Raw genomic sequence first — 100,842 nt, 5'->3', positions numbered from 1 at the left:
ATTTGCACACCGAATGTGCTTGTTTAAAATCTCTTCTATATAAGAAGAAATGTTTGACGTACTGGTTGGTTCGTTCAGTTTTCAAAGATCAAATGAATCATGGTGGGCCTGAGTGGACTTGAACCACCGACCTCACGCTTATCAGGCGTGCGCTCTGACCAACTGAGCTACAGGCCCCGATGTTGTTCAATAATGGAGCGGGTGAAGGGAATCGAACCCTCGTCATCAGCTTGGAAGGCTGAGGTTTTACCATTAAACTACACCCGCAAATATTTCTTGTTGTAATGCTTGAATCTCGATGGTCGGGAAGACAGGATTCGAACCTGCGACCCCTTGGTCCCAAACCAAGTGCTCTACCAAGCTGAGCTACTTCCCGTTAAATGGCGCGCCCGAGAGGAGTCGAACCCCTAACCTTCTGATCCGTAGTCAGACGCTCTATCCAATTGAGCTACGGGCGCATTTGAAGCGACAATTACTAGTATATCACATTTTGTTTACCGACGCAAGAACTTTTTTATAAAAGTTGGTGCGGCCGAGAGGACTTGAACCTCCACGGGATTACCTCCCACTAGGCCCTCAACCTAGCGCGTCTGCCGATTCCGCCACGACCGCAAATGGAATTGCTTTTCAATAACAACCGGATGCTGATCATGATAATTGGATAATGCGGGTGGAGGGACTTGAACCCCCACGCCGTGAAGCACTAGATCCTAAATCTAGCGTGTCTGCCAATTCCACCACACCCGCATAATAAATGGTGAGCCATGAAGGATTCGAACCTTCGACCCTCTGATTAAAAGTCAGATGCTCTACCAACTGAGCTAATGGCTCATTCAAGGAATCTATAACACTTAAATGATCATGATGTTTTTACAAGCACAAGAAACATCATATAACTTTATTTTATTTTTGTCAACCTTTTTCTCAAAGAAAAATGGCTGGGCCAGCTGGATTCGAACCAGCGCATGACGGTACCAAAAACCGTTGCCTTACCGCTTGGCTATGGCCCAACGATGGCGGTCCGGACGGGACTCGAACCCGCGACCTCCTGCGTGACAGGCAGGCATTCTAACCAACTGAACTACCGGACCTATGAAAGTTTAAGTGACCCGTACGGGATTCGAACCCGTGTTACCGCCGTGAAAGGGCGGTGTCTTAACCACTTGACCAACGGGCCTAAATGATAATGGCGGAGAAGGAGGGATTTGAACCCTCGCGCCGCTTACGCGACCTACACCCTTAGCAGGGGCGCCTCTTCAGCCACTTGAGTACTTCTCCATGAATGGCTCCAACGGTAGGATTCGAACCTACGACCGATCGGTTAACAGCCGATTGCTCTACCACTGAGCTACGTTGGAATAAAAATATGTGGTTTGTTGACGCTCATCAGCGACGATTAATATCTTATAATATTTTGTCCATATTGTCAAACCTTTTTTTAAAAACATTGTGGTTTTTGAAAAAATGATGACTCGTTTTGTTAGGACTTAATTAATTTAACATGTGCAGGAGGTGACGTCAACGGGGAATTTACTTCTTTTTTAAACTCCCTTTACATTTCCCACAACGATACCGCTTCGTATCTACTCTTCTTTTGCGCTTGTATGACTGACCGCATTTTGCACAAACATAGTGATGTAGTCTTTCTCGCTGTTGCGAGGGTAAAGGTGAACAATGACGCGGAGATCCTGTTTTTTTCAATAGGGCTTTAAATTCAGGGTCGCGATGACTAAAGCCTTTCCCTTCTATATGAAGATGATAATGGCACAGTTCATGCTTAATGATCCCTTCCAATTCAGCACCATCCAATTCTACTACATACTTTGGATTAATTTCAATCACTTTTTTTGAAGGTATGTATCTGCCTCCTGTTGTTCTAAGGCGAGAATTGAAGTATACCTCATGCATAAAGGGCTTGTCAAAATATTTTTTCGATAATTTGTCTGTCCAATCTTGCAGCTCATCTTCTGTCAAGGTTTTCACAGGAACGCCTCCCTTGTCCTTTGCATACTGTATCATAAGAATCTAAACGCTTTATATGAAGGAGTTGACTTCTTATGCCGTCCTGGTTGAAAAATCAAATGGCAAAAGCCTTCTTTAATAAAGATAAGTACCAGATTAAAATGCTAAACCAATGCTGGTATTATTATCAACACCTTTATAAATAAAACTACCTGGAAGTATGCCTCCCAGGCAGCTCTGTTTTATTATTTATGGACCATAGTCAAGGCTATGCGCTGTTTCTGTACATCTACTTGATCTACCCAAACGGTTACGACATCACCAACGGAGACCACGTCCATCGGATGTTTTACAAATTTATCAGCAAGCTTAGAGATATGGACGAGCCCATCCTGCTTCACACCTATATCTACAAATGCCCCAAAGTCGACAACATTTCGGACCGTTCCTTCGAGCTCCATCCCCTGTTCTAAATCTTCCATTGAAAGAACATTCGTCTTAAGCAATGGCTTAGGAAGATCATCCCTTGGATCTCTTCCTGGCTGCGCTAGGGATTTTACAATATCTTGTAAGGTCAGCTCTCCAACTCCAAGCTGTTCGGCAACCGACGTTGTCTTCATTTTATTGATGTCTTCAGCTAATTGTTCCCTTCCGATATCTTCACTGGTATAACCGAGCATTTTCAAAAGCTCCCGGGTGGATTTATAACTCTCTGGATGAATAGGCGTACGATCAAGCGGTTCTTGTCCATCCAGGATTCTCAAAAAGCCGATACTTTGCTCAAATGTTTTTGCTCCTAGACGAGGGATATCCTTCAATTCTGAACGCTTAGTAAATTTTCCTAACTCTTCCCGTTTTTTCACGATATTGTTCGCTACGGTTTTACTAAGTCCTGACACGTATTGAAGAAGGGAAGAGGAAGCTGTATTTACGTTAACCCCAACCTGGTTTACTGCTGTTTCTACGATAAACGTCAGCGATTCATTCAATTTCTTCTGTGTGACATCATGCTGGTACTGACCGACACCGATTGACTTTGGATCAATCTTAACTAACTCCGCCAATGGATCCTGTACTCGACGTGCGATTGATACAGCACTTCTTTCTTCTACCTGTAAATCCGGAAATTCTTCACGAGCAAGTTTGGAAGCTGAATACACACTGGCTCCTGCCTCATTTACAATCATATAAGAAGCTTCCACCTTGTGTTTTTGAATCATATCTGCAATAAATTGTTCCGTTTCTCTGGAAGCTGTGCCATTTCCAATCGCCATCAGTTCAATCTCATACTTGTCCATAAAACGAAGGATTTTTTCCTCGGCACCAGCTGTATCATTCCTAGGGGCTGTCGGGTAAATAACGCCAATGTCCAGTACCTTTCCTGTTTCATCCACCACGGCTAGCTTGCAGCCCGTCCGATAAGCCGGGTCGATCCCAAGGACCACTTTCCCCTTTAACGGCGGTTGAAGTAGAAGGTTACGAAGATTACTGGAGAAGACTTCGATGGCCTGTTCCTCCGCTTGTTCAGATAACGAGCCGCGTATCTCCCTTTCTACAGAAGGTTGAATAAGACGCTTATAACTGTCCTGGATTGCCTCTTCTAGAATGGAACGAACTTTTCCTATCGTTGTCTTCTGGATAGCGTTTCTGTCCAAGTACTGGAGAATAGCTTCTTCAGGGGGCTGGACAGAAACTTTGATCACTTCTTCTTTTTCTCCACGATTAAGGGCAAGCACTCGATGGGAAGCAATAGTACGTACAGGCTCCTGATAATCGTAGTACATTTCGAAAACGCCTTTCTCATCTTTCTCTGCTTTCTTTTCAGATGAGGAGATAACCCCTTTGTCAAAGGTTTGCTTTCGGATTTTCTCTCGATATGTAGGGTCATCAGAGATCCATTCGGCGATAATATCATTCACACCAGCCTTAACATCCTCGATAGATGTCAATTCTTGTTCATCGGAGAAATAGCTTTCAGCTTCTGTATCAAAATCCAGCTGATCTTGTTCCCACACTTTAAGAGCGAGCGGCTCTAAGCCTTTTTCCTTTGCTATGGTTGCTCTTGTACGGCGTTTCTGTTTGTAGGGGCGGTATAGATCTTCAATCTTCTGCAGCTTTTCAGCAGACTCGATTTGGTTACGTAAATCGTCTGTCAGCTTCCCTTGTTCATCAATGAGACGGATCACTTCTTCTTTCCGTTGCAATAAATTGGTTACATAGTTCCACTGATCTTCGATTTCCTTAATTTGCACCTCATCTAAACCGCCGGTCAATTCTTTCCGATAACGGGCGATAAAGGGAACGGTATTGCCTTCGTTGAGCAACTCAATCACTTGTTCAACGGTTTTATCTTTCAATTTCGTTTGCTTAGACACGAGGGTAAGTAACTCGGGATTTTGTTTCATTTCACTCAAAAAAATGACCTCCTTCAATGACGTCTCTTCCATTGTATCAAATAATAGTTGGCATTACCTGATGGCTTTTAGTTATATCGGGCATCGCAACAAAGGAAAACGTACCGGCTTCCAATGCCCACTCTATACGTCCCCAACGCCAAAATTTAAACCCCCTCACTTTTCCCTTGTTAAAGGAGTGAGGGGGTTTACTCATACTCTATAGCGATGAGTGTCGTATCATCATCACGAGACTGACCATAAAGGTCCTTATAATGTTCAGTGATTTGTTCAACGCCTTTGGATCGGGTAAACTTCGAAGACAGACGACGATCATTTACTCCGTCCGAAAACATTAAAAATACCATCCCTTTCTGTACTTTCCCGTGAGTAATTCTGAGAGAACGTGGATAACCTGACAAGTAGCCCGCTAAGGGGATATTCCGATTCCGCACCCCGTCTGGATCCACGGTGATTACACCAATGTTTCCAATGGAAGAATAAGAATACGTGAGCGCATTAAAGTCTATTCTAAGTATTCCAAGAACAACTCCACGCTTTCCTACTAATACCTCATTGCATTTTTTGACGAGTGGTTCTACAGTCAATTCCGGATTCTCTTCTATGACCTCCATCACAGCCTTCGATGACTCACGTGCCATTTCACCACTCCCAAGTCCATCGGCAAGGGCACAGAGAAACGCATTATCCGTCTCCTTATAGAAATAGCTGTCACCGCAATAATAATTCCCTTTTTTGGCTTTTTGGAAAACAGATAGATTCACCCGTTTATTCTCCTTTTCCACTAGAATACCTCAACAGATTCAGACTGTAAGGCTTCTCTTAACTTCCGCAGTGCTCTTCTTTGCAAGCGGGATACATGCATTTGGGAAATGCCGAGCCGTTCACCGGTATCTTTTTGGCTCATGTTTTCAAAATAAGTGCATTGTAAGATTTCCTGTTCCCGCTCACTTAAAATAGGGAGAATCTTTTCTAACAGCATCTTCTGATCAATATCCGAATACCCATCTTCCTGGTTACCAATTAAGTCAAGAATCGTCACAGTACTGCCATCAGAGTCTGCCTCAATTTTACGGTCTACAGAAAGCGCCTTATAGCTTTTGCCCATTTCCATTGTTTCCAGGACATCTTCTTCGGACACTTCCAGTTCATTTGCAATTTCTTTTACAGATGGAGAGCGTTGTAACGAATTCGTAAGTTCTTCGGACACTTTTTTAATTTTCGGTCCAAGTTCCTTAATTCTGCGGGGAACATGCACGCTCCATGTTTTATCACGTATGAAGCGCTTGATCTCCCCGATAATGGTTGGAATGGCAAACGATTCAAAAGACTTTCCGAAGTCAGGATCATATCTACGAATCGCTGCCAATAGTCCCAGCATTCCGACTTGGACTAAATCTTCATGAATGGTACTGTTTTTTGAGTATTTACGAGCAATGGATTCTACAAGATCCTTATAAACAAGAACAACCTTCTCCTGCACTGCTTCATCTCTTGGGTTTTCTTGTAGGTAGGCGATCCATTCGTAAACTTCCTCATTGTGGTGTTGTGATTTGGTCGCCATCTTGACCCACCCCAGTTTCATGGAGATATTTTGTCATAAGGACAATGACTCCATATTTACTATTAATCTCAACTTTATCCATTAGAGCATCAATGAGAAACAGGCCAAAACCACCTTCGCGAAGTTCTTCAATATCGTCATCTTGTTTATAAGGCCCGATATCCTCTTTTACTTCCCCTAGGTTGAAGCTTCCGCCATGGTCAGCGACCATCACCTCCAGCCTATCTTGATAAATTCCAAAGCCGATCGTGATTTCACCTTCACCTGTTTCTTGATACGCGTGCTTTACAGCATTTGTAATCGCTTCTGAGATCGCTACTTTCAAATCCTCAATATCTTCATAAGTGAACCCCATACGGTTTGCTATGCCTGAAGTGCTCAGCCGGACGACACCAATGTAATCTGCTTTAGCCGGCACCTTCACTTCAACAAAATCAAATGGTTCCATCTTTACATTCCACCTTGCACTGTAGACTCGATGTTCATGATTTCCGTTAAACCTGTAATCTTAAATAGGCGGTAAACACGGTCCTGCATATGGACGAGACGCATCGTCGCACCATGCTCCTTCGTCGATTTCAAAGCACTGATAAATACCCCTAGTCCAGTGGAGTCCATGTAATTGACATCTTGAAAATCCACTTCCACAACATGACCTTGTTCTTTTGTTAGCGGAAGTAATGTATCTTTTAATTTTGGTGCTGTAAACGCATCGACTTCCCCTGTCAGCACAACATTCGAAACACCTTCATTATTGGTTACATCTATAGATAAATTCATAATTCCCCTCCCAATGATTCAAAAAAGTGAGCTACACGGTTATTACCCTTCGCAAATAACCCTTAAACATTTCTCCTCAAAATAATAAGTGTAAAATCATCTCTCAGTTGGAAATCCTGCAAACGTTCAAAGTGCTTATACACTTGATCGACGATTCCTTGCGCGGGTAAATGGGAATACTGCTTAATCACGTGTAAGATTTCTTCCTGATCGATAAAACGGTCGCCTTGTCGACACTCCGTCACCCCATCGGTCAGAAGAATAATCATGTCCCCTTTTTCTACTCTTTTTTCATATTGCTTATAAGAGACTTCAGGAGATACCCCAAGGACAAGTCCTGGTACATCGATTTCTTCGAATTCATCACGATCCTTATAATAATAAAAACCGGGTTCATGTCCGGCCGATGAATAAGTGAACGTATGATCATTCGAGTTGTATAAACCATAGAACATCGTAATGAACATACTTGCGTCAACGTTCCGCTCAACCACACGGTTCAAATTGCCCAAAATGACACTTGGGTCAGTTCTAATCCCTGAAAAGCTGTCCATGGAATATTTAATCATAGACATACACAGGGCTGCCGGAACGCCTTTACCAATGACATCTGCCACCGCGATACCGAGGTTGCCTTTTCCGTCCTCAACAAAATGGTGATAATCTCCGTTCATCTGTTTGGCAGGTACACTTAAAGCCCCGACATCTATATCAGAAAGATCCGGCTTAACAGTAGACAATAATGTTTTTTGCATGTTTGCTGCTACAGAAATCTCGGATTTCAGCTCTAACTGCTTTTCTCTCAAAGTCTGAAACTCCTGGTAGGCTAAACCGTAGGAAATCATGGTTTCCAAAAGAAAGTTCATCGATGACTGAATATACTCCGGCATATCCGGGTATATTTCTTGTAGTGATTGAATGTGAACGTTGATGATCTCTTCAGGCGATATATTCTGCTGCATCGAATGTTTACTGAATTGTTCCGCTTGATAAAGAGCTTGTTCATCTTTCGTTTTTATATACTCTTGTAGTAGTTCTTTATAGTTTTCTAAGTCTAGCTTCAATGTACTCATCGCTTATACCTCCTTTAACGGAGCCATTTGACAACGCTGATTTCTGTACCTTCCTCTTCTGTCGATACGATATCAAAGCTGTCCATTAACCGCTTCACACCCGGCAGCCCTGCTCCAAGCCCTCCGGATGTCGTAAATCCATCTTCCATGACTTGGCTAATATCCTGAATTCCGGGTCCGTCATCTGTTGCTACAATTCTTATTCCCTTTTTGTTCATATCTTCGAGCGCTTCAAAGCACACCTTACCTGTACCCGCATATAAATAAATGTTTCGAGCTAATTCAGAAATGGTAGTGGCAATCCTTGCTTGATCGACCGTCCCAAAACCGATCTTTCTGGATATATCCCGCCCCAGTTGCCGCGCCCCGACAATATCCCATTCCTTTTTGATATTGACACAGGATTGGAAGTCCATACTCACTCCTCCAATTCCTGACGAAGTTTAATCAACCCTTGTTCTAAATCTAGCGCTGTCGGGACATCTTGCAGGTGAATGCCTAAGTCAATTAAAGTCATTGCCACAGCCGGTTGAATACCCGTTAAAACGACCTTGGCCCCCATCAAATCTGACATGGTCACAACGTCCCCCAGCACTTTGGCGATAAAGGAATCAATAATATCAACGGATGTCAAATCAATGACGACACCTGTCGCCCCGCTTTCATGAATCTTACTTAAGAGATCTTCCTGAAACTGGATGGCCGTCTGGTCATCCAAGTCGATCTGGATGGAAATGAGCAAATAGTTATGAAGCTTTAAAATAGGTATCCTCATGTTTTCACTCCCTATCTAGCGAATCAATCAGTTGTTCAATATCTTCATCATTATTCTGAACATCTTCAATGCGTCTATTGGTCAACTCCAGTGCAGTTTGGAATCCTTTTCTCAATGAACTTTTCGTAGGGAACTTCCCTAAATCAATCCCAAGGTTCACGATGGTTTGAGCAATCTCAGGGCGTATTCCGACCAATATGCACCGGGAGCCAACCAGTCTTACCGCTTCTGCAGCTTGAATAATATGATGAGCAACCATTGTATCAACAACCGGAACACCGGTAATATCAATCAGAACAACTTCCGCATTATGCTTGATTACTCCATCGAGAAGGTTCTCCATAATGAGCTTTGCTCTCTCCGTATCGATGGTACCAATCAGTGGCATGATTGTGATGTTCTCCATTACTGGAATTAATGGGGCTGACAATTCCTGTAAGGCTACTCTCTGCAAGGAAACAATGTGCTCCCAGCTTCCGGAATACTCATTGACCAAGCGGTTAATGATAGGATCCACCCATCCATCCACTTGTCTTAATACTTTAGAGAAGTAGTCGGAATCAATTTTATCAGACTGCTTCAAAATATAGTCTGTCACCACACGGCGAAAAATCTGCATCCCATCCGTCAAATAGCTTAACGGCCATCCTAAGTTGATCAAGCGTTCAGAAAAATTATCAAGATCAGAAGACAATCCTTGCTTTTCAATGCTTGAGAAAATAACGTTCACAAACTCACGGTTCGTGCTTTCAAACATCTCATCTGAAATCGTGGATGTATAATCATTCTTTTTGTGAGCATTGACTTCCTCCAGCCACATTTTCACAATATCATCGCTGTGTTCCAATACTATATTTTTTAATCTTTCATCCATTTATCTAAACCTCCACCTTATAACCTCACATTTGGATATAATGTTATCAGAAACGATTCGACATTTACACCGTTTCCCCTCTAAGATCTAACCTTTGCCAAAATAGGCGAAATTCGATCATTTCGGTTTCCCCGCTTCAGGGAATTTCACAAAATTCCACATCGTTTTTATAAAAAACACGCCATCATCAATACCCTATCTACCACTATTATAAACCACATGAACCAAAAAAAATAAAGTTACCTGGAAAAGGTAACTTTACTCCATTTACGATGTGAGATTTGATCAAAAGTCGATTAAACCGAGACTGATCTGCAGAGCCTTATTCACTTGCTGCATCATCGGTTCATCGAGTTGAGTGATCTTATCGGTCAAACGCTGCTTGTCAATTGTTCTGATTTGTTCCAGTAGGATCACAGAGTTTCGCTCGAACCCGTATTTTTCTGCATTGATTTCTACATGCGTTGGAAGTTTGGCTTTTTGTATTTGCGCTGTAATCGCGGCAACGATCACGGTAGGGCTAAAACGATTACCAATATCATTTTGAAGGACGAGTACAGGACGAACCCCGCCTTGTTCAGATCCCACAACCGGGGACAAATCAGCGAAATAAACGTCACCTCGTTTGACTATCACTGGCTTCACACCCCGCTCACTAGTTGCTCCAGGGTGTGTTCTGCCTCCTCTTCAGCTTGAAACGCTTCTGAAGCGATGTTTAAATTGATTTTCGCCATTTCCATGTAGCCTCTACGCATGGATTCTCTTATATGACGTTGTTTCTTTTCACGCAAATACATTTTCGTTGCTTGACACATGAAATCGCTCCGATCACTGTTATCGAGTTGAATGAAGCCATCCACTTCATTGAGTAGGTTATCCGGAATCCGGATGACAATCTCCTGCATGCTATCGGACAAAACCATACACCTCCACCATCTTCTCTCAAAAGAAACCAGTCAATTAGTCCACTCTAATCTTATCAAACGGGAGTGTCCATTGCAAAGGAGTGTTGGAATTTTTTCGTGAAATATGAAAGCTTTTATCTTAACATAGGGAGAATTGTCCGAAACCGAGAAGCCCTTCTCACAACAAAGAATTCCTGACCTCTACCGTTCTCCCACCTTCTTGAAAAACTCTCGGCACCCTTTGGCTGATCATGCAGGGAATCTCATAATTAATGGTATCGAGATGTTCCGCTACGTCATCGGCTGAAATTTCCTGATCCCCTTGTTTACCAATTAAGGTAACCTTTGTCCCTATAGGATATTCCTGATCAAGCCGAATCATGAATTGATCCATGCAAATTCTTCCGACAATCGGGTGGCGTTTACCGTCGATAAGGACGTCCATCCCTTGCATCTTACGAATCCAGCCATCGGCGTAACCTAGCGGGATTGTACCGATCCATTCCTCTGTTTCCGTCTTATATACAGCCCCATAGCTAATCGATTCTCCTGCGTTCATTTTTTTTATATGAACCAGTCGGCTTGTAAGGGAAAAAGCTGGTTTCAGATCGATCGGCTTCCTCTTTTTAACATATGAGGAAGGATACAGCCCATACATACTGATTCCATACCGGACAAAGTGATCCATTCGTTCAGGCACCTGCATGCTTGTCGCACTATTACTTGTATGAACTTCGATATCTTCTGCCCAATTCCTTTTAAAATAAGAAAACATTTCGTTCCAACGCGTCTGCTGCTTATCAAAATAACCCCTATCCTCTTCGTCAGCTGTTGCAAAGTGAGTGAATAATGCTTCCAGTTTGAACTTTGGATCCTTACGAAGAACAGCAAGAATCTCTTCCATCTCATCAATAGAGCGTACACCTAGGCGCCCCATCCCCGTATCAATTTTCAAATGGAATTTCAAAGTCTCTTTAAACGAAAGATTCGCGGCCTCCATCAACCATTCTTTTTGGAAAACCGTTAAAGCAATATTGTACTCGGCTGCAACAACCGCATCCTTAGGACGTGTCCACCCCATGACTAAGATAGGAGCTTTTATCCCTGCATTTCTTAATTTAAGAGCTTCATCAAGGAGGGCGACAGCAAGGGATTTGGCCCCAGCTTTTAGTGCTGCCCTGGCCACTTGGACATCTCCATGGCCATATGCGTCTGCTTTGACGACAGCGCAAACTTCTGTCCCTTGTTTCAAGTGTTCTTTCAATTGTTGTATATTATACGCAATGGCTGTTAAGTCAATTTCTGCAATGGAGTCTCTATAGTAATTTTCAAATGACAACTTGCCGGCTCCTCTCTCCGATAGTTCCTTTTATTATTGAATGAGAGAAAGAGCGTGTCAAATCGAGAAGAGCCGAAGAATCTCACCTGAGCCCAGGACTTCATTCGATGATCGCGTGAATAGAACCCGAGAACCCCCAACAAAACTACCTTTATATAAAAAAGCGGATCACGATAAATCCATATAGAAGACGGACCAAAAAATAAAGCAGACCGTTAAGCCTGCTCCTTCCATGGTTATTTCGACATTGTGCCGTTATTAATCGAACTTGCAACAGCAACCATTTCGTCTTGTGTCAATTCATTACTCGCCAGTTGATAGGTGGTTCCATTATGGTTCCACTCCAGGCGGTTGTGTTCATAAGCTGCAAAAACACCATCCCACAGCTGAACAGGATCTCCGTTCACCTGCACAGAATATTGAGCACTTGCCGCTTGTACTTCCGCTTTTTCCTGAACTAATGTAAAGTTCTTATCTCCTGAATAATTCATGATGACACGTTTTCCATCTTCTGTTTTCACTTCACGCTCGTCCGCCAATTCCGCACCAAACGTTTCCTGTGGGTAAAGAACTTCGGCCAGTTCCTCGCCTTCCATGTTCGCAACAGGAGCTTCGCTAGTATCCATGGCCATATTCTTGTCGACATCAAAATCTTCTTTCTTCATCGAGTCATCTTTCGAGAAGTTGGCGAATTGCACTTCGACTAATGCATTCATATCCTGATCAAATACTTTCACCATTACAGGGTGGTAGGACTTCTTATCAAAATAAATTTCCTGGTATGGCAGGGATTTATTATTTTGATAATTCGTCTTCGTCTTGAACACAAAGTAGTTTTCAGAAGCGCTGAATTCCGCTTCAGAATCAGCCTTAATATCATTTAAGAGAGAAGCATACAAATAGGGTTGACTCGTATTCTGCGGCCATTCACTCTGAAACTTGAAGCTTTTGTTCAAAGCCGGCGTCAATACATAGACCCCACTATCGTTCTTCAAAATGATCTGGCTTCCTTTCTCATCCTTATCGTTCTGAAGCTTCACGCGGTAAAAATCCTCTTTCTTATGCCACACTTGAATGTTGTATTTCTGTTCCTCTTTACCTGTACTCATCTTCATATTCGCTTCCGTCTTATAACCAGCCATTTCTTCTGACTGTTTTTCAAGCTTCTTGACAACATCTTCTTTCGACTGTGAGCCACAAGCAGTCAAAGCACCTAAGACGAACAGGCTGAACAACAGGATCAGAAAACGTCTTTGCATAAGACTCAACTCCTTTGTCTCTACTTAAGGACAAAGGGAACGTAATGATATGGATGAAGAAGATAATGTACGAAATGTCCGGGATAAACCTTCAATAACGTCAGAGGCGAGTAGGTCCACCTTCGAATGTCCGTCCTGAACGAGTAGATCGGCTGTAAATCCATGAAGCACACAACCGTTGCTGAGCGCATCCATCAGACAATCTGTCTGCATCATCATACTGAGCAGAATGCCTGAAAGCACATCTCCACTTCCACCTTTGGCGAGACCGGAATTTCCGGAAACATCCACCCGCTGTTCTCCATCAGGTCCGGTAATGATTGTAGATGGTCCCTTTAAAACAAGGTAGACCCCATACCTTTCAGCAAAATCCTTCGAATGAGAAAAAGGAGATTGCAAGATTTCTCCGATTGACAGGCCGGTCAGATGGGCAAATTCGCCAGGGTGTGGTGTCAAAACTGTAGGGATCTCCCTTTGTTTCAATGCATCCAGTGAGTTTTTCAAAAGATACAAACCATCGGCATCAATCAACAGAGGGGTTTTACTTTCACAGACCAATCGCTCGATCCATTCTCCCCTTAGAGATTCTCGACCCATCCCCATCCCGACAGCCACACCATCATAACCTGACACATCAGGAACTTGTCCCCCTCCTTCTACAAAAGTGGCTTCTTGGATAAAAGGAGAGATAGAAGAAATCGCGCCAGGGTCTGTCGATATCGCAATTAGACCAGCACCACTCCGCAATGCTGCTCGTGCGGTCATAGCGACAGAGCCCGGCATTTGCCTGGAACCTCCAATGACCAACCCTTTACCGTGTGACCCTTTATGAGAATAGGCATCGCGATTCGTCAACGTCTTTTTTACATCCGCTATCTCCCACAACCTCCGCCTATGATCAGGTAGCTGTTTGACAGGAAGACCGATCTCGACAACAGACCATTTTCCATAAAACGGCTGGGCATGTTGCAGGAAAAGACTCAGCTTAGGCGCTTCAATGATCGAGGTATAATGAGCTTCAAATGCTTCAAAGTCCTTTTCCCCTTCATCTGCCGGCACCCCGGTTGGTAGATCTACAGCCAGCCTCATGACTGCTTTCTCGTTGCAAAGACGAACAATGTCGGCATAAGGCTCTCTCAGCCGTCCTTTCACTCCGATTCCAAGCATCGCATCAATGCAAACATCCGCGCGACATAGAGAAGTATTCAAGTCTTCCAAACTTTTCAATCGTCTATATGGGTGACCAGAAGCTTGGAATATCCTCTTATGCGCTTCCGCATCCCCTGTGATCTTAGCGTCCGGAACGACTTGCCAAGCCTCCACATCGTACCCGAGGTTCAACAATGTTCTAGCAATGACAAACCCATCACCGCCATTATTGCCAGCACCAATCAGGACGACAATTCTGTGCTCCTTATGAATGTGGGCCAGCAGATCATATGTGACTGCTCTGCCTGCATTCTCCATGAGCCATTTCCCTTCTAATCCAGCAACTTCCAAGGCTGTTTGATCCCGTTCGTACATTTCTTGTGCGGTAACAATATCCAATTCGTTCCCTCCTACCCGCATTACCAATGTTATGAGACAACCTATGTAATTATGTCTGCCCTCTATATACCTCTCTAGCACTCTTCTAAAACGACTTGTGCAATAGCATGATCGGTACTGTGGCTGATAGACACCCACAGCTGCTCGTTTTCATATCCTTTGGCAGACATTACAGGCGCACCCGTTGTTTCATTTGATAAAATTTCAACGTCATGGAAACCCAGCTCCCCAATTCCTGTTCCTGTCGCTTTAGCAAAAGCTTCTTTCGCTGCAAATCGGCCAGCCAAGTACTCCACTTTTCTCTTTTCACTCAATGTTTCATAACGATCATGCTCACGTTGGGTCAATATTCGTTGAACAAAACGTTCCTTACGCTTTATACTTTGTTTAATACGACCCAATTCAATAATATCGACACCAATGCCCTTAATCACGATTCATCTTCCTTTTCTATAACAATCTATGAATAGTATACCCCAATCTTTTCAACGTAAAAAAGAATACAAAGAAGAGATTCGCATTACATTAAATAAAAGGTATGATCCTCAGGCCTCATCTACAAAAATAAACCCATGCCGTTACAGCAGCGATGGGTGTTATATTAACCGGGATTCTCAACAGACAGTTAAAGCATCTCTTTTTCCTTTTCCTGCGTTGGAAAGCCTTTAATTTTATTAAATACCATAAATGTTCATGAAAAAAGGAGACACCATTATGTTTGTACGTACAGAAAACTTTAGAGAGTTCATAAGGTTCTATCCGATTGTCTCATTTCTCGTTGGCCTCCATTTCGCCTTATGGTTGCTGATGGATTTCGTGCAGCTCGGAATCTTCGTTGAATTGAAACAATGGGGGACAGGGATGAACGTATTGATATTAAATGGGGAGTACTGGCGTCTTGTCACACCAATCTTTTTACATGGGGATTTTGCTCACGCCTTATTCAATTCATTCTCCCTTGTGTTATTTGGCCCCGCACTTGAACAAATGCTTGGAAAGATAAAGTTTATATGGATGTATATATTCGCAGGAATCGTAGGGAATTTAGGAACATTCGTTGTGGATCCCGATGCCTATTATTGGCACCTGGGAGCCTCCGGCGCTATTTTTGGAATCTTTGGTGTGTATTTATTTATGGTGATGAACCGGAAACAATTGATTGATACAGCCAATTCCCAAATCATCCTCGCCATCTTTGCCATCGGTTTATTCATGACATTTGCCCGTCCAAATATTAATATATACGGGCACTTATTCGGTCTTATCGGCGGATTCGCTATAGCACCTGTGATTTTAAGGAATGCCCGCCCTTTTTCCTTATGGCAGATTCGTACCCGGCATTCACGTCCAGATCGTGAGGATATCTCCTTTGATCCAAATCGATGGAAAAATCGACCATACAGCAAAAAGAAGACAGGCAAATACATTCTTTGGGGCATCATCATCTTCCTTGCTCTTTTCGCCCTGGCAAACCGAATGTAAGAGAAAGCATAGGCCCTTCACTACAAAAGCACAAGCGCCTTACGGTCTTAAAACCTAACCTCGAAGGGAAGCTGAATGAACACAGTATAGGAAGTTCCCCATAATGAAAGATTTTATAATACCCAAGAAAAAAAGATCAGCTCCTCTTCCATGAGGGCTGATCTTTTTTAATAGGATCTACTATTTAGCTGCGGCCTTTGTTCTGGTAACTGCCGCGCTTCCCTCCGCCTTTTCCGTTAAAGTTGCGGTTGCGGGATTTGTTTTTGTTATTGAAATTGCGCTTGCCGCCTTTGCGGTAGCCACCTTTTTTCTTATTCTTGTCACGCTGAGCGTTCTTCACACTGATCGGTTGAACATGAGACAAACGAACAGGGACTTCGCTGCGCTCTTTTGTCATCATTTTCAGCGCTGCTGCCACAAGTTCTGTAGAATCGTACTGCTCAAGAAGCTCATTTGCTGCTTGGTTGTAGTTCGTCAAGTCATTGTTCGAAATCGTTTCCGCCAACTTCTCAACAGCAACCTTTTGCTGACCGCGTGCTGCTTCTTCTGATGAAGGTACTTTCAGACGCTCCACTTTTTTCTTCGTGATTTTTTCGATCAAATACAGCTGATCTTTTTCACGTGGAGTGATAAAGGAAATGGATTTTCCTTTACGTCCAGCACGGCCTGTACGACCAATACGGTGAACGTAGCTCTCAGGATCCTGCGGGATGTCGAAGTTGTACACGTGTGAGACATCAGAGATGTCTAAACCACGTGCGGCCACGTCTGTAGCAACAAGAATTTCAATACGTCCGCGCTTGAACTTATTCAAAGTAGACATACGTTTTCCTTGTGTTAAGTCACCATGAATGCCCTCGGCACTGAAACCGCGTGCTTGAAGCCCGTCTGCCACTTCATCCACCCGACGCTTCGTACGACCGAAAACAATCGCCAGAGCTGGATCATGGATATCCAGTAGGCGTGTTAGTGTATCAAACTTATGCTTTTCAGGAATTTCAACGAAGAATTGCTCAATGTTCTCCACTGTCATTTCCTTCGCTTTAACTTTCACTTCTTCCGGGTTGTTCATCAAAGTAGTTGCAATATCGCGGATTTCTTTAGGCATCGTTGCAGAGAAAAGCAACGTCTGCCGCTCTTCCGGCAGGGCTTTAAGAATATCACGGATATCATCGATGAATCCCATGTTCAGCATTTCATCCGCTTCATCAAGAACAGCTGTGTGAACGTCTTGCAAATTGATCGTTTTACGGCGGATGTGGTCGAGTAAACGGCCAGGCGTAGCCACGACGATATGGTTGTTTTTCAGTGCACGGATTTGGCGCTCCATGTTAGACCCACCGTATATCGGAAGGACACGGACACCTTTTCCTTTACCCAGGCGATTGAGCTCTTCTGCTACTTGAATAGCCAGTTCCCTTGTCGGGGCGATGACAAGTCCTTGAACGGCTTTCACTTGTTTATTAATTTTTTCAAGCATCGGAATACCGAATGCAGCCGTCTTCCCTGTACCTGTCTGAGCTTGCCCAATCACGTCTTTCCCTTCTAACCCTAGAGGGATCGTTTGTTCTTGTATTGGTGTTGTTTCTTCAAAACCCATAATGTCTAATGATTTTAGGATAGGCTTTGATAATCCTAGTGATTGAAATGTTGTCACAGTAATTTCATACTCCTTTATTGTTTAAATCTTCTACCTATATACATGTAAAAAAAGCCTTCTGCCACAGGAAACGGAAGAGGCTTCTCTGGTATCTGCCTGATAGATTCATTCATCATAACACATATAACATAGTTAATTCTACACATTTCGTCTGTGCTTTTCAAACGTAATAATGATAAAATGAGTGAAAACTGACGTATACCAAAGGAGGGCTCGCTTGGAAAAGCCTTCAATTCCACCCTATATAATTTTGTTTATCGGTGTCCTTTCCATTTCCACCTCAGCAATTTTCGTAAAGCTGGCAGGAAACACGCCTGCTGCTATGATTGCCTTTTATCGGTTAGCAATAGCGGTCACGATTATGGCTCCTTATGTAGTATGGAGACATTTCGATGAAATAAAACAAACGAAAAAGAAAGATTGGATTCTCGCTATTTTCTCAGGGATCTTCCTCGCTTTCCACTTTATTTTGTGGTTCGAGTCATTACATTATACCACCGTTGCAAGCTCAGTTGTGCTTGTTTCTCTCCAGCCTATTTTTGCCTTCATGGGCACCTATATCTTTTTTAAAGAAAAGTTTACGATCGGTGCCATTCTCAGCCTTATCATTACCATTACAGGCAGTGTCATTATTGGGTGGGGAGACTTCCAAATGGACAGCAGTGCTTTATTCGGTGATTTCCTTGCCCTTCTTGGGGCGGTGACGGTTACAGGGTATTTCCTCCTTGGTCAAAATTTACGGCAGAGACAATCCATTATGACTTATACATTCATCGCCTATGGGATGGCGGCAATCACCCTCCTTCTTTATAATTTAATCATTGGAAACTCTTTTTCGGGGTATACCGGTGATCAATGGCTCACCTTTTTAGGCCTAGCCATTATTCCGACCTTTTTTGGCCACACACTCTTTAACTGGACATTGAAGTGGCTGAGCGCTTCGACGATTTCTATGGCTGTCCTCGTAGAGCCCATAGGTGCTTCCATTTTGGCCTATTGGATTTTGGATGAAATCATTACATGGACACAGTGGCTTGGAGGATCGATCATTCTATTCGGCTTGATGATGTTCATTTTAAGTACAACGAAGAAATTAAAACCTAAATTCACACATGAGTCTAATGGTCCGTAGATGTGGGGCGTCTGATATAATAAGAAAAGCTAAAATACTTTTTCGGATATAACCCACCGGCGTCTGAAAGTACGATGAAATTAGGAGAGCAGGTGAACGTATGACCATACAACTGATCATAGATGGAGGCGGAGATCTGCCTCAGGGAATGATGGAAGATTATAACATACATTATGTTCCTTTAAATTTACATTTTGGGAACGAGCAATATAAAACGGGTGAGACCATTGACTTAAAGACTTTTTATGAAAAATTGAAGAATACCGAGGAACTCCCACGTTCTTCTTCACCAAGTCCCAACGATTTCTATGAGAAATATAAAGCCTTGGATGCAGAGGATGAAATCCTTGTATTGTCTCTCACCCAAGGATTAAGCAGCACATATGAAAGTGCTGTCATGGGTAGAGATATGCTTCTTGAAGAAGAGCCGAATCGTAAAGTAGCTGTTTTAAATACGAAAACTGCATCAAGCGGTATTGCACTTCTTGTTGATGAAGCATGGAAGAAAATTAATGAGGGCCTTGAATTCGAAGCTGTGGTTTCCCATATGGAAGAGCGCATTGAGAAGACAGCCACACTTTTCATTCTTAAGACCCTGGAGAATGTGATCAAAGGCGGGCGCCTTGATAAAGTGAAAGGAACGATTGCCAAGACTTTAAACATTAAACTGCTCATGCAGGCGAGTGAGGAAGGAACAATCGAAGTGACGGAAAAAGTGCGTGGAAACAAAAAATCCATACGCCGCTTTGTCGATCAAATCAGTGAATACACCCATCAATTCGAAAATCGCAACATCGCATTGTCTCATTGTAATGATGAAGAAGGTGGACAAACCGTATTGAATAAAATCAAAGAACGTTACAACTTCAAGGACGGCCTGTTCATGGAAATGGGGCCTCTGATTTCCACCTATGCCGGCGAGGGCGGACTCGTGATCGCTTTCTTCAAAGACTAAAAAACGCCAGAGGACCTCATGGTCTTCTGACGTTTTTTTATGCATAGTAATCCTCATACTTCGGCTGTGGGGACAATAAAACCAGGATGCCTGCAGTCACTGGGAACAAAATGGTGAGCAAAATCACTTCCTGGTAACCTCCAAGCCAATCAAAAAACACCCCGAACGGAAGCGGTCCTAAAGCAGAGACCGTAACCATCATCGTCCGTTGGCCAAAACGATCGATCAGACGCCCCATCATAAATAACGTAATCCCCGCCACTAAGGTCGCCGCTGAATAGATTCCCGAAACAACGGATCGGGAATAATCAAAATCTTGTATGTAATAATCAATGAAAATAGAGATGGAATACGTTTGACCAGGTCCTGAAAAAAATACGCTAAAACCCGCGATCAAAACAACAACCCATCCATAATAAAAAGGTGTCTGGATGGGCTGCCCATGGTCCCCTTTTTCCATAAAGTCACTCCCTCCCTAAGGCTGACTTACAAAACTCAACACTTCATCAAACAATTCCTCTCGATCATCCCCATGACAAATCAAATGCTTCGATTTTTTTAAAAAAATAACCTCTTTTTCTTCCGATGGGATTTCTTTTTCTAAGTACAAGGCCGCTTTTCTCGGTACCATCCCATCAAGGTCCCCCTGAATAATCAGAACAGGACAACGAACGTGGTGCAAATAAGGGCGGGTGAACTGGACACATTTCATAAACTGAAAGGTTGAAAACAAGTAGGTATCCTTAAGCTTCTTTTGATACCTAAGGAAGAGTTCATTATCTGCAATTACCCCTTTCCATGCATCAGCAATCATCTCAAGTATATCTTTACCCATTTGTGAAAGACTGACATATTTGCCCGCAGCTGATAAGAGAACAAGCCGGTCCAAACGATATTTAGCCGTCAAATAAGCGGCAATCATTCCACCCATAGAAAAACCAATAATATAAATTTGATCATGTCTTTTCATCAAATCGATTAAGGCAAGTTCAGCCGTCGCGATCCACTCTTGGTAATAATGTCCTTCAAGATCCAAATCTTCCCCGTGGCCGGGAAGAGTTGGATTGGTGATTTCCCAATCTGTCCGTGCTTCTAAGAAATCAACAAGGGGTTTAATCTCTTCAGGACTTCCTGTATACCCATGAATACATAAACATCCGATACTCATGTTCCTATGCCTCCACCTGCTTATTATTTCGTTATTCTATTACACATCATTTCCTTATTTTACTAAAAAGACTGCACTCTTTCATCCATTTATTCCCCTACCTAAAAGCTCCTTTACACCGCTGAACGAAACCACTCCATACTTAAGTCAGGAGCCTCACGTTCACCCAGCTCCATAAAAAGAAAGGTGCTCGAACCCCCTTCACGTCAGGGAGAGAGCTTTCACAGATAAAAACCACTACCCTAACGATCCGCAGCATAATTGATGAAGGCCCTATAGAAAAGGCGCGCTAAGCAAATAGCGCGCACATTACTTGATCCCTTTTACGAAAGAGCCAATCCCCTTTACAATCGGGCTCACTTCCTTCACGGTTTTCACAACCTGGCCTGTAGTCGACATCATTTTGTCTATGTCTAACTGTCCATCTTCATTTTGAAAATAATTCATAACACCTTTGGACATACTTCCAACATTGAATGAAGGATTGGGATTCCCGGTTTCAGTATAACCTGTATAGTTGTAACTATTCATATACGGATTCTGGAAACCGTACATTTGATTGAAGTCGTTATAACCCAAGGGGGTGCCTTGGTTTTGGTTCGTGTACATTTGCTGGTAGTTCATCTGATCATAAGGAGAGTTGGCGGGATACCGATACCAACTATTATTGTAATTATAATAATAAGGATTATATGGGTACATGATTGATCCACCTTTAACGTCTGATACTTCAGCCTATGAAAAAACACCTCTAAAAGTGAAACAAAAGTGAAAGGGCTCGCTTCTATTTTGCCTTCAATGATCTCTGAACAAGAATAAGGCGAAGAGAACCGTTCAAATGGTACCCTCCGCCTCATTGACAACTTCTATACACTTTATCACACCCCAATTCTGGGAATCACAAAAAAACAAGCGATCACTCATCACTTGTCGAAACCATTAGGAAAAATTCATGGAGTCTATATCGATATACTGTGGTTTTTCCTTTATACCTAGCTTTTGCTTCATTTTGCGAATTTGATAGCCTAGGATTTTCTCCCCATTTATAAATATAGCGGGTGTCCCGTAGACATTATTTCCTTGTAATTCCTTGAAATACTCTCGGTTTTCTGACACATTCCGCTCTTCATACTTGATTTCCCATTCATTCAACTTTCCTATCACCTTTTCACAATCATCACAGTTCCGACTCGTGTACACGATGACTTCCGGGTTAAGCAACACTCCCCCTCCTTCTGTCTTTTTCAAATTTTATCTTCCCTTTTTATACCCGCCTCTATAAAATCTAAACCTATTTTCTCATCAAAATCGGCTTATTTTTTGTCACGAAACTGTTACTTACCCTACATTTTGTTACAACCAAAAAACGCATCCTCCCCTTTTGCTCTCTTCTCTAAACAATGTAACAAAGAAGGGAAATAGCTTAAAGAATTGAAAGGTCCACTAATTGAATATATAGAGGCGAGCATAATTGACAAATACTTATTTATTCACTGGGTTCCCTGGATACTTAGCCTTATCATTAATTGAAGACCTCTTTAAAACAGGACACCCCATTGAAAAGACTACTCCTTCACCTTCCGAATATGAAGGAACAAGCTATAAAACAGGCCGCCTTCTGGAACGTTCGTCCTCATGTATATATAGAAAAGATCAAGTTAGTGACTGGAGACATTAGTCAAAAGAACCTCGGGCTTGGGTCGTATCAACATCAAGAGTTACAAGAAGGAGTTACCACCTTTTCCACCTTTACGACTTAGCCGTTTTTTTGACCCCAGCATGGAAAGCATGTCTCCCTCTTATAAGAGAGTGAGAAAAAAGAGGCCACTTATGACATAAAAAAATGAGGAAGAAACCAGTCAGCTTCCTCCTCATTTCTTAAATGAACGATTTATTGTCTTTCCAACCAATTTTTATAGAGTGTTTCAAGTATTTCTTCCCGTTGACCTTTCTGTGCTTCAAGCTGAATGAATGTCTCAACATCCTCACACTCTTCCATCTGCTTTTCAATAGCAGATACTTGTTGCTCCAGGTGCTCTATCTCTCTTTCCCAATCCTCAGGAGGGGCTGTCTCCTCCGTGATAGGTTCAGGCGGCTTCCCAGGCTGTCCTCCCTTTTCTTTCCCCTTTGTTTCGAGGAGTGTGTACCAGTGCTTTTTTGTTTCTTCATAAGTACCGAGATAGCTATAAATCTTTCCTTCTACCAGATAGGCGGTTTGAGTAAAACATCGGTCAAGGAAGTGACGATCATGTGAGACACCGATCACGGTCCCTTTAAACTTGTTGAGCGCTTCTTCAAGGACCTCTTGGGAATCCACATCCAAATGATTGGTCGGTTCATCGAGGATCAATAGCTGAATGTCTTGATACATAAATATCGCCAGTTTCAGCCGCATCTGCTCTCCCCCGCTGAGATGGCGAATCTTACGAAATACATCATAGCCATAAAACATAAAGCCTGCGAGTCTATGTCTCGCCTCACCTTCAGTCACCCGGATGTATTCCCTGAAATGGTCGATCATCCGTTGGTCCCGATCGGCACCTTGCAGAGGATTTTGTGGAAGATAACCGATCTTCATCGAAGGGGCACATCTGACACTTCCTGACGTTGGAGCCTCTTTACCTAATAAAATTTTTAATAGTGTCGACTTCCCGCTCCCATTTGTTCCGACGATGGCAAGTCTATCCTGATACCGAATGTGGAGGTCGAGGTTCTTTAAAACTGTTTTGCTTCCATATTTTTTCTCAAGAGAATCCATAAGAAAAACATCTTTTCCTGTCCGGCCATTCACTTCTAGCGAAAGATTCATTTTCTTCGGATCAATGAATGGCTTTTCGACTTTTTCCATACGCTCTAATGCTTTCTCCATGCTTTTAGCTTTTTTGAAGAGTTTTGGATTGGGGGGATTAGCTTCATTGGCCCACTGCCTTAGACGGCGAATCGCTTCTTTCATTTTTTTTATTCTTTTCTGCTGCTCTTCGTATTGGTGGAACTCTTCGAGTAACTTCTCTTCTTTTTGTTTTTCAAAAGCGGAATAGTTGCCTCTGTACATATGAATCTCCCCAGATTCCAAATCCATGATATCTGTGACGATATGGTCGAGGAAAGAGCGGTCATGGGAAATCACACATATGGTCCCAGCATATTGCTGCAAATACCCCTCCAGCCATTCAATCGCTTGTAGATCCAAGTGGTTTGTCGGTTCATCCAATAAGAGCACGTCCGGCTTTTCTAATAACAGCTTTGCAAGACCAAGCTTCGTCTTCTCCCCTCCACTCAAGGTTGAAAAAGGTTGATCTAATAGAGTTTCTACATTCAAACCATTCGCTACTTGACGGATAGATGCATCCATTTCATACCCGCCCTCTTGTGTGAAGCGTTCCTGAATCTCTCCATAAGCAGCTATCGCTTTATCCATCTTTTCTGGGTCCAGCATATCCTTTTCTAATTTTTTCATCTGCTCATCCATAGCCATCAGCTTATCAAAAGCAAGTTGCAAGTAGCTTCTCCCTGTATTATCCCAATCGTAAGGAGTCTGCTTTAAATACCCGATGGTCATTCCTTTTTGGATAAACAGGTTCCCCCCATCGATCCCCTCTTCTTTGGTTATTATTCTAAACAACGTTGATTTGCCACTTCCATTACGACCAACCAGACCTACCCTCTGACCGGATTTGACCGCCATATCAAGAGATTCAAACAATACTTCGCCACCGATGATTTTATATAAATTTTTTAATGTAATAATCATAAAAAACCTCCTAAAGACTTTTGAAAAGCACAAAAAAAGCCAGAGGTCCCGTTACCTCTGACTTTTGTATCTACCTTTTGATCAGATATGAGACGCTACATTCTTCACTATTCAATTGCCATTTTGGACATACGTGTCCCGTTGACAGCTGAATCGTGAATAATTGCACGGCGTACGTAATTAATTTGATAATCGAGCACGTGCATCTGTAGCATCTTCATACCCTCCTTTTGTCTTTAGAATGATTTACATTATAACCTATGGGCAAAAAATTAGCTACCCACTTATTGAATCGGCATAAGTGCCTAGTTTCTTCAGCAATTCGATAGCGTCCTTCTTCTCTTCTTCAGAAAGTCCGTCCATAATCGCTTCAATCTGTTTCCAATGATCAGGAAAAATATCATTTAATAACTCTCGGCCTTTATCCGTAATGGATGCAAAAGTAATCCGACGGTCATTAGGACAAGGAACGCGCTTTAAATACTCCTTCTTCTCAAGCTTGTCTACCACATAAGTGATGCTTCCACTTGCAAGCAGGATTTTCTCTCCAATTTTCTGAAGCGGCTGATCTCCCTGATGATAAAGAAGCTCCAGTACGCCGAATTCTGTCGGGTTTAATTCATATCGTTGTATGTCATCCTTCACTAAATCTGCTATTGTGCGCTGGGCTTTTGTCAGTACAACAAACAGCTTCAATGAAGGGTCTTGTTTTTTCTTGCGGTATAATTCTTGTTCGTTCATCACGTCGCCCATCCTTTTCAAAAGATAAAGATAGTATAAGTTTAACAAATTATAACTGTCAAACCACCCTTTCCCCTTAGATTATCAGTTTTCTTCGGGGATTACCAGGTTTTGTAATGCTTCTGATCCACCACTCAGAAAGGTAAAATGATTCGGGAGAACCTTGATGCTCTCCGGGGTTTTCCCTTTAATTTCGCCATCCATATCTACATCCTGCTTCTTTTCGACATCAATCTTGATCGTACTTCCCTGGTGATGAGAGAGTTCCTGAAACTGGGTTTCATCTGTCTGTGGACGTCCCATCGTCATTAATTCGCGGAATAACGTCAAGTTTGAATTTTTCACGATGAGGACATCAACCTTCCCATCCTGCAGATCAATGGATGGGACAGGCAGCCTTCTTGTTCCTATAAATTGTCCGTTCATGATAAGAATCATGACCGCCTCTCCTTCCATCATTTCATCGTCAACGGCCATCTTGAACCGGAAGGGCGCGGCCTGGTTCACTGTCCTCAAAGCACTGATAAAGTAACTAAGTACTCCTAGTCTATTTTTCTTCCCTTCATCAATGTTAACCGATGTTTGGGTAACGAGGCCGATGCCCCAGAAGTTAATGAAATAATCATCTTCCGTTCTTCCGGCATCAACTTTCACTTCATCGCCCTTTATGATAGATTCCGCCGCTTGATCGGGGCGCTGCTTGGTGTCCAATACACGACTGAAATCGTTACAGGTTCCGCCAGGTATAACACCAATCACTGGACGTATTTCCAATGGAGCAAGAGAATTAATGACTTCGTGGACGGTCCCGTCCCCACCAAAAATGAAAAACACGTCAACTTCAGGTCCATACCTGCGACAAGTTTCGTATAAGTCTTCAAGGGAAGCGGTTTGAATCACTTTCAATTCCTTGACTTCTTTACTAAGTATAGGCAGCGTCTGACTGAGCGCTGTTTCTATTTCCGCTTCCTCTTTATTGCCATTATATAGGAACACTCCACTTTGATAACGAGGCATAGCATCCCTTCCTTTCTCTTAACATCATTGACTATTTTCCTTTCCCTGAAACCAGCTGTTCTTTTTTAATGTTTCATATAGTTGTTCTGGTTCATCCACTGTAAGAAAAATTTGGTTGACCTTCGCTCCATACCAAAAGCCCGGTCTCCTCATTCCATTGGATAACGAATGGCGGGAGATGCTTTACTAAACCTGAACGTGTAAGATCAACGATTTCCAGTCAGCTTGCGGGGCATCCCTATCCCCATAAAAAAGACTCCATTATAAAAGGAATTCGGATGTGTTTTCATATCCATCATCTTCCTTCTCCCCTTTATTTTACTCTACAATAAGTCTTAAGGTTGATTAAATAGAGGTTAATTTTGTCATTGGTCATATGGCGTCTCACTTTGGCGAAGACTTTTCGTTTACTTCTATCCTTCCCTGTTTTATACTGTAATTTGTTTAGGGGGCTAAGTAAATATGGAATACAATATAGATCGAACATTAGGGTATAACATCAACATGGTGTCACACTTTTTGCAGAATATATACAACCAGCGGTTAGGGGAGTATGGACTGACTCACTCACAAGCGAAAGTCATCTATTTCTTAGCCAAAGCAGGAGAACAATCTCAATCGGAGTTACAAAAACAACTGCACATTAAGGCTTCATCCATGAACGGATTAATTGAAACCTTAAGGAAGCATGATCGTATCGTTAAACGATCATGCCAACAGGATAAACGGACGAAACTTGTCAAGCTGACCGACAAGGGGATGGAACTCCATGCCACCATTCTTAAAATTGTGACAGATATCGAAACAGAAGCATCGCAAGGGTTGTCTGCAGAAGAACAACAAGTGATGGTTTCATGGTTGAAGAAGATGCAGCAAAACCTGAAACCTAAAACAGCGAGGAGAGAAAATTAATGAAAGAACAAAGTCAACGGTTAGGTATTCAACCCATTCCAAAGCTGTTAATGAACTTGTCCGTGCCTGCCATGATTGGAATGTTCGTCATGGCCTTGTACAACGTTATTGATACACTTTTTATTGCGCGCGGTGTGGGGATTTTAGGTGTTTCTGGTGTAAGTATCGGCTTCCCTGTCATGATGATCATCATGGCAATCGCAGCTGCTGTCGGTATTGGCGGAGCATCCGTCATTTCCAGACGCTTAGGTGAAAATAAACAAGACGAAGCGGACCAGGTATTTGGAAACGTCCTTTTCACTATAGTCATCGTGAGCAGTATAGGCTTTATCGGTGCTTTCACCTTTCTTGAACCCTTACTGAAGCTATTCGGAGCAACAGAAAACATCATGCCTTATGCAACCGACTATCTATTCCCCATCATGCTCGGTTCTGTTTTCTTCTCCTTCGCTTTTACAACAAACAATATCATTCGTTCAGAAGGAAACTCTAAATTTGCCATGGTCACAATGATCATCCCGGCCGTTTTAAATATTATCCTTGATCCTATCTTTATTTTCGGACTGAACATGGGTGTGCAGGGGGCTTCGATCGCTACAGTCATTTCGCAAGCCTCCGTGACTATAGTGGTGTTGAACTACTTTCTAAAAGGTAAGTCATCACTGACTATCAAGCTTGCTTCTCTGAAACCGCAATGGCTAGTGATCCGTGAAGTTTTAACTATAGGAATGCCAGCCTTTATTCGCCAAGTTTCCGGAAGTGGAATGATGATCGCAATTAACCTGATGCTCATTAAATTCGGGGGAGAGTTTGAAGTGGGTGTCTTCGGTATTGTACAGAAACTTGCAATGTTCACGATTATGCCAATGGTTGGTGTCCTCCAAGGAATGCAGCCAATTATTGGGTATAATTATGGTGCGAAAAACTATGACCGTCTGAAGGAAACCGTTATGCTTGGCATGAAAGTCGTTACGATTATTTCAACGGGAATCTTCCTCCTGATGATGGCCTTCCCTGAAGGGCTGATGAATATATTCACAGGGGATAACGCTACTATTGAAACCGGTGCGTTCGCCATTCGAATCATGTTCGCACTAGCTATTTTGATCGGCGCCCAAGTGGTCAGTGGAGGACTTTATCAAGCATTAGGGATGGCAAAGCCTGCCCTCATCCTGTCCATGGCTCGGCAAGTGCTTTTCTTGATTCCACTTGTCTTGATTCTGCCACATTTCTTTGGTGTCACAGGTGTATGGCTTGCGTTCCCGCTTTCCGATCTTATGGCATTTATCCTGTCGATCATTTTCTTATACAAAGATCGAGCATTGTTTTTTAAAAACAAAAGCTCAGGGCGCCTTGTCCATCCCCGACAAGCTTAAAACAAGATTCATACATTCAAATATTCAGCACGGTGCCCTCACTGCACCGTGCTTTTTCATTCCAAATAAAACCTTCCTATAAAGGAATGGAATCCGATGATTCCCTCTTTCTAACGTTCAAGGAAACAAACTTTCTACTCCCGACCACTCCCTCCCAACTTTCCCCATGAAGTTTGTCAGGTAATTATAGCAACAACTGACAATTTCCGTTAGAATAAGACAGAGAGTTTTATTTTCTAGATTAAAGGATGGAACGCATGACATACTCGATCAATTTAATAAAGCTATTAACAAGCCGTGAGGATCATTTGTTTAAATTAAACGAAGCAGAACGATTGAAAAACGTTTGGAATCTATTATTCTTTTTATTCATTTTCACAATGCTTACATATGTATGGACCGCCTGGCTGGGACTTGGTACAGATACCATTTCTGCGAATATGACTGATTTAAACAGAGTCGAATATGAAACAAGGAAGGCTTGGTTCTTAATCGGCAGGGTCGGTTTTGCTCTCCTTTTGTTCCTATTCATCCTTTTCATCTCTTCCTTCTTTTTCTGGTTGTTCAACAACGTTTCTTATAAGAAACTGTTCATCCTGCAAATGAATGTCTTACTTGTGATGCTGATTGAACGAACAACCTGGATTCCTTTGATGATTTACGCTGGAATCGATTGGTATGTATCCCCGTTTTCATTCGGAGTGATCGCCTCCTATTTCACAACAATCGACTGGGTGATCTACTTCTTCGGGGCAGTATCCATTTTTCAGTTATTCATTATTTGGTACCAAGTCAAATGCTTATCTTGGCTTTCCAACACGAAAATCGGATGGATCTGGGTCGGAGTCGTTTTTTGGCACCTTTTGTTGTGGGCCGGCACGTCAGCACTAACAAAATTCGACTTGTATCTCCTTTATTTACTTAGATAAGAAAGCAGCAGGTGTTAAATATGAAGAAAATCAATGGAAAAGGCAGAATCATTGGATTATTGATTATCGCCTTCATTACGACCAATGCTTTCCTCATCTTCCTCGATGAAGAAGAACGGGTCGATCGTAAATCCTATATTGATGAATGGTCTAAATCAATCACCTATGATCTGTTTGAAAAGATGGAAACAAAGGCTGTCTTCACTTCTAAAGAAAAAGAAGCCGTCTATTTTGATGAAAATACGGGTTCTTTTAATGAATTCCTTGTCAAAGAAGGTGACACAGTAAGTGAAGGTGATGAGCTTTACACTTACAATGTCCTGAATTATTATCAGGAGGAAGCTCGCCTTCAATCGGAGATCGACCGTTTAGAAGAGGAAATGGAGGCTATCTCGAGTTTTATTAATGAGATCGAAAGTTATCGTGTTCCTGACCCTCCAGAAACAGAGGACAATAGCGGGTTATTTAACAATGATACAAGCTCTAATGAGGAGACTCCTCCCTCCTATGTAGAAACAGAATACTTAAAAGAAGAAAAAATTGCCGAACAAGAAGCTGAACTGGCTAAACAGGAAGCGATGCTGGAAATGGTGGAAAATCAATTGGACCAACTTCAGAATGATGGGGATCAAATCACTGTAACAAGTGCTTTTTCCGGTACTGTCACTAATATTTCCGAAAGTCTTGAGGCCCCTCTTCTCACTCTTGAATCTCCAAACCTGGTTCTTGAAGGAGCGATTCATGAACAAGACCGGAGTCAAGTAAAAGAAGAAATGACTGTAGAGATTTACGTTCCAGAACTAGATTATGAAACGACCGGGACATTATCCAGTGTGGACCAATTTCCACAAGAAACTGATGTTAACCGCTTAAGCCGCTATCCCTTCACCGTTACGTTAGATCAACCATCGGAAGACTTATTACCAGGTTACCATGCAGAATTGAAAGTGATTACTGAGGAGGCCCTGGGTGTCGTAACTGCTTTAGATACCGCTCTTGAGACCGACGAAAACCTTTATGCGTGGGTAATGGACGAAGAAGGCATGCTGGAACGACGGGCTATCGAAACTGGCCTGGAAGACAAAGGTCTTGTTGAAATTGTTTCAGGGTTGGAAGATGGGGAATGGCTTGCCGTCAAGCCAAAAGATGAATTCCGAAATGGAGCCGTCTTTTTCACACCTCTTCATACAGAGGATCTCCAAGTCCAGGAAGTATTCAATATTGAACGTCGTTCAATGCTGAGCTACGGGCTGCTCGGTCTTTTATCCAGATAGTACCCTTCAAACTAACAGGCTTCCCATCAGGGGCGCCTGTTTTCTTTTTCTATCCCCATTACTTCCCGCTCTATCTTACCTACTTATTAAGCCTCCATTAAGGCAAGGATCTCTGGGAAATGGAGCCGTGTCCGTACCTTCCATCACAAGAAAAGGACCAAACCTTTTGTGCGGTTATCGAAGGTTTAGTATAGAAGAGAATTAGGAAATGGAATAAATAGAAAGAATAGTTTTACATTTGCATCTCTACTTATCCCATGGGACGATAGTAGTTAGATAGAATACGAGTGGACAACACGAGGGGGTTAGGAATATGAAATTAAGCGTACTGGATCAATCCCCTATTTTAGCTGGGACGGACCCAAGTGAAGCATTAAAACAAACAACAGAACTTGCCAAATGGACAGACAAACTTGGCTACCACCGGTTTTGGGTGTCCGAGCATCATAGTACAAATAGTCTGGCAGGATCAGCACCGGAAATACTGGCTGCCCACCTTGCTGCACATACCCATAACATTCGCATCGGCACGGGTGGAGTCCTCCTCCCCCATTACAGTTCCTATAAAGTATCCGAAACCTTCCGTATCCTTGAAACCCTGCACCCTAATAGGATCGACCTCGGAGTTGGACGTGCCCCAGGCGGCATGCCTAATGTAAATTTAGCTCTAAATCGCGGGAAAGTTCCCAGCGTAGAACACTACCCTTCTCAAGTGGAAGAACTCTTAGCCTATTTACACGGGCAAGACCCTCAAGGGATGGATATTTACGCGACACCCCAAGGGGAAACGGCCCCTCCTGTGTGGATGCTTGGATCAAGTGGAACAAGTGCTCGATTAGCAGCTGATTTAGGTGTTTCTTACTCATTCGCTCATTTCATCAATGGCCGTGGGGGTGTTCGTGCCATGGATCGCTACCAGGGTTACTTTACACCATCGATACAACAGAATAGCCCTCAAGGAAATGTTTCCGTTTTTGTCATATGCGCAGAAACGGATGAACATGCAGAATACCTGGCTTCTAGTTTAGACTTGGCACTTCTTCAAATCGAGCAAGGAGGAAAGCGTATGTCTTTTCCCACTCCAGAAGAAGCTCTCAGCCATTCATACAGCCTTTACGAGGAAGAACGGATACAGGATAACCGCAATCGGATGATTGTCGGGTCAAAAAATAAAGTCAAAGAAGAAATAGAGCAGCTGGCTGACAGTTACAACGTTGACGAAGTGATCATAAATACGATCGTCAATCCATTTGAGGATAGACTAAGGTCGTATGAACTTCTTGCTGAGGCTTTTCAATTAAACCATACAACTACCACTATGATGTAATGTCATAGTGGTTTTTTATATGGGCCGCCTCACTCAATCCCCTCAAGGGCCCTTTTGGGTAATTTCGTGGTTGCTCTTAAGCAATCAAGGATTGAACTATAAAACCCTCCTCTGCTAAATACCCTTCACAACATTTATTGAGTCTTATTTCCTATTTATTTCGTCCTGGATCTAACCGATATGTATAGATGTCAGACATCATAACAAGGAGTGATGATCGTGAAACACCTATACATACCGTTTGTATTCCTTTCCATTGTTATCGGATTGGCAGGATGTGTGAACAGTGAAACGAAAACGAATACAGGAGATCCCGTGAGTGCAGGATTAATCGTTACAGATAGTGGTCTTGGTGACGATTCTTTCAGTGACTCCGCTTTTCAAGGTCTTGAACAGGCGCGAGATGAACTGGGAATTACCTTCGATTATCGTGAACCTTTCGATCAAGATTATGAAAAACATGCAAGGAATCTATTAGAACAAGATCATGATGTTATTATCGGCCTCGGCTATAACTCACAAGTAGCCATTGAAAAATTGGCCAAAGAATATCCAGAACAGTCTTTTGTGATGATTGATGCTATTTCCGAGCTTGAGAATGTAACCTCGATTACTTTCAAAGAAGATGAAGGCAGTTATTTGATCGGTCTCATTGCCGGTATGAAAACCGAAACCAATACCGTAGGGTTCATTGGCGGTGAGGAAATCCCCGTGGTTGAGCGGTTTGAAGAAGGTTTTAAAGAAGGAGTTAAAGAAGCGAATCCAGAAGCCCATGTGCTCTCCGAATATTCCGGAACATTTGATGACGACGATCAGGGAGCGTCTATTACCAAAGCTATGGTAGAGGAAAACGCGGATTTCGTCTTCCCTGCTGCTGGATTTACGGGCATTGGTGTGTTGAAGGAAGCACAAAGGCAGGGAATTCACGCTTTCGGTGTCGACAGTGATCAGTTTTTTGTTGCTGAAGAGGCTGTGGTTTCTTCGATGCTGAAAAATGTCAACGTTGCCCTGTATAATGTGATGAAACAACTGGATGAAGGGGAAAAACTGGACGGCGGAGCTCAATCACTTGGGATTGATGAGGACGGTGTCGGTCTCGCCCCTATACGACTGATTGAATGGACAAGCGAAGAACAGGAACTATTGAATGACGCGACAGGACAGTAAGGAGGCACGTTTATGAAAATTGGAAAAAGACTATATACAATGACGCTCATTCCATTACTTTTATGCCTGGGTCTGATCGGCTTCATCGTTTTTCAAATGATGGATTTACAGCGTTCATCCAACCAGGATGCCCACATACTGTTGGAGGGAAAGGAACTACACAGTCAGCTTGTCAGTGTAGAACAATCATTAACTACCTATGGCTATAACCCATCTGAGGCCTCCCGCAGTGAAGCAGAAATGCAAATCGAACAGACGAACTCTATTTTTGGAGATATCGAGCCATTGATAGGAACAGCCAGACAAGAACAGTGGTACAATCAAGCAACAACGAAATTTAATGATTGGACTCAACTCGCTTCAGAAGCATTAGCAGAAAACGATATAAATGAAGTACAAAGACAAGCCGCACGGACTGGCGGAATCATCAATGACATTTACATGCTTCAACAAGAAGCTCAATCCTGGTATGATGCTCAAATGGCAGATCAAAGACAATCCATCCAAAACCTGATTTGGTTTACTATTATTGCCGCTCTTGTATTAGTTATTTCTACCATTTTATCCACCACAAGGCTAACCAAACATATCGCGCGTCCGATCCGCACCCTGGCTGAAAAAGCCTCAGAAGTCGCCAATGGAAAATTGACGACAACGATCGAAATTTCCGAAAAAGAGAAAGACGAAATCGGACAGTTGAAACATTCGTTCCGTACAATGGTTGATAATTTACAAGGGACCGTCCATTCTGTTCATCACATTGGGCAAAATGTGCAGCATTTCAGTTCCCGCCTTCACAATGAAATGAATGGTCTATCTGAAGTCTCCAATCAAGTAGCGAATTCGACTGATGAACTTGCCCAGGGAAGTCAATCCATTTCTCAGGATGTCCAGTATGTGGCTACATTAATGGACGATCTGCATCATGGGTTTGAAACGAACCGGGAGCAGGGGCAAAGTTCTAGAAAAGCCAGTCAACAGGCCCTTGCCTTCGTTGATGAGGGACAAACAAGTATTACCGAGCAGCGATTGCTCATGGACAGAAGTGCTGCGGCGATAGCCAATGTCGAAACATCCGTTAACCATTTCATTCAATATACGGATCAAATCGAATCAACAGTGAAACTGGTCAATGATATCGCTGAGCAAACGAACCTCCTTGCATTGAACGCAGCAATTGAAGCCGCGCGCGCAGGCGAACACGGAAAAGGATTTGCCGTTGTGGCTGGAGAAGTACGCAAACTTGCCGACCAGTCCACAGCCGCGACTAGTCATATCTCCGAAATGGTCAAACAAATTCGGGAAGGTGTCCAAATGATAGAACAGGAAATGCAGGAAACCGTTCAAATCTCAGATCAGCAAAACCGATCAGTGGATACTTCCAAATCAGCATTTGAAAAGATCAGCACCCAAGTGATAACGATTGATGGACAATTGGAATCATTAGTCGCGGGTTTGGAAAAATCGAAGGAAAAGAGTTCAAATGTTCATATCTCTATAGAAAATGTAAGCAGTATTATTGAAGAGACAGCCGCAGGTACAGAGGAAATATCCGCTTCCACGGTCGAACAGCAAACGGCTTTCCATCAGATGATTGAGGAAACAGATCGACTTGAAGACATGGTGGCCGATTTAAATCGTCAATTGCAGCACTTTGAATGGCATGAACATCAAGAAGAAAACATGAGTGAACGAGATCATAAAGATGATGAGCAAACAAACACCGCCTCAACATAAGGAAGCGGTGTTTTTCTATCTTCGTGTCGGTTTTCCGGCTGGCCGTTCGAGTGAGCGAAGGTCTTCATCGACATTCATCACTTTCTGTTCCACCATTTGCCTTGCATCATCTACTCCTTTATTGTAGAAAAAGGGCCCCATATCCTCGGCCAGCCTATGTACCCATTGTTCTGCGGCGAGGTCTCCAAGGACTTCTCCCTGCTCCAATTCAAAATATTCCTTCACTCGCTCTACCATGTACGCCTTTTCATCCTTTTTCAGTTTCATAAATTCTCCCCCTTCCCTTCTATCGTATCACATCCTCCCCCTCCTTCATCCCACCCCACAAACCCAATTCTCCTTTCCTCCTTACCCTGATTTCTCCTTAATCAGACATCCAGGTGATAGGATAGTTTTCTTCTTCTCTATTTGTTTGTATGATAAAGATGAGAAACCTTTATACAAAGAAGCCCATTGAAGTTATAGTATGGAACAGCTTAAATGGAAACCTAAGACATGAAAACGAATGGTTGTCCACCCTTGTCGCCACTCCCTGAAATCAAGGGTACTGAAAGATTAAGAGTTAAAGAGGGTTCGTTGTTGAAAAAGCTCTTTCCGTACACCCTCCTCTTCCTCCTAATCACAGCCGGTGTAATAGATACGCATGACTCCCTTTTTATCGATTGTATTCAGCCTGAGTCAATGCCATTGCTGCGATAATCGGAGGAGGACAGATCCTAACACTTCCACTTGTCTTCTTCTCTTTCTCGAAAATGTCCATACGTCTATGATGTCAGCATTTTCGATTTGCTTTGCTTTGAACCCAGCTTTTTATGTATATCATCATTGAGTTATGTATAATGTTCTTGCCCTACTCACGTTTACCATGGAGGAATCATTGATGACCCAGTCAAAAAAACTAGAGATCCAAAACATTACGAAGCAGTTTCATACCGAAACTATTCTAAATGGGCTTTCTTTCCACCTAAATCACGGGAATATCTTAAGTATAGTTGGGCCATCCGGCAGTGGCAAAACTACTCTCCTGCGTATTCTTGCAGGACTTGAAAAGCCAACGGATGGAACGATCCTCATGAATGGAAAAGATATAACGAAACAGAAGGCATACCGCCGTAATATTAGTCTCGTTTTTCAACAGCCCTTGCTTTTTCCGCATATGACAGTAAAAGAAAATATCGTTTATGGCGCTAAAGTATCGAAAAAATATAAGGCAGAAAAAATAGAGACGCTCCTAGAAGCTGTTGGAATGAAACGTTTTTCTAATTACTATCCATCAGAGATCTCTGGAGGCCAGCAACAGCGGACCTCTCTCGCCCGTGCAATGGCTACAGAGCCGGAAGTGATTTTATTCGATGAACCGTTCAGTAGTCTGGATCCTTCCCTTCGCAAAGATCTTCGGTACTGGGTACGAAATTTTCTCGTTTCACGGCATACAACAGCGGTGTTTGTTACTCATGACATGGAAGAAGCGATGATCATGGGGGATGAAATTGCTGTATTTAAGAAAGGGACCTTCCAACAAATCGACACGGCTGAAATACTTTTTAAGAAACCATCTAACAAACATGTGGCTTCCTTTCTAGGTGGGCATTTAATTATAAATGATAAGGAATATGTTTCTTTACAGGCGATTACAGTGACTCCTCCCAATCAAAAGATTGGTGGTCAACATTTTGATGCAACCGTTGAACATATGACTTATCAATATGGAAGTCCGATTGCTCACCTACACATTAGGAACCTGAATAAAAAAGTTTCCCTTCCTGTAAAAGGAGAACTGCCTCCACGAGTAGAACTCCATATTCCGCCTACATCCATCCAGCGGTTCAGTGAAGAACATTCATGAAAACGAATATCCTTGCAAATCTTTACCTCCCTGAAATGATATAAGAAACTTTGAAAGTATCCATAAAAGGACGGTTCAAGGAAACTTATATTTTGCCATGAAGGCTCTATCCATTTTGTCCTTTAACTGCCATGCTTTTTGGTTATGCGCATGAAGAGCCCCATAGATAAAGAACCCTTTCTTTCCACCTGTAGACAATATGGAAAGGGCCTTTTTTTGTGGGGCAAATGACTTCAATGGCTTATCTGAAAAATAATTTTTCAGATTATTCCATAATACCAGCCCTTGTCTGGCTGCATAGACACCACGTTTCTCAAGCTGTGGAAGATCAATCATCGTAACACAGTCACCAGCTCCAAATATATAATCATAGTCACGAAATTGAAGCGTAGATCTTATAAGAGCGAAATAGCGTTCATCAATAGCAAGAGATGACTTTTCAAAAATGGGATCTCCCAGAGCCCCGCCCAAATATAAAACACCCGTGTGACGAACACGGTTACCTTTGTCAGTTTTCACGAACCCTTCAAAGACCTCTTCTACCCGTTCATTCTCCCAAATTCGTATATCTTTTTTCTTCAATAGCTTTCTCAACTTTGCCGATACCCATTTCGGTCCATCTGCCAGAATTCCTTCCGATAATATTAGCCGTACCTGTCCAGGAATCTGATGATTTTGTTTATACGTCTGCAATGACATGGCAAGCTCCGTACCCGCTGCGCCTCCACCAACAATTAAAGGCATGGTTGTTTCCCTTAATTCGCGGATTTGCGTAGAAAAGTCATAATTAGGTTGGATAGCCTGAACAGCCGTTTCCTCAAATGAGGCAGGGGAACTCTTGGATCCGATGTCAAAACTTACCACATCAAACGGATAAACAGCCCCATCTTCACATACCACTTTCTGTTGATCTGCCTTTAGATAAGCTGCCTTTTTTTGAATCAGGTGAACATTCGCAGCCCTTGCCAATGCTCGAATGTCAACACGCATTTCTTCTTCTGAATAAATACCTTCTGTATATCCTGAAAACATCCCGGAGTAATACTGATATGGCGATGGTGTGATCATACAGACATCGACCCGCTCCCGCCATTCGCTTTTCAATTGTTTTAGTACTTCTAAATGAGCATGACCGGCACCAACGAGCAACAGTCGTTTTGACAAAAGAATACCTCCTTACAGAAAACGCCCACATGGCGGAACCATGTGGACGTCATTCTTAAAGACTTGCTTGTAAAAACTCTTGCACTTCTTCTGGTGTTTTTGCGTTCGCGCTATGAAGGTGGGCTTGCTTGTTCCCATCTTTAAAAATTAAAATACTTGGAATCCCCATCACTTCATATTTTTCTGCGATTTCGGGCAGTTCATCACGATTGACATTATACCATTTGTAACCATTATATTCCTCAAGAATGTCCCCGATAAACATATCCATACGGCGGCAATCCGGGCACCAATCTGCCTCAAATTTCACGATCACCGGGTGGTCACTTTCTATCGTTTTGTTGAACGTATCCGTAGTATGAATAGTTTCCATTAAACTCAATCTCCTTTATGAATATCTACTTCCTATCATACCCAAAAACGAGCGGTTTGTCTTTCCCACAAGCTTATTTATACTCCACCCTACCTAATAACCATGCGGCTAAAAGTCCTGCAAGGAAAGCAACAACACTGACAATCATTAGGACGTCGCTTTTAGGAACACCTGGAAAGATAACGAATACGGAACCTATAACAAGTCCGATAATAACCGCAAAGGTTCCGGAGGTATAGTTTTCAAGGAAAAATTTGACGATTTTACTCATAACGATGATTCCACACACAATTCCTGCCCCAACAACGGCGATAATATCGATTCTAAAATCCGAAATCCCGGAAGTTACAGTCGTATACACACCTATGATGAGCAAAATGAATGACCCACTAATGCCGGGAAGAATCATGGCACTGCTGGCAATCCATCCTGAGAAGAAAAGTAAAACATATCCAGTCAAGGTAAGGTTTTGCATGGGATCAGATTCTGATGCCTGGAAAAATGCCATAGATGCAACGAGTGCAGCTCCAATAAGCAGTAACAGATAGTGTTGCCCTTTGAACTTATGCTTCATATCTGCTTTATGTGCTAAATAAGGTAATACACCAATAATAAGCCCAAGGAAGAAAAACTGAGTCGGCCCCGGATAATGTTCAAACAACCACTCAATCAGATTCGCCATCAATCCTACAGCTAGGACAACTCCAATTCCAAGGGGCAATAAGAATTTTAAATGCCTCTTCCATTCCTTGCTGAAAAATCCATTAATAGCCTCGATAAGACGATCGTAAATTCCTAGAACCACGGCGATTGTCCCCCCACTGACTCCTGGAACAACATCACTCGCCCCCATCAGCAATCCACGATATATATTTCTCCATTCCCACATATTCGTCTGCTCCTTTAAATTCTATCTCTTTTCCTTTTTATTCTATCAAACTTCCCTAAGGTTTTATGATACAGTTTCTTAAAAAAAAACACAAAATGTCCAAACACCTAGTCCTAATCCCCCCATTTTTAGGAGGATCTTGCTTCCATCATATTCAAAACGCTCTATTCAATACAAAAGGGCTTCCAGCCACGGGTGTTGAGGTTGATGGTGCATGAGTGCCTGTTTCAACCATTCTTTTTGATGTTCATTTAAGTAGGGAAACACATAATTAAAATCCTCATAGTCTTTTGAACGTGTATAGGTTGATTTATAGAGCAGGACGATTTCGGGGTTTAAGTAGGCGTACCCATGCTCGGACTGGAGATGCATCCGCTCTAAATCAAAGGTAATCGAAGGGTCTCTTCTGAACTCCCACAAGCCCTTCTTTTTTTCATTAAGGAGGATTTCTAGCTCATGCCCTTCCTGGGAAAAGGCATGGATTTCATGCACGGGAAGGTTTAAAGTCTCTCCACTCTTCCATTCCATTAACTCTCGATGTTTGACTACATACTTTTCCCATGTTTTTAAAGCTTGAAAGAGTTCATGTTGATCCTCGCGGAAAATAGCAACTTCCACATCCTCATGTTTTCTTGTTTCTTCTCCGATGTGAAGATCAATAGCCCATCCTCCGGCAAACATCCATTCTTTATCAAATTCATTCAACCACCGATGAACTTCTCTACATTCGCTGAACATACGGAACCCTCCTCTCTATCATCCTAACCCAGTTCAAATTCCCTTAACCTCCTAGTAGTCCGACAATTCCCTTTCTTTTGACGAATGTTTCCTATACGATAGTTTTAGCAATGGGATGGAGGAATGGATATGTTAATAGGAAATCTTATCGAGTTACGCCCTGTTTCAAGGGATGACTTACATTTATTGTTCAAATGGGCCAATGATGAGGAATTGGCGGACCTTGGTCATGGTACTTCCTCAGCCTACCAAAATAATAACCCGAAAGAAGATATTGAGGCCTTCTATGAAAAGAATCTGACCGCTCAACCTTTATGGGAGACCGGACGTGTTTTCATGGTGTATACCGTTAGTACAGGCGTCCCTATTGGGAAATGCAGCTATAGTAATCTCAATCCGATCACAAGATCTGCTGAGATTGGATTGAGTATAGGGGAAAGAGAATATTGGGGACAAGGATATGGAAAAGATATCATTCAAACATTGCTGAAACACCTTTTCTATACCCTTAACTTGGAACGTGTTCAACTGGATACATGGAGTGGCAACACCCAGGCCATCCGCCTCTACGAGAAGACAGGATTCCAAATCGAGGGACGGCTTAGAAAAAACGAATATGTTTCCGGGTCTTATTATGACACCATTTTAATGGGATTATTGCGAACAGAATTCGAAAGCTAAATGTTTTTCATAGAAAAATGCAGGGAATAAATAAATCGATCATCAGATTCATGTTCATCATAATTAATGGTTCTGAAAGGAGTCCACGATGAAAGATCAACTCAGAAACCCTGTTTTCCTCATTTCCGCATCCACTATTACGATTCTTGTCATTATAGGGGCGGTTAATCCTGAGGGCTTCGGCACAATCGCTGGTGCCGTATTCGAATTTACCACCATAAACTTTGGATGGTTTTATCTTATATCCATTTTTGGATTCGTCATCTTTCTTATCTCTCTTGGTTTGAGTAAATATGGAAAGATTAAGATTGGACCACCAGATTCAAAACCCGAATTTCCTTTCTTTACATGGATTGGAATGTTATTTTCTGCTGGTTTTGGTGCAGGACTCGTGTTCTGGGGGGTCGCTGAACCCATGAGTCATTTTTTTGAAACACCTTTCTCAGACTTAGAAGCGCAAACAGAAGAGGCAGCCAGGGTCGCTATGGCCTATTCCTTTTTTCACTGGGGCATCAACCAATGGTCTGTATTCGCTATTGTTGGTCTTTTGATAGGCTTTTTGCAATTCCGAAAAAATAAAGATGGTCTCGTATCCACTGCGCTTGAGCCTGTTTTAGGGAAATCCAAGCCTGTGAAATATACGATTGATTCATTAGCCGTGATCGCTACGGTTATGGGGATTGCAACCTCTTTAGGGTTAGGAATTCTCCAAATGAATGGAGGTTTGAATGTTGTATTCGGTGTACCGAATTCAATAACATTCCAGCTTGTCATCACCGCTGTTCTTCTCATGTTATACTTAACCTCTTCCAGTAGTGGGCTGGAAAAAGGAATCAAATGGCTGAGTAATTTAAACTTAGCTGTCTGCCTTATCTTACTCTTGTTCGTCTTTTTCGCTGGTCCGACGGTTTTCATATTAAATAGTTTTACTTTAGGACTAGGCGACTATATCTCGAATTTTGTCGGTTACAGCCTGAGACTTACCCCATATGAAGGAGGAACGTGGCTGCGAGACTGGACGATTTTCTATTGGGCCTGGGTAATCGCATGGTCCCCGTTTGTAGGAGCATTTGTTGCTCGTGTATCCCGGGGAAGAACTATCAGGGAATTTATCTTCGGAGTGCTCGTTGTCCCTCCGTTAATTGCCTGTTTATGGATTGCTGTTTTTGGCGGAACCGCATTGAACAGTGACTTAAATCATGGTACTCAAATTGCTGAAGCCGTAAACAATGATGTGACGGTCGCTCTTTTTAAAACCTTTGATTATTTACCACTTACAGGCGTTTTATCTTTTTTATCGATTCTGCTGATCGCCACATTTTTAATTACATCTGCCGACTCAGCCACTTATATTTTAGCGAGTATGACGACAAACGGAAGTTTGACACCTGCTCTTCCCATTAAGATTATATGGGGAGTATTGATGGCCGCAATCTCTGGTGTCCTATTGTTAGCAGGTGGCCCTAGACGCATTGCAGACAGCTTCCCTTGTTTCTGCACTCCCGTTCACAGTGATTATCATCCTCTTTGTCTATGCTTTTACTAAAATGATAAGACAAGAGCCCCTCCCTGAACGGCACAGGAGAAAGAAAGAGTAACGAAAGAGAAGTGGCATGCGCCCTTACACACTCCCAGCAAGCTGAAACTTTTTCATGGCCTAATCAAAGAAGGTCTCCTTCCGAAAATAGAAGGAGACCTTCTTTGTAAAGTTCCAAGACTTTTTAAACAAGAATTACAAGTGTTCACTCTTCAATCTTTCCAAATATTTTATAGGTACCCGGGCAAAGAAATAATCCCCCCGTTCATGAATAAACCGCTGATAAGAACGTTCTAACATGTCATGGTTCCCTGTAGCCAGCCCGAGGTAGCATTCTTGAAAAGGGGATAAAGAAGGCAAAGACAGCAACACTTGGCGTGTCCTTTGGTAATCTCCACGAGCTAAAGCAAGATGAGCTTGTTCGACAGGATCAGATGTGGATATTCCTTCTGTTTGCAGATGAAAAGCGGATATAAAAGGAAGTGTGTGATCTTTAATCGATCGTAAAAAGCGACGAAGGCCATGTTTTTTCGCAATATCCATAGATTGTATTAACGATTCCATGGATGACTCATAACCGTTATAGAGCTGACACAGGGCTAAATCATGATGCATACGACTCTTCCTTCTTGGCGAAACTTCTGTATTAATCATCTTGTAAGCATAACGACTGGCTAGGATGGAATTATTTGTCTTCCAATAATGATAAAAGAGCAGTTCCTGATACCGTTGATTCAAATAATAATACATCAAGGGTTCGTCTACTTTTTGTAGTGCCTGGTCACATTCTTCCAAATATTTATCCAAGGCGGTATATATATTCCTGTCCTGATAGGAATATACGAGGGTGAATAGGTGGAGACAATGTAAAGTTGGATGTTTGTAATGGAGAGATTTTAGTTCACCTAGATGGTTTTCCTTCTTTTCCTGCTTGGATTGATTCAAAATCAAACGGTAAAGGTAACCTGCGCTGTCATTTATGTATGGCGATGAAGCAGCAGCTGACAAATCTTCATGAAGGTCATTCATGTATAAGAATTCCAATGAGACAATCTGTTCATCAAGATCTCTGGGGAATTCGGAGACGATATAATCCCTCGTGTAAAGAACAGCTTCTTTCGGGAAATGTTTTCTCAAGTTGTCTAGATACACATGATACAACGAGGAAGTGCGGCGCATCTGCAGTTGACATAACGGACTTGGCTCAATTAAGTAATGATCTGTCATATGGCCATTCCCTCACTTTCTTCTTATATAATAGTTTATTGAATTTTCGAAAATATGTCTATACAAAAATTGAACAGAAACTAAAAGGAAGCACTCTCCCTGATCAAGCTATCCCACTCATATTTTTTCGATTTAATCATTCACTTTTGTCCTAAACAAAAAAGACACCACATAAATGTAGTGTCAAAAAATGCTCGATGTGAGGAACCAGACATTCCATAAAAGAAGACTATAGACAAGCAGACGTTCACTATTCGATCCTGTTCGAAAAGTAATGATAAATTGCAAATGTTTTTTTGAAAAAGGATACGCCAAAGGGATGCCTTTTCTTGTGATATAATCGCCAAACAAATGGGAAACCACACCGATGATCAAGCCTCCGATGTACATACGAGGAATAGCAAAAGCCTGTTCAAGAATGATTCCGTATCCAATTAGTAAACAGATAAATAAAACCGAATGAGTCATCTTTCTATGGCCGCGAATCATAATAAGAATTGGTAAAAGGAGCATAACAAATACCTTTAATTGTTCTCTGTATGTATCTAAATAGTCAGGCACAAATAAGTAACAGAGAAACGCGATCGTAAAAACGGTCATCAATCCCCGCCAGAACTTATGCCCTAATGTAGAAGTAGGTGTGTCTATATCCGGCAGCAGAGAGCCGAAAAGGACAAACACAAAAAATAAAACGGTTTGAAGAGGCTGCTCTGGAATCCACTCAAACGTAGGTAATAACGTCATCGCTCCTACGCCGAACGTGAAGCCGACAACCTGGTGTCCTGATGCCATCATGATGTCAAATACCTCTCTTTTCTTTGATGCTGTTAGGAGTATAAGAAAGTTATTCCTGCCATATTTACTAAACAGCGCAAACCTTATAGTAAAAAATAAACCCACAGAAGTGTGGGTTTGTCTATTGCATTAACAATCTTTTTCTGGAAGCCCCAGCATCTGAAACTTAGGTCCTTCCATTGTTTGCTTGCCTTCTATTGTTAGCTGTTCAGCCAAATGTACAATTCTTTTATCAATGGCTACAGGAATTGAATTGATATGACGAAGTTCATCATCACCAGCCGGTTCTTCGATTGCCATGCCAATATCCGGCTCCCCACAACCGTACCCGGCAAAAAACAAACGCAGACATCCCGCTTCTTCATATTCGAGGATTTGATTCAACAAGTCTCGTGCTTGATCGGTGATCTTCATCATCTTCACCCCTTTAACTATAAAATATCATATTTGCCTGCCACACAGGTAATAAAACGCAGTAGTCAGCAGCTTATACTCGCATTTTAAGTTCACAGAGAGGACATCTATTATCATTTGCTAGATCACCAAAAAAATCCCCGGTGGATCTCCCACCGGGGATTGGTTTCCCTTTTATACAGCGTTGGCTTTTAATTGGACATCAATATTGCCGCGTGTCGCTTTAGAATATGGGCATACTTTGTGTGCTTCTTCTGCAAGCTTTTCTGCTTCTTCCTGAGAAACACCTTTCACATCAACGTTTAGAACGACACCGATTTTAAAACCGTTATCGGATTCATCTTTCAATAAGCTGACATCAGCAGTAATTTTAGATTCAATGTCTTTCTTCTGTTTGCTTGCAACCAAATTCAACGCCCCATCATAGCAGGCCGAATAAGCAGCAGCAAATAACTGTTCAGGATTGGACCCTTCTTCTTTACTTTCACCAGGCATGGCAAGGTTCAGGTCAATAAGGCCATCCTCGGATTTAACGTGACCATTACGTCCACCTTGTGCAGTTGCTTGTGATGTAAACATTACATTACTCAATACCATCACTCCTTGACTTAATTTAAGCTCACAACATTTATATACCACATCTTGCCGTTTTTCAAACATTTCTATTTATCATAGACACGATATTCCTGCTTTAATTCCTCTGGAGCCATCTTAATCATCCATTGCATAATGTAAGTGAAAACAGCTAAATCATCCACAAGTCCTAAAAAGACAAGAAAATCAGGGATGACGTCCCACGGGAATAAGAGATAAGCAAGCAATAGGAGAACCGATACCCACTTCTTGCTTTTACTTACTTCCCTAGATTTGAAAAACTGCACGAGAAAAGGTACAGATTTTCGAACATTGAAAAGAAATTTGATACGTCTCCATAAACGGATCATCGTCACCCCTCCCTCCAGGTATTATACCCTTATTTTTTCAACGTCAAGCAAGCCGAATCCTCACAATTGCTTAAATAAGGCGTATACTTTACCATAAAAAGAAAAGAAGAATTTCACATATATCCCCAGCCTGCGACAAATAGCCGGTTTTTCACCGCTAGAAAAGACAGCTGGAGTTCGAGCGTATACAGCATGACCAAATATTTTATAAGATAACTAGACCATATCCACACATACTAGGAATAGCTACATAGCCCATTTTATAAAATTCTGCATACGATACATTAGCTCAAAGAAAAATGAAGGGGAGAAAGTTGTCATGAAGATCCTATTATTGAACGGAACGATCGTCGGGAAAAAGACCCGGACGCTCCTTGATGAAATCCAAAAATATATACAGCAGCTGCCAACGAAACATGAAACGAAAATCGTCGACCTCGAAAATTATGAGCTTCAATTCGTCGATGGCCGGCCAGCTGAAAAATACAATGACGATATGAAGGAATTGATCAAGGAAATCGAAGAAGCGAATGCATATGTCATCGCCACCCCCGTTTTCCAAGGATCAATCCCAGGCACATTAAAAAATGTCTTTGACGCTGTATCTCCACTAGCTATGCGTTATAAACCAGTCTCCATCGTCGCCAATGGAGGAACATTACAACACCACCTTGTTGTAGAAAACCAATTGAAACCGATCTTAAACTACTTCCGTTGCATGGTGACCCCTAATTATGTCTACACGCACACGAATCACTTTTCTACACAAGGTGAACTAACCGATGAAGACGTACGCAACCGCCTAAAAGAGATGACTGTTGTTTTCGATCAATACATGCAAATGAGTCAAGAACTCGAACCAGATAAGTAAAAAATGCTCAGGGTGTCTATTCGGCTTAGAAAGTGCAAAATCCATAAACCATGATCTTACTTAAGAAGCGCGGATCCTTTATAGGCCTCCCCGCTTCTTTTATGCTCTTCCAAGTACCTTCGTTATGTAATTTTGCGTTTCGCGAAATGGCGGCACACCGTCATACTTATCTACATTCCCAGGGCCTGCATTGTATGCAGCAAGAGCTAACTCTGTATTGCCATCATAACGATCAAGCATTTGTTTCAGGTATTTGGTTCCCCCCATGACATTTTGCTCCGGGTCTAGAGGATTTGAAACACCAAGCCCTTTCGCTGTCGCCGGCATCAGCTGCATCAGCCCTTGAGCTCCTGTATGACTCACTACATCAGCATCAAAATTAGATTCAGCCTTAACAACAGAGCGAACAAGCTTCTCATCCACCCCATGATGTTCTGCAGCCTTACGGATCCATTCATCTACATCAGAACTCTCTACCTTTATATCAGGAATTCCATCTGCCTCTGACCACTCTTGAACCACAGGGGCTACTTGTCCCTGAAAGGGAACATAAGTGACTGGTTGTTGTAGTGGTTGAGCTTCTATATTAATCGATTGGCCAATGGCTGCATTTAAGAAGCTTTGAAAAGTCTCCTCCTGTAAACCACTAGAAAATTGATCATGGTTTCGCTTACCCACCATCGCCATTGCCTGCATTTGTATCATTAATTGGATTTTGTTTACATCCATGAGAGCTCCACTCCATATCATTGATTACTTCAAGTGTACAAAATACATCGGATCCCCACAATCCACTCCTGAATATATTTTACATTTTTCCAATAGTAGTCAAAACTTGAGAAAATCTTTCCTCAAATTATGCATTGAGTACTCACCTTAAGTTGTTTTTTTCCCAAAGCAGTACCCCATGAAAAAGTGGTACAATAAGTAATAGCAAAAGAGATACTGAACCGTCCAACGTGTTTGGCCGTGCTGGTTGTCCATGGCCCTGCGCATTGTAATGTTATTTGTATTCATTTCTTCTTGAGTACTCTCTTTTGTCTCTTACGTCGAATCACCCTATTATTTTTCCCCGCCAGGAAAAATAACCTGTAGATTTTATGGTCTGTTTTCCCTTAATAAAAGACAAGGACCACCTCCCTTTTGCCTATTCAAAAGGGGGCTTTTTTTATGTCTCCTTCAAATTATGCCTACCCTTGAACCTCCCTTAATGAAATCAGCGGTTATATGGCAAAAAACATTTCACAGAACGTTCATCTTGTTACAACTGTCGGCTTGTCCATAGACAAGACGTCAAAATTTTTTCTAAAAGAAAGATATTCCACGTTTGTACCTCATATATTGAAGTACAAAGGAGGTGGAATAAAGATGGATTTCAACAACCGTGTCTTTGTGTTCTTAGCGTCCCTGCTTGCTGGATATGCCCTTTATAGTATTGGGGATACCGCTGGGAACTTTTTCGACCAATTCTTGTTCTACGCCGGCTACATTGCAATGATTCTCTTTTCTTTCGCTATTACTATCGTCGGTTTGGCAAGATTCTTAAATCAGTACAAATAAAAAAGTGCCACATGAGGCAGGACGTGTTGAAAAGGCTGCAGAATTCGCAGCCTCTTTTTGTGTTATTCAGATGGTTTAAAAAGTGATGTCAGGAATCCTTTCACCCCTTCTTCTTCAGATGTTTTTTCTTCCTGCCTCGGTTCTTCTATCCGGACCTTTTCTTTTTCAATAGCATAATCCAGCGTTAAAACAGCTCCGAATTCCGTTTCTGACTCCTGATTTGAAATCGTCGTATGATGGATTTCCTGCTCTTCGGCCAGGTCTTTAAATGGTGATAAAAATCGATAGCTCACTTCACTATTTAATAAAAGTTTTGCATCAGGATGTTCTTTCATGAGCCCCTGCATTTCTTTCTTTCCTAACTCCTGCATGACCTGCCCTTTCGTTAGAGCAAGTAGCACGCGTTCCCTTAAAGTCCCCAGGTATCGTTTCCTCTCTCCTGGCTTTGTTTGCCGGCTCCCATATACCCCTTCCTGCAAGTAGTCTTCCATATCTGGTTTCTTCATAGATGCACCTCACTCACTTCTAGTATGACACAGAAAAAAGGCTGCACACTTAGCAGCCTTTTCCTATTTTACAACGACTTGAATATGGGAAGGAAGAACTGACAGTTCAACAGGTAAAGGGTCGCCTTCTTCCCCATCAACATTTGTCACTAATTCTTCCTTCGATGTCAGACGGATCCGATCGGCTTTAAAGTATTGGACATCCTTTTCATCCTTCAAATTCCCCCTAACTATCGCTGAGGCAATAGTGGCTAAACGAATCATACTCACTTTAGGAACTACATATCCGTGAATTTTCCCATCGTTCACTTCAGCCTCTGGAGACAAGTTTTCAAAGCCTCCCGCTGAATTCGTCAATGCAGCCAGGAAGAGAAAAGACTCCCCTTCCCATGCTTTATCATCATATTCAATACGAATCGGGTAACTGTGGTTTGTTAATGTTTTCATGCCTTCCATCATATAAGCAAGCGAGCCGAATTTAGTCTTTTGTTCAGGAGTTACTTCAGATGTAGCTTCAGCGACAGCTCCTGCTGCTACTATATTCACAAAATATTGATCATTAAATCGACCGATATCCACGGCTTTAGTCTGATCAGAACGGAGGACATCCACAGCTTCTTCCACCTGCAATGGAATATCAAGGGCTCTCGCAAAATCATTTACCGTACCCAGCGGGATAATGCCCAATAACGGCCGGTGGGTCTGATCCACCATTCCATTGATCGTCTCGTGGAGAGTCCCATCTCCTCCCATTGAAACGATTAAATCAAACTCATCTTTACAGGCGCCCTGGCAATATTTCGTGGCATCTAACTCTTTTTCTGTTTGAGCCACACTGACCTCGTAGCCTTTTTCTGTCAAAATCTCTTTAATCGTTTCTACATGATCTAATGCTTCTTCTTTCCCCGATGATGGGTTTACGATTAACATGGCTTGTTTCATTCAGGAATTCCTCCCCGTGGCGTCCTCAATCTTCAAATTTATATTCAAAAAGTGTACGTACAGGTGAAAACCCCACCTTCTCGAGAAATTCACTTCCTCTGTGGTGGGAAGAATGCAGGCTTACTTGAATAGAGGTTGCTTCCTGGTCACGTATCCATTCCAATATTTTGCGGCATAGATCACTACCGATACCCTCACGTCGATAAAACTCATCCACAAAAACTTCGTTTAAATATCCACGAACCCCTTCTTCCCCAAGTGGGGCAATCGTACCCAAGACATAACCAATCATTCGGCCATTCATATCAGCCACTAAGAGTTTTTGCTCCGGGTTTTTAGCCAGAAATTGATCCGCAGCCCAATATTTCCGCTCTCGAATTGTTTCGCTTGTCTGACGTCCTGGATGGGCTAGATGAAGGAAATCAATGCTGTATCTTGTAAAGTGCATTAAATCCTTTTCTTCAGGTTCCCTAATTTTTACGATCAGAAACTCCCCCTCTACTTTTTCAGTACAACTTCATATTCAGGTGTGTTTTGGATGACACCTTGGGCGAAGGAGCAGACCGGGTCGATCTTCAATTTATGTTTTCTTGCATAATTCACAGCAAAATCAATCAAGTCCGTTCCTAACCCTTGCCCGCGCTCGGAAGGAGCGACAACTGTACTTGTAATGACCATTGTATTTTCTTTTTCTTCAAATAGAAGTTGAGCTTTAGGTTGTTCTTCATCCCCAATGAAGAGCTTTCCTTTTTTCTGTTGAATGGTTTGTTCCATAATGATCTCCCCTTTCCCTATTAAGGGTACCCTTTCACGATTAAAGAAAACATTGCCCTTCCTTCTATCTTATCAGTTTGGCCTCTGGCATTTCATTTGTGGACTTTAGGAAAAAAAAGCACCTACCAAATAGTAGGTGCCTAGCAATTAAGCGATTTTCTTTAGATCTTCTTCCAGCGGAATATTCTTTTCCAAACCACGACGCGCGGCAATAATAAATGCCGTTACCACTGCTACTGTTCCAATGGCTGCAATAACATAGGACATATTCAATGGAAGACCAAATCCAATCGGAGCATTTAAAATATACGTGAAAGTTGCCATTGTCATGAATGTAGCTGGAATGGCAGCTATGAAGTAATTTTTACGGGATAGGAACAAGTACATCGCCCCGACCCACAAGGCAATCACAGCCGTAGACTGGTTCGCCCAGGAGAAATATCTCCACAGCAATGTAAAATCAATCCGTGTCAGAATGAACGAAACAACAAACATTGGCACAGCAATCCAAATACGGCTTGTTACTTTCTTTTGTGATACTTTCAGATAATCGGCGATGATCATACGGGCACTTCGAAATGCTGTATCCCCTGACGTGATGGGCAGGACAATGACACCAAGTACTGCAAGCGTACCACCAACAGCACCAAGCATCGCAATTGATACTTCGCTGACTACAGCAGCTGGACCTCCGTTCGCAAGGATTTCGTTCAGGCCGGCAGAACCATTAAACAGACTCATAGCCGCTGCTGCCCAGATCATGGCAATAATTCCTTCGGCAATCATCATGCCATAAAAAATACGGCGGCCTTGTTTTTCTTGTTGAGTCGTTCTTGAAATGATAGGGGTTTGGGTAGCATGAAAGCCTGATAGTGCCCCACAAGAAATCGTTAAAAATAATAGCGGAAATATAGGCGCATTGTCTGGGTGCATATTTGTAAATGTTAACTCCGGAATGGGCGCTCCTGTTACAACCAATGATACTCCTACTCCTATGGCACTGATTAACAGAAGGGCGCCGAAGATCGGATAAAAGCGTCCAATAATTTTATCAATCGGCAGCATAGTGGCCAATAAATAATAAGCAAAAATCACAAGAAGAATAACAGGGAGTGACAGCCAACTGCTTGTCATGTTATGCAGAAGATCAGCAGGGGCGGTCACAAACACCGTACCTACAAGCACTAGTAATAGAATAGCAAAGGCATTAACGACGTGTTTCATCACTTTCCCCAGGAATTTCCCTGCAAGCTCTGGCAAGTGAGCTCCACGGTTACGTATGGAAATCATACCAGTTAAATAATCGTGAACAGCACCTGCAAAAATAGCGCCGAAAACAATCCAAATAAAGGCTACAGGTCCGTAAAGAGCTCCGAGAATCGGGCCAAAAATCGGACCTACCCCCGCGATGTTCAAAAGCTGGATTAAAGAATTTCTTTTTTCTCCCATCGGCAGGTAATCGACACCATCACCATGAGAGTATGCTGGCGTTTGGCGTGCTGTGTTCACACCAAACGTTTTTTCTACATATTTACCGTACGTAAGATAACCGACAATTAAAAGGGCAATACTCACAAGAAATGTAATCATGAGGGATCCTCCTTTGCGCGTTTTACTGCAATCGCTTACATTGAATATATCAAGATAACGCTTACAAAGGGGGCTTTTATGTTTAACATGTCGAATTTTACGATTAAAGTGTTGAAAAAAGGGGATGAAAAACAGATGTATTTACAGTTCAAGTTTATTTCTTAAATCCTTGACGTAATTTCGGCTGACGGAGAGCTTTTCGTTTGTACCCTGAAGTTCGAGTTGATAGGCTCCATTAAACCATGGGGTCAGCCTGTATATGTAATCAAGATTAACAAGATAGCTTTTATGAATCCGGAAAAAGGAAAAGCCTTGAAGACGCTGCTCTACATCTTTTAATGCATCCTTTGTCTCATACATTCTTTCCCTGCCCACAATCTTCGTAATTCGATCCTCTCTGTACACATACATAATATCTGAAGGATTCAGGTATTCAATCGTGTCTTCTACCTCAACAGCCAGCTTGGATGGATGAAATTCCGCCTTCTTTTCCCCCTGCTGAAACTTCTTCTCTATTCTCTCAATCGTTTCACTCAATTGTTCTTCGTCAAAGGGCTTAAGCAGATAGTCAATCGCTTGATGGCGAAAAGCCTCGACGGCGAAGTCCGGATAAGCAGTAGCAAAGACGATCTCCGGGACCTTTTTTAATTCCTGCACAGCCTTCGCTACCCCCATACCATCCATTTTAGGCATCTCTACATCAAGGAAAAGGACATCCGGTTGAAGTTTCAATGACTGCATCACAGCCTCTTCTCCAGAAGCCGCTTCACCAATGACGTCTATCCTCTCATAAGATTCTAATAAAAAGTTTAATTCTTCTCGGCTAAAACGTTCATCATCAACAATGAGCACAGTAATCTTCTCATTCATGAGAGTGTCTCCTTTTCATAAAAGGGAATGGAAAAAGCAATGTCTGTTCCCTGCCCTTTGTTACTTTTTATCTGAAGTTTTGATCCTTCGCCATGCATATGCTCTAAACGTTTGTTGACGTTAAATAAACCGAACCCTGTTCCTACACTCGACTCGACCGATTGTTCCCCCAGCGTCTTAAGTCGGTCGCCATCGATCCCTGCACCGTTATCTTTCACCAGGATCTCCACATGTCCCCCCACTTGTTGGATGCTGATGATAATTTGAGCTTCTACTTCTTGATCTTTAATGCCGTGTTTTATACTGTTTTCCACAAGTGGCTGTAGGGTTAATGGAGCAATCCTGGCAGAAAGAGCTGATTCATCTACATCATAATCAACATGGAGGCGATCGACAAAACGTGTCTCTTCAATGAGCAGATAGGCTTTTACGTGTTTAAGCTCTTCTTTGAGTGTTGTCCAAGTTTTAGTGGTCGCTCCCAAGTTCTGCCTAAAAAATCGAGAAAGTGCAATGAGCAGTGACCTCGCCTTGTCCGGCTCCGTCCGAGTCAAAGATACGATTACATTTAATGAATTGAACAAGAAATGGGGATTCACCTGTGCCTGCAGCGCCTTAACCTCCGCTTCTCTTGCAAGTTCCTGAGCTTTTTCCGCATCGGCAAGTTCCAGTTGTTGACTTAGGAGTGAACTGAGGCCCTGAATCAACTCCAACAAAACATTAGAGATTTCTTTAGGCGTTGTCACGTAGAATTTCAATGTTCCGACCACTTCCTGTCGCTTTTTTAAAGGAACGATTACAGCTGCGCCAAGAGGGCAGGAAGGGTGCTGGCAATGAATGTCCTCGTGACGGACGACAATACGTTCACCAGTATGAATGACTTCCCTTGTCGCATCTGTCTGGATCGGTTCCCCTGCCTTATGGTGATCGTCTGCCTGTCCAACATGAGCAAGGATTCTTTCTTTATCCGTCATCGAAATAGCAGAGACTTGGACTTCTTTAAAAATAATCTGGCAGGCTTTCTCTGCCGAGTCCTTAGTCAACCCTTTTCGCAAGTGAGAGACCGTAGATTCCGCAAGTCTCAGGGCTTTTTGGGCTTGGAGTGCGCCTACCTTCTCTTCTTCATGAAGGACATTGCGAATAATAAGTAAAAATAATGCAGATCCGACGCCATTAGCTGCAACCATAGGCAGTCCGATTTCCTGGACGAGTACCCAAGCACGAGCAAACGGGTCCGAAATCAATAAGATGATTCCCATTTGTAACGTTTCAGCCAGAGCTCCGACAAAAAAAGCCGTTTTTAATTTCAATGGTTTCCCTTTTTTATGAAAATAACCAGCAATAACCCCCGCAACGACGGCAGAAATCCCACATGCGGCCCCTGTGAAACCACCAAGGGAAAAACGGTGAACGCCCGCGATTATTCCAGCACCGATTCCTATCCGGTATCCTCCAAATAGACCGGCGGCAACGATGCCGATTACTCTAGAGTTTGCCAGCGCTTCGGATTCAACGAGGGTATAGGTCCAGCGTCCAAAATCAAACGAACTTGTGTCATAAGTGATTCCTGTATATGTACCGATGATTCCAAACACCCCGAAAAAAGCAATTGCCATATACTGCTGTCTTGAATCGAGTGTTTTTTGATCGATCAACTCTCTCAAAAAACGAAAACGTGTGATAATGAAGGCAACGGTGACGATAATTCCGAGTCTCTCGAGCATCGGGAGGAATAATTCAAACATACGCTTACTCCCTTCTTTAAACGCTAGCGTAAAATACAAATGAATTTTTGTATTTATTGTAGCATGCAGCGATTTCCTCCATACATATTCGAAACGGAACCTTCGAAAAAAGAGGAAGAAAACGTCAGAATTTTTGTGATACACTTAGAGAAATGAGGTGATTGGATGACAACAAAGCTAGCGATTATACAAATGGACATCGCTTTTGGAAACCCGGAAAAAAACCGAGAGCACGCAGAATCAAAAATTAAAGAAGCTGCCGCCCAAGGAAGTGAGGTCATCTTGTTGCCAGAACTATGGACTACAGGGTATGACCTTTCACGTTTTGACGAAATCGCAGAAACACTAGAAGGACCAACGCACAATCTATTGATTTCGATGGCTCAACAATATGGAATCACGATAGCAGGGTCCATCGCTGAAAAAGAGGATGGCCGATTTTATAACACTTTCGTCGCTTACAATCCGGAAGGTGAACGCCTGCTTCAATACCGGAAAGCCCATTTGTTCCGTTTGATGAATGAGGAAAAATACTTAGAATCCGGGAACAAAAAGGGGAATTTCCGTCTTGGTGATATTCCAGTGGGCGGAGTGATTTGCTATGATATTCGCTTTCCTGAATGGATGCGGACCCACATGCTCGACGGCTCGCGCGGTTTATTCGTTGTGGCGGAATGGCCAAAGCCCCGTGTGGAACATTGGCGTAATCTTTTGATTAGCAGGGCAATTGAGAACCAATGCTTTGTCATCGCCTGTAACCGTGTCGGTTCTGATCATAACAATGAATTTGGCGGGCATTCCATCGTTGTCGATCCATGGGGAAATGTTCTCGCTGAAGGCGGCTTTGATGAAGAAATCGTCTATGCAAACGTTGACTTCACTGATGTGGAAGCTATTCGCGAACAAATTCCCATTTTCCAGGACCGCCGGCCAGATTTATACGAATGATGTGTGATTGGTTCCTCCGAAAAACGGAGACCTGTCTAAGAGTCCAGGCGGTATCTTAGAAATTCGGTCCATTTGGGCTGTCGTGTAATGACCGGCAGCCTGTTTTTCCCTTCCATTGCAAATCGCCGATGAAATCAATTTTTCGGTGATATCCACCTCCCCACCTGATCGTGCCTCTCTCAAACTCTGAATGCCACAATTATTAGACGATAACGAAAACCCTTCCGCATTTATTCTTCGGAAGGATTTTTCTCATAAGCAGCCGTTTGATAAGTGTAGTTGGGGGTATCCATCCTGTCCACACAAGAGGAATGGAAAATATGAGTAGATGCAGGTGACAATGGCGGAATAAGCCACGTCCAATCTCCTGTTACTTCTCGGCTGCACACTTTTTCTTTCTTTTCGAATTGTAGAAACTGCTGGGCAGCCGTATGGTGATCAACCAGACTGACTCCATCCGCTTGATAGGAAAACAAAACGGCCTGATTCATCTCTATCAAAGCACGGTCCCTCCATAAGGAAGAATTCCGATTTGTATCCAGTCCCATTGCTTCTGCTACTACAGGCAAGAGATTATAGCGAGACTCATCAGCAAGGTTACGGGCACCAATTTCAGTTTCCATATAAAAACCATTAAAAGGAGCAGCCGTATAATCTATCCCGCCAATTTCAAGACGCATATCTGAAATTAAGGGAACGGCATACCACTGAAGGCCCAATTGTTGAAACCAGTCAAAATCCGGGTGACGCAGCGGTACTTCCAGCACTTTTTCGCTAGGAATATCAAACCACTTCGGCGTCCCTTCGTCTATTTGTACAACAAGCGGAAGAATATCAAAAGAGGTGCCTTTCCCCTTCCAGCCGAGTTGTTGACACCGCCTAGTGAACTCAATAGAAGCAGGATCGCCTTTTACGCCTCCCTTTTCTTCATATCCAGCATAACGAACCAACTGATGGTTCCAAATACGTATTTGTTCTTGACCGCAATGAGGTTTGAAAATTGTAATCGTTGACCGGATCCGTCCACCATTTGTTGCATAGTCCAAATGGTCGAACATCCTTTCTCGAACCCCTTCTTCCGTATTCACATCCCGGGCATCAAATACTTTTAAGCTGTTCCAAAACAGGCGGCCAATGCAGCGGTTGCTATTACGCCAGGCGACTTTTGCTCCATATTCCAATTCGGGAAAGGTATGAGTATAACTGCCTTCCCAGCGTATTTCCTTTTTGATGCTTTGTAATCGCTCCTCCACTCCAACAAGTTTCTTCTCTTGGTGGAATTGGCGAATAAACGATTCCGCTTTTTTATATAAATCTGTGTTCACCTTATGAATCCTCCTGTATCTCACTTCCCTTTCATCCTATCACACGAGAATTCTAACTTCTTACGAATCAATCTGCCTTTCGTGCAGCTTGTTGAATCGGATCCCAAACACTATTATACGGAGGGGCATAGGAGAGATCCAAGTCTTCCAATTCATCGATTGTCATGTCGTGGTAAAGAGCGGTTGCCAGGACATCTATCCGTTTATCCACTCCCCTTCCGCCTATTATTTGAGCTCCGAGCAGCTGGCCAGTTGCTTCATGATAAATGATCTTCAGTGTCATAGGGTCTTCTCTGGAATAATAACCCGCGGCATGGGTCGATTGGATAGTTATTTGTTTATAAGGGATGTTCTCCTGGTCCGCCTCACGCCCCGACAGACCCGTCCGGGCGAGGGTTATATCGAAAAACTTTAAAATCGACGTACCGACAATTCCCCGAAACGAACGTTTTTGATTAATCATATTCAAACCGGCAATCTGCCCTTGTTTATTTGCATGGGTGCCTAAAGGGATGTAATCATCTTTCTTTTTGATGCGGTGATATTGTGTAGCGCAATCGCCGGCAGCATAGATATCCAATACGCTTGTTTCCATAAATGCGTTTACGGTAATTGCATCATTCATTCCTTTATAAACACCTGTATGTTTCATGAATGTTGTGTTTGGGGTAACTCCCACGGCCACAAGCACCAGGTCTGCATCGTATTCTTCCTTATCCGTCACAACAACTTCGACATGCTCTTTTCCTTTGAAGCCTTCTACTGATTCATCGAGGTGAAGTTCCATCTGGTTCCTCATGGCTTCTTCATGAACAAGCTCGCCCATATCCTCATCAAAGATTTTGGCCAGCTGAGAACCACGGTCGATCATTCGAACTTTTTTTCCGAGGGATACGAATCCCTCTGCCATCTCAAGACCTATGTAGCCTCCCCCGATGATGGCTACCTTTTCCACGTCCTTTGCTGTTGCGGCCATGATATCCTTAATATCCGGAATCGTTTTTAATGTATGGATTCCCTTTAAGTCTTTCCCTTGCCATGGAGGCATGACAGGAGAAGCGCCTGAAGCTACCAGCAGACGATCATAAGGTAGTTCGAACCTTTCTCCTTTCCCGTCGTTTCCATAAACCACTTTACGCTCACAATCGACATCTGTCACCTCGTGATAAATACGGACATCAATGCCGTATTTATCACGAAACGTTTCAGGCTTTCGCGCGATCAATTCTTCAGTCGACTCCACATCCCCACTTAATACATAAGGTAGTCCGCATTGACCATATGAAGTCATTCCTCCTTGTTCGAAAACCGTAATGGAATGGCCTTCACTATTCCTTACTATTTGCATCGCTGCACTCATACCAGCAGCATCCCCGCCGATTATGACAAAATTCATATGCTACACTCCTTCAACGTGCTTCTATTCTTTTTATTCTTTACCTATATGGTTCCCACTCAAACTGCCCTCATGTTAAACTAACCATATTATCTTTGTTCGATTTTTCTAAAAATAAATCCGAGGTGACCATCGTGAAACAATTCAAAACATCCAAAGCTGTAGAAAGATTACCCGACCAATTCTTTGCGACATTAATCGATAAATTAAATGTATACAAAGAGCGTGGATACGACACATTGAACTTAGGCCAGGGCAACCCTGACCAGCCTACCCCTGAACACATCGTCGAATCACTAAAGGACGGAGCAGAGAACCCTGAGTTTCATATGTATCCACCTTTCCATGGATATGAATTCTTTAAAGAAGCAGTAGCCGAGTTCTATAAACGTGAATACAACGTGGAAATCGACCCCGAAACAGAAGTAGCCATCATGCCTGGAAGTAAAACCGGTCTTGTCGAACTAAGTCAATGTTTCCTTGATCCTGGAGATGTTGCACTCGTCCCGGACCCTGGATATCCTGATTATTGGTCAGGAATTGAAATGGTTGGTGCACAAATGAAATCCATGCCGCTCCGCGAAGAAAATGGGTTCTTACCTGATTATAACGAAATTGACTCGGAAAGCTGGGAAAAAGCAAAACTTATGTTCCTAAACTACCCAAACAACCCCACAGGGGCTATGGCGGATGAGGAATTTTTCAAGAAAACCATTGAAGAAGCAGAACAACATGATGTATGTGTCGTTCATGATTTCGCTTACGGGGCCATTGGCTTTGATGGAAACAAACCCATCAGCTTTATGCAAATCGAAGGTGCCAAAAATGTAGGGGTTGAAGTTTACACCATGTCGAAGACCTACAACATGGCAGGCTGGCGTGTCGCCTTTGCCGTTGGCAATCCAAGCGTCATTCACGCTATTGAAGTCATTCAGGACCATTATTTCTGCAGTATTTTCGGTGGGCTTCAACAAGCTTCTGCCACTGCGCTGCTAAGTTCACAAGAATGTGTGACAGAGCTGGCCGAAACTTATGAAAAAAGACGAGACCTACTTGTCACAGGCCTGGAAGATGCCGGATACCATGTCGCTCCATGCCAAGGGTCCTTCTTCGCATGGCTACGAGTGCCAGATGGATATACTTCCCAACAGTTTGCCGATGAACTGCTAGAGGCAACAGGGTTGTTTGTTGCCCCCGGGGTTGGTTTCGGTAAGCACGGAGAAGGTTATGTACGGATTGGATTAAATAACTCAGCAGAAACTTTGACTGATGCAGTAAAACGATTTAAAGATTTTGCAGTTAAATAAAGACGATGTAAAAAGGCTTTCTAATCAGGGGAGCCTTTTTTTGTTCCAGCTCATTCTTGTGCATGGTTTTGAATGTTCATGCCGGGGATCAATTTCTTAATCACTTTAACGACATAAGCAAAAGAGTCATTCATGTTTTCCTAAAAAATTATTGAATCCTCCCCCCGAATATATTTTAATTAACTTATACAAATATCGGGAGGGTCCTATGTACGTACTTATTAGAAGAAATGACCGTTTAATAGAAATATTGAAAGACCCGATTGATCGGAGAGAACGAGTTTTCCTCCAAGAAGAAGAAGCAATGAAATATGCAGATAAATTAAACCTCCACCTACACTCAGGGCCAAAATGGGAAGTCCAGGAATACTGAATCCAACATTTATAACCCACTTCCCCATTCGTCTACCTTTTCCGAATGACCAAAAGCGCAAGTGATAGACTCAACCCAACAAGCCTTAAGCCCTTGCATTCAGAGTGACGGATGGTTTAAACAAAAAAGGAGAAGGGAGTTTATCCCCTTCTCCTTTTGGCCTTAAAATGGGAAGTACCGATACCCGTTCTTCATTACACCAATCCATTTAACGGTGGTAAACTTTTCAAGAGCCCACTCACCACCAAAACGACCGAGACCTGATTCTTTTTCTCCACCGAAAGCCACATGCGCCTCATCATTTACAGATTGATCATTAATATGGATCATACCCGTTTCTACTCGTTTGGCAACTTCAACCCCACGATGGACATCACGGGTAAAAATAGATCCACTTAAACCATAGGGAGAGCTGTTGGCTACTTCTATAGCTTCCGTTTCAGAAACGACTTTAATCACGGCCGCCACGGGCCCAAAAATCTCGTTTTTTGCTATAGGCATGTCATTGGTTACGCCAGACAAGACGGTTGGCTGCATTACATTTCCGTCTGCCTCTCCACCTGTTACAATCTCCGCTCCTCTACCAATGCTTTCTTTCAGATTCTCCTGAATACGTTCAACCGCTTCCTTATTAATAAGAGGACCGATCACTGTATCTTTTTCAGAGGGGTCTCCTGCTTTCAAACTCTCTACCTTTTCTTTGAACTTCTCCACAAATATATCGTGTATATTTTCATGGATAATGATTCGGTTTAACGACATACAAATCTGACCCTGGTGCAGAAACTTGCCAAAAGCAGCCGCTTCGACTGCCTGATCGATATCAGCATCGTCAAGAACAAGCATGGCATTATTTCCACCTAACTCTAAGGCTGTTTCTTTGATATGCTTACCAGCTAATTCCCCAATGTGACTTCCTATTTCCGTCGATCCTGTAAATGAGATCAGCTTTGCTGCCGGATGTTTTACAAAAGCATCCCCTATTTCTGCCCCCCTGCCGACCACTACATTAAGAGCACCTTCCGGGAAGCCTGCCTCCTCAAAGAGATCAGCGATTAACAGTCCAGAAGTCACTGGGGCATCCGAAGCCGACTTAACAACAACTGTATTTCCTGTAGCAATAGCCGGAGCAATCGATCTCATCGCAAGGTGAAACGGGAAATTCCATGGGCCGATAACTCCAATGACACCTTTCGGAGAGCGGTAAATCCGATTTTCTTTTCCAGGTGTATTAGACGGTAAAATCTGCCCGCTCATACGTGTTGGGAAACCCGCTGATTCACGAATGATCCCCACTGCTGCTTGGAACTCGACTTCCGCTTTTACAAGCGTACTGCCGGCTTCCTTCACAAGCCAATCGATAATCTCATCTTTTCGGTCATACACAACTTTCAGAAGCTGATCGAAACAAGCCCGTTTTTCACCTGGGGCCGTTGTCATCCATGACCCCTGTGAATTCAATGCGGCTTGATACGCTTTATTAAGATCGTCTTCATTCGCAGATGGAATGGATGCAATAGTCTGCTGTGTATATGGGTTGATATTATCTACGTACTTCTCACTGGAACCATTTATCCAATGACCATTGATATATTGCTTCGTAAATGTTTGGGGACTCATATCAAAACCTCCAGTTAAAACTCTCTCACAACTCTATCATTATCATTCCCGGCCTGAATAAAATCCAAACGACTTAAAGGTCCATCCGCATATCGACATGCGGGATGCCATCTTCCAGGTAGACCTCCGAAACCTCTTTGAACCCAAAGGATCCATAGAAATGCCGCAGATGTTCTTGTCCGTGCAGCCAAATGTGCTCCACTTTATACTCCTTTTTCAATACTTCGATCGCATGATCCATCATGGCCCGCGCATAACCGCTGCCTCGGTAGTTTTTTGATACCAAAACTCGACCAATGCTGTAGTATTTTTCTCCTTCGACAGGGGGAACAAGCCGACAATACGCAACTATCTTGCTTTCTTCCTCCAGCCATATATGTAAACTGTCTTTATCCCTGCCATCCACTTCGGGGTATGGACATTTTTGCTCCACAACAAAAACTTCAACCCTATTCTGCAAAATTTTGTATAATTCCTCCGTTGTTAAATCTATGAATGTTTTTTGAATCCAATCCACGTTTTCTCCCCTCCCACATTAATTACTTTTTAATATACCTGACCTTTTACAGCCTGACAAAATAAAAGGGGTATTGTTTTATCGTTTGAAGGGAGCAATGGAAGGGGAAACTACAGGTACTATTCTAGTAAACCTCAGCGAAAGGAGGAGCCACATATGATAAGCAAAATATTACCTGGATCACTTAGAAAGTATCTAGAAATGTCAAAGCGGCAGCGAAAGCATGAAATGCAGATGACCCTGTGGTACATGCCTTTATTTTATATTCTTATGTCTATCTTTTTCGTTATCGCCACATTATTACTGGATATCACTTTTCAAATCGAACAGTTTACCTTTGAATTTTTCCGAATCAATGCAGATATTACGCGCATGCTTGTGAGTACTTTAATTGGAGGGATCTTGACACTAAGTGCCTTCACATTAAACTCTTTGCTTGTCGTTTTAACCACGTTCAGTGGTCAATTTTCTCCACGCATGCTTCTCAATTTCGTAGCCGACCGCAGAACCCAGCATGCTCTTGGTTTATTCAACGGAAATTTCGTTTATGTCCTGCTCGTCTTCCTTTTTATCGGAAATACAGAGCACGAGTTTTTCGTCGCCGTTCCTATTGTAACTATTTTCCTTGCCTTTACCTCTTCTGTCACATTCATTTACTTCATCAACCATGCAACGACATGGATGCAAGTCCATAACATCACAAACACGATGAAGACATCCTCTGAGCAAATGATTAACCAGACGCTGCGGAAAGACCTTGAAAGGTACCGTACGGAAGAACCTGGTAACCTGATGGAAGAAGAACAGACACAAACGAAGCCAATAAAAGCGATTAAGTCTGGGTATATTCAACTTGTAGATTACAGAAATATGATTGAGAAAGCCAAGGAAGATAACATTATCATACAATTTCACGCCAAGGTCGGTGACTACATTTTGAAAGGAAACACCTTACTCAGTTACTGGGGCCCTGGAAACGAAAAAATTGAGGAAGATGAATATTGCCAGATGATTAACATCGACTACAAACAAACCGAATTACAAGACATCCAGATGGGGATGCACAAACTAGCGGAAATCGCTATAAAATCACTTGGGAATGACGACCCAAAAACAGCAACGAACACCATCCATCAAATGGCGGAGCTGATGCTCACTGTCGAGGATTACATTACTTTCACCCCCTATTTAATGGATAACGAAAAACAAGTCCGTCTCATACTTCTTTCTGAGTCATTCGAATCTTATATTTATCGCGGGTTCGGTTATATTCGGCATTATGCACGTGACAACCATCTTATTATTACGGAACTAGTCGATTCCATTGCTAAAGTAGCAGAGTCCATCGATCGGTCCAAACATCAAATGTTATGGGAGTTTGCCAGCAGTACCATCGACCATATTGAAACGAAAATCATTTATGAACTCGATAAGACCTTTTTGCTGGAGGCTTTAGAGAGATTATCAAGAATCACTGGAAATCAATTGGATTACTATGCCCTATACCGTAAATTCTATCCTATCGATTAATAAATCGGCTAATGAAATAAATCCTTGCCCTTCACGGCATCGAACTTTGAGCTAAATGGATAAACAGAGTGGCTAAAACAAGGAAAACCATCCAACCTCCTAATACAAGCAAGAGCCTTCTTTCTAAAAGCAATCCGTTCCATATTGTATAGAAAAAAGCTCCTGCAAGGATAAGAGCGATCCAGATCGTTATCCCGCTAAGTGTAAATAGATAGGGAGAATTAATCACCCATAATACAGAAATCACCAAGTAGCTTAAAATGAACGCTCCGTTTAAAACTCTCATGGAGTCTGCCCCCATTCTCTCAATCTTTGCTCGACTTTGTTTTTCTGATAGTTGTACGAGACCCAGCTGTTCTCCTCGTTGACAACCCATTGATCATAACGTTTTTGTAAAATAAATTCCAAATGTGGATGTTCAAAACCTTCCTCATAGAGGTCTAGAAGGGCAGACACACCGGTATAGGATAAAGAGTTTAAATAGGCCATATCCACATCCCCCGTTCTGTCATACCGCTCAAGATTTTTTTCGACGACCCACGATTCCAGATTGAATCCATTCATACATGTATAGAAAATGAACGCGCAAATGATGTAAAAATGAATAAGTGGCAGACGAGGGATCCATACCTTAATAAGAGTGTACGTAAAAAGGACAAATAAAAAGATCATAAACATCATAGCCAGCAACCGATCCATCGTATAGCCGTACTGCGATTCATAAAGAAGCAAACGCTGAAAAGCGGACACTAGCAGGATCATACTGAACACAATAAGCAACGCATATAAAGCTTTTAACACACGTTGAATGTACAGCCCCTCTACTTTCTGGAACAACAGCATTGGCAACAGGACGGATAAGTTAACCAGTGTAACGGCAAGCAACTCGAAAAACCCACGACGGGCATACTCAGAGTAGCTTAAACCGTTCTGCAGTTCTCCGCCAAAGAAATAAGTAAATTGTACAAAGATAAACAAAAGATAAACACTATTTAATAAAACGAGGATCGTTAGCGCTATGATGCCATCCATTTGCGGTCTCACCTGTTCGGGAAGATGTGGTGTGGACGGCCGTTGAAGACTCTGAAAAAGGCCAAAGACTGTTCCGGACACTAAAAGAGCAACAACGATTCTCCCGACAATCTCTTCAAAATTGGAGAATAGTACAGGTATCTTCCCAAGAAGGTTTTGAAAGACAGCATCTGCCTGCATTAACAACAGAAGGACAATCATAAGAATCGGGGCACCGACAAGAAGCCCGATGACCACCTTTTTCATCGCTTCATATTTATCTCTATCCATTTGTTTCCCTATCTTTTCATTCAAACCATCAATATACCTCCTATTTTCTTTAAGGATCCCTCCCGCAGTTTGAGCCATCCATGTAAGGAGATAAGGATGATGCCACTCAAATGTCTTCGGCTTTGTAATCAGAACCACATGCGCAAAAATCAGCATTGGTAACACAAGTATATTAAGTGCTTGCATCAGGGCGAAATCATAGAGAGTGTAGTTAAACGCTATCATCAAAATCACCCCCAAAAGCAAAATCCCCATACGCTTTTCTGCTAATGGACAATGACGGAAGTTCATAAAAAAGATAAGGTAAAAAACGGTTACGGTAATAAAAACGTTGACTCCTAAATCCCTCTGAAAAAACAGCATCTGTGCGACTACTCCCAAAAACAGACAGGCGGTCAGTAGCACAATACTCCTGCGATCAATATTATTTTCCACATCTATTCCCCCTATACCTTGATTAACATAAAATATAGATATTCTATGTAGTTGGTTAAAAAAAGAATATCTGCTTAAACAGACATTCTTCGCCCAAAACGAAACCCGAACCACGTAAATGGATAAAGTAAAATGGTCCCAATGATACAGACCCAGATAAACTCCTGATTGATTAACGGAGCAAACCAGCGATGCGGGATAATATGAAAAACAGTCAGCAACATAAGAATGAGATTGGGGACCATTCCGATAATAAACGTTTTCCCAAGAAGTGGCTGGCCACTCGGCCCGAAGGTTTTGCCAATTTCGTATCCAAGCAGACACCAAAAGGCAACATACGCCCATATAATAGCCATCGGGATAGACGTTAATGTATTCCAGGTCCATTCAAGCCACCCCCACGAAAACAAATGATAAGCAACCGTAAGCAATGATCCTCCTATAAAAAGAGCGATATTACAACAGACGAACAACCACTGCAGTTTCGGCTTCGTCACCGTTATTTCCTCTCTCCATAGATTCGCTATGGCTTCCGGATGTCCGAGACGCTCTATCATCCATTCATAACTGACTTCATTTTCTTCCTCTGCCATGTCCTTAAGGTGACCTTCATATTCTGTTAGAATGCCATCTTTCTCTGAGTGGAATGAGAGCGCACGAGAAAGCTCCGTCAGATATTTCTCCTGGTCAGTCATCACGTTTCTTTCTTCCCGATCAAATTGTTCATTACTTGGACATAACGGTGCCATTCACTTGTACGTTCTTTTAAAATTTCTTGGCCATCCACTGTAATTTTGTAATATTTACGAGCAGGTCCTTTTTCACGGTCCTGCCAATAATAACTAATGTACCCCTGTTTTTCGAGCTTATGAAGAGCTGGATACAGTGTCCCTTCCTTCACTTGGAAATGACTTTTACTGCGACGGTCCATTTCTTTGACGAGTTCATATCCATACATGTCACGATCGTCCAGCAATTGCAGGATAAGAAGAGAAGTACTTCCTTTTACCAATTCTCGATTAAACATATTCTCACCTACCTAGAATAATAAGGTAAATATAATATACATAATATTACTAGGTATGTAAAGACTAGAATCATTGACAAATATCCATGTTTTTCATAAATTAAATACATGAGCATATGTTCATATAATTAAGAGGAGGAAAAGACATGGGACACGATCACCACCCTATTGATTCCACTACTGGTAAAATTAAAACGGCCTTTTTTCTTAATTTCCTTTTTACCATTATTGAATTGATTGGGGGGGATAATGACGAACAGTATGGCTATCCTCTCCGATGCTTTGCATGATCTGGGAGATTCACTATCTCTTGGTCTAGCCTGGTTCTTACAGAAATTTTCCGGTAAAGAGCAATCGTATCATTTTTCATTTGGATACAGACGTTTTTCTCTACTTGCTGCACTGATCAACAGCATTGTACTTATTGTTGGTTCCATTTTCATTCTGACAGAAGCTTTACCAAGGCTTTTGAACCCAGAGCAGCCCCATGCAGGCGGAATGATTGTGCTCTCCATTTTGGGCATCATTGTGAACGGAGCTGCTGTCTTCAGACTTAAAGGCGGCGCTTCCATGAACCAAAAAGTAATGAGTTGGCACCTTCTAGAGGATGTCCTCGGCTGGGGAGCCGTCCTTATCGTCAGTGTTCTGATGTTATTTTGGGACCTCCCTATTTTAGACCCTCTTGCTTCGGTCGGGATTACTTTATTTATTTTATATAATGTGATTAGAAAACTTGTTCAAACCATGCGGCTCTTCCTTGAAGGGGTGCCATCTGGCGTTGACCTTGATAGTATTGTTCAGAAAATCTATACGATACAAGGAGTCCAATCCAGCCACCATACTCACCTTTGGTCGATGGATGGAGAAAACCATGCCTTTTCAACACATATAGTCGTTAGAGCAGAAGCCACAAAAGCTGAAATAGGTGAAATTAAAAAACAAGTGAAAGAGATCTTAGCTCCGATCCAATTAGAGCACGTAACCATTGAAGTCGAATACGAGGATGAAGGTTGTTCATTAACTAAAAGCTCGAGGTCTCTGAATGACGAATAAAGTGGCCAGCCTGACGGCTGACCACTTTTATTTATAAATCCAGCTCTTCCGGTGTTTGGTGCCCTTGATTCATGTACCTGATTCTTTCAGGCATAATTTCAAGTACGACATATTCCGGATCTTCTTTTCCGTCAAACCACCGGTCCATATGGTCCTTCCATAGCTTATCCTTCATTTGCTGATCTTCTCGAATTTTTGCCTGTCCCTCAACTTCTAAATAGGTATCTCCAAAACCCTCTCCTTCATAACCTATCAGGATATGAACATGAGGATTAGCATCAATTTCATCCGCCTTATGTGTTTCCCTATTCGTAGGTGTGTAGAAATTAAAATCCTCGTCATTCCAAAATGTCATATAACGCGTATGAGGCTTATTATTTTTTACTGTAGCGAGCGTCCCAATTTTATGCTTTTCCATCACTTCATGAATGCGCTTTTTCAATTCTTCTTGATTCAATTGAAAGCTCCTTTCCGTAAAGATCTTTTCGCATTTTTAGTTTTCCCGGAAAAATGGGAGATAAACCCGCCAATGACTGTTGAGGAGAACGGGTATACTAAAGTGAAATGCGAGACATTGTCATTTTTTATTCATAAAATAACCAGGAAATATGACACAATAGCCTTTACACTATTCATAGACTACTTTCAGGAGGCACACACTATGTTATGGAATAAATGGGCGCCGATCGTTATAGGCTCCCTTATCATCGGATCGCTTTTCTTCATGATCAACTCAAGATCCGGAAGCTCTGAACCCGTGGACCGTGAGAAGCTTACTCCAACATTATTCGTGCATGGTTTTAAAGGAGGATCTCGCAGCTTCGAGACAATGATCGATCGTATGCAAAACCTACAATGGGGACAAAAACATATGACGATTTATGTTTCTGCGCGCGGAGATGTAACGATTCGCGGTGAATTCAAAGACACTTATAATCCTTTCATTCAGGTTTTGTTTGAGAATAACCGTGCAAGTATTTACAACCAGACACACTGGTTGTCGGAAATCATGCGTCGATTGAAAGCCGATTACAATGTCCAACAGGTTAACCTTGTCGGCCATTCCATGGGGGGGCTGGCATCCGTGAGTTATATGCTGAACGACCATCACTATTCCGTACCTCGTGTAGAAAAACTTGCGGTTATTGCCAGTCCTTTTAAGGGGATTAAAAAAGAGGGGTACTTCGCCTCCAACTATGGTGCGGCAACCACTGATTTACAGCCAGGTTCTGAAGCCTTAGAGCAAATGGTAAAAAATAAAGATCAATTCCCAAACGATGTCGATGTTTTTGCTATCGCCGGTGTCATTAACCGGGATGCCCCTGAAAAAGATCATTGGGACGGGCTGGTTCATGCCTCAAGCGTAAATGGACTAGAAGAAATCGTACCGTTCGGACAGTATAAGGAAAACCGCCTATACAATCCGTTAGCCACACACTCAGGCCTGCATGAACTTGAAGAAGTAGACCAACTACTCAAAGAATTTCTGTGGAGCGAAGAGGCGGTGAATTAACTACTTTAATGACAAGAGGGTGTACCAGGTCATACAGTTTTTTCCATTAGGCAGCCAGAGCATGCAAATACCCCAAAAGACAAGCACCCGAGAAAGGGGTGCTTGGTTGGTTTAGGCTTGTTTTTCAAAGATAAAGATCCACATGAAAGTAAGGGCCTGCTTCAATTGCTCATCAAGATCTGCCACTTGTTCCTCTTCTATCCCCCGTTTATAAACCCCCTGCCCGTCAATATAGATCCAGCCAGTTTCTTCTGCCATTTTTTGTAGTTCCCACGGCATCATCGTATTACAAATTACTTCTTCTCCGTATACTCGCCTGAAGCTGTTTATTCTTGGCATCGCTGTTGGACCAAGCAACCCAATGCAAAGACGTCCGCCAGGGTGGAGAACTCGTTTCATCTCTTCCAACCCTTTGTATGGGATCTCTGTCCACTCCAACGAGTTGATTGCCATCACCGCGTCATACGTTTCGTCCTCGAACGGAAGGTTCGTCAAATCCCCTTGTACAAAAGAAATTCTCTCATCATTCATACGTTCATTCGCTCGAGATACCATATCTTGCGACAAATCGAGACCTGTCACCTCAAATCCTTCCTTATACAGAAGAAAGGACCCATATCCATCTCCACAGCCAAGGTCAGCAACCTTTCCATCAGCTATGTATTTTTTCAAAAAAGGTATAATGGTGCTCCTGCTTCCGTTCTCCCACATTTCCCGACTTTTGGCATTCCATAATTCCGCACGTTCGTTCCATTGTTTTTCTGCTTCCTTATGCCAATTAAACGATTGAGCCATCAGATCGTCCCCTTCCTCTTCAACCTACCCTTATTATAACGGATATTAGGGAGGATAAAAGACCGACTCTTGTGGATTTAAACAAAAAACAGTTGCATGAAATCTCCTTCTCCGTTATGATGAATACACAATATAAGCTAAAACATTTTAAAACAAATACTATATATAGTACCTACGAACAGAAGATGCCACAAGGCTTAATAGGGAATCCGGTGTCATTCCGGAGCTGCCCCCGCAACTGTTATCACTCGCGAAATGGACATTCCACTGTGCTATGCACGGGAAGGACCAAAGTAAGATCGAGTGTCAGCCAGGAGACCTGTCTTTGTTTGTCACAGTTTCACTTCTTCGGGGATTGAGAAGATGAAACGATGGAACGAGCCTCTGCGTGTCTTCTTCGTTCCATTGTTTCATCCGCTCAATTTCCGTTGAGCGGATTTTTTTATGTTCTAAAGGATTTAATCCCAACAGCTATGTTCTTATTTCATAAGTAAAAGCATCAACAATTAAAAGCGCCTCTCTCGAGTTCTCGCTGCGGCAAATGACGCAGGATAAGAACTTACACTGGTCGGCTTGAGCAAGGAAGGACACCTTGGATTTTCGGCCTATTATTAAATGGGCACTGAATTCTTATAAAACTACACTTTCAAGGAGTGACGAATATGCAAACCATGACCACACACACAAATTGGCAGGAAACACTGCAACAATGGAAAAGCGACTTCCCGCATTTAGATATGGATCGACTCATTGGTAAAATCCCAACGCTTCAAGACAACAGTGATGCCTTAATTTTAGAATGTCTTGCCGAGATTGATGAAACTGAACCTGATTGGACGTATATAGCCAGCCGAATTCACCTTCATCAAATGTATGAAGAAGCGGCAGAAAATCGTCAAACAGAAGCTCCATATGAAAATTTCCATGCACTCATTAACACGCTTATTGAAAAGGAAGTGTACAGTCAACAACTCCTTACATCTTACTCAAAAAATGAAATCGATGATCTAGAAGAAGCCATCGTTCCTGAACGGGATCACTTTTTTACATATATCGGGCTGAAAACGTTAAGCGATCGTTATCTCGCTAGAAGCAAAACACAGGCCGTTTATGAACTTCCACAGGAACGATTTATGATCATTGCGATGGTTCTGATGGCTCAAGAACATCAATCGAAACGCCTCTCTCTTATTAAGGAAGCTTATTGGGCTTTGAGTCATCTCTACATGACAGTAGCCACCCCTACTCTTGCCAATGCAGGTAAACGTTATGGTCAGCTAAGCTCCTGCTTTATCGACACGGTGGATGATTCTTTACAATCTATCTATGACAGCAATACTGATATCGCTAATTTAAGTAAACACGGAGGCGGAATCGGTGTCTATTTAGGAAAAATCAGGAGTCGCGGAAGTGATATTAGAGGCTTCAAAGGAGTTTCATCCGGAATCCTTCCATGGATGAAGCAACTGAACAATACGGCCGTCAGCGTCGACCAGCTTGGCCAGCGTCAAGGAGCTGTCGCTGTTTATTTAGATGTTTGGCATAAAGATATTTTCCCATTTCTCGACAGCCGTCTGAATAATGGAGATGAACGTCAACGGACCCACGACCTTTTTACAGGCGTTTCTGTCCCGGATTTGTTCATGGAAGCTGTGGAGAATCGTGAAGATTGGTATTTATTTGATCCCCATGAAGTACGGAATGTGATGGGTTATTCATTAGAGGATTATTTTGATGAGAAAAAAGGAGCCGGATCCTTCCGTGAAAAATATAACGCATGCGTGGCCCATCCAGACTTATCCAAAGAAAGAGTCCCAGCTATCGAAATCATGAAACGAATAATGATTGGACAGCTGGAAACCGGCACCCCATATATGTTTTATCGTGATGAAGTGAACCGAATGAATCCAAACAGCCATGCAGGGATGATTTACTGCAGTAACCTTTGTACAGAAATTGCACAAAATCAACAACCGACAACACAGGATGAGCAATATGTGGAAGATGGGAAGATCATTACCGTCAAAAGCCCGGGAGACTTCGTTGTGTGCAACTTATCAAGTATCAACCTTGGTCGTGCTGTCCCTGCTGGTGTTTTAAAGAGACTGATCTCCATTCAGGTGCGTATGTTGGATAACGTCATTGACCATAACAACATTCCTGTCTTACAAGCTCAGCTGACAAACCAATCCTACCGGGGAGTCGGACTGGGAACCTTTGGATGGGCTCACCTTCTCGCCCAAAAGAAAATCGATTGGGAGTCCAATAAAGCTCTTGAATATACAAAGGAAGTCTATGAAGCGGTTGCGTTTTATGCGATTGAAGCCAGTTGCGAATTAGCTAGTGAAAAAGGAAGCTATCCATTATTTGAGGGGTCAGACTGGCAAACAGGAGAGTTTTTCCTTAAACGAACGTTTGATCAAGATGGAACATGGAATTGGAAAGCCTTAAAGGACAAGGTTGAAAGCAATGGCATGAGAAATGGATACTTGCTTGCTGTTGCTCCAAACTCCAGCACTTCTCTTATAGCTGGAAGTACAGCAAGCATCGACCCAGTATTTAAAAAGTTCTATTCTGAGGAGAAAAAAGATTACAAAATCCCTGTAACTGCTCCTGATCTTAATCATGAAACTTACGGCTATTACCCTTCTGCCTATGATGTGGACCAACACGCCAGCATCCGGCAGAACGGGATCAGACAAAAGTTTATCGATCAGTCCATTTCCTTCAACCTGTATGTCCGTAATGACATTCAGGCAAAGGAACTCCTCGATCTGCATCTTGCTTCGTGGAAAAACGGATTAAAAACGACGTACTATACACGTTCCACTTCCAGTCAAGGGGAATTCGACGATTGTGAAGTCTGCTCATCATAAAGAAGGAGGAACCAAAAATGACTATATCGATACAAAAAAGAAAACTCGTCGATTATGAAGCCCCTAATGCTTCAACAGGGATCATAAACGGGCGAAGCTCGAACATCCTCAATTGGGATGACACACGTTACCCATGGGCCTACCCTATGTACAAAACTATGCTGGCGAATTTTTGGATACCAAATGAAATCAACATGAGTAACGATTTGAAGCAGTGGCCGAGCCTTACCGAAGAGGAACAAACTGCTTTTAAAAAGATTATCGGTTTGCTTGCTTTTCTAGACTCAGTACAGACCGATTATTCGGGTAAAGTAGCCGACTACCTGACCGATTCAAGCTTATCGGCATTAATGCAAGTTCTCGCATTCCAGGAAGTCGTTCACAACCAATCCTATTCCTATGTCCTTTCCACACTGGTGGACCAAAGTGAGCAAGAAAGGATTTTCGAGTATTGGAAACATGATGAGGTGCTCAAAGAACGGAACACCTTCATTACAGATGGGTATGAAGCATTTTCCGAAAATCCATCGATGGATAGCTTCCTAAAATCCATCGTCTACGATGTCGTTCTGGAAGGCCTCTTCTTCTATGCTGGTTTCGCCTTCTTCTATAACCTGGCGCGTAACCAAAAGATGGTCTCAACAAGCACTATGATTAATTACATCAACCGTGATGAACAAATACATGTCAGTCTGTTTGGCCATATTTTCAACGAAACACTGAAGGAAAATCCGGAGCTCGATCAAGAATTTTACCGGACGTTTGTCACAGATACGTTTAAACAAGCCGCAGATTTAGAAATTAAATGGGCCCGCCACCTGATCGGAAGTCAGTTCCCTGGTATTCCAATTCAGGATTTGGAGGACTATATCCGATATATAGCGAATAAACGTTGTCGTCTGCTCGGGGCAGAGAAACCCTTCCCTTCCTATAAAGATAATCCACTCAAATGGATCCGCGCTTACCAGGAAGTTGATGAAGGGAAATCTGATTTCTTCGAACAAAAATCACGTCAATACACCAAAGTATCCGAAACCAACGGCTTCGACGAGTTATAACATGTAAAATTTTACCTGACCTGATCATCCATAATAGGGATGATCAGGTCTTTTGCTCTTCGAAAAAAATCTCATGTCAACTTTTCTAACATTAAGTTTAAAAATACGTTGATTTTTCTGAATTTTTCCTTTATAGTTAAAAACAACAACTTACTCATTATGTTAGAAAACATTACATTAGAAATGAGGAGGACAAAAACTATGAAAAAGGTGGAAGCTATTATACGTCCCGAAGCATTTCAGGAATTAAGGCAAAGTCTTGATGAAATGGGAGTGAAGGGGTTAACCGTGTCTGAAGTAGCCGGTTGTGGACAGCAAAAAGGCCAAGAAGGAATATTTCGAGGCAGCCGCTTCGAAATTAAACTTTACCCAAAGGTGAAAGTAGAGATGGTCTTAGAAGACCATGATTTAGGTTCTGTGATCGATACCATTATTAATACCTGCGCTACAGATGAAGTAGGAGATGGGAAAATCTTTGTTTCTACGATTGATGAAGTGTTTCGTATACGTACAGGGGAGACTGGAAAACAAGCATTAATTTAATTCTTATTGGAAAGGGAGAAATCATTGATGAAGAAATTTATTCCTTTGTTTTTATTTTCTTTTCTTGGTTTTCCGATCGCTGCACATGCACAAACAGCTGTAACCGCAGAGTCTGTTCTTCAATCTGTCGATATGGCCTGGGTGATGGTCGCAGCTTTTTTAGTATTTTTTATGCACGCCGGGTTTGCCATGGTAGAGGCAGGATTCACACGTTCCAAAAATGCCCTTAACATCTTAATGAAAAACTTCATGACTATGTCAATCGCTGCCGTTCTTTATTTTATAGTGGGTTATGGAATCATGTTTGGTACTTCAGGTAATGGAATAATTGGCATTGACAGCTTCTTACTTAGCGGTCAGGAAGACCAAATTGGATTCTTTGTGTTCCAGGCTGTCTTCGCCGCCACTTGCGCTACCATTATCTCCGGTGCAGTGGCTGAACGAATTAAATTGGGATCGTACCTCCTTCTTACCGTTGTAATGACCGGTTTCATTTATCCTGTCGTCGGTCATTGGGTCTGGGGAGGCGGATGGTTAGCTGAACTCGGATTCGTAGATTTCGCCGGTTCCACTGTTGTCCACCTGACTGGAGCCCTTGGTGCTATCGTTACCGTCATGTTTCTGGGACCACGCCTTGGTAAATATAGTGGAAAAAAAGTAAACGTTATACCCGGCCATAACATTCCTTTGGGAGCTCTCGGTGTATTTATTCTTTGGTTCGGCTGGTTCGGATTTAACGGAGGAAGTACACTAGCAGCGGATCCTTCTCTTGTACCTACAGTAATCGCAACGACATTACTTTCCGCATCTGCAGGTATTATAAGTTCAGCCTTTTACTCTTACGCTAAATTCAGACGCATTGACGCTTCCCTCACCTTGAATGGCGCTCTCGCCGGCCTTGTCGGAATCACTGCCGGAACAGCAAACGTTTCCTTATTCGGAGCTCTCATGATTGGTTTGGTCGCCGGAATAATTTTAGTAGAAGCTGTTCAATTCCTTGACCGCATCGCTCGTATCGACGATCCTGTAGGCGCCATTGCCGTTCATGGTATTTGCGGGATATGGGGCACTTTAGCTGTTGGATTCTTTTCCGTGGAAGGTGGACTCCTTTACGGAGACGGAATCGGATTATTAGGGATCCAGACGGTCGGCATCCTTTCCGTGATCGCATGGACAATGCTTACAACAGCTGTGGTGGTCTTTATCATTAAAAGCACTGTCGGAATCCGGGTTACCAGACAGGAAGAAATCTCCGGGCTTGACTTTGCCGAACACGGATCCCAAGCTTACGAAACAAGCCGGGGGATCTTTAATGAAAATATCAACCCTCGCGTTGATGGAGATTTCGGTGTGGGGCTTCTTCATCGCTTAGATAAATTGAATTCCGATCCTAAATCAAAAACCCCTCCCAAAACGAATACGGCCCAGTAAATATTAGGAAGCTAAGAGACTCTTTAAGGAACGGCTCTCATTCCTCTTGAAAATTTAAAAGCTATCTTGGAGCAAACTCCGGCACACCATTAGAGGTGAACCGGAGTTTTTAGTTCCTTCTGTCTATTTTACGAACACACGTTCTTATTTTTCGCAAAATATGGTATCCTTGTAGATAGATACCGTTCTCTACTAAAAAAGTATGTGATAGAAAGGGTGTGAGGCCATCGATGAGCACATATGAATCCCTCATGATCATGTTAGCGTTTGGAACGTTCATCATTACACTCCTTGCGCTCATCTTAAAAATGAACAATAAAAAATAGACCCCCACAAGTACATGAAGGTCTAAACTCAAAAATACGAACGGTATCCGGCGGCAGTTGCAGCTGTCGCCGATTCATTTTTTATTATAGCACAAATCCCTAATAACTGAAGAGAAAGCTTTGCAATCTTTCCTAAGAACACTCTCTTTCATATCCGCATGCTTCCCCATTATCCGTCAAGTTTCACGTGAAACATTTCCTTCCATTTACTCTTTCTTCAACTGTCCAGGTGTCAACAGCCTCCGGGACTTCTCCACCCCTCTCCAAGCAAAAACAATCAGCCATGAAAAAAGTAAAGCAGAAAAAAATCCATAAGGAGGGATCAAGGCAATCATACCTACACTACTCAATCGCCCCAGGCTCCATCCCCTCCAAAACGCCCCCCCAATAATGCTCGCACCCATCAACACAGATAAAATCATTGCTGTCTGTACCCAAGGCTTAAATTCCACCGATAACCAAAACCACCATAAACACATCCAGGCTATTAGTAAAGGAAATAGGACAACGGAGAAAATGATAGCCTCTCTTCCGTACCAAAGACTAAAAAAAACAATAAGCGGGCTAATAAGTGTCGCACCAACTAAAACTCTATACGGCCAGTCTACGGCCAATGGATCTGCCCCTCCACTTCTCATTCGGTATCGTCCGAAAAAACCCGTTACAAGGGCAAGAAGAAAAGCTACTCCATGAAAAAACAAAGCAAGAATAGTTAATTCTCTGTCAGAAAAGGGACCGAAACCTCCTATGGGAAAACGGGATAAAAATAAAAACAAACCACCTACCGCTAAATACAGAAAACCGACATCTATACTCACTTCCTCCACTTGTACGACATTCCTAAAACGTATCCTCCAACAACCCCCTACAGCAATTAGGATTGTATAAATAAACCAGAGCCCTCCCCATCCAACCCCTTCCCATCCAGGTGGGAGTGACAATGAAAGAACACCAGAAACTGCAAAAGGGAATAAACAGACGAGGCATTGCCAAAGCCACTGTTCCGCCTTATTGGCATGAGGTTTTTGCACAGCCTCTTCCAAAAGAAGTGGTAAAAGAACAAACAAACTGAACCCAATAGAGAACTCAAGCCAACCGACAGGTAAAGTAATTTTCCATACCATCCATAAGAAAAAACCTACAACCGCAAGCCATCGCCCTGGTTTTCGCATCTTCAATCCCTCCGAATCTTTAACCCATCCTATAAATCTGCTTAAAAGGAAAACAGTGATGCATGATCGAATATATGTAGTAGAAATTTTAAATAGTGGAAAAACTTATTCTCGAGGAGTGTCATCTACTCAAATGAGACGGGAAAAATGAATCAGCAAAACATGCCCACAGCTAGCAAATGCACCAGATGAACATGACGAGGGCCGCATAGAAGCATGGATTCAAGAGTACGGATATGATTTAAAGTGGCTGGCCTATTCGTATGTAAAAGATTTGGCCATTGCTGAAGATATTACACAGGAAACATTTATTAAAGCACACTAGAACTATGTCACATTCAAAGATGAATCCACTATTAAAACATGGTTGTACAAGATTACCATTAACCTATGCAAAGACCACCTGAAAAGTTTCTATATGAAAAGGGTAGCCAAGAAAGGGGGAGAATTATACAAGTCCATCCCTTCTTCAAGGAAAACACCAGAAGAATTTGTAATGCAGAGGGAAGAAAACCAAGCGTTCATTATTCATAGTCTTGCCTCGGAAGATAAATCTAAAGAGATTATCATTTTATATTACTGTGAAGAGTTCGATATTAAGGATTTGGCGGATTTATCAAATACGGTGAAGAGAAGGCTCAGACGAGGACGTCAACTCTTACAAGAACGGCTGACTTCGGAAGGAGGGTTCCAGAGGGAGTGACCGTAATTAAAAAGATGAATCAGGAGGTGAAATATGAACAGATCCCTTTCTACCAGAGACAAACGCGAAAATAAATATGACCATCCATCAACAAAAAAGCAAAGAGATCGGCTTAACTTAAAATAGTACAAGGGTTCCTTCGTTTTGAGAAAGCCCATCTCCTTCTCCACATGAAAGCTCACACGTAGATTTATAAACTCCTGTCACCCATAGAAATGGTACCTTTTAATTTAGTTCCTTCTTTAAGTAAACCCTCACCTGATCAAGGGATTCGTAAATATGATCTTTTATTCCCGGGTTATAAAAGATAGCCGCCGGATGGTAAAGCGGAATGATTGCATATTCCTTTTCCGTTTTTCCATAGCCATCCCCTTCCTTCACCTGAACAGGCGTTCGGATAAGATCACCCAATACATCACTCATCTTCCTCTTGTCCCCTGTGAGACGTTCATAGGCGACACCCCCCAAAGCAATTATAATCTCGGGGTCCATTTGTTCAATCTGGTAATCTAGCAACTCTGCATGAGCAAAAATTTCTTTTTTATTTGGCTTGCGGTTCGCCTTCCTCATCCCGCCGGTACCTTTTTTATTCGTCTTCACCCACTTGTAGGGGCGGCTCCTCACAACACTTGTAATATAAAGCTCCTCCCTGGACAACCCCATATACTTCAGTTGTTTATTCAACTCATCCCCCGCTCTTCCAATAAAGGGCTCCCCTTTATTGGCTTCATTTTCCCCTGGTGCTTCACCAACAACCATCACACTTCCCTGTTCATCCCCTTTCCCTAAAACAAAACCTTCCACGTCAAATGGCTCCATCTTTTTCTTTGCATCATTCACCAGCCCTTCTGGCCATTCCATTTCGACTCCCCCTTTGTCATTGTATTTTCCCACCTTTCCCGGTGGTTTACACATCGACTATCCCCTTACCGTGGAAATTCCCTCAGCTAAGGAAGGTTCCATTTTACGATAAGTCCGTACATTTCATTTCATCTGAAAAGCTATATAGGTAGTGATAAAATAACTAGCCATAATGAGAACAGACGGGATCAGATAACTCCAAGCTCGAACCTTCCTCCTCTTCATGCTGTATATAATTAACAAAATAAACATAATCGACGTTACTCCTGTCACCATATTAACAGGAGAGGATTCTTGCAATAAATTCCCTCTTAAGTAAATGAAATCAGTGATGGCAATAATCATTAAATTAAATGCATTACTCCCAAGGAGAGAGCTGATTCCCAAGTTGAAGTTCCTTAGCTTCAAAGCCGTCCCTACACTAACCGCATCAGGCAAGGACGTACTGACTGACACAAGAAACGTCCCAATAAAAGAGGCACCAATCCCTGTAATAACTGAAATTCGTTCAGCAGTAACCGTTAATACACTTCCGATCATCATAATTAACACGGCATTCAGAATAAAGCGCCATAACACCTGTGTGTACGAGTAGTCTGTATAGCGTTCATGTTGCTTCGCCGCCTTTCTCCCCTTATATTCCGTTCGGTCATTAATAAACTTTGACCCAATAAAATACAAAAGAATAATAGCTATAGACGTATAGCTGATATGGAAGATATGCGTAGGAAGCGTTAAACTTAATCCTGCAAGAATAATGAGTGTCATAAAAATAACAAGCCAGCCGTACAGCTTGCTTTCAACGGTTGCGTGGGTCAAAATTTGATAATGACGATAAACCATGTCAAAAATGGCAAGTCCCATAATATTAAAGAGGTTACTGCCAATCAGATTTCCGACCGCTAAATCTGGACTATCGATTATAATTGCCGTTACACTTGAGGTAAGTTCAGGTAAAGATATAGCCATCCCTATTAAAGCCCCTATAAAGGCTGATGATGCCCTTGTTTTTTCTTTGACAGCATCCCCGAAAATAGCCAACCTTGGGGCAATGAAAAAGGTGAAAAATGCTGATATAAAAAACAGAGCAAAAATGATCCAACTGCTCATAAGAAAACTCCTTCAACTCTACTTCCATGAACTTTTACACCCATTCCCCCTGCCCGCGCCCTATAAACAGTTAATAAATGGCTTTTATCTTTAGAGAATAGAAGGGGGAATCCCTGCCATAAATGTAAAAAAGCTCAGGCTTGTGAAGGCACTGAGCTCTCATTTCATAACTTTCGATGTTCTATGGTCCAAGTTTTCAATAAGCAGAAATCATGCATAGTTCATCCATTAAACGTAAACGGTTCATACCTTCTGCAATTTTTGTACCTGACACCTTCTACAATCGCCGTTTTCTTCTTCAAAACCATCCAACTCCCAAATGAATAGAAAAACAACGAGAGTAAAAAATGCCGTATAATTACAATCTCCGCCTTTTTCTGCTAGATTATGTAGTAGATCGTCGATCAGCATACGACTAATATTTTACCAAAGCTATATAAATCAGTAAGAAACCTATTCCGCGAAGAGACTTACCTTCACAAACTTGATGAAGTGTTATGAATCAAAAGGAGTTTGGATTAAGATATCGGGGGTTGGCCATCTATTTTTAAAAAGGAAACTTCCCCCTCTCTTCACCTCGAAAACGATTGCACTTTCCCGTACAATAGTTATAACTTAAAGGAGGGATTAAAAAATTGACAAATATCTTTTATAGTATTTTCATCCTTGCTGCTGTCATAGCTACCTTCTTTGTCATCTTTAAAAAACTTTCTAAATCAAGCTATTGGACAATCGGAATCATCGCCGTCCTTTATATCATTATTCTTGCTTTTAGTTTCTCTACGCACACTCCCTAAGAGTTCTTATTTTGTTTGTTGATCGCCTCACGAATATGGTAAAGCTCTGCATACATGGCTGTGGCATACACACTGATAATGCTGAGAAACATGGAGATCACAAAAACGGAACCGTCCAATCCGAAGCCTAAAACTGATGAAAAGCCGATAATAGCCCCAATGATTATACCAATCCCTGTAAGAAAAATTATTTTTTGAAATGTTACTGAATAAAACATTGTATCACCTCTTCAGAGTTATCTATCTACTACTATACCCCAGAGAGACTCCAACTACACGTTAACCTGTCCATATCTTCTCATCACTCTCACCTAAAAGTACCAAAAGCAAGCAGACGCTTTGTCCACCTAATAAGAGGTTAGCCATCTGTATATTTGGTAACTTCCTAGACAATAGAAAAGCCGCCCTCTCGAAGCAGCTCCGTAATAACACGTTTATTTTTCCACTAATAGGGAATTTTCTTTATAAACAAAAAGAAAGCACAACCTGAAATGGTTGCACTTTCTTCTCAAATGGTTTAAGCTTCCATATGCTTTGCATCTTCTTCAATGCCATATTTTCTTTCAGATTCGGCGACAACCACCGCACATGCAGCATCACCTGTAATATTCAAGGATGTACGCAGCATATCAAGCAGTCGATCAATACCAATAATCAAAGCAATACCTTCGACTGGCAGAGATACTTGGTTGAGTACCATGGCAAGCATGATTAAACCCACACCCGGTACACCTGCTGTACCAATACTAGCCAGTACAGCTGTCAGCACGACCATAATTAATGCCGAAAAGGAAAGGTCGGAACCGTATACCTGCGCAATGAAAACCGTCGCCACACCTTGCATGATCGCTGTTCCATCCATATTAATGGTGGCACCTAAAGGCTGGACGAAACTACTTACAGGCTTTGGTACCTTTAAATTTTCCTGAGCAGCTTTCATGGAAATCGGTAATGTTGAACTACTACTGGATGTACTAAATCCAACCGTCATCGCAGGGAAGAAACCTTTAACAAACTTAACAGGATTCATTTTTCCTAGGAAGGCAACCGCAGATCCATAGGTTACAACCCCGTGGACGATTAACCCAAGGATGACAACAACCATGTACATGGCCATCCCTTTCATGCCGTCGATACCCATCGTACCGATAGCAGAAGCAAGGAGTCCGAACGCACCATATGGAGCGAAGCGCATGATCAGGTTTACAAGGAACATCATAATTTCATTTCCTTGTTCAACAAGTTTATAAATACCTTCTGTCTTCTTACCTAGCATCGCTAAAGCAAAACCAATAAAAATGGCAAAGGCGATGATTTGAAGCATATTCCCTTCCACCATCGATTGGATAGGGTTGGTCGGGATAATATTCGTAAATGTTTCTACGACACCGGGTGCTTCCTGAGCTTCATATTCTGCACCTGAAGGGTCAATGTTAATATTCCCCGGCTGAAAGAGATAAGCTAGAGAAATAGCAATCGAAATAGCGATAGTTGTGGTTACAAGGAAAAATCCAATTGTCTTACCACCGATACGGCCTAACTTTTTTGGATCCCCAAGAGAGGCTGTACCCAACGTAATAGAGAAGAATACGATTGGTACAACGAGCATTTTAATAAGATTTAAGAATACAGTTCCCAATGGACTGAATACATAAGCATCTAACGTACTAAACAGATCTGGTGCTGCCATGTGCAAAGCTAAGCCCACTACGGCACCAAGAATCAAACCTATGAAAATCTTGGTTGTTAGTTTCATGACGCAACCTCCTACAACATTATGAAAACGCTTACTAGTTATTTTGTTTTAAAAAGTGAAAAATTTCAGAAGTGACGTAATCCCACACACGCCAAAAACATTAAAAAAAGACTTACAATCATTATGGGGTTCGGTACCTTTGAGCCTTGATGTGATTAGGTTTCAGACTCTTTTTAGAATGGTTGCAACCAGCGCGGATGAATTCGTGCTTTATAAATTATATCACAGGATGAGTGAATTTTGAATAGAAGTTGCTGGTAGTTTCTAATAAAACTATTCTTCAGGCGGTGTTGTACAACTTTCAATGGCCATTGAAACCGCGAGATTAATAGTTATTTATAGATTATGAGAATGTTTAGAATTTATTACAAATTCATGGGTTTTTTCTTATAGTTGCATATATTTTTAGTTGGCTGCATAAAAAAACGACCGAGTTTAAAACGGTCGTTCTTTATTAAGAAATATATGGGTGAAAATATAAGAGAATCAAACTCTCACGGAAGACTCTATCGTCGATATGAGTTGATGAATGATATCTTCATGGTGCTCAATACCTATGGATAAACGAATGACATAATCGTTAATTCCGATTTTCTCTCGTTCTGAGTCTGATAAAGCCCTATGGGAAGTACGTACAGGATAAGACAATGTCGTCTCCACACCTGCAAGTGTCGGAGCAATTTTAATCCAACCAAGTGATTGGAAAAATTTTTCGATATCCACTGTTCCATCGAGCTCTATGGTGACAATGGCACCATGGCCCCGTTCCGATACATACTCCGGATAATACACGTTCTGGACTAACTTATGGTTACGAAGGGCTTTAGCTACTTGATGGGCATTATATGATTGTTGCTTCATCCGTAGTCCCAGCGTTTTGGCGCCTCGTTGAGTAAGCCAAGCTTCAAATGGACTGAGGTTAGCTCCTAAAGTGACGACCTTTTGTTGAGCTGCCTTAATTAATTCTTCATTGCCGACAAGTATCCCGCAAGTGACATCACTATGACCGCCAATATATTTGGTACCGCTGTGTACGACAAGGTCGACTCCATCACTATACGGCCGCAGAAGGTATGGTGTAGCGAAGGTGTTATCTACCATCGTTTTTACACCCTTCCTGTAAGCTATGGAAACAAGCTCTTTCAAATCCTCCACACGCAAGAATGGGTTTGAAATCGATTCCGTATAAAGCAGTTTTGTCTTCTCTGTTACCGCGTCTTCTACTGTTTTTAAGTCAGAGAATGAAACCATTGTCACATCAATTCCGAATGAAGGCAGCTCTTTCGTAATCAACTTATGGGATCCCCCATAAACGTCTTCTGCAGCAACGATATGATCCCCTGGTTCAGCAACAGCAAGGATACCAGCTAGAATGGCCGACATTCCGGAAGATGTAGCTACACCAGCAGGCGCCTCTTCAAGCTCTGCCACGGTGCCGGCAAGTTCATCTGTGTTCGGGTTTCGTTCACGAGTATATAAATAAGGGCTGTTTCCTTCATAATAACTTTCTAAATGATCTAAATCCTTGAAGGTAAAGGCTGATGTCTGGTAAATCGGTGTCGTTTTACTATTAGGTACAAGGCTCTGATCCGCCTTATGATGAACAATTTTTGTATCAAATGATGGGTTTGTCATCTTTTCGTCTCCTCTCTTGTAACTTAATCAAAAATTATATAGAAGACGACTGAATATTGTCAAAGTTTTGTGACATGTTCATGCACAGCTCGAATAAGAAAACGTCCGTATTCCATTTCATGAGGGACAAATTCCTCACTTTTCACCTCTTTTTCTATACCGTTTACGACCGAGCATCCTGTAATCGGGGTATTCATTTCTACAAGACTTTCCATATCATCGAGGGAAACACGGATGAGATCTTCAACTTCTTCCCCCAGCTGAAAATTTGCAGACCCCTCATATAAATATAGATATACACGGCAGATTTCGCGATCGATGAAAACACCTTGCTTTAGTTCTTCCTTATAATTACCTGCATGGATTAATTCTGCAGGATGAACAGTTAGGCCAACCTCTTCTTTAATCTCACGTACTCCCGCTTCTATTACGTCTTCCCCTGCTTCTATATGCCCTGCTGCCGTAATATCGTATAAACTTGGAAAGTCCCTTTTATTTTCAGACCTTTGTTGAAGAAAGAGAACAATCTCTTTTTCTTCCAAAGAAATCATCCAACAATGGAAAGTTTCATGCCAGTCTCCGTCCCTGTGTACATCTTCCCTATCTTTCACTCCCGCGGGCAGCCCATTCTCATTAAAAATAGTCAACATTTCTGCCAATGTATTCATCCTCCTTACACCTTCCAAACTTGAATGATGAACCTGTATTATCTGAAAAATGATCTAATCACTATCCATAACAGAACAACACTACCTCCCAACGTGATGAAAGATGGCAATAATGTAAACACAAACAACCTCAAAAGTCCAACAGAACTCCGTGAAATCAGAAAATTAGAACTAAAGTTTAATTCCTTTTCCATGAGGAAAAATATCAGCAAAGGAGGGCGTTTTTTATGAAAAAACGTAAACCCAGACGTGGGAATGTGAAACAGACCAATGAAATGGCCCAAGTTTTCAACCGCAAGCTCCATTACAATCAGGCGTTTTCTCACCAAACCGATAATGCTGAAGTCCATTCAGAAAGTGAAGCACTTTATCATCATTATGCTGATGACGAAGATTGACGAAGTGATCTCAACTTGAGGTCACTTTTTTTCTTTGTCCTCTCCTTTACGCTTGAAAACTCTGTTATTATAAATGGTGCATCCCTACATTTTTTACAACAACTTCTAAAAGTTGCAGAAAGGGTCATGAGGTATGAAGAAAGGCGCCAACAAAAGTAAATGGATATTAATTGCCGCTTCTCTTATTATTTTTGCAGTAGGAACCTATTTTTTTACCGACAGCAGCGAAGATAAACTAGTAATGAATAAGGACTCTAAACCGATGAGAAAAGCGAAACCAGTGGACCTTGAGGATTTCCCTGTCCAATGGAATGAAGTGAAAACGTACGAAGAGATTAATCAGTATTACGAAGAACATATCATGGGGCTTGAATTAGCAAGAGAAGAGGGATTAACCGTTTTCCCGCAAGAGTCAACCTCCATACCTGATAAAGAAGGAAGAATGCAGATCAATGAGGTATGGCACAGTGGAAATACGATTCATCTCCTATACAGTATCGATCTTTCTGCTCTTACCAAAGATGAGACGAACGATGATCATAGCAATTATCCTGTCCAATATCCTTCAGTTGAAGGTGTCCGCATTGAAAATCAAGAAGGAAACAACAAACAATCCTATCAGAATCACTCCAAAGAACTGCATCCTCGCGAAACGGTCGTTTTTGAAAATCGATTATATAGCTTCATCCAACTGCCCCCTATTACAGAGGATTGGGGGGAGAACATCCAGGCTGGGAAAGTAAAAGACTATGACGAAGAGTTTTTGACCTCCTTCCTCATCCGTATCCATAATCAAACGGTTGAAACAGACTCCATGATCGTCCGTTATGTTCATGACTTAGAAGGTCACACCCTTAACACTTTTACAAAAGAGAAAGTATACACAGATGACAATATTACGATTGGACCAATGGAAATGAAAACTGGTGTCGCCTCTAGTCAGGTGAAGATGAGAATTGATGCAGGCGAAAAGGAAGTCGGGCCATCTCTTCAGGCTTTACTCAAAACTGAAAATGGAGATCGTCACCCCGTTTCTCTTTTCTTAAACCAAACAAACGAGGATAACGTTTATGAATCCTGGTTTCCTCCAGTGGGCGATGTCTCTGGTGAGGTGGAAATGGAACTTTCATCCATCTATCTTCAGGGTGATCATCCCTACTCCTTCAAGATTGATATGACTCAATTTGAAAGGAATCGTAACATTTCTAAGAATATGGATAAAAAAATCGCTGAATTTTACGATACAGATATTATCCTGGAAGGCATCGATTTACACAACAGAAATCAAATGAACCTGCGCCTTAGATACGACCCACACAAGGAAAATCAGCCTCAAAAATTAGTCGGATCTCAAATCGCTCCCTTGGATACGCTTCCTGATAAGCGCAAGAAATATGTAGAAGTAATCAGTAATGAGGGCCAATCCATAGATGGAGAGATTTGGGGTCATGACGAGTCTGGTCTTATTAACTTTCAAACCCATTCCTTTAGTAATGCAGAAGAACTTACCATTACCGTAAAAAAAATGACCTTTTCAAAAGAACTGGATCACACTTTCACTCTACACCAACCACACTAGGATATTAAAGAAAACGCAGGCGGAGGTTTAACCCCCGCCTCATTTTATATCGCCTCGTGAATAAACTGAATCAGCGCCTCGTTGAAATGATCATAGTGTGTAGCCGGTGTCTGATGAAAAGCATGATCGATGATTACCATTTTTGCATTCGGACAAACACGGTAATACTTGGCATGTTCATTGATCCAGAACTCTTTATTTCCATAAATAAGCAGCAAAGGCATCGTTAATTGGTGCAGCCGTTTACTACAGTCAAAGGATAATGCTCGATTATAATACGTGTACCATGATGCAGGATCAGATTTAGCCATATGCTCATTCAGTTCACGTTTAATCTCGGCACTTTTGAAATGTGAATGGCTCAGTAACTTAGCTAAAGTTTCCGGACTTTTGTCTACCCAGTACATTCCTCCTAAGAATTCGAAACGAAGCCCTCCAGTTGCCACTTTCGGGAAACCCCCAGCTAGCACGATTGCTTTGGTTCGCTCAGGGTAAGTGAGAGCAAACTCCTGAGCAACCATCCCCCCACATGAGTACCCAGTGATTACTACTTTTTCAAGATGGAGATGGTCAAGTAATTGTAGAATCTCCCGAGAATACATAGATACATCTGGAGCGTGTGTAATCAAGTCTGAATCACCATTTCCACTTAGGTCTGGGAATATAAGACGGCATTCCCTCGCTAGTGAATGCTGCATTTTAAATACTTTCCTCCCCATCCCAGGCGGATGGATAAAAACAATCGCTTCGCCATTCCCACGATCCTCATAGAATAGCTGTTTCCCGGATTTCTCTGTGTAATAAGGCATGATGTCATCCCCTAACCAATAGTCATGGATTCTTAGCTTCCCCTGAGCCGGAAAATTTATGTCTATTTAATGAATAACTCCATGTTCAATTGACCTTCCTTTTATGCACGCGTAAACTAGACCTGTACACAGATGTCAGGAAGGAGCAACACCATGAAGCGATTTCTTATACTGATCGGATTCATAAGCCTAGTCATTTTATTGGCTGCCTGCGGATCGAAGGAGCTTGAAAATACATTAGATTGGGAAGTCCAATCCTTTGAGGGGACAACACAATCAGGGAGGAATTTTTCCACCGATGACATGGAGGGAAAAGTCTGGTTGGCGAATTTTATCTTTACCAACTGTAATACGGTCTGTCCTCCTATGACACGAAATATGGTCAAGGTGCAGGAACAGCTGAAAGAAAAAGGCATTGATGCAGAAATCGTATCATTTAGTGTAGATCCTACCGTTGATCACCCAGATGTCTTGAAAGAATTCGGTAAACAGTATGGTGCCGATTTCAGCAATTGGACATTCGTTACAGAATACAGTCAGGAAGATATCAAGACCTTTGCTCAGGAAAGCTTTCAAACCATAGCGGTTAAAACAGAAGGAAACGATCAAGTCGACCACGGTACGTCTTTTTATTTAATTGGCAAAGACGGCCTCGTAAAAAAGAAATATAGGGGCAATATAGAAGTGCCATTCGATCAAATAATTGAAGATACAAAGACACTAGCTGACTAAAAAAACCACCCCCAATCCTCTAAATATAGAGGATTGGGGGTGGTTTTATTTAATTGAAGCCTTATTTAATTAAAAAGAGAACGTATGAAGTCACTTAATGATTTGAAAAAATCCCGAATCGTAGTCCGTAAATTATTCCAAAAACCTTCGTCATTGACCAGGTCTTGGATGTTTCCTGTCAGGTCTTCCAATTGGTTTCGGACGTGATCAAAATTGATGTTCAAACTGCGCATTTGCTCAAACAGATCAATCAAACGCTGACGATCCTCCTCACTTAATTCGATATTGAGAGATTGGAGTTGATCTTGAACGATTTGTTCTATTTCTTCCCGTGTCGCAGGATCCTGTTCAGCAATTTCCTTCTTAATCTCTGTCAGTAACTCACTGATTTTATCACGGTCCATTCCTTCCTCTTCCGCAATGTCTGTTGCAATATCAAGCTCGTCACTCGCCACTTTCATCCGTTCTTCGTCAAGCTTTACTCCCTTTGCATCATAAGCCTTATAAATACCTGTAAGAGCGGAATGGCCACTTACTTTGACTGATGATGCTACGAGAACATCCGCATTTTCCACCCCTGCTGTCAACAATGCATTTGTATACATTTCTTTGGTTACCTGTGTTATGTTATCTGGTGTTACAATATCAATATTCAACCCTGCACCGTTATCCTGGTGAATGATTTTGACAGATGAGTACATATTCGAATTCGGATTTCCTCCGATATAATTGGCAAGATCTTGACCATTCACTGTGAACTCGTCGACCTGATCATGTTGATCGACTTCCAGCAGTTCTATCACATCCGATTTTTGTGACTCAGACAGAGCTTCACCATATACAACGATCGGCAGGCCTAATTTTTCATTGATTCCCTGATCCCCTGTCGAAGCAGAAATACTTGATGGTAGAGCAAAGGCTGTAAACAAAACAATGATTAACATCCATAAACTGACACTTGTTTTCATTTTCTCGACCCCTTATAAGCATAGTAGAATTCTTTATTTCACTTTCCGGCACTGCTCATCGATGATACCTGACATGATCCCAATTTTTATAAAGGAAGCAAAACTATCCGGGTTACCCTAATAGACGTTGATGTACAAGGAAAAGTTTCATACCTGAAAGCTTTTTATAGGATAGCAAAAAGCTCAGTTCATTCCCACCCCATTTATTCATAAGAGATTGACTTTTTTATGTCCCATAGGGGAAGGCAATCTCCTTTAAGTATTCGCTTGATTTACTATAAATGAATCAACCTGAAAATTTGAATAACCAATAGAAAGGATGGTCTATTATGCGAGTTCTTCGACACATCGCCCTTTATGTATTTGCAACGGCCCTATTTTATGCAGGCGCGACCCATTTCATGTATGATCATGGTTACGCCAGGATGCTCCCTTCCTGGGTGCCTTTTAAATTAATCATCATTTATGTCACAGGAATCACAGAATGGCTCCTTTCCCTTCTGCTCGTTTTCCCACAAACACGCAGAGCGGCTGGATTTGCAACGGCTTCATTCCTATTCGTTGTATGGCCGGCCAATTTTTACGCAGCTATTTACGGCATTCCTGCTCCCTGGAGCGAAGAAACGACTCAAATCGTACTTTGGATTCGTATTCTATTCCAGCCTTTATTGATGTGGTGGGTAATTATCGCTTCCAAAGATTCGAAACAGTAGTAATCGTCTGCTAGAATGGGGATATGAAAAGGACAAGGAGGTTGACTATGCGATTAGAAGGAAAGAAGATCATTCAACTCGTCAGTAAAGATTTCGAAGACCTCGAACTCTGGTATCCACTCCTGCGTTTACAAGAAGAAGGAGCAACTGTTCACCTTGTAGGTGAAGAGGCCGGTGTTGAATACCCAGGAAAATACGGCGTTCCTGCAACGTCTGATTTTGCCTTTGAGGATATAAATCCTGCCGATTACGATGGTGTCCTCGTACCAGGTGGATGGTCCCCGGACAAACTGCGCCGTTATGAAAAAGTAATTAAAATCGTACGTCATATGGATGAAAATCAGAAACCGATCGGGCAAATTTGTCATGCGGGCTGGGTGCTTATTTCCGCGGACATTTTGCAAGGACGTAAAGTCACAAGTACACCCGGAATCAAAGATGACATGATAAATGCCGGGGGAAAATGGTTTGATGAGGCAGTTGTTCAAGACGCTCACATTGTATCTGCTCGCCGCCCGCCTGATTTACCACCATATGCGAAAGCTTTCGTGGATCTACTTGCAGACCATTAATATAATACCTTTCTTCAACACAAAAGATGCTCAGAGCTTAATGGACAGCTCTGAGCATCTTTTAATCCTTAATCTTTAGAAATGGCTTGTTTAGCAAGCATGGCAATGACTGCATCGTCCATCGGAGGGTTATGAAGACCCGCACGGACATCGCGATAATATTTTTCAAACGGGTATTTTTTCGACAGCCCACGTCCTCCCGCAATTCTCATAGCAAGATCAACCACTTCATTGGCCGTATTTGTCACCGCAAGCTTGACGGCTGCCAGTTCTGACCCCATCAGACCACGCTGTTCAGGCTCCTCATCCCACTTTTTGGCTGTTGAATAAAGAAAAGAATGAGCTTGCATGAGTTTCCATTCCATCTCACCAATCTTATCCTGGATATGTGCGACTTCTGCAATGGGCGTATTCAGACTATTCGGCTGAAAATCCTTCGCGAATGCAATCGCATCATTCCTTGCAGCCACTGCAATCCCCAAATAACAAGCAGGAATATGAAGCAGCCACCCTTTCGCGTTGGGTTTGCCTTCACTTTTCAGTTCAACAAGGTCTCCTTCATTAACCTTTACGTCATTCATCACAAGGTCATCACTCGCTGTCCCACGCATTCCGAGTGTATCCCATGTTTTATCGATTGAAAGTCCAGCCTGATGACGGTCAATTAAAAACCAACCAACCGTATCCTTGTCCTCTACATAAGCGGAAACAATATAAAAATCTAGGTGTTCAGCCATTGATGTAAAAGATTTCCTCCCATTCAATCTATACTGATCCCCTTGCTTCACGGCTTTCGTTTCTGGCACCCCCCCACGTGTCGGACTTCCAGTGGCCGGTTCTGTGGCCGCCCTATTCACAACCTTCTGATCTGTCACTACTTGTTTGACTAGCCGATCATACGCTGCTTTATCCCATAATTGCTCTTGAGAAAGCTCCATCATAATCCCCATATGCCACCCGATAGACAAGGCAGCTGCTCCATCACCTTCTGCAATTTTCTCCTGCATGAGGAGTAATTCATATAAAGACAGTCCCTCTCCACCTTCTGATTTCGCTAAAGACATTGATGGGTACTTTACATCCTTGATGACCTTGAGTGTTTCATAGGAAAAAGACGCTTCCCTGTCTGTTTTTGTTAAATGTTTACAAGCTTCCTCTGCAATACGCTCTGCTTTTTTGAAAAACTCTTTTTGCCTATTCGTCTTAATCAAGCCTTTCCACACGTCTACCACTCCCGATTCCTTTTATATTCAAATCATACCTGACAGCTCGGGATGAAGCCAATGCTACGCTTGTTTTATCATTCCCTTACCAAATACGTTATGCCCTAAAAAAAATGATGTATAAACAAATGACGGTATCGTATGGAAAGAACTCTTTTAGATTTATAAAAGGGAATTTCCTTGCGACATTTCCCGGGAAATGTCGAAGAGCATCATTAATTGCTCCAACTCGTATCTAGTGCCAACTGAACAATTATCAGCTTTATCATTTTTTAGATGACTATTTTTTTCGGAAACACCATAAATAAAGAACAGTGCCCCGATGAAATTGAGGATTGAAGAAGACTAAAAAACGATATAACTAATCAAGTTATATCGTTTCTTTTATCATTTTATGTACGTAAAACCTGAAGTGCCTGCTTTACGGTAGCGTACGTCTGCAACGACAATTCACTAAAATCCGCATAAGGAGCACTTTGAATAGCAAAAGTCGGTTTAATTCCTGTAATAACCAGCTTCGTTCCCATAAGATCTAACAATTGGTTCATTTGGTAAACGCCCATATGGACCTCTTCATTGTATGAATGAACAGCGGACATATCCAGAATTAAATACTCTTCTTTCTTCTCTTTGACATGATAGCTGACCGCTTCAAGCATCTGCTGGAGCCTTTCATCATCAATCGTCCCGACAAGAGGGAGAACAGAGATATTATGCTGGACAGGAACAATTGGTGTAGATAGCCGTTTGACCTCTGATAAATAATGGCCAAGCAGTTCTTCCTGCTCACGGCGCTGCGATACATCCTTTTGGACTCCTACAAAGTAAGTCTGGTCCATTTGAGCAATATAAACCGGAAAAATATGTAGTTCATTCCAAAAAACTGTCCCATCTTTGCGATAGTTTTTCATTTCCACTTTCACTGGCTTACGGTTGGCAAGCCCCTCACGAACATGATCTACATGCTTTGGATCGGTTTCCTCTCCTTGCAAAAGACGACAGTTACGACCAAGAACCTCCTCCGCCTTGTACCCAGTCAACTCTTCAAAGCCTTGATTGCAGTAAATTAACGGGTTATCATCCTGCTCCGGATCCGTAATCACCACGCCTGCACCGACATGGTCGATAGCCGCTTTTATAAATTCATTTTGTTGAATTTCTTCTAGCCTAGCAAACATGAGCTCTTCCGTCACGTTGGAACATTCCCTTCAGGGTTGGAATGAATTACTATAATAATAAAATGAATCCTTGGCATCTTGCAAGCAAGAACCCCCTCCCACGATAGACGAATACTGACCTAACAGTACAGTGAATTTATACCCCCACCTCATTTTTTATATGACCCAGGAATGCCTCGACCTGTGGCAATGCCTTCACTTCTGATTTCACACAAGCCCACGTTTCACGGACAATCGCTCTCCCTTCAGTCTCGAGAGGCATCCAAGCAAAATGGTTTTTTTCTTCAGAGATGATGCTGCCTGGTAAAACCGTCATTCCTAAACCTCGCTTCATCATCTGCTTTGCCGTTTCAAAATGATCCACTTTGATTGAACGTTTGACCAAGATGGATGAATCACGCAACATCCATTGTTCCATCAGCTTTTGAAAGCCTGTGTCACTTTTAAACTCTATGAGTGGTCGCTCTTTTTCCCCAAATGGAATGGAATCAAAAAGAAAAAGAGGGTCACTTAGGAGGTGAAGGGATTCATATCCTTTAATCGGCTCCCCTCTGACGATTGAAATATGATAGAAAGCAGCTGATTGCCGAACTTCTTCACTCACCCCTGTTACAAGATCGATGGTTACATCTGGATATTCCTTAGTAAAAGATTGCAACAAACCTGGCAGGAAATGCTGGCTGTATAAAGAAGACGCTCCTATCGACAATGTGCCTGTAATCTTCCCTTCTACTTTTGCTAATTTGTCTCCTAATTCACTCTCTTTCTTTAGAACCTCTTCCGCATGGGCAAGGACGATCTCTCCGAAGGACGTCGGAATTAATCGTTTCGATGTACGCAGAAAGATCTGACCTCCCAAATGCTCCTCCATAAACTTTAACCGCTGGGTCAGGGCAGGTTGTGAAATGAGGACATGTACAGCGGTCTTACGTATCGTCCCACACTTATTTAAATCAAGCAGCAGTTGATAATCTTCTATTTTCATAGAATCCCCCTATAACCATTTTTTATCACTTTTAATTATAATGCCATATTATCCACCCCCCTAAAAAAGGAGTACGATAAACATAACAAGAGGAGGGATAACATGAACCGGGCAAACATTAGGAAGTTGATGAGTGGATATTTCTTATATGAATGTGGGAGAGCGATGTATTTCGTCCTTATTACATGGTTCCTCTATCAATGGACGCATGACCCTTTATATACTGGGTTGTTCGTCAGCTTCGGATTTATCCCGGGTCTATTTTCTAATTTAATATTCGGAGTTCTGGTAGACCGAAGCAATCGAAAACGTCTGGCTGGTATAGCCGGTATAGGAAGTGTTATCTGTTTAAGTATATTAACGGGGGCATTCTTACTTGGTTGGGTGCACCCTTGGGGAATGATTGCAGCCCACATGGCTCTACAAACAGCCGGATCCTTATTCCGCCCTTCCCTACAGGCCCTGGTTGCTGAGGTTTTCCCTCAAGAATCGCTGCCACGCATCTTTTCATGGTCTGGATCCTCAACGGTTGCCGGAAGTCTCTCAGGAGCCGCCCTTGGCGGGATACTAGCAGGATTTATGGCCATAGAACTCTCCCTCTTTGTCGTTATACTCTTGTACTTGGGCGCCGTCCTTACGATTCATCTCCTCCATTACATTCCCGTTCCAAGGGAGGAAAAAGAGGAAATATCTTCCTTCTGGCATGAAATGAAAGAAGGGTTTAGGTATGTTCATCATAACCGTATGCTTTATGGGCTTTTTGTAATGCTTATGCTTGGACAGCTGACCTTCCATACAACGCTCGGTTTTTTAAGCGTCTATACAAGTGCCCATTTAAAGCAACCTTCCATTATATATGGATTGCTCGACAGCACCTTTTCCATAGGCGGGATTATTGCTGGATTACTCGGAACATGGTGGTGGGCTAAATGCCAGCACCGCATCGGGATTACCTCACTTCTATTAACTGCAGCAGGTCTCGCGATTGTCTCCTTCACTTCGTTCGTCCCTTTCGCCTTTTTTGGATTTTTGTTAATCGGTATTGGAACTTCGTTTATCCGTGCCCTTTTGCAATCTGTCCAGCAGATGGCGACAGAACGCCGCTTTCACGGGCGGATATCAAGTTTACGAATGCTATGTAATCAAACGTCCGTTGCCCTTACTGGCCCGATGTTTGGAGTAACAGCATCTAATTATGGAGCTTCTACTGTTTTCCTTTTGTTACTTATTCCAGTAACCGGAGGAGTCTTATGGGCGTATGTCCAATCAAGGCACCCCGCCTTCAAAAAAGCGATCACTGCTGCGTAACCATGGAATTCTATCCTTTCTCCAAAACAAGCAAAAAGGTATGCTTCTTTAACGTAGGAGCATACCTCAAATGATGTTATTCAACTCTGCTTATCTCGTCTCTTCCTTCGGTGTTCGGTAAACCTTTTCGACCTTAACTCCCAGCGTCTTCAAATAATCGACAACCTGGTCTAGTCTCTTCATTTTTTCACCTCAGTATTTGAAATAAGATTTGGCACAGAAACACATTCCCCTTCATTACGACCAAAGGGGCAAAAACGTTTCAACTTTTTATAAAGGACGATACCCAGAGGTCCAATGATTTATGCACGATTTTAAAATTTAACACCTTTTTTTATTAGTCTTCCTCGAAGCTTTTTTTGTAAGTATTCCATCTTCCAAACCAAACCTGTCTCTCCCTTCCATCATAACAGAGCTAACTCTACATGAGTTCAATGATTTTGTGACAATTTGTATAGACCCCTCACATGCTCGATGAATACCCGGACATTCTCCGTGATTTCTTCTTCGTTGATAGGTGTAACAATTGAAAAATAACGCGCAGTCGCACGAATATAAGGGAGCTGCATAATTAAATCTTCCGCATCTGTATGTTCGACAACCGTTTTAGAAATAAATGAAATCCCAAGTCCTTCTTTTACTCCTTGAACGACTCCATGATTGCTACCAATTGTGATCATCTTGCGAGGGCGAATATTGGATGATACAAGCATAGAGTCAAGCATTGCTCTTGTCCCTGATCCACCCTCTCTGGTAATCCATGTGTGATCCTGCAAACGATCGAAAGTAATTCCATCCCCATGTCTCAATGGATGCTCCCTCGGCACGATAATAACCATTTCATCTTCCATAAACGGAAACGAACGGAGTCCCTGTTCTGTCACTTTCCCTTCGACAAGCCCTAAGTCCAACTCATGTTGTTGTACCTCACGATTGATTCTTTCTGAATTAGCGATTCTCACCTGTAAATCAATAGCGGGGTACTTTTCATCAAACTTCTTTAAAAGAGAGGGAATGATATACTCTCCAACCGTGTAACTGGCACCAATATAAATACTTCCCCCCACCTCTTCGTGATACTGCTTCACTTCTTGGTGAGCCTTTTCCAATAACCCAAGCACCTGCCTTGCTCTTCGATAAACAAACTCTCCTGTTGGCGTTACTTGGAAATGTTTAGGTGATCGGTCAATCAACGTCGTTTGAAAAAACCGTTCTAAATTCTTTATGTGAGCACTGACAGTAGGCTGAGATAAATTTAAAACCTCCGATGCTTTTGTAAAACTTTTCTCATCAATAGCAGTAATATAAGTTTTTAATGCTTCCATATCCATACTAAACCGTCCAATCATTAATTTTTTCTATTATTAACATTATAAAGTTTTATTTTACGAATCGCTACCAGAAGCGTAATATTAGAGAAGTGATAAAAAAGGGGGACATCACCTATGAAATACAAATCTTATTCGTCTCTCTTGAAAGGGATCTGTTTTACCGCAGTCATTGCAGGCATAGGGTTTCTCCTGGCCATGCTTCCATTAATGAGCCAGATCGGACCACTTGCCGTCGCGATTCTGCTTGCTGTTATGTATCGTCATTTCTTCGGATATCCGGAGAGCATCCGTACAGGCATCCGATTTTCGGCGAAACAGTTATTGCGTCTTGCCATTATATTGTTCGGCTTAAAGTTAAATATTAATCTCATTCTTAACGAGGGATTGCCCCTTTTATTAAAAGGAACAGCCGTCATCGTTTTTACCATCGGTCTTATGATCTTTTTAGCTAAAATCTTTGATGCTGATCGTTCCATGATGACATTGCTTGGTATTGGCACAGGCATTTGTGGAGCCTCCGCCATTGCTGCCGTTACACCAATTTTAAAAGCGAAAGAAAAAGATACGGCGATTAGCGCGGGGATCATATCCGTTATCGGAACCTTGTTTGCGATCGGCTATACCGTTATACGTCCTTTTCTGCCCATGGACGCAGAAATATATGGCATGTGGGCAGGTATCAGTTTGCATGAAGTAGCTAATGTTGCACTTGCAGGAGAACCTGCAGGTGACGCGGGTCTCGGGATGGCCTTCCTCGCTAAACTCAGCCGTGTCTTTTTACTCGTCCCATTCAGCCTTCTTCTCATTTGGCTCATGAAAAGGAAAGGAGCCGAAAAAAGGGGAGCGTCGATTCCATTTCCGTGGTTCCTAGTCGGGTTTGTAATCATGAGCTTGTTTGGCAGTTTTGTTGATGGAACATTCATTACTATTCCAGAAAGGGTCATGGAAGGAGTGTCAACACTCACCTCGTTTATTTTAACAATGGCCATGGTGGGACTTGGATTGAGTGTGAGCTTGCGCGATATTAGACAACGGGCTTTAAAACCAATGCTCTTGTTAATTGTTACATCGGTGCTGCTCTCCGTGCTCACTTATTGGATCGTTTAATAATGCCCAGGATTTCCTGGGTGTTTTTTTCTGCTCATTAGAAACCTTTGTCTAATCTAAAGAACATTCGTCGAAAATATAGAAATCCCCTGCTCCTTTGTTACGATAAAATGGAATTCCCCCCACACCTATGTTTTCCCACCTATATTGAACAAAACTTCTAACACATACGTTCAAACTATGTCATCCAGTCATTTCTTTAAGGTTCAGAGAATATTTTTGTATAAAACATATTAGGAGGCTTCCTCATGTCATTGGAAACACGGGTCCAGAAAGCATTTCAAAGACTTGAAGACTATTCACCAGAAGGATTAAAACACACCTTATTAAGGTTAAATATTTCTATAGAAGAACTTCAGTCATATTTAAAGACCCCTGAGGGTAAACCGTATTACAGACAAATGATTTATGCAGATGACAAGGTAGAGATGATTGTCATGAATTGGGCGGAAATTGAATGCTCTCCCCATGACCATGGACAATCCTCCGGTTGGATTCAGGTTATGAATGGAACGACAAAGCAAACGGTCTACCAGGCACAAGGAGAATCCATCCCCCTTCCCTTATTCACCGAATATAAGGAAAATGGAAGCCTCTTTTTTGCTCCGAAACATGGCATACACAAAATGGGACGGGAAGGAGATCCACCTCTTGTAACCCTCCATCTCTACTCCCCACCGATTCGAGGTATGCGTGTTTTTGACCTTAAGGCTTGTGCTGCTTGTGTGGTCTCCAGCGACTGTGGAGCCTGGTGGCCAGAAGAACAACGACAGAGATTGAAAGATATCCAATTGAAAAAGTAAATGTCTAATAAAAAGAGGAAGTGGGTCCCCCCACCTCCTCTTTTTATTCCATCTTGTACTGGTCTTCTTCCTCAACAAATCTATTGTATCGTCTCTGGAACCAGAAATACATATGCGAAACAATCACCTTAAGGATGGCGTAACCTGGAATGGCTAAAATGATTCCGATAACGCCGAATAAGTGCCCAGCGGTCAATAAGACAAAAATAATCGTCACAGGATGAATATGCAGGCTTTTTCCCATAATCTGAGGCGAAATGAATTTACCTTCCAGCAGCTGCACTATAGTCCAAACAATCACAAGCTTTACGACCATAAACGGGGAGGTGACAATTGAAATAATCAGTGCCGGGGTAATGGCAATAATAGGTCCTAAGTATGGAACCACACTCGTTACACTCGCGATTGCCGCAAGCAGCAATGCGTAGTCCAGTCCTATAATCAAAAAACCGATGTACATCATTACACCAATACAGAAACTGACAATAATCTGCCCCTGGATATAAGCCGATAACTGATGATCAATCCCCTTAAATACACTGGATATTTCTGGTCGAAACTTCGGAGGAAATAGACGAATGACGAAAGCGGGCAAACGGTAACCATCCTTCAATAAATAGAAAAGGATAAAGGGCAGTGTTACAATTGCCACGACTACACTAGTCACTGTAGAAATAATGCTCGTAATCCCCTCTACTGTTTCGGATGCATAGGAGGAAATATAATCAGGAATTTGATTTAACATCCCGTCTACATCCTGAAAGAGGTTCGTATAGTATACAGAAAAAATGGAATTTCTTAACCATTCATCTGTTCCTTTAATCATATCGCGTAAATAACGAGGAAGTTCTTCCGACAAACTAATCAATTGCTTTTCCAAAAAAGGAATAATAAGCACAACAAGCAGCGTAATAATCCCTACCAAAGCAAGAAGGGTTATAAGTATGCCCCAAATTCTTTTAATGCGCCATGCTTCTAACAGATTAATAATCGGACGCAATAAATAATAGACCACCACGGAAAGAATAAGAGGCAAAGCAATCGTTTTAATAAAAATTAACAGTGGATTAAAGATAAACCCGACACTTGAAAAGACGAGAATATTTAATCCTACCAGTAACACAACCCCCAATAAATACAAAAGTTTTCGGCCGCCAAAGAAGCGGATAACCGGTGTAGAATCCCAACGGCTCATAGACATATCTCCTCAACTGATCTTTAATCTATATTCGTATTCTATCACACTCATGAAAACTACACTTAACAAACCCTTTCATCAACAGAAGGGGCAGGCTTAGGTCTTCTTTTTCTTGTGGATAAAAACACGCCAGTAAAAATAACAGCTAAACCAATGATAAGATGACTTGTCACAGCTTCCCCAAGAAGGAAATGCCCCCAGAAAAGAGCCGACACAGGGACCAGATAGGTGACCATACTTGCAAATTCTGCGCCACCTTTGTCAATCATATAATAGAAAAGTAGATGAGCAATCCCTGAGCCAACACACCCTAAACCTACTACGCTTAGTATGAATGGCATATCCACAGGAACAGAATTGAACATTGTCGGCTGTGTAAGGACAACTCCAAAGAGTCCAACCCCTGCTCCAACAAGTAAGGCCACTGTAGTGAGTAGAATGACATCAAATCCCCGCAAATGCTTTCTCGTAAAATGAGAGACAAATCCATAACAAGATGTAGCCAGGATCATTGTACCAATCCCTATAAAATTCTCTGATAAAATGGTTTTAAAATCAAAGCCTGTTAAAATAATAATCCCGCCAAACCCCAGTACTATTCCACCCCATTGCTGTAGATTTAACCTTACAGAAAAAACAAGAAAACCAATTAACCCCGTCATGATGGGTGTCAATGCATTAAGGACAGCGGCCATATTACTTGTTACAACTGTCTGACTAAGGGCAATCATTCCCCAGGGAACCCCTGCATTGAACACCCCTACAACTAATAATACCTTCCAGGGGATAGAGGAAGGAAGTTGATGATTCATCCACTTATAAATAACTAAGGGTAATAAAATCAAAACACCAGCGAAACACCTAAAAAAAACAGTCCCCCATACTCCTGCTGTTCCAATCAAGGTTTCTATAAAAACAAAAGATAGTCCCCAAATAAGACTTAATGTTAGAAGTGAGGCATATAATTTCATGGTTAGCTGTCTCCCTTATGTATCTTCCTAATTTTTCAATATTCCTATACTTTACCAGAAGGCTCTCCTCCCTACAATAGAGAAAAGGGCAAGTGACTTGTCCATGAATTTAGGTATTCTTAAATAATAAAAAAACAACCCTTCAGGATTCTTTCCTGAAGGGTTGTTGAATGACATGGCGGCGTCCTACTCTCACGGGGGTAAACCCGACTACCATCGGCGCTGAAGAGCTTAACTGCTGTGTTCGGCATGGGAACAGGTGTGACCTCTTCGCCTTCACCACCACATCAATATAAAGTTTGAGGT

The 100,842-nt window shown here is 42.2% G+C and carries 108 protein-coding genes, 12 tRNA genes, 1 rRNA gene, 1 pseudogene and 1 riboswitch; of the genes and pseudogenes, 40 read left to right on the top strand and 82 right to left on the bottom strand.

Features of this window, described 5'->3' with window-relative positions; translation table 11 throughout:
* Window positions 1–100: 100 nt before the first annotated feature.
* From BLW54_RS17870 to BLW54_RS17810, 13 genes are all read right to left on the bottom strand, one after another.
* Window positions 101–177 (bottom strand) — tRNA-Ile (locus tag BLW54_RS17870).
* A 16-nt stretch (window positions 178–193) separates the two neighbouring features.
* A tRNA-Gly gene (locus BLW54_RS17865) sits at window positions 194–267 on the bottom strand.
* Between the two features lie 32 nt (window positions 268–299).
* Window positions 300–376: transfer RNA gene (locus BLW54_RS17860), tRNA-Pro, on the bottom strand.
* Window positions 377–381: 5 nt separating this feature from the next.
* Window positions 382–458: transfer RNA gene (locus tag BLW54_RS17855), tRNA-Arg, on the bottom strand.
* A 66-nt stretch (window positions 459–524) separates the two neighbouring features.
* Window positions 525–612 (bottom strand) — tRNA-Leu (locus BLW54_RS17850).
* A gap of 53 nt (window positions 613–665) precedes the next feature.
* Window positions 666–747, bottom strand: a tRNA-Leu gene (locus BLW54_RS17845).
* A gap of 8 nt (window positions 748–755) precedes the next feature.
* Window positions 756–831, bottom strand: a tRNA-Lys gene (locus BLW54_RS17840).
* Window positions 832–935: 104 nt separating this feature from the next.
* Window positions 936–1,010 (bottom strand) — tRNA-Gln (locus BLW54_RS17835).
* A gap of 4 nt (window positions 1,011–1,014) precedes the next feature.
* A tRNA-Asp gene (locus tag BLW54_RS17830) sits at window positions 1,015–1,091 on the bottom strand.
* A gap of 14 nt (window positions 1,092–1,105) precedes the next feature.
* Window positions 1,106–1,177, bottom strand: a tRNA-Glu gene (locus tag BLW54_RS17825).
* 10 nt (window positions 1,178–1,187) lie between these two features.
* Window positions 1,188–1,278 (bottom strand) — tRNA-Ser (locus tag BLW54_RS17820).
* A gap of 5 nt (window positions 1,279–1,283) precedes the next feature.
* Window positions 1,284–1,358: transfer RNA gene (locus tag BLW54_RS17815), tRNA-Asn, on the bottom strand.
* A gap of 172 nt (window positions 1,359–1,530) precedes the next feature.
* Complete coding sequence (locus BLW54_RS17810; RefSeq protein ID WP_035511132.1) at window positions 1,531–1,983, bottom strand: SprT family protein; 453 nt, start codon at window positions 1,981–1,983, stop codon at window positions 1,531–1,533.
* A 74-nt stretch (window positions 1,984–2,057) separates the two neighbouring features.
* On the opposite strand from BLW54_RS17810, the gene cmpA reads away from it, so the two are divergent.
* On the top strand, window positions 2,058–2,168 hold the full coding sequence (cmpA, locus tag BLW54_RS20515) for a cortex morphogenetic protein CmpA (protein WP_139254216.1): 111 nt from the start codon (window positions 2,058–2,060) through the stop codon (window positions 2,166–2,168).
* Window positions 2,169–2,207: 39 nt separating this feature from the next.
* On the opposite strand, the gene BLW54_RS17805 is transcribed toward cmpA, so the two are convergent.
* From BLW54_RS17805 to acpS, 15 genes are all read right to left on the bottom strand, one after another.
* Window positions 2,208–4,367, bottom strand: a complete 2,160-nt coding sequence (locus BLW54_RS17805) for a Tex family protein (protein ID WP_035511327.1) — start codon at window positions 4,365–4,367, stop codon at window positions 2,208–2,210.
* Window positions 4,368–4,564: 197 nt separating this feature from the next.
* Window positions 4,565–5,140: a SpoIIE family protein phosphatase gene (locus BLW54_RS17800; protein WP_081867105.1), complete on the bottom strand. Its 576-nt coding sequence runs from the start codon at window positions 5,138–5,140 to the stop codon at window positions 4,565–4,567.
* A 20-nt stretch (window positions 5,141–5,160) separates the two neighbouring features.
* Complete coding sequence (sigB, locus tag BLW54_RS17795; protein ID WP_035511136.1) at window positions 5,161–5,940, bottom strand: RNA polymerase sigma factor SigB; 780 nt, start codon at window positions 5,938–5,940, stop codon at window positions 5,161–5,163.
* On the bottom strand, window positions 5,912–6,388 hold the full coding sequence (gene rsbW, locus BLW54_RS17790; protein WP_035511139.1) for an anti-sigma B factor RsbW: 477 nt from the start codon (window positions 6,386–6,388) through the stop codon (window positions 5,912–5,914). The genes sigB and rsbW overlap by 29 nt, the downstream gene beginning before the upstream one ends.
* 2 nt (window positions 6,389–6,390) lie before the next feature.
* The gene (locus tag BLW54_RS17785; RefSeq protein ID WP_074736102.1) at window positions 6,391–6,720 is read right to left on the bottom strand and encodes an STAS domain-containing protein; all 330 of its coding nucleotides are present in this window, start codon (window positions 6,718–6,720) and stop codon (window positions 6,391–6,393) included.
* Between the two features lie 62 nt (window positions 6,721–6,782).
* Complete coding sequence (locus BLW54_RS17780) at window positions 6,783–7,793, bottom strand: PP2C family protein-serine/threonine phosphatase (protein WP_035511144.1); 1,011 nt, start codon at window positions 7,791–7,793, stop codon at window positions 6,783–6,785.
* A 14-nt stretch (window positions 7,794–7,807) separates the two neighbouring features.
* On the bottom strand, window positions 7,808–8,209 hold the full coding sequence (locus tag BLW54_RS17775; RefSeq protein WP_035511147.1) for an anti-sigma regulatory factor: 402 nt from the start codon (window positions 8,207–8,209) through the stop codon (window positions 7,808–7,810).
* Between the two features lie 2 nt (window positions 8,210–8,211).
* Complete coding sequence (locus tag BLW54_RS17770) at window positions 8,212–8,568, bottom strand: STAS domain-containing protein (RefSeq protein ID WP_008632953.1); 357 nt, start codon at window positions 8,566–8,568, stop codon at window positions 8,212–8,214.
* Between the two features lie 4 nt (window positions 8,569–8,572).
* Window positions 8,573–9,442, bottom strand: a complete 870-nt coding sequence (gene rsbRA / locus BLW54_RS17765; RefSeq protein ID WP_035511151.1) for an RsbT co-antagonist protein RsbRA — start codon at window positions 9,440–9,442, stop codon at window positions 8,573–8,575.
* Window positions 9,443–9,727: 285 nt separating this feature from the next.
* Window positions 9,728–10,078 (bottom strand): type II toxin-antitoxin system PemK/MazF family toxin, encoded by a 351-nt coding sequence (locus BLW54_RS17760; protein WP_035511328.1) that lies wholly within the window; start codon window positions 10,076–10,078, stop codon window positions 9,728–9,730.
* A 5-nt stretch (window positions 10,079–10,083) separates the two neighbouring features.
* A complete protein-coding gene (locus tag BLW54_RS17755) occupies window positions 10,084–10,365 on the bottom strand; it encodes a CopG family ribbon-helix-helix protein (protein WP_027956786.1) in 282 nt (93 codons plus the stop codon).
* 160 nt (window positions 10,366–10,525) lie between these two features.
* Entirely contained in the window at window positions 10,526–11,686 is a 1,161-nt protein-coding gene (alr, locus tag BLW54_RS17750; RefSeq protein ID WP_035511156.1) for an alanine racemase, read from the bottom strand.
* Between the two features lie 236 nt (window positions 11,687–11,922).
* Window positions 11,923–12,945: a LolA family protein gene (locus BLW54_RS17745; RefSeq protein ID WP_035511158.1), complete on the bottom strand. Its 1,023-nt coding sequence runs from the start codon at window positions 12,943–12,945 to the stop codon at window positions 11,923–11,925.
* Between the two features lie 24 nt (window positions 12,946–12,969).
* A complete protein-coding gene (locus BLW54_RS17740; protein ID WP_035511159.1) occupies window positions 12,970–14,493 on the bottom strand; it encodes an NAD(P)H-hydrate dehydratase in 1,524 nt (507 codons plus the stop codon).
* Between the two features lie 74 nt (window positions 14,494–14,567).
* Complete coding sequence (acpS, locus tag BLW54_RS17735) at window positions 14,568–14,927, bottom strand: holo-ACP synthase (RefSeq protein WP_035511162.1); 360 nt, start codon at window positions 14,925–14,927, stop codon at window positions 14,568–14,570.
* A 280-nt stretch (window positions 14,928–15,207) separates the two neighbouring features.
* On the opposite strand from acpS, the gene BLW54_RS17730 reads away from it, so the two are divergent.
* The gene (locus BLW54_RS17730; RefSeq protein ID WP_035511164.1) at window positions 15,208–15,975 is read left to right on the top strand and encodes a rhomboid family intramembrane serine protease; all 768 of its coding nucleotides are present in this window, start codon (window positions 15,208–15,210) and stop codon (window positions 15,973–15,975) included.
* A gap of 184 nt (window positions 15,976–16,159) precedes the next feature.
* Here BLW54_RS17730 and cshA read toward each other — a convergent pair whose 3' ends face one another.
* Complete coding sequence (cshA, locus tag BLW54_RS17725) at window positions 16,160–17,632, bottom strand: degradosome RNA helicase CshA (protein WP_035511166.1); 1,473 nt, start codon at window positions 17,630–17,632, stop codon at window positions 16,160–16,162.
* Between the two features lie 220 nt (window positions 17,633–17,852).
* On the opposite strand from cshA, the gene BLW54_RS17720 reads away from it, so the two are divergent.
* Both BLW54_RS17720 and BLW54_RS17715 read left to right on the top strand, forming a co-directional pair.
* Window positions 17,853–18,767: a DMT family transporter gene (locus BLW54_RS17720; RefSeq protein ID WP_074736100.1), complete on the top strand. Its 915-nt coding sequence runs from the start codon at window positions 17,853–17,855 to the stop codon at window positions 18,765–18,767.
* 100 nt (window positions 18,768–18,867) lie between these two features.
* Window positions 18,868–19,722, top strand: a complete 855-nt coding sequence (locus BLW54_RS17715) for a DegV family protein (protein WP_035511170.1) — start codon at window positions 18,868–18,870, stop codon at window positions 19,720–19,722.
* A 37-nt stretch (window positions 19,723–19,759) separates the two neighbouring features.
* Here the strand turns inward: BLW54_RS17715 and BLW54_RS21400 are convergent, their stop codons facing one another.
* The 4 genes from BLW54_RS21400 to BLW54_RS17695 all read right to left on the bottom strand — a co-directional run bounded on the left by BLW54_RS21400 (window position 19,760) and on the right by BLW54_RS17695 (window position 22,138).
* Complete coding sequence (locus tag BLW54_RS21400) at window positions 19,760–20,182, bottom strand: MFS transporter (RefSeq protein ID WP_035511172.1); 423 nt, start codon at window positions 20,180–20,182, stop codon at window positions 19,760–19,762.
* Between the two features lie 15 nt (window positions 20,183–20,197).
* Complete coding sequence (locus tag BLW54_RS17705) at window positions 20,198–20,890, bottom strand: alpha/beta hydrolase (protein WP_035511173.1); 693 nt, start codon at window positions 20,888–20,890, stop codon at window positions 20,198–20,200.
* 309 nt (window positions 20,891–21,199) lie between these two features.
* Complete coding sequence (locus tag BLW54_RS17700; RefSeq protein WP_035511174.1) at window positions 21,200–21,592, bottom strand: YppG family protein; 393 nt, start codon at window positions 21,590–21,592, stop codon at window positions 21,200–21,202.
* 237 nt (window positions 21,593–21,829) lie between these two features.
* Window positions 21,830–22,138: a glutaredoxin family protein gene (locus BLW54_RS17695; protein ID WP_231622440.1), complete on the bottom strand. Its 309-nt coding sequence runs from the start codon at window positions 22,136–22,138 to the stop codon at window positions 21,830–21,832.
* A 338-nt stretch (window positions 22,139–22,476) separates the two neighbouring features.
* On the opposite strand from BLW54_RS17695, the gene BLW54_RS21340 reads away from it, so the two are divergent.
* A complete protein-coding gene (locus BLW54_RS21340) occupies window positions 22,477–22,650 on the top strand; it encodes an SDR family oxidoreductase (protein ID WP_369332865.1) in 174 nt (57 codons plus the stop codon).
* A 131-nt stretch (window positions 22,651–22,781) separates the two neighbouring features.
* Here BLW54_RS21340 and abc-f read toward each other — a convergent pair whose 3' ends face one another.
* The 4 genes from abc-f to BLW54_RS17675 all read right to left on the bottom strand — a co-directional run bounded on the left by abc-f (window position 22,782) and on the right by BLW54_RS17675 (window position 26,399).
* Window positions 22,782–24,641, bottom strand: a complete 1,860-nt coding sequence (abc-f, locus tag BLW54_RS17685) for a ribosomal protection-like ABC-F family protein (protein WP_035511178.1) — start codon at window positions 24,639–24,641, stop codon at window positions 22,782–22,784.
* A 107-nt stretch (window positions 24,642–24,748) separates the two neighbouring features.
* The gene (locus BLW54_RS21225; RefSeq protein WP_279626564.1) at window positions 24,749–24,856 is read right to left on the bottom strand and encodes an RAxF-45 family protein; all 108 of its coding nucleotides are present in this window, start codon (window positions 24,854–24,856) and stop codon (window positions 24,749–24,751) included.
* A 61-nt stretch (window positions 24,857–24,917) separates the two neighbouring features.
* Window positions 24,918–25,382 carry a MarR family winged helix-turn-helix transcriptional regulator gene (locus tag BLW54_RS17680; RefSeq protein ID WP_035511181.1) on the bottom strand — a complete coding sequence of 155 codons (465 nt, stop codon included), beginning with the start codon at window positions 25,380–25,382 and terminating at the stop codon, window positions 24,918–24,920.
* A gap of 84 nt (window positions 25,383–25,466) precedes the next feature.
* On the bottom strand, window positions 25,467–26,399 hold the full coding sequence (locus BLW54_RS17675) for a YegS/Rv2252/BmrU family lipid kinase (RefSeq protein WP_035511183.1): 933 nt from the start codon (window positions 26,397–26,399) through the stop codon (window positions 25,467–25,469).
* Window positions 26,400–26,861: 462 nt separating this feature from the next.
* On the opposite strand from BLW54_RS17675, the gene BLW54_RS17670 reads away from it, so the two are divergent.
* The 7 genes from BLW54_RS17670 (at window position 26,862) to BLW54_RS17640 (ending at window position 35,121) form a co-directional block, all read left to right on the top strand.
* Window positions 26,862–27,311: a MarR family winged helix-turn-helix transcriptional regulator gene (locus BLW54_RS17670; RefSeq protein WP_035511185.1), complete on the top strand. Its 450-nt coding sequence runs from the start codon at window positions 26,862–26,864 to the stop codon at window positions 27,309–27,311.
* Complete coding sequence (locus BLW54_RS17665) at window positions 27,311–28,687, top strand: MATE family efflux transporter (protein WP_035511188.1); 1,377 nt, start codon at window positions 27,311–27,313, stop codon at window positions 28,685–28,687. The genes BLW54_RS17670 and BLW54_RS17665 overlap by 1 nt, the downstream gene beginning before the upstream one ends.
* Window positions 28,688–28,944: 257 nt before the next feature.
* Window positions 28,945–29,616 (top strand): hypothetical protein, encoded by a 672-nt coding sequence (locus BLW54_RS17660; protein WP_035511190.1) that lies wholly within the window; start codon window positions 28,945–28,947, stop codon window positions 29,614–29,616.
* Between the two features lie 20 nt (window positions 29,617–29,636).
* A complete protein-coding gene (locus BLW54_RS17655) occupies window positions 29,637–30,890 on the top strand; it encodes an efflux RND transporter periplasmic adaptor subunit (protein ID WP_035511192.1) in 1,254 nt (417 codons plus the stop codon).
* 313 nt (window positions 30,891–31,203) lie between these two features.
* A complete protein-coding gene (locus BLW54_RS17650) occupies window positions 31,204–32,217 on the top strand; it encodes an LLM class flavin-dependent oxidoreductase (protein WP_035511194.1) in 1,014 nt (337 codons plus the stop codon).
* 213 nt (window positions 32,218–32,430) lie between these two features.
* Window positions 32,431–33,384, top strand: a complete 954-nt coding sequence (locus BLW54_RS17645; protein ID WP_051744258.1) for a BMP family lipoprotein — start codon at window positions 32,431–32,433, stop codon at window positions 33,382–33,384.
* Between the two features lie 12 nt (window positions 33,385–33,396).
* On the top strand, window positions 33,397–35,121 hold the full coding sequence (locus BLW54_RS17640; protein ID WP_074736097.1) for a methyl-accepting chemotaxis protein: 1,725 nt from the start codon (window positions 33,397–33,399) through the stop codon (window positions 35,119–35,121).
* A gap of 15 nt (window positions 35,122–35,136) precedes the next feature.
* On the opposite strand, the gene BLW54_RS17635 is transcribed toward BLW54_RS17640, so the two are convergent.
* Window positions 35,137–35,388, bottom strand: a complete 252-nt coding sequence (locus tag BLW54_RS17635) for a DUF2164 domain-containing protein (RefSeq protein ID WP_035511198.1) — start codon at window positions 35,386–35,388, stop codon at window positions 35,137–35,139.
* Between the two features lie 613 nt (window positions 35,389–36,001).
* Here BLW54_RS17635 and ccmA point away from each other — a divergent pair.
* Entirely contained in the window at window positions 36,002–36,967 is a 966-nt protein-coding gene (gene ccmA / locus BLW54_RS17630) for a heme ABC exporter ATP-binding protein CcmA (protein ID WP_035511200.1), read from the top strand.
* Window positions 36,968–37,042: 75 nt separating this feature from the next.
* Here the strand turns inward: ccmA and BLW54_RS17625 are convergent, their stop codons facing one another.
* The 4 genes from BLW54_RS17625 to BLW54_RS17610 all read right to left on the bottom strand — a co-directional run bounded on the left by BLW54_RS17625 (window position 37,043) and on the right by BLW54_RS17610 (window position 40,131).
* Window positions 37,043–38,131, bottom strand: coding sequence for an FAD-dependent oxidoreductase (locus tag BLW54_RS17625; RefSeq protein ID WP_074736094.1), 1,089 nt, complete (start codon window positions 38,129–38,131; stop codon window positions 37,043–37,045).
* A 55-nt stretch (window positions 38,132–38,186) separates the two neighbouring features.
* On the bottom strand, window positions 38,187–38,504 hold the full coding sequence (locus BLW54_RS17620) for a thioredoxin family protein (protein ID WP_035511204.1): 318 nt from the start codon (window positions 38,502–38,504) through the stop codon (window positions 38,187–38,189).
* 73 nt (window positions 38,505–38,577) lie between these two features.
* Window positions 38,578–39,393, bottom strand: coding sequence for a DUF368 domain-containing protein (locus BLW54_RS17615; RefSeq protein WP_035511207.1), 816 nt, complete (start codon window positions 39,391–39,393; stop codon window positions 38,578–38,580).
* Window positions 39,394–39,561: 168 nt separating this feature from the next.
* Window positions 39,562–40,131: a nucleotidyltransferase domain-containing protein gene (locus BLW54_RS17610; protein WP_035511209.1), complete on the bottom strand. Its 570-nt coding sequence runs from the start codon at window positions 40,129–40,131 to the stop codon at window positions 39,562–39,564.
* 129 nt (window positions 40,132–40,260) lie between these two features.
* Between BLW54_RS17610 and BLW54_RS17605 the strand changes: the two genes are divergently transcribed.
* A complete protein-coding gene (locus BLW54_RS17605) occupies window positions 40,261–40,812 on the top strand; it encodes a GNAT family N-acetyltransferase (protein WP_035511211.1) in 552 nt (183 codons plus the stop codon).
* A gap of 88 nt (window positions 40,813–40,900) precedes the next feature.
* Window positions 40,901–42,410: pseudogene (locus tag BLW54_RS17600) on the top strand (BCCT family transporter).
* A 134-nt stretch (window positions 42,411–42,544) separates the two neighbouring features.
* Here the strand turns inward: BLW54_RS17600 and BLW54_RS17595 are convergent.
* The 5 genes from BLW54_RS17595 to BLW54_RS17575 form a co-directional block, all read right to left on the bottom strand.
* Window positions 42,545–43,576: an AimR family lysis-lysogeny pheromone receptor gene (locus BLW54_RS17595; RefSeq protein ID WP_035511216.1), complete on the bottom strand. Its 1,032-nt coding sequence runs from the start codon at window positions 43,574–43,576 to the stop codon at window positions 42,545–42,547.
* 183 nt (window positions 43,577–43,759) lie between these two features.
* Window positions 43,760–44,371 carry a metal-dependent hydrolase gene (locus BLW54_RS17590; RefSeq protein WP_035511218.1) on the bottom strand — a complete coding sequence of 204 codons (612 nt, stop codon included), beginning with the start codon at window positions 44,369–44,371 and terminating at the stop codon, window positions 43,760–43,762.
* 129 nt (window positions 44,372–44,500) lie between these two features.
* On the bottom strand, window positions 44,501–44,788 hold the full coding sequence (locus BLW54_RS17585; RefSeq protein WP_244153541.1) for an iron-sulfur cluster assembly accessory protein: 288 nt from the start codon (window positions 44,786–44,788) through the stop codon (window positions 44,501–44,503).
* A 171-nt stretch (window positions 44,789–44,959) separates the two neighbouring features.
* Window positions 44,960–45,376, bottom strand: a complete 417-nt coding sequence (locus tag BLW54_RS17580) for an organic hydroperoxide resistance protein (RefSeq protein ID WP_035511336.1) — start codon at window positions 45,374–45,376, stop codon at window positions 44,960–44,962.
* Between the two features lie 71 nt (window positions 45,377–45,447).
* Window positions 45,448–45,729 (bottom strand): YkvA family protein, encoded by a 282-nt coding sequence (locus BLW54_RS17575; protein ID WP_035511222.1) that lies wholly within the window; start codon window positions 45,727–45,729, stop codon window positions 45,448–45,450.
* 319 nt (window positions 45,730–46,048) lie between these two features.
* Here BLW54_RS17575 and BLW54_RS17570 point away from each other — a divergent pair, with 319 nt between their 5' ends.
* Window positions 46,049–46,600, top strand: coding sequence for an NADPH-dependent FMN reductase (locus BLW54_RS17570; protein WP_035511224.1), 552 nt, complete (start codon window positions 46,049–46,051; stop codon window positions 46,598–46,600).
* A gap of 99 nt (window positions 46,601–46,699) precedes the next feature.
* Here the strand turns inward: BLW54_RS17570 and BLW54_RS21220 are convergent, their stop codons facing one another.
* Window positions 46,700–47,329 (bottom strand): lytic transglycosylase domain-containing protein, encoded by a 630-nt coding sequence (locus tag BLW54_RS21220; RefSeq protein WP_035511225.1) that lies wholly within the window; start codon window positions 47,327–47,329, stop codon window positions 46,700–46,702.
* A 639-nt stretch (window positions 47,330–47,968) separates the two neighbouring features.
* Here BLW54_RS21220 and BLW54_RS17560 point away from each other — a divergent pair.
* Complete coding sequence (locus BLW54_RS17560) at window positions 47,969–48,160, top strand: hypothetical protein (RefSeq protein ID WP_035511226.1); 192 nt, start codon at window positions 47,969–47,971, stop codon at window positions 48,158–48,160.
* Window positions 48,161–48,222: 62 nt separating this feature from the next.
* Here BLW54_RS17560 and BLW54_RS17555 read toward each other — a convergent pair whose 3' ends face one another.
* The 7 genes from BLW54_RS17555 to BLW54_RS17525 form a co-directional block, all read right to left on the bottom strand.
* A complete protein-coding gene (locus BLW54_RS17555; protein WP_035511229.1) occupies window positions 48,223–48,666 on the bottom strand; it encodes a YueI family protein in 444 nt (147 codons plus the stop codon).
* A gap of 63 nt (window positions 48,667–48,729) precedes the next feature.
* A complete protein-coding gene (locus tag BLW54_RS17550) occupies window positions 48,730–49,608 on the bottom strand; it encodes a diacylglycerol/lipid kinase family protein (protein ID WP_074736092.1) in 879 nt (292 codons plus the stop codon).
* Between the two features lie 25 nt (window positions 49,609–49,633).
* Window positions 49,634–50,056, bottom strand: a complete 423-nt coding sequence (locus BLW54_RS17545) for a GNAT family N-acetyltransferase (RefSeq protein ID WP_035511233.1) — start codon at window positions 50,054–50,056, stop codon at window positions 49,634–49,636.
* A gap of 50 nt (window positions 50,057–50,106) precedes the next feature.
* Window positions 50,107–50,382 carry a GNAT family N-acetyltransferase gene (locus BLW54_RS17540; RefSeq protein ID WP_035511236.1) on the bottom strand — a complete coding sequence of 92 codons (276 nt, stop codon included), beginning with the start codon at window positions 50,380–50,382 and terminating at the stop codon, window positions 50,107–50,109.
* A gap of 147 nt (window positions 50,383–50,529) precedes the next feature.
* On the bottom strand, window positions 50,530–51,972 hold the full coding sequence (locus tag BLW54_RS17535) for a carbon starvation CstA family protein (protein WP_035511238.1): 1,443 nt from the start codon (window positions 51,970–51,972) through the stop codon (window positions 50,530–50,532).
* Between the two features lie 141 nt (window positions 51,973–52,113).
* Window positions 52,114–52,842 carry a LytR/AlgR family response regulator transcription factor gene (locus BLW54_RS17530; RefSeq protein ID WP_035511241.1) on the bottom strand — a complete coding sequence of 243 codons (729 nt, stop codon included), beginning with the start codon at window positions 52,840–52,842 and terminating at the stop codon, window positions 52,114–52,116.
* Window positions 52,839–54,584 carry a sensor histidine kinase gene (locus tag BLW54_RS17525; protein WP_035511242.1) on the bottom strand — a complete coding sequence of 582 codons (1,746 nt, stop codon included), beginning with the start codon at window positions 54,582–54,584 and terminating at the stop codon, window positions 52,839–52,841. Before BLW54_RS17525 ends, BLW54_RS17530 begins: the two co-directional genes overlap by 4 nt.
* A gap of 165 nt (window positions 54,585–54,749) precedes the next feature.
* On the opposite strand from BLW54_RS17525, the gene BLW54_RS17520 reads away from it, so the two are divergent.
* Window positions 54,750–55,532 (top strand): carbon-nitrogen family hydrolase, encoded by a 783-nt coding sequence (locus BLW54_RS17520; protein WP_035511245.1) that lies wholly within the window; start codon window positions 54,750–54,752, stop codon window positions 55,530–55,532.
* On the opposite strand, the gene BLW54_RS20815 is transcribed toward BLW54_RS17520, so the two are convergent.
* The 3 genes from BLW54_RS20815 to BLW54_RS17510 all read right to left on the bottom strand — a co-directional run bounded on the left by BLW54_RS20815 (window position 55,521) and on the right by BLW54_RS17510 (window position 58,253).
* A complete protein-coding gene (locus tag BLW54_RS20815; RefSeq protein ID WP_167358836.1) occupies window positions 55,521–55,688 on the bottom strand; it encodes a hypothetical protein in 168 nt (55 codons plus the stop codon). The two genes, BLW54_RS17520 and BLW54_RS20815, sit on opposite strands and share 12 nt — an antisense overlap.
* Before the next feature lie 74 nt (window positions 55,689–55,762).
* The gene (locus tag BLW54_RS17515) at window positions 55,763–56,857 is read right to left on the bottom strand and encodes a nitric oxide synthase oxygenase (protein ID WP_074736090.1); all 1,095 of its coding nucleotides are present in this window, start codon (window positions 56,855–56,857) and stop codon (window positions 55,763–55,765) included.
* Between the two features lie 67 nt (window positions 56,858–56,924).
* On the bottom strand, window positions 56,925–58,253 hold the full coding sequence (locus tag BLW54_RS17510; protein ID WP_035511250.1) for an FAD-dependent oxidoreductase: 1,329 nt from the start codon (window positions 58,251–58,253) through the stop codon (window positions 56,925–56,927).
* Window positions 58,254–58,387: 134 nt separating this feature from the next.
* Here BLW54_RS17510 and BLW54_RS17505 point away from each other — a divergent pair, with 134 nt between their 5' ends.
* Together BLW54_RS17505 and BLW54_RS20810 are read left to right on the top strand one after the other, a co-directional pair.
* On the top strand, window positions 58,388–59,560 hold the full coding sequence (locus BLW54_RS17505; protein ID WP_035511252.1) for a pyridoxal phosphate-dependent aminotransferase: 1,173 nt from the start codon (window positions 58,388–58,390) through the stop codon (window positions 59,558–59,560).
* 208 nt (window positions 59,561–59,768) lie between these two features.
* Window positions 59,769–59,933 carry a hypothetical protein gene (locus tag BLW54_RS20810; RefSeq protein ID WP_155997004.1) on the top strand — a complete coding sequence of 55 codons (165 nt, stop codon included), beginning with the start codon at window positions 59,769–59,771 and terminating at the stop codon, window positions 59,931–59,933.
* Window positions 59,934–60,095: 162 nt separating this feature from the next.
* On the opposite strand, the gene BLW54_RS17500 is transcribed toward BLW54_RS20810, so the two are convergent.
* A complete protein-coding gene (locus BLW54_RS17500; RefSeq protein ID WP_035511254.1) occupies window positions 60,096–61,553 on the bottom strand; it encodes an aldehyde dehydrogenase family protein in 1,458 nt (485 codons plus the stop codon).
* 73 nt (window positions 61,554–61,626) lie between these two features.
* The gene (locus BLW54_RS17495) at window positions 61,627–62,070 is read right to left on the bottom strand and encodes a GNAT family N-acetyltransferase (protein WP_035511256.1); all 444 of its coding nucleotides are present in this window, start codon (window positions 62,068–62,070) and stop codon (window positions 61,627–61,629) included.
* Window positions 62,071–62,226: 156 nt separating this feature from the next.
* Here BLW54_RS17495 and BLW54_RS17490 point away from each other — a divergent pair, with 156 nt between their 5' ends.
* Window positions 62,227–63,600 (top strand): DUF2254 domain-containing protein, encoded by a 1,374-nt coding sequence (locus BLW54_RS17490; protein ID WP_035511258.1) that lies wholly within the window; start codon window positions 62,227–62,229, stop codon window positions 63,598–63,600.
* Between the two features lie 31 nt (window positions 63,601–63,631).
* Here the strand turns inward: BLW54_RS17490 and BLW54_RS17485 are convergent, their stop codons facing one another.
* The 4 genes from BLW54_RS17485 to BLW54_RS17470 all read right to left on the bottom strand — a co-directional run bounded on the left by BLW54_RS17485 (window position 63,632) and on the right by BLW54_RS17470 (window position 66,364).
* Window positions 63,632–63,886 carry a hypothetical protein gene (locus BLW54_RS17485; RefSeq protein ID WP_035511260.1) on the bottom strand — a complete coding sequence of 85 codons (255 nt, stop codon included), beginning with the start codon at window positions 63,884–63,886 and terminating at the stop codon, window positions 63,632–63,634.
* Window positions 63,883–65,337, bottom strand: a complete 1,455-nt coding sequence (locus tag BLW54_RS17480; RefSeq protein ID WP_035511263.1) for a DUF4153 domain-containing protein — start codon at window positions 65,335–65,337, stop codon at window positions 63,883–63,885. The genes BLW54_RS17485 and BLW54_RS17480 overlap by 4 nt, the downstream gene beginning before the upstream one ends.
* Before the next feature lie 74 nt (window positions 65,338–65,411).
* Complete coding sequence (locus tag BLW54_RS17475; protein ID WP_035511264.1) at window positions 65,412–66,032, bottom strand: HAAS signaling domain-containing protein; 621 nt, start codon at window positions 66,030–66,032, stop codon at window positions 65,412–65,414.
* Complete coding sequence (locus BLW54_RS17470) at window positions 66,032–66,364, bottom strand: PadR family transcriptional regulator (protein WP_035511267.1); 333 nt, start codon at window positions 66,362–66,364, stop codon at window positions 66,032–66,034. Before BLW54_RS17470 ends, BLW54_RS17475 begins: the two co-directional genes overlap by 1 nt.
* A gap of 146 nt (window positions 66,365–66,510) precedes the next feature.
* Here BLW54_RS17470 and BLW54_RS21050 point away from each other — a divergent pair, with 146 nt between their 5' ends.
* Complete coding sequence (locus tag BLW54_RS21050) at window positions 66,511–66,654, top strand: hypothetical protein (RefSeq protein ID WP_244153540.1); 144 nt, start codon at window positions 66,511–66,513, stop codon at window positions 66,652–66,654.
* The gene (locus BLW54_RS17465; protein ID WP_244153539.1) at window positions 66,614–67,417 is read left to right on the top strand and encodes a cation diffusion facilitator family transporter; all 804 of its coding nucleotides are present in this window, start codon (window positions 66,614–66,616) and stop codon (window positions 67,415–67,417) included. Before BLW54_RS21050 ends, BLW54_RS17465 begins: the two co-directional genes overlap by 41 nt.
* A 31-nt stretch (window positions 67,418–67,448) precedes the next feature.
* On the opposite strand, the gene BLW54_RS17460 is transcribed toward BLW54_RS17465, so the two are convergent.
* Window positions 67,449–67,874 (bottom strand): pyridoxamine 5'-phosphate oxidase family protein, encoded by a 426-nt coding sequence (locus BLW54_RS17460; protein ID WP_035511270.1) that lies wholly within the window; start codon window positions 67,872–67,874, stop codon window positions 67,449–67,451.
* 204 nt (window positions 67,875–68,078) lie between these two features.
* Between BLW54_RS17460 and BLW54_RS17455 the strand changes: the two genes are divergently transcribed.
* Window positions 68,079–68,930 (top strand): alpha/beta hydrolase, encoded by an 852-nt coding sequence (locus BLW54_RS17455; RefSeq protein ID WP_035511272.1) that lies wholly within the window; start codon window positions 68,079–68,081, stop codon window positions 68,928–68,930.
* 111 nt (window positions 68,931–69,041) lie between these two features.
* Here the strand turns inward: BLW54_RS17455 and BLW54_RS17450 are convergent, their stop codons facing one another.
* Window positions 69,042–69,725, bottom strand: coding sequence for a class I SAM-dependent methyltransferase (locus BLW54_RS17450; RefSeq protein ID WP_035511273.1), 684 nt, complete (start codon window positions 69,723–69,725; stop codon window positions 69,042–69,044).
* A gap of 165 nt (window positions 69,726–69,890) precedes the next feature.
* Window positions 69,891–70,066, top strand: a riboswitch (cobalamin riboswitch).
* 321 nt (window positions 70,067–70,387) lie between these two features.
* On the opposite strand from BLW54_RS17450, the gene BLW54_RS17445 reads away from it, so the two are divergent.
* From BLW54_RS17445 to BLW54_RS17425, 5 genes are all read left to right on the top strand, one after another.
* Window positions 70,388–72,601: a ribonucleoside-diphosphate reductase subunit alpha gene (locus tag BLW54_RS17445; RefSeq protein WP_074736088.1), complete on the top strand. Its 2,214-nt coding sequence runs from the start codon at window positions 70,388–70,390 to the stop codon at window positions 72,599–72,601.
* Between the two features lie 17 nt (window positions 72,602–72,618).
* Entirely contained in the window at window positions 72,619–73,659 is a 1,041-nt protein-coding gene (locus BLW54_RS17440; RefSeq protein ID WP_035511278.1) for a ribonucleotide-diphosphate reductase subunit beta, read from the top strand.
* A 201-nt stretch (window positions 73,660–73,860) separates the two neighbouring features.
* A complete protein-coding gene (locus BLW54_RS17435) occupies window positions 73,861–74,202 on the top strand; it encodes a P-II family nitrogen regulator (protein ID WP_035511280.1) in 342 nt (113 codons plus the stop codon).
* Window positions 74,203–74,229: 27 nt separating this feature from the next.
* Window positions 74,230–75,633 (top strand): ammonium transporter, encoded by a 1,404-nt coding sequence (locus tag BLW54_RS17430; protein WP_074736086.1) that lies wholly within the window; start codon window positions 74,230–74,232, stop codon window positions 75,631–75,633.
* 230 nt (window positions 75,634–75,863) lie between these two features.
* The gene (locus BLW54_RS17425) at window positions 75,864–75,959 is read left to right on the top strand and encodes a putative holin-like toxin (RefSeq protein WP_139254214.1); all 96 of its coding nucleotides are present in this window, start codon (window positions 75,864–75,866) and stop codon (window positions 75,957–75,959) included.
* Between the two features lie 206 nt (window positions 75,960–76,165).
* Here the strand turns inward: BLW54_RS17425 and BLW54_RS17420 are convergent, their stop codons facing one another.
* Complete coding sequence (locus BLW54_RS17420) at window positions 76,166–77,131, bottom strand: YndJ family transporter (protein WP_035511286.1); 966 nt, start codon at window positions 77,129–77,131, stop codon at window positions 76,166–76,168.
* 151 nt (window positions 77,132–77,282) lie between these two features.
* On the opposite strand from BLW54_RS17420, the gene BLW54_RS21335 reads away from it, so the two are divergent.
* Together BLW54_RS21335 and BLW54_RS20280 are read left to right on the top strand one after the other, a co-directional pair.
* Window positions 77,283–77,456 (top strand): sigma factor, encoded by a 174-nt coding sequence (locus BLW54_RS21335; RefSeq protein WP_081867107.1) that lies wholly within the window; start codon window positions 77,283–77,285, stop codon window positions 77,454–77,456.
* Window positions 77,457–77,549: 93 nt separating this feature from the next.
* Window positions 77,550–77,834, top strand: a complete 285-nt coding sequence (locus BLW54_RS20280) for a hypothetical protein (protein ID WP_051744257.1) — start codon at window positions 77,550–77,552, stop codon at window positions 77,832–77,834.
* Window positions 77,835–78,059: 225 nt separating this feature from the next.
* Here BLW54_RS20280 and BLW54_RS17410 read toward each other — a convergent pair whose 3' ends face one another.
* Both BLW54_RS17410 and BLW54_RS17405 read right to left on the bottom strand, forming a co-directional pair.
* On the bottom strand, window positions 78,060–78,695 hold the full coding sequence (locus tag BLW54_RS17410) for a uracil-DNA glycosylase (protein WP_035511338.1): 636 nt from the start codon (window positions 78,693–78,695) through the stop codon (window positions 78,060–78,062).
* A 123-nt stretch (window positions 78,696–78,818) separates the two neighbouring features.
* Window positions 78,819–79,805: a sodium:calcium antiporter gene (locus BLW54_RS17405; protein ID WP_035511289.1), complete on the bottom strand. Its 987-nt coding sequence runs from the start codon at window positions 79,803–79,805 to the stop codon at window positions 78,819–78,821.
* Window positions 79,806–80,440: 635 nt separating this feature from the next.
* Here BLW54_RS17405 and BLW54_RS20805 point away from each other — a divergent pair.
* Window positions 80,441–80,602 (top strand): hypothetical protein, encoded by a 162-nt coding sequence (locus tag BLW54_RS20805; RefSeq protein WP_155997005.1) that lies wholly within the window; start codon window positions 80,441–80,443, stop codon window positions 80,600–80,602.
* Here BLW54_RS20805 and BLW54_RS17400 read toward each other — a convergent pair.
* The 4 genes from BLW54_RS17400 to BLW54_RS17385 all read right to left on the bottom strand — a co-directional run bounded on the left by BLW54_RS17400 (window position 80,599) and on the right by BLW54_RS17385 (window position 84,661).
* The gene (locus BLW54_RS17400; protein ID WP_035511290.1) at window positions 80,599–80,820 is read right to left on the bottom strand and encodes a hypothetical protein; all 222 of its coding nucleotides are present in this window, start codon (window positions 80,818–80,820) and stop codon (window positions 80,599–80,601) included. The two genes, BLW54_RS20805 and BLW54_RS17400, sit on opposite strands and share 4 nt — an antisense overlap.
* 299 nt (window positions 80,821–81,119) lie before the next feature.
* Window positions 81,120–82,358, bottom strand: a complete 1,239-nt coding sequence (locus BLW54_RS17395; RefSeq protein WP_074736081.1) for a dicarboxylate/amino acid:cation symporter — start codon at window positions 82,356–82,358, stop codon at window positions 81,120–81,122.
* A gap of 486 nt (window positions 82,359–82,844) precedes the next feature.
* The gene (locus BLW54_RS17390; protein ID WP_035511293.1) at window positions 82,845–83,993 is read right to left on the bottom strand and encodes a trans-sulfuration enzyme family protein; all 1,149 of its coding nucleotides are present in this window, start codon (window positions 83,991–83,993) and stop codon (window positions 82,845–82,847) included.
* Between the two features lie 59 nt (window positions 83,994–84,052).
* Entirely contained in the window at window positions 84,053–84,661 is a 609-nt protein-coding gene (locus tag BLW54_RS17385) for an NUDIX hydrolase (RefSeq protein WP_081867106.1), read from the bottom strand.
* 227 nt (window positions 84,662–84,888) lie between these two features.
* On the opposite strand from BLW54_RS17385, the gene BLW54_RS20800 reads away from it, so the two are divergent.
* Window positions 84,889–85,059 (top strand): hypothetical protein, encoded by a 171-nt coding sequence (locus tag BLW54_RS20800; protein WP_155997006.1) that lies wholly within the window; start codon window positions 84,889–84,891, stop codon window positions 85,057–85,059.
* Window positions 85,060–85,192: 133 nt separating this feature from the next.
* A complete protein-coding gene (locus tag BLW54_RS17380; protein WP_035511299.1) occupies window positions 85,193–86,638 on the top strand; it encodes a hypothetical protein in 1,446 nt (481 codons plus the stop codon).
* A 44-nt stretch (window positions 86,639–86,682) separates the two neighbouring features.
* On the opposite strand, the gene BLW54_RS17375 is transcribed toward BLW54_RS17380, so the two are convergent.
* Entirely contained in the window at window positions 86,683–87,447 is a 765-nt protein-coding gene (locus BLW54_RS17375) for an alpha/beta fold hydrolase (protein ID WP_074736079.1), read from the bottom strand.
* Window positions 87,448–87,600: 153 nt separating this feature from the next.
* Between BLW54_RS17375 and BLW54_RS17370 the strand changes: the two genes are divergently transcribed.
* Window positions 87,601–88,179, top strand: coding sequence for an SCO family protein (locus tag BLW54_RS17370; protein ID WP_035511303.1), 579 nt, complete (start codon window positions 87,601–87,603; stop codon window positions 88,177–88,179).
* A 65-nt stretch (window positions 88,180–88,244) separates the two neighbouring features.
* On the opposite strand, the gene BLW54_RS17365 is transcribed toward BLW54_RS17370, so the two are convergent.
* On the bottom strand, window positions 88,245–89,147 hold the full coding sequence (locus BLW54_RS17365) for a DUF1002 domain-containing protein (RefSeq protein ID WP_035511305.1): 903 nt from the start codon (window positions 89,145–89,147) through the stop codon (window positions 88,245–88,247).
* Between the two features lie 329 nt (window positions 89,148–89,476).
* Between BLW54_RS17365 and BLW54_RS17360 the strand changes: the two genes are divergently transcribed.
* Together BLW54_RS17360 and BLW54_RS17355 are read left to right on the top strand one after the other, a co-directional pair.
* Window positions 89,477–89,860: a DoxX family protein gene (locus BLW54_RS17360; protein WP_035511307.1), complete on the top strand. Its 384-nt coding sequence runs from the start codon at window positions 89,477–89,479 to the stop codon at window positions 89,858–89,860.
* A 47-nt stretch (window positions 89,861–89,907) separates the two neighbouring features.
* Window positions 89,908–90,432: a type 1 glutamine amidotransferase domain-containing protein gene (locus BLW54_RS17355; RefSeq protein WP_035511309.1), complete on the top strand. Its 525-nt coding sequence runs from the start codon at window positions 89,908–89,910 to the stop codon at window positions 90,430–90,432.
* A gap of 68 nt (window positions 90,433–90,500) precedes the next feature.
* On the opposite strand, the gene BLW54_RS17350 is transcribed toward BLW54_RS17355, so the two are convergent.
* The 3 genes from BLW54_RS17350 to BLW54_RS17340 all read right to left on the bottom strand — a co-directional run bounded on the left by BLW54_RS17350 (window position 90,501) and on the right by BLW54_RS17340 (window position 93,818).
* A complete protein-coding gene (locus tag BLW54_RS17350; protein WP_316245396.1) occupies window positions 90,501–91,655 on the bottom strand; it encodes an acyl-CoA dehydrogenase family protein in 1,155 nt (384 codons plus the stop codon).
* Window positions 91,656–92,047: 392 nt separating this feature from the next.
* Entirely contained in the window at window positions 92,048–92,833 is a 786-nt protein-coding gene (gene ytvA, locus BLW54_RS17345; RefSeq protein ID WP_074736105.1) for a YtvA family blue-light photoreceptor, read from the bottom strand.
* Between the two features lie 136 nt (window positions 92,834–92,969).
* Complete coding sequence (locus tag BLW54_RS17340) at window positions 92,970–93,818, bottom strand: LysR family transcriptional regulator (protein ID WP_035511313.1); 849 nt, start codon at window positions 93,816–93,818, stop codon at window positions 92,970–92,972.
* Between the two features lie 102 nt (window positions 93,819–93,920).
* Between BLW54_RS17340 and BLW54_RS17335 the strand changes: the two genes are divergently transcribed.
* The gene (locus BLW54_RS17335) at window positions 93,921–95,126 is read left to right on the top strand and encodes an MFS transporter (protein WP_074736077.1); all 1,206 of its coding nucleotides are present in this window, start codon (window positions 93,921–93,923) and stop codon (window positions 95,124–95,126) included.
* Between the two features lie 431 nt (window positions 95,127–95,557).
* On the opposite strand, the gene BLW54_RS17330 is transcribed toward BLW54_RS17335, so the two are convergent.
* Window positions 95,558–96,457 carry a LysR substrate-binding domain-containing protein gene (locus BLW54_RS17330; protein ID WP_035511315.1) on the bottom strand — a complete coding sequence of 300 codons (900 nt, stop codon included), beginning with the start codon at window positions 96,455–96,457 and terminating at the stop codon, window positions 95,558–95,560.
* Between the two features lie 114 nt (window positions 96,458–96,571).
* On the opposite strand from BLW54_RS17330, the gene BLW54_RS17325 reads away from it, so the two are divergent.
* Together BLW54_RS17325 and BLW54_RS17320 are read left to right on the top strand one after the other, a co-directional pair.
* Entirely contained in the window at window positions 96,572–97,564 is a 993-nt protein-coding gene (locus BLW54_RS17325) for a YeiH family protein (protein WP_035511318.1), read from the top strand.
* Between the two features lie 248 nt (window positions 97,565–97,812).
* Complete coding sequence (locus BLW54_RS17320) at window positions 97,813–98,367, top strand: cysteine dioxygenase (protein ID WP_035511320.1); 555 nt, start codon at window positions 97,813–97,815, stop codon at window positions 98,365–98,367.
* Window positions 98,368–98,410: 43 nt separating this feature from the next.
* On the opposite strand, the gene BLW54_RS17315 is transcribed toward BLW54_RS17320, so the two are convergent.
* From BLW54_RS17315 to rrf, 3 genes are all read right to left on the bottom strand, one after another.
* Entirely contained in the window at window positions 98,411–99,562 is a 1,152-nt protein-coding gene (locus BLW54_RS17315) for an AI-2E family transporter (protein WP_051744256.1), read from the bottom strand.
* A 65-nt stretch (window positions 99,563–99,627) separates the two neighbouring features.
* Complete coding sequence (locus BLW54_RS17310; RefSeq protein ID WP_035511325.1) at window positions 99,628–100,536, bottom strand: DMT family transporter; 909 nt, start codon at window positions 100,534–100,536, stop codon at window positions 99,628–99,630.
* 173 nt (window positions 100,537–100,709) lie between these two features.
* Window positions 100,710–100,823: ribosomal RNA gene (gene rrf, locus BLW54_RS17305) — 5S ribosomal RNA — on the bottom strand.
* Window positions 100,824–100,842 lie beyond the last annotated feature (19 nt).

The sequence above is a fragment of the Halobacillus karajensis genome (assembly GCF_900108515.1).
GTDB classification, from domain to species: Bacteria; Bacillota; Bacilli; order Bacillales; family Halobacillaceae; genus Halobacillus; species Halobacillus karajensis.
Note: the sequence above shows the minus strand (reverse complement) of the source record. Positions and strands in the feature narration are given on the sequence as shown.

Coding starts and splice junctions, on each gene's coding strand:
- BLW54_RS17500 (WP_035511254.1), bottom strand. CDS start 61,553: ATGAGTCCCCAAACATTTACGAAGCAATATATCAATGGTCATTGGATA.
- BLW54_RS17470 (WP_035511267.1), bottom strand. CDS start 66,364: ATGTTTAATCGAGAATTGGTAAAAGGAAGTACTTCTCTTCTTATCCTG.
- BLW54_RS17520 (WP_035511245.1), top strand. CDS start 54,750: ATGACAACAAAGCTAGCGATTATACAAATGGACATCGCTTTTGGAAAC.
- BLW54_RS17545 (WP_035511233.1), bottom strand. CDS start 50,056: ATGCACTTTACAAGATACAGCATTGATTTCCTTCATCTAGCCCATCCA.
- BLW54_RS17440 (WP_035511278.1), top strand. CDS start 72,619: ATGACTATATCGATACAAAAAAGAAAACTCGTCGATTATGAAGCCCCT.
- BLW54_RS17435 (WP_035511280.1), top strand. CDS start 73,861: ATGAAAAAGGTGGAAGCTATTATACGTCCCGAAGCATTTCAGGAATTA.
- BLW54_RS17405 (WP_035511289.1), bottom strand. CDS start 79,805: ATGAGCAGTTGGATCATTTTTGCTCTGTTTTTTATATCAGCATTTTTC.
- rsbW (WP_035511139.1), bottom strand. CDS start 6,388: ATGGAACCATTTGATTTTGTTGAAGTGAAGGTGCCGGCTAAAGCAGAT.
- BLW54_RS17705 (WP_035511173.1), bottom strand. CDS start 20,890: ATGAGTATCGGATGTTTATGTATTCATGGGTATACAGGAAGTCCTGAA.
- BLW54_RS17590 (WP_035511218.1), bottom strand. CDS start 44,371: ATGATGGCATCAGGACACCAGGTTGTCGGCTTCACGTTCGGCGTAGGA.
- BLW54_RS17665 (WP_035511188.1), top strand. CDS start 27,311: ATGAAAGAACAAAGTCAACGGTTAGGTATTCAACCCATTCCAAAGCTG.
- BLW54_RS17485 (WP_035511260.1), bottom strand. CDS start 63,886: ATGAGAGTTTTAAACGGAGCGTTCATTTTAAGCTACTTGGTGATTTCT.
- BLW54_RS21220 (WP_035511225.1), bottom strand. CDS start 47,329: ATGGATGTAAACAAAATCCAATTAATGATACAAATGCAGGCAATGGCG.
- BLW54_RS17775 (WP_035511147.1), bottom strand. CDS start 8,209: ATGGACTTCCAATCCTGTGTCAATATCAAAAAGGAATGGGATATTGTC.
- BLW54_RS17455 (WP_035511272.1), top strand. CDS start 68,079: ATGTTATGGAATAAATGGGCGCCGATCGTTATAGGCTCCCTTATCATC.
- BLW54_RS17355 (WP_035511309.1), top strand. CDS start 89,908: ATGCGATTAGAAGGAAAGAAGATCATTCAACTCGTCAGTAAAGATTTC.
- BLW54_RS17385 (WP_081867106.1), bottom strand. CDS start 84,661: ATGAATACATTGGCAGAAATGTTGACTATTTTTAATGAGAATGGGCTG.
- BLW54_RS17715 (WP_035511170.1), top strand. CDS start 18,868: ATGACCATACAACTGATCATAGATGGAGGCGGAGATCTGCCTCAGGGA.
- BLW54_RS17700 (WP_035511174.1), bottom strand. CDS start 21,592: ATGTACCCATATAATCCTTATTATTATAATTACAATAATAGTTGGTAT.
- rsbRA (WP_035511151.1), bottom strand. CDS start 9,442: ATGGATGAAAGATTAAAAAATATAGTATTGGAACACAGCGATGATATT.
- BLW54_RS17400 (WP_035511290.1), bottom strand. CDS start 80,820: ATGTTTTATTCAGTAACATTTCAAAAAATAATTTTTCTTACAGGGATT.
- ccmA (WP_035511200.1), top strand. CDS start 36,002: ATGACCCAGTCAAAAAAACTAGAGATCCAAAACATTACGAAGCAGTTT.
- BLW54_RS17410 (WP_035511338.1), bottom strand. CDS start 78,695: ATGGAATGGCCAGAAGGGCTGGTGAATGATGCAAAGAAAAAGATGGAG.
- BLW54_RS17525 (WP_035511242.1), bottom strand. CDS start 54,584: ATGTTTGAATTATTCCTCCCGATGCTCGAGAGACTCGGAATTATCGTC.
- BLW54_RS17540 (WP_035511236.1), bottom strand. CDS start 50,382: ATGGAACAAACCATTCAACAGAAAAAAGGAAAGCTCTTCATTGGGGAT.
- BLW54_RS17745 (WP_035511158.1), bottom strand. CDS start 12,945: ATGCAAAGACGTTTTCTGATCCTGTTGTTCAGCCTGTTCGTCTTAGGT.
- BLW54_RS17465 (WP_244153539.1), top strand. CDS start 66,614: ATGACGAACAGTATGGCTATCCTCTCCGATGCTTTGCATGATCTGGGA.
- abc-f (WP_035511178.1), bottom strand. CDS start 24,641: ATGATTATTACATTAAAAAATTTATATAAAATCATCGGTGGCGAAGTA.
- BLW54_RS17650 (WP_035511194.1), top strand. CDS start 31,204: ATGAAATTAAGCGTACTGGATCAATCCCCTATTTTAGCTGGGACGGAC.
- BLW54_RS17335 (WP_074736077.1), top strand. CDS start 93,921: ATGAACCGGGCAAACATTAGGAAGTTGATGAGTGGATATTTCTTATAT.
- BLW54_RS17610 (WP_035511209.1), bottom strand. CDS start 40,131: ATGTTCAGCGAATGTAGAGAAGTTCATCGGTGGTTGAATGAATTTGAT.
- BLW54_RS17330 (WP_035511315.1), bottom strand. CDS start 96,457: ATGGATATGGAAGCATTAAAAACTTATATTACTGCTATTGATGAGAAA.
- BLW54_RS17420 (WP_035511286.1), bottom strand. CDS start 77,131: ATGCGAAAACCAGGGCGATGGCTTGCGGTTGTAGGTTTTTTCTTATGG.
- BLW54_RS17380 (WP_035511299.1), top strand. CDS start 85,193: ATGAAGAAAGGCGCCAACAAAAGTAAATGGATATTAATTGCCGCTTCT.
- BLW54_RS17365 (WP_035511305.1), bottom strand. CDS start 89,147: ATGAAAACAAGTGTCAGTTTATGGATGTTAATCATTGTTTTGTTTACA.
- BLW54_RS17340 (WP_035511313.1), bottom strand. CDS start 93,818: ATGAAAATAGAAGATTATCAACTGCTGCTTGATTTAAATAAGTGTGGG.
- BLW54_RS17730 (WP_035511164.1), top strand. CDS start 15,208: ATGTTTGTACGTACAGAAAACTTTAGAGAGTTCATAAGGTTCTATCCG.
- BLW54_RS17670 (WP_035511185.1), top strand. CDS start 26,862: ATGGAATACAATATAGATCGAACATTAGGGTATAACATCAACATGGTG.
- BLW54_RS17805 (WP_035511327.1), bottom strand. CDS start 4,367: ATGAAACAAAATCCCGAGTTACTTACCCTCGTGTCTAAGCAAACGAAA.
- BLW54_RS17490 (WP_035511258.1), top strand. CDS start 62,227: ATGATAAGCAAAATATTACCTGGATCACTTAGAAAGTATCTAGAAATG.
- BLW54_RS17430 (WP_074736086.1), top strand. CDS start 74,230: ATGAAGAAATTTATTCCTTTGTTTTTATTTTCTTTTCTTGGTTTTCCG.
- BLW54_RS21050 (WP_244153540.1), top strand. CDS start 66,511: ATGGGACACGATCACCACCCTATTGATTCCACTACTGGTAAAATTAAA.
- BLW54_RS17445 (WP_074736088.1), top strand. CDS start 70,388: ATGCAAACCATGACCACACACACAAATTGGCAGGAAACACTGCAACAA.
- BLW54_RS17535 (WP_035511238.1), bottom strand. CDS start 51,972: ATGATTACATTTCTTGTGAGTATTGCCCTTTTAATTGTCGGTTATCTT.
- BLW54_RS17360 (WP_035511307.1), top strand. CDS start 89,477: ATGCGAGTTCTTCGACACATCGCCCTTTATGTATTTGCAACGGCCCTA.
- BLW54_RS17390 (WP_035511293.1), bottom strand. CDS start 83,993: ATGACAAACCCATCATTTGATACAAAAATTGTTCATCATAAGGCGGAT.
- BLW54_RS17425 (WP_139254214.1), top strand. CDS start 75,864: ATGAGCACATATGAATCCCTCATGATCATGTTAGCGTTTGGAACGTTC.
- BLW54_RS20800 (WP_155997006.1), top strand. CDS start 84,889: ATGAAAAAACGTAAACCCAGACGTGGGAATGTGAAACAGACCAATGAA.
- BLW54_RS21225 (WP_279626564.1), bottom strand. CDS start 24,856: ATGCTACAGATGCACGTGCTCGATTATCAAATTAATTACGTACGCCGT.
- BLW54_RS21400 (WP_035511172.1), bottom strand. CDS start 20,182: ATGGAAAAAGGGGACCATGGGCAGCCCATCCAGACACCTTTTTATTAT.
- BLW54_RS17620 (WP_035511204.1), bottom strand. CDS start 38,504: ATGGAAACTATTCATACTACGGATACGTTCAACAAAACGATAGAAAGT.
- BLW54_RS17555 (WP_035511229.1), bottom strand. CDS start 48,666: ATGAAGAAACCAGATATGGAAGACTACTTGCAGGAAGGGGTATATGGG.
- BLW54_RS17320 (WP_035511320.1), top strand. CDS start 97,813: ATGTCATTGGAAACACGGGTCCAGAAAGCATTTCAAAGACTTGAAGAC.
- BLW54_RS21340 (WP_369332865.1), top strand. CDS start 22,477: ATGAAGGAACAAGCTATAAAACAGGCCGCCTTCTGGAACGTTCGTCCT.
- BLW54_RS20280 (WP_051744257.1), top strand. CDS start 77,550: ATGAAAAGGGTAGCCAAGAAAGGGGGAGAATTATACAAGTCCATCCCT.
- BLW54_RS17780 (WP_035511144.1), bottom strand. CDS start 7,793: ATGAGTACATTGAAGCTAGACTTAGAAAACTATAAAGAACTACTACAA.
- BLW54_RS20810 (WP_155997004.1), top strand. CDS start 59,769: ATGTACGTACTTATTAGAAGAAATGACCGTTTAATAGAAATATTGAAA.
- BLW54_RS17770 (WP_008632953.1), bottom strand. CDS start 8,568: ATGAGGATACCTATTTTAAAGCTTCATAACTATTTGCTCATTTCCATC.
- BLW54_RS17755 (WP_027956786.1), bottom strand. CDS start 10,365: ATGGTTTTGTCCGATAGCATGCAGGAGATTGTCATCCGGATTCCGGAT.
- BLW54_RS17325 (WP_035511318.1), top strand. CDS start 96,572: ATGAAATACAAATCTTATTCGTCTCTCTTGAAAGGGATCTGTTTTACC.
- BLW54_RS17585 (WP_244153541.1), bottom strand. CDS start 44,788: ATGATGAAGATCACCGATCAAGCACGAGACTTGTTGAATCAAATCCTC.
- BLW54_RS17605 (WP_035511211.1), top strand. CDS start 40,261: ATGTTAATAGGAAATCTTATCGAGTTACGCCCTGTTTCAAGGGATGAC.
- BLW54_RS17560 (WP_035511226.1), top strand. CDS start 47,969: ATGGATTTCAACAACCGTGTCTTTGTGTTCTTAGCGTCCCTGCTTGCT.
- BLW54_RS17395 (WP_074736081.1), bottom strand. CDS start 82,358: ATGAAACTAACAACCAAGATTTTCATAGGTTTGATTCTTGGTGCCGTA.
- BLW54_RS17615 (WP_035511207.1), bottom strand. CDS start 39,393: ATGTGGGAATGGAGAAATATATATCGTGGATTGCTGATGGGGGCGAGT.
- BLW54_RS17370 (WP_035511303.1), top strand. CDS start 87,601: ATGAAGCGATTTCTTATACTGATCGGATTCATAAGCCTAGTCATTTTA.
- BLW54_RS17680 (WP_035511181.1), bottom strand. CDS start 25,382: ATGAACGAACAAGAATTATACCGCAAGAAAAAACAAGACCCTTCATTG.
- BLW54_RS17640 (WP_074736097.1), top strand. CDS start 33,397: ATGAAAATTGGAAAAAGACTATATACAATGACGCTCATTCCATTACTT.
- BLW54_RS17575 (WP_035511222.1), bottom strand. CDS start 45,729: ATGATCCGTTTATGGAGACGTATCAAATTTCTTTTCAATGTTCGAAAA.
- cmpA (WP_139254216.1), top strand. CDS start 2,058: ATGCCGTCCTGGTTGAAAAATCAAATGGCAAAAGCCTTCTTTAATAAA.
- BLW54_RS17595 (WP_035511216.1), bottom strand. CDS start 43,576: ATGACAGATCATTACTTAATTGAGCCAAGTCCGTTATGTCAACTGCAG.
- sigB (WP_035511136.1), bottom strand. CDS start 5,940: ATGGCGACCAAATCACAACACCACAATGAGGAAGTTTACGAATGGATC.
- BLW54_RS17550 (WP_074736092.1), bottom strand. CDS start 49,608: ATGAAACAAGCCATGTTAATCGTAAACCCATCATCGGGGAAAGAAGAA.
- BLW54_RS17310 (WP_035511325.1), bottom strand. CDS start 100,536: ATGAAATTATATGCCTCACTTCTAACATTAAGTCTTATTTGGGGACTA.
- BLW54_RS17530 (WP_035511241.1), bottom strand. CDS start 52,842: ATGAATGAGAAGATTACTGTGCTCATTGTTGATGATGAACGTTTTAGC.
- BLW54_RS17660 (WP_035511190.1), top strand. CDS start 28,945: ATGACATACTCGATCAATTTAATAAAGCTATTAACAAGCCGTGAGGAT.
- BLW54_RS17635 (WP_035511198.1), bottom strand. CDS start 35,388: ATGAAACTGAAAAAGGATGAAAAGGCGTACATGGTAGAGCGAGTGAAG.
- BLW54_RS17645 (WP_051744258.1), top strand. CDS start 32,431: ATGATCGTGAAACACCTATACATACCGTTTGTATTCCTTTCCATTGTT.
- BLW54_RS17570 (WP_035511224.1), top strand. CDS start 46,049: ATGAAGATCCTATTATTGAACGGAACGATCGTCGGGAAAAAGACCCGG.
- BLW54_RS17315 (WP_051744256.1), bottom strand. CDS start 99,562: ATGAGCCGTTGGGATTCTACACCGGTTATCCGCTTCTTTGGCGGCCGA.
- BLW54_RS17675 (WP_035511183.1), bottom strand. CDS start 26,399: ATGCCTCGTTATCAAAGTGGAGTGTTCCTATATAATGGCAATAAAGAG.
- BLW54_RS17510 (WP_035511250.1), bottom strand. CDS start 58,253: ATGAATTTTGTCATAATCGGCGGGGATGCTGCTGGTATGAGTGCAGCG.
- BLW54_RS17475 (WP_035511264.1), bottom strand. CDS start 66,032: ATGACTGACCAGGAGAAATATCTGACGGAGCTTTCTCGTGCGCTCTCA.
- BLW54_RS17375 (WP_074736079.1), bottom strand. CDS start 87,447: ATGCCTTATTACACAGAGAAATCCGGGAAACAGCTATTCTATGAGGAT.
- BLW54_RS17450 (WP_035511273.1), bottom strand. CDS start 69,725: ATGGCTCAATCGTTTAATTGGCATAAGGAAGCAGAAAAACAATGGAAC.
- BLW54_RS17785 (WP_074736102.1), bottom strand. CDS start 6,720: ATGAATTTATCTATAGATGTAACCAATAATGAAGGTGTTTCGAATGTT.
- BLW54_RS17655 (WP_035511192.1), top strand. CDS start 29,637: ATGAAGAAAATCAATGGAAAAGGCAGAATCATTGGATTATTGATTATC.
- ytvA (WP_074736105.1), bottom strand. CDS start 92,833: ATGTTTGCTAGGCTAGAAGAAATTCAACAAAATGAATTTATAAAAGCG.